Origin of the sequence: Pseudomonas sp. nanlin1, assembly GCF_045571515.1 — a bacterium.
In the GTDB taxonomy this organism is placed as follows: domain Bacteria; phylum Pseudomonadota; class Gammaproteobacteria; order Pseudomonadales; family Pseudomonadaceae; genus Aquipseudomonas.
The window spans coordinates 1,888,278-2,001,358 of sequence record NZ_CP124218.1; the positions used below are offsets into that span (position 1 = coordinate 1,888,278).

Annotated in this window: 111 protein-coding genes and 3 pseudogenes (2 of these 114 cut by a window edge); 81 read left to right on the plus strand and 33 right to left on the minus strand. The window is 60.2% G+C overall.

The window, feature by feature from the left end; all coding sequences use genetic code 11:
• Positions 1-1,037, plus strand: the final stretch of a protein-coding gene (locus QCL65_RS08880) for a glycosyltransferase (RefSeq protein ID WP_407315840.1). Its footprint begins 2,551 nt before the window's first position; the window shows 1,037 of its 3,588 coding nt (coding positions 2,552-3,588); its start codon lies beyond the left edge, outside the window; the stop codon is at positions 1,035-1,037.
• Positions 1,038-1,102: 65 nt separating this feature from the next.
• The gene (locus tag QCL65_RS08885; protein WP_407315841.1) at positions 1,103-3,400 is read left to right on the plus strand and encodes a glycosyltransferase; all 2,298 of its coding nucleotides are present in this window, start codon (positions 1,103-1,105) and stop codon (positions 3,398-3,400) included.
• Between the two features lie 18 nt (positions 3,401-3,418).
• Here QCL65_RS08885 and QCL65_RS08890 read toward each other — a convergent pair whose 3' ends face one another.
• Genes QCL65_RS08890 through QCL65_RS08900 form a run of 3 tightly spaced genes read right to left on the minus strand, consistent with a single transcriptional unit; the run spans position 3,419 to position 5,465 of the window.
• Entirely contained in the window at positions 3,419-4,543 is a 1,125-nt protein-coding gene (locus tag QCL65_RS08890) for a DegT/DnrJ/EryC1/StrS family aminotransferase (protein WP_407315842.1), read from the minus strand.
• On the minus strand, positions 4,543-5,067 hold the full coding sequence (locus QCL65_RS08895) for a GNAT family N-acetyltransferase (protein ID WP_407315843.1): 525 nt from the start codon (positions 5,065-5,067) through the stop codon (positions 4,543-4,545). Before QCL65_RS08895 ends, QCL65_RS08890 begins: the two co-directional genes overlap by 1 nt.
• The gene (locus tag QCL65_RS08900) at positions 5,064-5,465 is read right to left on the minus strand and encodes a sugar 3,4-ketoisomerase (protein WP_407315844.1); all 402 of its coding nucleotides are present in this window, start codon (positions 5,463-5,465) and stop codon (positions 5,064-5,066) included. The genes QCL65_RS08895 and QCL65_RS08900 overlap by 4 nt, the downstream gene beginning before the upstream one ends.
• Before the next feature lie 397 nt (positions 5,466-5,862).
• On the opposite strand from QCL65_RS08900, the gene QCL65_RS08905 reads away from it, so the two are divergent.
• The 43 genes from QCL65_RS08905 (at position 5,863) to QCL65_RS09115 (ending at position 46,826) form a co-directional block, all read left to right on the plus strand.
• The gene (locus QCL65_RS08905; protein WP_407315845.1) at positions 5,863-6,792 is read left to right on the plus strand and encodes a ketoacyl-ACP synthase III; all 930 of its coding nucleotides are present in this window, start codon (positions 5,863-5,865) and stop codon (positions 6,790-6,792) included.
• Between the two features lie 45 nt (positions 6,793-6,837).
• The gene (locus QCL65_RS08910) at positions 6,838-8,136 is read left to right on the plus strand and encodes a motility associated factor glycosyltransferase family protein (protein ID WP_407315846.1); all 1,299 of its coding nucleotides are present in this window, start codon (positions 6,838-6,840) and stop codon (positions 8,134-8,136) included.
• The gene (locus QCL65_RS08915; RefSeq protein WP_407315847.1) at positions 8,133-8,408 is read left to right on the plus strand and encodes a hypothetical protein; all 276 of its coding nucleotides are present in this window, start codon (positions 8,133-8,135) and stop codon (positions 8,406-8,408) included. The genes QCL65_RS08910 and QCL65_RS08915 overlap by 4 nt, the downstream gene beginning before the upstream one ends.
• Positions 8,409-8,645: 237 nt before the next feature.
• Entirely contained in the window at positions 8,646-9,494 is an 849-nt protein-coding gene (locus tag QCL65_RS08920) for a flagellin domain-containing protein (RefSeq protein WP_407315848.1), read from the plus strand.
• 73 nt (positions 9,495-9,567) lie between these two features.
• Entirely contained in the window at positions 9,568-9,933 is a 366-nt protein-coding gene (locus QCL65_RS08925) for a flagellar protein FlaG (protein WP_407315849.1), read from the plus strand.
• Positions 9,934-10,016: 83 nt separating this feature from the next.
• Entirely contained in the window at positions 10,017-11,444 is a 1,428-nt protein-coding gene (gene fliD / locus QCL65_RS08930) for a flagellar filament capping protein FliD (protein WP_407315850.1), read from the plus strand.
• Positions 11,445-11,591: 147 nt separating this feature from the next.
• Positions 11,592-11,990 carry a flagellar export chaperone FliS gene (gene fliS / locus QCL65_RS08935; protein WP_407315851.1) on the plus strand — a complete coding sequence of 133 codons (399 nt, stop codon included), beginning with the start codon at positions 11,592-11,594 and terminating at the stop codon, positions 11,988-11,990.
• 22 nt (positions 11,991-12,012) lie between these two features.
• Entirely contained in the window at positions 12,013-12,306 is a 294-nt protein-coding gene (locus QCL65_RS08940; protein WP_407315852.1) for a flagellar protein FliT, read from the plus strand.
• Between the two features lie 166 nt (positions 12,307-12,472).
• Positions 12,473-13,948 carry a sigma-54 dependent transcriptional regulator gene (locus tag QCL65_RS08945; RefSeq protein WP_407315853.1) on the plus strand — a complete coding sequence of 492 codons (1,476 nt, stop codon included), beginning with the start codon at positions 12,473-12,475 and terminating at the stop codon, positions 13,946-13,948.
• Positions 13,949-14,185: 237 nt separating this feature from the next.
• Complete coding sequence (locus QCL65_RS08950; RefSeq protein WP_407315854.1) at positions 14,186-15,397, plus strand: sensor histidine kinase; 1,212 nt, start codon at positions 14,186-14,188, stop codon at positions 15,395-15,397.
• Positions 15,394-16,785 carry a sigma-54-dependent transcriptional regulator gene (locus tag QCL65_RS08955; RefSeq protein ID WP_407315855.1) on the plus strand — a complete coding sequence of 464 codons (1,392 nt, stop codon included), beginning with the start codon at positions 15,394-15,396 and terminating at the stop codon, positions 16,783-16,785. The genes QCL65_RS08950 and QCL65_RS08955 overlap by 4 nt, the downstream gene beginning before the upstream one ends.
• 138 nt (positions 16,786-16,923) lie before the next feature.
• Positions 16,924-17,250, plus strand: a complete 327-nt coding sequence (fliE, locus tag QCL65_RS08960; RefSeq protein ID WP_407315856.1) for a flagellar hook-basal body complex protein FliE — start codon at positions 16,924-16,926, stop codon at positions 17,248-17,250.
• Between the two features lie 14 nt (positions 17,251-17,264).
• On the plus strand, positions 17,265-19,061 hold the full coding sequence (gene fliF, locus QCL65_RS08965; protein WP_407315857.1) for a flagellar basal-body MS-ring/collar protein FliF: 1,797 nt from the start codon (positions 17,265-17,267) through the stop codon (positions 19,059-19,061).
• A complete protein-coding gene (gene fliG / locus QCL65_RS08970) occupies positions 19,054-20,073 on the plus strand; it encodes a flagellar motor switch protein FliG (RefSeq protein ID WP_407315858.1) in 1,020 nt (339 codons plus the stop codon). The genes fliF and fliG overlap by 8 nt, the downstream gene beginning before the upstream one ends.
• A 108-nt stretch (positions 20,074-20,181) precedes the next feature.
• Positions 20,182-20,955: a flagellar assembly protein FliH gene (gene fliH, locus QCL65_RS08975; RefSeq protein ID WP_407315859.1), complete on the plus strand. Its 774-nt coding sequence runs from the start codon at positions 20,182-20,184 to the stop codon at positions 20,953-20,955.
• Positions 20,945-22,306: a flagellar protein export ATPase FliI gene (fliI, locus tag QCL65_RS08980; RefSeq protein ID WP_407315860.1), complete on the plus strand. Its 1,362-nt coding sequence runs from the start codon at positions 20,945-20,947 to the stop codon at positions 22,304-22,306. The genes fliH and fliI overlap by 11 nt, the downstream gene beginning before the upstream one ends.
• A gap of 3 nt (positions 22,307-22,309) precedes the next feature.
• Positions 22,310-22,753 (plus strand): flagellar export protein FliJ, encoded by a 444-nt coding sequence (fliJ, locus tag QCL65_RS08985; RefSeq protein WP_407315861.1) that lies wholly within the window; start codon positions 22,310-22,312, stop codon positions 22,751-22,753.
• Positions 22,754-22,841: 88 nt separating this feature from the next.
• Positions 22,842-23,168, plus strand: a complete 327-nt coding sequence (locus QCL65_RS08990) for an STAS domain-containing protein (protein ID WP_407315862.1) — start codon at positions 22,842-22,844, stop codon at positions 23,166-23,168.
• Positions 23,168-24,868: a SpoIIE family protein phosphatase gene (locus QCL65_RS08995; protein WP_407315863.1), complete on the plus strand. Its 1,701-nt coding sequence runs from the start codon at positions 23,168-23,170 to the stop codon at positions 24,866-24,868. Before QCL65_RS08990 ends, QCL65_RS08995 begins: the two co-directional genes overlap by 1 nt.
• Before the next feature lie 54 nt (positions 24,869-24,922).
• Positions 24,923-25,288: an Hpt domain-containing protein gene (locus QCL65_RS09000; protein WP_407315864.1), complete on the plus strand. Its 366-nt coding sequence runs from the start codon at positions 24,923-24,925 to the stop codon at positions 25,286-25,288.
• 83 nt (positions 25,289-25,371) lie between these two features.
• The gene (locus tag QCL65_RS09005; protein ID WP_407315865.1) at positions 25,372-26,703 is read left to right on the plus strand and encodes a flagellar hook-length control protein FliK; all 1,332 of its coding nucleotides are present in this window, start codon (positions 25,372-25,374) and stop codon (positions 26,701-26,703) included.
• Positions 26,704-26,851: 148 nt separating this feature from the next.
• On the plus strand, positions 26,852-27,355 hold the full coding sequence (gene fliL / locus QCL65_RS09010; RefSeq protein ID WP_407315866.1) for a flagellar basal body-associated protein FliL: 504 nt from the start codon (positions 26,852-26,854) through the stop codon (positions 27,353-27,355).
• A gap of 9 nt (positions 27,356-27,364) precedes the next feature.
• Positions 27,365-28,333, plus strand: coding sequence for a flagellar motor switch protein FliM (gene fliM, locus QCL65_RS09015; protein ID WP_407315867.1), 969 nt, complete (start codon positions 27,365-27,367; stop codon positions 28,331-28,333).
• Positions 28,334-28,388: 55 nt separating this feature from the next.
• The gene (fliN, locus tag QCL65_RS09020; RefSeq protein WP_407315868.1) at positions 28,389-28,853 is read left to right on the plus strand and encodes a flagellar motor switch protein FliN; all 465 of its coding nucleotides are present in this window, start codon (positions 28,389-28,391) and stop codon (positions 28,851-28,853) included.
• Positions 28,854-28,881: 28 nt separating this feature from the next.
• Positions 28,882-29,292, plus strand: a complete 411-nt coding sequence (gene fliO, locus QCL65_RS09025) for a flagellar biosynthetic protein FliO (RefSeq protein WP_407316753.1) — start codon at positions 28,882-28,884, stop codon at positions 29,290-29,292.
• Positions 29,292-30,044, plus strand: coding sequence for a flagellar type III secretion system pore protein FliP (fliP, locus tag QCL65_RS09030; protein WP_407315869.1), 753 nt, complete (start codon positions 29,292-29,294; stop codon positions 30,042-30,044). The genes fliO and fliP overlap by 1 nt, the downstream gene beginning before the upstream one ends.
• Positions 30,045-30,067: 23 nt before the next feature.
• Positions 30,068-30,337, plus strand: a complete 270-nt coding sequence (gene fliQ, locus QCL65_RS09035) for a flagellar biosynthesis protein FliQ (protein ID WP_407315870.1) — start codon at positions 30,068-30,070, stop codon at positions 30,335-30,337.
• 2 nt (positions 30,338-30,339) lie between these two features.
• A complete protein-coding gene (gene fliR / locus QCL65_RS09040) occupies positions 30,340-31,116 on the plus strand; it encodes a flagellar biosynthetic protein FliR (RefSeq protein WP_407315871.1) in 777 nt (258 codons plus the stop codon).
• Between the two features lie 3 nt (positions 31,117-31,119).
• Positions 31,120-32,256: a flagellar biosynthesis protein FlhB gene (flhB, locus tag QCL65_RS09045; protein ID WP_407315872.1), complete on the plus strand. Its 1,137-nt coding sequence runs from the start codon at positions 31,120-31,122 to the stop codon at positions 32,254-32,256.
• A gap of 249 nt (positions 32,257-32,505) precedes the next feature.
• Positions 32,506-34,635 (plus strand): flagellar biosynthesis protein FlhA, encoded by a 2,130-nt coding sequence (gene flhA / locus QCL65_RS09050; protein WP_407316755.1) that lies wholly within the window; start codon positions 32,506-32,508, stop codon positions 34,633-34,635.
• Positions 34,636-34,646: 11 nt separating this feature from the next.
• Positions 34,647-35,969 carry a flagellar biosynthesis protein FlhF gene (gene flhF, locus QCL65_RS09055; RefSeq protein WP_407315873.1) on the plus strand — a complete coding sequence of 441 codons (1,323 nt, stop codon included), beginning with the start codon at positions 34,647-34,649 and terminating at the stop codon, positions 35,967-35,969.
• A gap of 118 nt (positions 35,970-36,087) precedes the next feature.
• Positions 36,088-36,921: a flagellar synthesis regulator FleN gene (fleN, locus tag QCL65_RS09060; protein ID WP_407315874.1), complete on the plus strand. Its 834-nt coding sequence runs from the start codon at positions 36,088-36,090 to the stop codon at positions 36,919-36,921.
• The gene (gene fliA, locus QCL65_RS09065) at positions 36,915-37,664 is read left to right on the plus strand and encodes an RNA polymerase sigma factor FliA (RefSeq protein ID WP_407316757.1); all 750 of its coding nucleotides are present in this window, start codon (positions 36,915-36,917) and stop codon (positions 37,662-37,664) included. The genes fleN and fliA overlap by 7 nt, the downstream gene beginning before the upstream one ends.
• A 203-nt stretch (positions 37,665-37,867) precedes the next feature.
• On the plus strand, positions 37,868-38,242 hold the full coding sequence (gene cheY, locus QCL65_RS09070; protein ID WP_407315875.1) for a chemotaxis response regulator CheY: 375 nt from the start codon (positions 37,868-37,870) through the stop codon (positions 38,240-38,242).
• Positions 38,243-38,261: 19 nt separating this feature from the next.
• Positions 38,262-39,050: a protein phosphatase CheZ gene (locus QCL65_RS09075; RefSeq protein ID WP_407315876.1), complete on the plus strand. Its 789-nt coding sequence runs from the start codon at positions 38,262-38,264 to the stop codon at positions 39,048-39,050.
• Positions 39,051-39,146: 96 nt separating this feature from the next.
• Complete coding sequence (locus QCL65_RS09080) at positions 39,147-41,348, plus strand: chemotaxis protein CheA (protein ID WP_407315877.1); 2,202 nt, start codon at positions 39,147-39,149, stop codon at positions 41,346-41,348.
• Between the two features lie 42 nt (positions 41,349-41,390).
• Positions 41,391-42,518: a chemotaxis response regulator protein-glutamate methylesterase gene (locus QCL65_RS09085; RefSeq protein ID WP_407315878.1), complete on the plus strand. Its 1,128-nt coding sequence runs from the start codon at positions 41,391-41,393 to the stop codon at positions 42,516-42,518.
• Positions 42,518-43,258, plus strand: a complete 741-nt coding sequence (locus QCL65_RS09090) for a flagellar motor protein (RefSeq protein WP_407315879.1) — start codon at positions 42,518-42,520, stop codon at positions 43,256-43,258. The genes QCL65_RS09085 and QCL65_RS09090 overlap by 1 nt, the downstream gene beginning before the upstream one ends.
• Positions 43,259-43,276: 18 nt before the next feature.
• The gene (gene motD / locus QCL65_RS09095; protein ID WP_407315880.1) at positions 43,277-44,158 is read left to right on the plus strand and encodes a flagellar motor protein MotD; all 882 of its coding nucleotides are present in this window, start codon (positions 43,277-43,279) and stop codon (positions 44,156-44,158) included.
• Positions 44,159-44,216: 58 nt separating this feature from the next.
• On the plus strand, positions 44,217-45,005 hold the full coding sequence (locus QCL65_RS09100) for a ParA family protein (protein ID WP_407315881.1): 789 nt from the start codon (positions 44,217-44,219) through the stop codon (positions 45,003-45,005).
• Positions 45,005-45,886 carry a CheW domain-containing protein gene (locus tag QCL65_RS09105; RefSeq protein WP_407315882.1) on the plus strand — a complete coding sequence of 294 codons (882 nt, stop codon included), beginning with the start codon at positions 45,005-45,007 and terminating at the stop codon, positions 45,884-45,886. The genes QCL65_RS09100 and QCL65_RS09105 overlap by 1 nt, the downstream gene beginning before the upstream one ends.
• 67 nt (positions 45,887-45,953) lie before the next feature.
• Positions 45,954-46,433, plus strand: coding sequence for a chemotaxis protein CheW (locus QCL65_RS09110; RefSeq protein WP_407315883.1), 480 nt, complete (start codon positions 45,954-45,956; stop codon positions 46,431-46,433).
• The gene (locus QCL65_RS09115) at positions 46,434-46,826 is read left to right on the plus strand and encodes a DUF2802 domain-containing protein (protein WP_407315885.1); all 393 of its coding nucleotides are present in this window, start codon (positions 46,434-46,436) and stop codon (positions 46,824-46,826) included. It begins immediately after the preceding gene.
• A 13-nt stretch (positions 46,827-46,839) separates the two neighbouring features.
• Here the strand turns inward: QCL65_RS09115 and QCL65_RS09120 are convergent, their stop codons facing one another.
• The 3 genes from QCL65_RS09120 to QCL65_RS09130 form a co-directional block, all read right to left on the minus strand.
• On the minus strand, positions 46,840-49,623 hold the full coding sequence (locus tag QCL65_RS09120; protein WP_407315886.1) for a dermonecrotic toxin domain-containing protein: 2,784 nt from the start codon (positions 49,621-49,623) through the stop codon (positions 46,840-46,842).
• Positions 49,624-49,751: 128 nt separating this feature from the next.
• Positions 49,752-50,066, minus strand: a complete 315-nt coding sequence (locus tag QCL65_RS09125) for an EscU/YscU/HrcU family type III secretion system export apparatus switch protein (RefSeq protein ID WP_407315887.1) — start codon at positions 50,064-50,066, stop codon at positions 49,752-49,754.
• Positions 50,063-51,637 carry a flagellar hook-length control protein FliK gene (locus tag QCL65_RS09130; protein ID WP_407315888.1) on the minus strand — a complete coding sequence of 525 codons (1,575 nt, stop codon included), beginning with the start codon at positions 51,635-51,637 and terminating at the stop codon, positions 50,063-50,065. Before QCL65_RS09130 ends, QCL65_RS09125 begins: the two co-directional genes overlap by 4 nt.
• 45 nt (positions 51,638-51,682) lie before the next feature.
• Between QCL65_RS09130 and ccmA the strand changes: the two genes are divergently transcribed.
• From ccmA to QCL65_RS09180, 10 genes are read left to right on the plus strand one after another with little or no spacing between them, the layout of a single operon-like run.
• Entirely contained in the window at positions 51,683-52,411 is a 729-nt protein-coding gene (gene ccmA, locus QCL65_RS09135; protein ID WP_407315889.1) for a cytochrome c biogenesis heme-transporting ATPase CcmA, read from the plus strand.
• On the plus strand, positions 52,408-53,076 hold the full coding sequence (ccmB, locus tag QCL65_RS09140; protein ID WP_407315890.1) for a heme exporter protein CcmB: 669 nt from the start codon (positions 52,408-52,410) through the stop codon (positions 53,074-53,076). The genes ccmA and ccmB overlap by 4 nt, the downstream gene beginning before the upstream one ends.
• Before the next feature lie 33 nt (positions 53,077-53,109).
• The gene (locus QCL65_RS09145; protein WP_407315892.1) at positions 53,110-53,886 is read left to right on the plus strand and encodes a heme ABC transporter permease; all 777 of its coding nucleotides are present in this window, start codon (positions 53,110-53,112) and stop codon (positions 53,884-53,886) included.
• Positions 53,883-54,059 carry a heme exporter protein CcmD gene (gene ccmD / locus QCL65_RS09150; protein ID WP_407315893.1) on the plus strand — a complete coding sequence of 59 codons (177 nt, stop codon included), beginning with the start codon at positions 53,883-53,885 and terminating at the stop codon, positions 54,057-54,059. Before QCL65_RS09145 ends, ccmD begins: the two co-directional genes overlap by 4 nt.
• Positions 54,056-54,499, plus strand: coding sequence for a cytochrome c maturation protein CcmE (gene ccmE / locus QCL65_RS09155; protein ID WP_407315894.1), 444 nt, complete (start codon positions 54,056-54,058; stop codon positions 54,497-54,499). Before ccmD ends, ccmE begins: the two co-directional genes overlap by 4 nt.
• Positions 54,496-56,469 (plus strand): heme lyase CcmF/NrfE family subunit, encoded by a 1,974-nt coding sequence (locus QCL65_RS09160; RefSeq protein WP_407315895.1) that lies wholly within the window; start codon positions 54,496-54,498, stop codon positions 56,467-56,469. The genes ccmE and QCL65_RS09160 overlap by 4 nt, the downstream gene beginning before the upstream one ends.
• A complete protein-coding gene (locus QCL65_RS09165) occupies positions 56,466-57,002 on the plus strand; it encodes a DsbE family thiol:disulfide interchange protein (protein WP_407315896.1) in 537 nt (178 codons plus the stop codon). Before QCL65_RS09160 ends, QCL65_RS09165 begins: the two co-directional genes overlap by 4 nt.
• On the plus strand, positions 56,999-57,499 hold the full coding sequence (locus QCL65_RS09170; RefSeq protein WP_407315897.1) for a cytochrome c-type biogenesis protein: 501 nt from the start codon (positions 56,999-57,001) through the stop codon (positions 57,497-57,499). The genes QCL65_RS09165 and QCL65_RS09170 overlap by 4 nt, the downstream gene beginning before the upstream one ends.
• Positions 57,496-58,674 (plus strand): c-type cytochrome biogenesis protein CcmI, encoded by a 1,179-nt coding sequence (gene ccmI / locus QCL65_RS09175; protein ID WP_407315899.1) that lies wholly within the window; start codon positions 57,496-57,498, stop codon positions 58,672-58,674. The genes QCL65_RS09170 and ccmI overlap by 4 nt, the downstream gene beginning before the upstream one ends.
• 10 nt (positions 58,675-58,684) lie before the next feature.
• Positions 58,685-59,080: a hypothetical protein gene (locus QCL65_RS09180; RefSeq protein ID WP_407315900.1), complete on the plus strand. Its 396-nt coding sequence runs from the start codon at positions 58,685-58,687 to the stop codon at positions 59,078-59,080.
• 19 nt (positions 59,081-59,099) lie between these two features.
• On the opposite strand, the gene QCL65_RS09185 is transcribed toward QCL65_RS09180, so the two are convergent.
• A complete protein-coding gene (locus QCL65_RS09185) occupies positions 59,100-59,495 on the minus strand; it encodes a hypothetical protein (RefSeq protein WP_407315901.1) in 396 nt (131 codons plus the stop codon).
• 449 nt (positions 59,496-59,944) lie between these two features.
• Here QCL65_RS09185 and QCL65_RS09190 point away from each other — a divergent pair, with 449 nt between their 5' ends.
• Positions 59,945-60,763 carry a hypothetical protein gene (locus QCL65_RS09190; protein ID WP_407315902.1) on the plus strand — a complete coding sequence of 273 codons (819 nt, stop codon included), beginning with the start codon at positions 59,945-59,947 and terminating at the stop codon, positions 60,761-60,763.
• A 33-nt stretch (positions 60,764-60,796) separates the two neighbouring features.
• Here QCL65_RS09190 and QCL65_RS09195 read toward each other — a convergent pair whose 3' ends face one another.
• The 3 genes from QCL65_RS09195 to QCL65_RS09205 all read right to left on the minus strand — a co-directional run bounded on the left by QCL65_RS09195 (position 60,797) and on the right by QCL65_RS09205 (position 63,329).
• Positions 60,797-61,795 carry a sulfate ABC transporter substrate-binding protein gene (locus QCL65_RS09195; protein ID WP_407315904.1) on the minus strand — a complete coding sequence of 333 codons (999 nt, stop codon included), beginning with the start codon at positions 61,793-61,795 and terminating at the stop codon, positions 60,797-60,799.
• A 93-nt stretch (positions 61,796-61,888) separates the two neighbouring features.
• Positions 61,889-62,704 carry an ion transporter gene (locus QCL65_RS09200; RefSeq protein ID WP_407315905.1) on the minus strand — a complete coding sequence of 272 codons (816 nt, stop codon included), beginning with the start codon at positions 62,702-62,704 and terminating at the stop codon, positions 61,889-61,891.
• 16 nt (positions 62,705-62,720) lie between these two features.
• Positions 62,721-63,329: a TetR/AcrR family transcriptional regulator gene (locus QCL65_RS09205; RefSeq protein ID WP_407315906.1), complete on the minus strand. Its 609-nt coding sequence runs from the start codon at positions 63,327-63,329 to the stop codon at positions 62,721-62,723.
• Positions 63,330-63,584: 255 nt separating this feature from the next.
• On the opposite strand from QCL65_RS09205, the gene QCL65_RS09210 reads away from it, so the two are divergent.
• Both QCL65_RS09210 and QCL65_RS09215 read left to right on the plus strand, forming a co-directional pair.
• Positions 63,585-65,225: a methyl-accepting chemotaxis protein gene (locus QCL65_RS09210; protein WP_407315907.1), complete on the plus strand. Its 1,641-nt coding sequence runs from the start codon at positions 63,585-63,587 to the stop codon at positions 65,223-65,225.
• Positions 65,226-65,589: 364 nt separating this feature from the next.
• On the plus strand, positions 65,590-68,556 hold the full coding sequence (locus QCL65_RS09215) for a PAS domain-containing protein (RefSeq protein ID WP_407315908.1): 2,967 nt from the start codon (positions 65,590-65,592) through the stop codon (positions 68,554-68,556).
• Between the two features lie 154 nt (positions 68,557-68,710).
• Here the strand turns inward: QCL65_RS09215 and QCL65_RS09220 are convergent, their stop codons facing one another.
• The 5 genes from QCL65_RS09220 to QCL65_RS09240 form a co-directional block, all read right to left on the minus strand.
• Complete coding sequence (locus QCL65_RS09220) at positions 68,711-69,991, minus strand: TRAP transporter large permease (protein ID WP_407315909.1); 1,281 nt, start codon at positions 69,989-69,991, stop codon at positions 68,711-68,713.
• A 1-nt stretch (position 69,992) separates the two neighbouring features.
• Positions 69,993-70,520 (minus strand): TRAP transporter small permease, encoded by a 528-nt coding sequence (locus QCL65_RS09225; protein WP_407315910.1) that lies wholly within the window; start codon positions 70,518-70,520, stop codon positions 69,993-69,995.
• A gap of 26 nt (positions 70,521-70,546) precedes the next feature.
• Positions 70,547-71,518, minus strand: coding sequence for a TRAP transporter substrate-binding protein (locus QCL65_RS09230; protein WP_407315911.1), 972 nt, complete (start codon positions 71,516-71,518; stop codon positions 70,547-70,549).
• Between the two features lie 62 nt (positions 71,519-71,580).
• Positions 71,581-72,471 carry an SMP-30/gluconolactonase/LRE family protein gene (locus QCL65_RS09235; RefSeq protein WP_407315913.1) on the minus strand — a complete coding sequence of 297 codons (891 nt, stop codon included), beginning with the start codon at positions 72,469-72,471 and terminating at the stop codon, positions 71,581-71,583.
• Positions 72,472-72,519: 48 nt separating this feature from the next.
• The gene (locus tag QCL65_RS09240) at positions 72,520-73,344 is read right to left on the minus strand and encodes an NAD-dependent epimerase/dehydratase family protein (protein ID WP_407315914.1); all 825 of its coding nucleotides are present in this window, start codon (positions 73,342-73,344) and stop codon (positions 72,520-72,522) included.
• Between the two features lie 227 nt (positions 73,345-73,571).
• On the opposite strand from QCL65_RS09240, the gene QCL65_RS09245 reads away from it, so the two are divergent.
• The 5 genes from QCL65_RS09245 (at position 73,572) to QCL65_RS09265 (ending at position 78,485) form a co-directional block, all read left to right on the plus strand.
• Positions 73,572-74,282, plus strand: coding sequence for an aspartate/glutamate racemase family protein (locus QCL65_RS09245; protein ID WP_407315915.1), 711 nt, complete (start codon positions 73,572-73,574; stop codon positions 74,280-74,282).
• Positions 74,275-75,495, plus strand: a complete 1,221-nt coding sequence (locus QCL65_RS09250; protein ID WP_407315916.1) for a PLP-dependent aminotransferase family protein — start codon at positions 74,275-74,277, stop codon at positions 75,493-75,495. The genes QCL65_RS09245 and QCL65_RS09250 overlap by 8 nt, the downstream gene beginning before the upstream one ends.
• Positions 75,496-75,519: 24 nt before the next feature.
• Complete coding sequence (locus QCL65_RS09255; RefSeq protein WP_407315917.1) at positions 75,520-76,860, plus strand: NAD(P)/FAD-dependent oxidoreductase; 1,341 nt, start codon at positions 75,520-75,522, stop codon at positions 76,858-76,860.
• A gap of 112 nt (positions 76,861-76,972) precedes the next feature.
• Positions 76,973-77,818, plus strand: coding sequence for a transporter substrate-binding domain-containing protein (locus QCL65_RS09260; RefSeq protein ID WP_407315918.1), 846 nt, complete (start codon positions 76,973-76,975; stop codon positions 77,816-77,818).
• Between the two features lie 7 nt (positions 77,819-77,825).
• Positions 77,826-78,485, plus strand: a complete 660-nt coding sequence (locus tag QCL65_RS09265; RefSeq protein WP_407315919.1) for an amino acid ABC transporter permease — start codon at positions 77,826-77,828, stop codon at positions 78,483-78,485.
• 47 nt (positions 78,486-78,532) lie between these two features.
• Here QCL65_RS09265 and QCL65_RS09270 read toward each other — a convergent pair whose 3' ends face one another.
• From QCL65_RS09270 to puuE, 6 genes are all read right to left on the minus strand, one after another.
• Positions 78,533-79,318 (minus strand): outer membrane protein OmpK, encoded by a 786-nt coding sequence (locus tag QCL65_RS09270; protein WP_407315920.1) that lies wholly within the window; start codon positions 79,316-79,318, stop codon positions 78,533-78,535.
• Between the two features lie 303 nt (positions 79,319-79,621).
• A complete protein-coding gene (locus QCL65_RS09275) occupies positions 79,622-80,905 on the minus strand; it encodes a urate hydroxylase PuuD (RefSeq protein WP_407315921.1) in 1,284 nt (427 codons plus the stop codon).
• A gap of 7 nt (positions 80,906-80,912) precedes the next feature.
• Complete coding sequence (locus tag QCL65_RS09280) at positions 80,913-81,425, minus strand: ureidoglycolate lyase (RefSeq protein ID WP_407315922.1); 513 nt, start codon at positions 81,423-81,425, stop codon at positions 80,913-80,915.
• A 165-nt stretch (positions 81,426-81,590) separates the two neighbouring features.
• Positions 81,591-82,586 (minus strand): allantoicase, encoded by a 996-nt coding sequence (alc, locus tag QCL65_RS09285; RefSeq protein ID WP_407315923.1) that lies wholly within the window; start codon positions 82,584-82,586, stop codon positions 81,591-81,593.
• Between the two features lie 22 nt (positions 82,587-82,608).
• Entirely contained in the window at positions 82,609-83,106 is a 498-nt protein-coding gene (gene uraD, locus QCL65_RS09290) for a 2-oxo-4-hydroxy-4-carboxy-5-ureidoimidazoline decarboxylase (protein ID WP_407315925.1), read from the minus strand.
• On the minus strand, positions 83,103-84,032 hold the full coding sequence (puuE, locus tag QCL65_RS09295) for an allantoinase PuuE (protein ID WP_407315926.1): 930 nt from the start codon (positions 84,030-84,032) through the stop codon (positions 83,103-83,105). The genes uraD and puuE overlap by 4 nt, the downstream gene beginning before the upstream one ends.
• Before the next feature lie 312 nt (positions 84,033-84,344).
• Here puuE and uraH point away from each other — a divergent pair, with 312 nt between their 5' ends.
• Positions 84,345-84,698: a hydroxyisourate hydrolase gene (gene uraH, locus QCL65_RS09300; RefSeq protein ID WP_407315927.1), complete on the plus strand. Its 354-nt coding sequence runs from the start codon at positions 84,345-84,347 to the stop codon at positions 84,696-84,698.
• 2 nt (positions 84,699-84,700) lie between these two features.
• On the opposite strand, the gene QCL65_RS09305 is transcribed toward uraH, so the two are convergent.
• Positions 84,701-85,603, minus strand: coding sequence for a hypothetical protein (locus tag QCL65_RS09305; protein WP_407315928.1), 903 nt, complete (start codon positions 85,601-85,603; stop codon positions 84,701-84,703).
• Between the two features lie 429 nt (positions 85,604-86,032).
• On the opposite strand from QCL65_RS09305, the pseudogene QCL65_RS09310 reads away from it, so the two are divergent.
• Positions 86,033-86,707, plus strand: a pseudogene (locus QCL65_RS09310) (GntR family transcriptional regulator); the annotation flags it as partial.
• A 41-nt stretch (positions 86,708-86,748) separates the two neighbouring features.
• Here QCL65_RS09310 and QCL65_RS09315 read toward each other — a convergent pair.
• Positions 86,749-87,669: an aromatic alcohol reductase gene (locus QCL65_RS09315; protein WP_407315929.1), complete on the minus strand. Its 921-nt coding sequence runs from the start codon at positions 87,667-87,669 to the stop codon at positions 86,749-86,751.
• Positions 87,670-87,717: 48 nt separating this feature from the next.
• Here QCL65_RS09315 and QCL65_RS09320 point away from each other — a divergent pair, with 48 nt between their 5' ends.
• On the plus strand, positions 87,718-88,170 hold the full coding sequence (locus tag QCL65_RS09320; protein WP_407315930.1) for a winged helix-turn-helix transcriptional regulator: 453 nt from the start codon (positions 87,718-87,720) through the stop codon (positions 88,168-88,170).
• Between the two features lie 37 nt (positions 88,171-88,207).
• Complete coding sequence (locus QCL65_RS09325) at positions 88,208-89,470, plus strand: PrpF domain-containing protein (protein WP_407315931.1); 1,263 nt, start codon at positions 88,208-88,210, stop codon at positions 89,468-89,470.
• On the opposite strand, the gene ppk2 is transcribed toward QCL65_RS09325, so the two are convergent.
• Positions 89,448-90,365 (minus strand): polyphosphate kinase 2, encoded by a 918-nt coding sequence (gene ppk2, locus QCL65_RS09330; RefSeq protein WP_407315932.1) that lies wholly within the window; start codon positions 90,363-90,365, stop codon positions 89,448-89,450. The genes QCL65_RS09325 and ppk2 overlap by 23 nt on opposite strands.
• 195 nt (positions 90,366-90,560) lie before the next feature.
• On the opposite strand from ppk2, the gene pstS reads away from it, so the two are divergent.
• The 6 genes from pstS (at position 90,561) to QCL65_RS09360 (ending at position 95,684) form a co-directional block, all read left to right on the plus strand.
• Complete coding sequence (gene pstS, locus QCL65_RS09335; RefSeq protein ID WP_407315933.1) at positions 90,561-91,589, plus strand: phosphate ABC transporter substrate-binding protein PstS; 1,029 nt, start codon at positions 90,561-90,563, stop codon at positions 91,587-91,589.
• Positions 91,590-91,663: 74 nt separating this feature from the next.
• Entirely contained in the window at positions 91,664-92,632 is a 969-nt protein-coding gene (pstC, locus tag QCL65_RS09340; protein WP_407315934.1) for a phosphate ABC transporter permease subunit PstC, read from the plus strand.
• On the plus strand, positions 92,629-93,522 hold the full coding sequence (gene pstA, locus QCL65_RS09345) for a phosphate ABC transporter permease PstA (protein WP_407315935.1): 894 nt from the start codon (positions 92,629-92,631) through the stop codon (positions 93,520-93,522). The genes pstC and pstA overlap by 4 nt, the downstream gene beginning before the upstream one ends.
• Before the next feature lie 76 nt (positions 93,523-93,598).
• Positions 93,599-94,360, plus strand: coding sequence for a phosphate ABC transporter ATP-binding protein PstB (gene pstB, locus QCL65_RS09350; RefSeq protein ID WP_407316759.1), 762 nt, complete (start codon positions 93,599-93,601; stop codon positions 94,358-94,360).
• Between the two features lie 29 nt (positions 94,361-94,389).
• Positions 94,390-95,088 carry a hypothetical protein gene (locus QCL65_RS09355; protein ID WP_407315936.1) on the plus strand — a complete coding sequence of 233 codons (699 nt, stop codon included), beginning with the start codon at positions 94,390-94,392 and terminating at the stop codon, positions 95,086-95,088.
• Positions 95,088-95,684 (plus strand): hypothetical protein, encoded by a 597-nt coding sequence (locus tag QCL65_RS09360; RefSeq protein ID WP_407315937.1) that lies wholly within the window; start codon positions 95,088-95,090, stop codon positions 95,682-95,684. The genes QCL65_RS09355 and QCL65_RS09360 overlap by 1 nt, the downstream gene beginning before the upstream one ends.
• Before the next feature lie 29 nt (positions 95,685-95,713).
• On the opposite strand, the gene QCL65_RS09365 is transcribed toward QCL65_RS09360, so the two are convergent.
• On the minus strand, positions 95,714-96,541 hold the full coding sequence (locus QCL65_RS09365) for an SDR family oxidoreductase (protein ID WP_407315938.1): 828 nt from the start codon (positions 96,539-96,541) through the stop codon (positions 95,714-95,716).
• Positions 96,542-96,652: 111 nt separating this feature from the next.
• On the opposite strand from QCL65_RS09365, the gene QCL65_RS09370 reads away from it, so the two are divergent.
• Positions 96,653-97,567: a LysR substrate-binding domain-containing protein gene (locus QCL65_RS09370; RefSeq protein ID WP_407315939.1), complete on the plus strand. Its 915-nt coding sequence runs from the start codon at positions 96,653-96,655 to the stop codon at positions 97,565-97,567.
• 113 nt (positions 97,568-97,680) lie between these two features.
• Here QCL65_RS09370 and QCL65_RS09375 read toward each other — a convergent pair whose 3' ends face one another.
• Complete coding sequence (locus QCL65_RS09375) at positions 97,681-99,108, minus strand: efflux transporter outer membrane subunit (protein ID WP_407315940.1); 1,428 nt, start codon at positions 99,106-99,108, stop codon at positions 97,681-97,683.
• An 86-nt stretch (positions 99,109-99,194) separates the two neighbouring features.
• Between QCL65_RS09375 and QCL65_RS09380 the strand changes: the two genes are divergently transcribed.
• The 4 genes from QCL65_RS09380 to fabF all read left to right on the plus strand — a co-directional run bounded on the left by QCL65_RS09380 (position 99,195) and on the right by fabF (position 105,380).
• Positions 99,195-99,809 (plus strand): TetR/AcrR family transcriptional regulator, encoded by a 615-nt coding sequence (locus QCL65_RS09380; protein WP_407315941.1) that lies wholly within the window; start codon positions 99,195-99,197, stop codon positions 99,807-99,809.
• A gap of 74 nt (positions 99,810-99,883) precedes the next feature.
• Entirely contained in the window at positions 99,884-100,990 is a 1,107-nt protein-coding gene (locus QCL65_RS09385; protein ID WP_407315942.1) for an efflux RND transporter periplasmic adaptor subunit, read from the plus strand.
• Positions 100,987-104,085 (plus strand): efflux RND transporter permease subunit, encoded by a 3,099-nt coding sequence (locus QCL65_RS09390; protein WP_407315943.1) that lies wholly within the window; start codon positions 100,987-100,989, stop codon positions 104,083-104,085. The genes QCL65_RS09385 and QCL65_RS09390 overlap by 4 nt, the downstream gene beginning before the upstream one ends.
• Positions 104,082-105,380, plus strand: a complete 1,299-nt coding sequence (gene fabF, locus QCL65_RS09395; protein ID WP_407315944.1) for a beta-ketoacyl-ACP synthase II — start codon at positions 104,082-104,084, stop codon at positions 105,378-105,380. The genes QCL65_RS09390 and fabF overlap by 4 nt, the downstream gene beginning before the upstream one ends.
• A 51-nt stretch (positions 105,381-105,431) precedes the next feature.
• On the opposite strand, the pseudogene QCL65_RS09400 reads toward fabF, so the two are convergent.
• The 5 genes and pseudogenes from QCL65_RS09400 to QCL65_RS09420 form a co-directional block, all read right to left on the minus strand.
• Positions 105,432-105,950 (minus strand): annotated as a pseudogene (locus tag QCL65_RS09400) (methyl-accepting chemotaxis protein); the annotation flags it as partial.
• 615 nt (positions 105,951-106,565) lie between these two features.
• Positions 106,566-107,072, minus strand: a pseudogene (locus QCL65_RS09405) (MCP four helix bundle domain-containing protein); the annotation flags it as partial.
• Between the two features lie 259 nt (positions 107,073-107,331).
• The gene (locus QCL65_RS09410; protein ID WP_407315945.1) at positions 107,332-107,700 is read right to left on the minus strand and encodes a hypothetical protein; all 369 of its coding nucleotides are present in this window, start codon (positions 107,698-107,700) and stop codon (positions 107,332-107,334) included.
• On the minus strand, positions 107,697-108,674 hold the full coding sequence (locus QCL65_RS09415) for a hypothetical protein (protein WP_407315946.1): 978 nt from the start codon (positions 108,672-108,674) through the stop codon (positions 107,697-107,699). The genes QCL65_RS09410 and QCL65_RS09415 overlap by 4 nt, the downstream gene beginning before the upstream one ends.
• Before the next feature lie 389 nt (positions 108,675-109,063).
• A complete protein-coding gene (locus QCL65_RS09420; RefSeq protein WP_407315947.1) occupies positions 109,064-109,663 on the minus strand; it encodes a TetR/AcrR family transcriptional regulator in 600 nt (199 codons plus the stop codon).
• Between the two features lie 71 nt (positions 109,664-109,734).
• Between QCL65_RS09420 and bdcA the strand changes: the two genes are divergently transcribed.
• The gene (bdcA, locus tag QCL65_RS09425) at positions 109,735-110,448 is read left to right on the plus strand and encodes an SDR family oxidoreductase (protein WP_407315948.1); all 714 of its coding nucleotides are present in this window, start codon (positions 109,735-109,737) and stop codon (positions 110,446-110,448) included.
• A gap of 53 nt (positions 110,449-110,501) precedes the next feature.
• Here bdcA and QCL65_RS09430 read toward each other — a convergent pair whose 3' ends face one another.
• Positions 110,502-111,317 (minus strand): alpha/beta fold hydrolase, encoded by an 816-nt coding sequence (locus tag QCL65_RS09430; protein WP_407315949.1) that lies wholly within the window; start codon positions 111,315-111,317, stop codon positions 110,502-110,504.
• 179 nt (positions 111,318-111,496) lie between these two features.
• Here QCL65_RS09430 and QCL65_RS09435 point away from each other — a divergent pair, with 179 nt between their 5' ends.
• Positions 111,497-111,682 carry an ArsR/SmtB family transcription factor gene (locus QCL65_RS09435; RefSeq protein ID WP_407315951.1) on the plus strand — a complete coding sequence of 62 codons (186 nt, stop codon included), beginning with the start codon at positions 111,497-111,499 and terminating at the stop codon, positions 111,680-111,682.
• A 320-nt stretch (positions 111,683-112,002) separates the two neighbouring features.
• Here the strand turns inward: QCL65_RS09435 and QCL65_RS09440 are convergent, their stop codons facing one another.
• Positions 112,003-112,494 carry a GNAT family N-acetyltransferase gene (locus tag QCL65_RS09440; RefSeq protein ID WP_407315952.1) on the minus strand — a complete coding sequence of 164 codons (492 nt, stop codon included), beginning with the start codon at positions 112,492-112,494 and terminating at the stop codon, positions 112,003-112,005.
• Between the two features lie 171 nt (positions 112,495-112,665).
• Between QCL65_RS09440 and QCL65_RS09445 the strand changes: the two genes are divergently transcribed.
• A protein-coding gene (locus QCL65_RS09445) for a DUF2268 domain-containing putative Zn-dependent protease (protein WP_407315953.1) crosses the window boundary here: on the plus strand, positions 112,666-113,081 show its 5' portion. 229 nt of this gene lie beyond the right edge of the window; only the first 416 of its 645 coding nucleotides appear in the window; it begins with the start codon at positions 112,666-112,668; its stop codon lies beyond the right edge, outside the window.

Here is a 113,081-nt window from a genome sequence, read left to right on the forward strand (position 1 = left end):
TTAACCTGGCTGGGGCCGCGCGCAACAGCTGGCTGCCGTTCGAGAGCAAGATCCGTACGCGCATTCTGGGTTTGCCGGTGAACAAGGGGGCGGTGGGTCACTATCGTTTGATCAACCCATTCGGTCGCCTTGAAAATGCCGGCATGATCGAAGGCGCGCTCTACTACCGAACGCCCCAAGTGGTTGAGATAGAGCGCATGGTCCCCGATGTGATCATCTTCCAGGGCCGTTATACCGAGGGGCCGGTAGAAGGCATCAAGATCATCAAAGAATCCATTGATGCGTTTACCATCTTCGAGCTCGATGATTATCTACTCAATGTTCCCGATCAGAATGAACACAAACGCTACATTGGCAAGAGCATCGCGCAGAGCCTACCTAAAGGCATCGGGCTGTGCGACCGGCTGGTGGTTTCGACCGAGCCGCTTGCTCACGCCATGCGCGGGATGAACGATGATATTCGCGTGGTTCCCAACATGTTGGCGCCGCAACTGTGGGAGGGCTTGCACAGTGCTCGCGGCACCAGCCGCAAGCCACGGGTAGGTTGGGGCGGGGGGACGAGCCACACCGGCGACTTGTTGCTGATCGCCGATGTCGTCAAGGCGTTGGCTAAAGAAGTGGATTGGGTATTCTTCGGTATGTGCCCCGCGGAATTAAGGCCTTATATCCACGAATTTCATGAAACCGTAACGCTGGACCGCTACCCAGCCAAGCTGGCCAGTTTGAACCTGGACCTGGCGTTGGCGCCGCTGGAGCAGGTGGTGTTTAACGACTGCAAGAGCAATTTGCGGCTATTGGAGTACGGCGCGTGCGGTTACCCGGTGATTTGCTCCGATACCCTGGCGTATCAGGGCGCGCTCACGGCCACTAGGGTCAAGGATAACTCCGCTAGCCAGTGGCTAGCCGCGATTCGAATGCACTTGAGTGACCGTCAAGCGAATGCCCGCCTCGGGGATGAACTGAAAGCGCAGGTCATGCGGGATTTCGTCCTGCATGGCGCTGGGCTTCAGCGCTGGTTGTCGGCTTGGCAGCCTTGAGGCCTGCGGTTTAGCGCGTGGGTGCTCGGCGGTTTAATCTTTACCTATCACAAAAAAGGGTTCATATGAGTCAGCCAGGGTTGGTCAGCATCGTTATACCTTCCTACAAGTCGGCCTATTTCGAAGCGGCGCTCAAGAGCGCCATGGCCCAGGATTATTCAGATGTAGAAATCATCGTGACCGATGACTGCCCTGACAACAGCATCGGCGCCATCGTGGACGCGCTGCGGCCGACAAGCCCGTGGCCGATCCGCTACATCCACAATTCGCCTAGCCTTGGCGAAGTGGCGAACGTGAAGGCGGGCGTCGACTTGGCACAAGGTGAATACCTCAAGCTGCTCTACGACGACGATATGCTGGACCCCGAGTGCGTGCGTTTGTTGATTGATGCGATGGAGGGTAATCCCAGTGTCACCCTGGCGTCCTCGCGGCGTGTGCGTATAGACCAGTGGGGTGAACCCTTGCCGGATATCCCTGCGACCGTTTTTCCCTTCGCCTGCGATGTGCTACTCGATGGTAAAGACGTCACGTCATTTCTAGGCGAGCACACAGTGAACTTCATCGGCGAACCCAGCTCAATGCTCTGCCGCCGTGCGGAGCTACTGGCGTTCGGTGACGGCATCTACAGCTTGGGAGGCGAGGCGATCAATTCCATAGGCGACGTCGCTTTGCAAGTCAAACTGTTGCAGAAGGGCGATTTGGCGTTTCTGGCCAAACCCCTGTCTTTTTTTCGCATATCACCCGAGCAATTCAGCCAGCAAGATCGAGAAGATCCAACCTCGGCTATCTACTACCATCATTTGCTCCGCCGTCAGATCAGACAGCTGGGCTGGCAACGCCCTGAATTCGACAGCTGTTTTGTCATGGGGGCTCGTTTGGATCGGCCCTCGCAATGGAGCCGCATCGATTTACTGGCGACATTCACCGGGCAGGAAACGGTCCAGCAGCATAAGGATGAAGTCCAAGCGTGGGAAACATTGCGCCACCCCACGGCGGTCGCCTATACCGCAGCGCAGCAAAAGCTGCAGGCGTGCGCTGAGCCCTTGTCATTATTGGTCGTGATCGTGGACCACAACGACGATATCCAGGCCCTTACCCGCACTTTGCAGAGCTTGGGCGACGCCACCGCAGCTGAGGTGCGGCTGCAGGTATTGATTTTGACTCCACGCCCGGTTCCCCCTGCCGACAATCCAGCGGACGGGGTCTATTGGCGGACGCTAACGCCAGACGGTATCCGGGCATGCCTTAGTGATGCGGTTCAGCGTTATGATTTTGACTGGATGTTGCGCGTTAGTGCTGGGGAAACTTTTTGCTCGGGCGGATGGGTGATGGCCTTGGGCGAATTGACGGGGGCTGACCTTTGCGACGCTGTTTACGCAGATGAGTTTCAGCCAACCGCCGGCGGCAGTTTGAAAGCAGTGAAGCGCCCCGATTTCAATCTCGATTACCTGTTGAGTGCTCCGGCTGTAATGGCCGGTCACTGGTTTTTGGCACGTCAGTTTCTGATACCGCTGGCAGAGCAGGGGGGGCAGGATTTTCCCCAGGACGACTTGGGTTTTCTGTTGCGTTTGCTTGAGCTGCAGGGCGCGGCCGGCATCGGCCATATCGACGAATTCATCTTGCATTCGCAGAGGTCGCGGGGGGCCATTGATTCAATGGCCGATGCGGTCAGAACGCATTTGCAGGTGCGCGGTTATGCACAGGCGGCGGTCCGCGTCGAATCAGGCGCGGGGCTGCGCCTGAACTATGGCGATACTGCGCAGGCGGCTGTTTCCATTGTTTGCGACCTGGTTTCAATGGGGCAGCAAGGCCTGGCCAGCGTGCAAAGTTTGCTGCATCACACCGTTCATAGTCATTACGAAGTCGTCATTGTCGCCACCGCTGAACAGCTGTCAGCCCTTGATACCCAGGCCGATTCCCGTGTTCGATTCGTCGAGAGCGACGCGAGTTGCGGCGGCATACGCCTGAACGCCGGGCGCGCGCGCTGCAGCCATTCGATTTTATTATTCATCACCGAGGCCCTGCAGTTCGACCAAGGCGCGTGGTTGAGCGAGATGCTCAACCATATGCAGCGGGATGAAGTGGTCGCCGTGGGCCCATGCGTGCTTTCATCTGACGGCTCGTTACGGCGTGATCCTAACGATAGCGAAGCGCTGGCCGTCAGCCGGGTCGATCACAATCGCGCCAGCCTCCCTGGAAGCGTTGTCATGGTGGAGGCGCAGACGTTCGATGCGCTGGGGGGCATGGCGCAAGCCTACGTCAGTGCCCGCTACACTGTGCACGATCTGAGCTTGCGTATTGTGGCTGGGGGCGGGCTGGGCGTTTGGGCCGCCAATGCTCAGGTTCTAGCCAGCGATAGCTAAAAGCTATGCGCCAATGGCCTAGTGTGGTTCAAACTGGTTGCACGCCCGCACCACCTGATCCACCTGGGCCTCGCTCATCTCGGGGCTGATCGGCAAGCTCAGGACTCGCCGATGCAGCGCTTCGGTAATAGGTAAGTGCAAGTCGGCCAATGGCGCATACGCGTGCTGGCGATGGATAGGGATCGGGTAGTGAATGAGTGTCTGGATCTGCTGCTGCGCTAAATAGGCCTGCAACGCCGTTCGCTCATCGCAAAGCACCACGAACAGGTGCCACACATGGCTATGCAGTTGAGTGATGTCGGTCTTTGCAGGCTCAGGCAACTGTATGGCTGGGTTGTTGATTTCAGCGATATAGCGTTGTGCGATTTCCCGTCTTCTTTGTGTTTGTCGGTCTAGATAAGCCAGTTTGACCGAGAGCATAGCCGCCTGTATTTCATCCAGCCGACTGTTCACGCCAGGGTACAGATTTTCGTATTTACGCTGCGATCCGTAATTGCCTAGTGTACGAATCACCGTGGCTAACTCGTCGTCGTCGGTGGTCACGGCTCCGGCATCGCCAAGGGCGCCGAGGTTTTTGCCAGGGTAGAAGCTAAAGCCTGCCGCGTGGCCCCATTGTCCGGCGCGTCGGTTGCCCACACGGGCTCCGTGGGCCTGGGCGGAGTCTTCCAATACCTTTAGGTCGAACCGATTAGCAAGGGCAGTCAGTGCTTCCATCTCGGCCAGCCGGCCATACAAGTGAACAGGCATCAACACCCGAGTTCGCGGGGTAATGGCTTTTTCGACGTGAATAGGATCAAGGTTGAACGTGTGCGGGTCCGGCTCTACCAAAACCGGCACCAGGCCACTTTCACTGATCGCCAGCGCACTAGCGATGAAGGTATTGGCGGGTACTATGACCTCGTCGCCATGGGCCAGAACGCCCATATGCTTCCAGGCGCGAAGTGTCAGGGTCAAGGCGTCCAGGCCATTGGCCACGCCAATGCAGTGACGAGTGTCACAGTATTGGGCGAACTGTCGCTCGAACTGCTCAACTTCGCGACCATTGATGTACCAACCTGAGTCGATGACTCGAGTGCATGCGGCTATCAATTCGTCCCGCGAAGCCTGATTGATGTGTTTAAGGTCCAGAAAAGGAACGCTCATCAGTCTATGAACCTCGACATTCTTGTTTTCGCCGCCCGCACAGCGTCAACGGAGATGTGGAAATAGACGTCCAGATCGTCTTCAGCCACACGCCGTGCGCCCATTTTTTCATGAAATGAGATCACCCGAGTGTTGTCCTGACGGACATCAAAGTGCGACTGCTTCAGGCCCAGATGCTCAAAGCCGAACGTGTAAACCAGAAACGCACTTTCAAGCGCCGCGTAACGGCTTTTCTGTTCATTCAATATCCAGCTGCCCCAGCAAAACGAGCCCTCACGGATGTCATAGATCCGCACGGTGCCACAGGGCGTGAGCGAGGGTAGCCTTTGAATGATGAAGTAGAATTCGGTACCCGCGTGCTCCCGCTGTTTGTAGAGGCGCAACCATTCGATTTGCGATCCAATGTCACCGTCGGTGGGTGACAGATGGCTGTTAAGGAGGGGATCTTTGCGCAGCCCAAGAATAAACTCCGCGTCCTCTACCTCAGCCAGTCTCAAGGCGACAGTCCTGCCATTCAAGTTCATCGCGCGTACCGAGTTAGAAATTCATCATAATTACGGATGTAGTCGCTTTCGTCATAATGGTCGCTGGCCAGTACTAACAACACGCAATTGTCGCTGAAGTCATGCATTTCTCGCCAGGTTGAACCGTTTACCAAAATGCCTCGAGTGGGGCTGTCCAGCCATACGTCTTGACGGGTATTAGCATCATCCAGGACGACCCGGCAACTACCCGCCACGCAGATCATCACCTGCTGCAGCGCTTTATGGGCGTGGTACCCTCGGCTAACGCCAGGCTCAGTGTGATAGATGTAATACACCCGTTTAATGTCAAACGGCACGACGCGACCTTGTTCAATCGATACCATGCTGCCGCGCTGGTCGCCCAATATTTGAAACTCTACCCACTGTTCAATGTTCAAGAATGAGACTCCGGACTGGCTCCACGCGCAGGCTGGCGAAATCGATCGTCAAGGAAGTGCCGCTGTGGTCTATACCTTGAGGCTAAGCAATTTCTCTGCCACCCAATGGCGTAGTTGCAGCGTGCCGCTTTGGTAGGGGCTATCTCTCTGGGGAGGGGCAAATAGTCGAAGAAAGCACTTGGCGAATTTCATATCTTGGAGGTGACTTCTCAGTCACTTCCAGCATCTCCACTATGGTTTAATCCTCAGGGAGATGGCGCCTGGCTGACGCTACGCCAACGACCCTTTCCATTTCTCGCGCGACGCAGGCCGTTTGTGCCTATATCGACTAGGGTTTTTGCCCACGCTTGGGCGAGCGAGACACCTGTTTTTCAGTAGTTTTCAATGGGAAACCATGATGATTGGCATAAAAAGCATAGCGAGTTACGTACCGGTCGATGGCCTGGACAACTACGCGCAGGGTGCCAAATTCGACAAGGATAACGAGTTTATCCTGGGCAAGATCGGCTCGGCCTTTCTGCCGCGCAAGGCGGCCGAGCAAGAAACCTCCGACCTGTGCGTCGAGGCGGTCAATGCGTTGTTTGCCAATAATCCCGAGCTTAAGCGCGAGTCTATCGATGCGCTGATTGTGGTCACCCAGAACGGCGATGAAGAAGGTTTGCCGCACACGGCTGCTATCGTTCAACACAAGCTTGGATTGCCCACTCATATCGCCGCGTTCGATATTTCCCTGGGCTGCTCGGGCTATGTTTACGGCATCTATGCGCTCAAAGGCTTTATGGAAGCGACGGGCTTGAAGAATGGCCTGTTGGTTACAGCAGACCCCTATTCAAAAATCGTTGATCCGAAAGATCGCAACACCACCATGCTGTTTGGCGATGCCGCCACCGCCACCTGGATGTGCGAAGGGGCTGATTGGCAACTGGGCAAAGCCAGTTTTGGCACCGACGGTCTGGGCGCGCCGCACCTTAAAGTCACCAATGGCGTGTTCTTTATGAATGGGCGCCAGGTGTTCAACTTCGCGTTAGTGAAAGTGCCCGAGCATTTGCGTGAATTGCTCCGGGCTTCTGACCTGAAGGCGGACGACATCGACGCGTTTTGCATTCACCAGGGCAGTGCGGCTATTGTCGATGCCGTGGCCCGGCGTTTTGAAGAGGCGCCGTTGGAAAAGTTCGTCAAAGACATGGTCGAGACCGGTAATACCGTTTCGTCGAGCATTCCGCTGCTGCTGGAAAAGCATGTGCTGCCCTCCACCTGGAAGCGCGTGGCGATCAGCGGGTTCGGTGTGGGGTTATCGTGGGGGTCGGCGATTCTTCATCGTAAGTGAAGCGCTGGGCTATGCTGGGCTGACGCGATTTCAAGGCCACCCTTTATGAGCAACGAAACGTTCCAGCGCAATAGCGCCGCTTTGTCGGCGCGCTGGCCACAACTGTGGCAGCGGCTGCAGTGCGAGCCGGGTGATACCCTCGATGCACAACTGGTGGAGGGGCTCGGCTCGACCCTCTCTATCGATGGGATACAACTTAGTAGCCGTCACGACCGTATTGCCGAGGCGCGCGCGCAGGCGCAAAGCCTGCCGCCTGGCCAGCCTGTGCTGCATCTCTACGGTACGGGGTTGGGTGACTTGCAGCGGTTATTGCTGCAGTCTCCCGGGCTAGCGACGCTCAATGTGCACATCCTCAACGGCGCGGTGTTCCTGTTAGTCCTGCAGTTGCTCGAACAACATGACTGGCTAGAAGATCCCCGTATTAACCTGGCATATGCCGACGATCGCGAGGAAATAGCCCTGCCTTATTTCGCCCTGCCGGCGGAGCTGGTGCTGGCGGATGAGACGGCCGGCAGGATCCGTGATCGGCTGGTCAGCGAAAATCATGTGGCGTTCAATAACCGTCAGTTCGATGCGCAAGCGCCGGATTTAGTCGCGCGAGTCAGCAGCAATTTGCCGCTGTTGCGCAACGACCCCGATGTAGCCGAACTGTTCGGCAGCCAGTGTGGAAGAACTGCGCTGGTGGTCGCGACCGGTCCCAGTCTGGAGCGCCACTACGGGCATTTGCGGCAGGCCGTTGCGGCAGCCGATAGGCCTTTGCTTATTTGTGTCGATACGGCATTGCGTCCGTTATTGGACCAAGGGCTTGAACCCGACATCGTCGTGACGATCGACAAGCTGATCAACGATCACCACCTGCCCGTGGGGCGTGTGTCAGCTTCTACCCAACTGGTTTATGTGCCCATGGTCGACCCGGCCCTGTTGCAACGCTGGCCGGGGCCACGTTTCGCTGCTTATGCAGCCTCGGCGATCTATGCGCAGGCCCGCCAGCAGGTACCTAAGGCAGACCTGCACGTGGCCGGCAGTGTTATTCACCCCGCCGTGGACTTGGCGGTCAAAATGGGCGCCGCAGAGGTGGTGTTGTTCGGTGCGGATTTCGCTTTCCCCCACGGCAAGACCCATTCCGGTTGGGGTGATGGCGCCCTGGGGCCTAGTGCAACGCTCGCCCGGCACTGGGTGCTGGACGGCCATGGGCGACGCGTCGCGACGCAACTGAGCTTTCGTAGCTACCTTATAGAGCTGGAACGCTATATCGCCGACCATCCCCAGGTGCGCTTCCTGAATACCAGCCGAGACGGTGCGATGATCACCGGTACGGCGTTCCACCCGGAGTTCTGCCCATGATCGATCATTCGCGCTTGATCCGTGAATGCGCCGGGCTGTACCGCTTGGGCCGCGATGTGCAGGCAGGGTTAATGATGGTCGACATCTGCGAAGGCGTTTCGCCGCTGTTCGAAGGTGTCGCTGGCGCGCAGCAGGCGCAGTGGACGAGCCTGCTGGTGCAAATGCTTGAGTGCCAGCAGCGGCAAGACACCCTGGGGCTGGCTGATTACCTGGAATATGAGCTCATCGAGCTGCTGGACCGACAAACGGCGCAGGAGAAAAAGCCAGACTAGGGGGACGAAAGGCCGTCGAATTTGCCTATTCAGGGGCGATGTCAAGTGAAGTTGGGCAGTGGTTATCGGGTGTAAGCCCCGTGTTACAAGGGCTGGCGAGGTGATGGCAAAAAAAATTGAAAATTGCCCTCAAGCAACCTCACTCCACGACGATAACTATTACGAAGGTTCTCTAGGCCAAACCCGGCGCTTGCCAGGGCCGGACAGCCGCAGTACCCAACCCACGAGGATTTAGTCATGGCTTTAACCGTAAACACCAACGTAACTTCCTTGACCGTTCAGAAGAACCTCAACAAGTCTTCCGATGCACTGGCTACCTCGATGGGTCGTCTGTCTTCCGGTCTGAAAATCAACAGCGCTAAAGATGACGCCGCCGGCCTGCAAATCGCCAGCCGTCTGACCACTCAGATCAAAGGTCTGACCGTTGCTACCAAAAACGCCAACGATGGTATCTCCATCGCTCAGACCGCTGAAGGCGCAATGGTTGAAACGTCGAACATTCTGCAGCGTATGCGTGAACTGGCTGTTCAGTCCCGTAACGACTCCAACAGCTCGGCTGAACGTACCGCTCTGAACTCCGAATTCGGTCAGATGAGCGACGAACTGACCCGTATCGCTAACAGCACCACCTTCGGTGGCGGCCTGAAACTGCTCGATGGTAGCGCTGGTACTCTGGAATTCCAAGTGGGTTCGGCCACTGGCGACGACGAGCACATCTCGCTCAGCTTGACCGGTTCGTTCACCGCTAGCGGTCTGGGCCTGAGCTCTTCCACCATCTCTGGTGCCGCAGGTTCGGGCGCTCACACCGCCATCGACTCGGCCATCACCGCAATCGACGCTGCACTGACCACCGTTAACTCGGCTCGTGCTGACCTGGGTGCCAAGCAAAACCGTCTGACCAGCACCATCTCCAACTTGAACAACATCGTTGAAAACGCCACTGCTTCGCGCAGCCGGGTTCAGGATGCTGACTTCGCCGCCGAGACTGCTGAACTGACCAAGCAACAAACCCTGCAACAGGCTTCCACTGCGATCCTGTCTCAGGCCAACCAGCTGCCATCCGCTGTTCTGAAGCTGCTTCAGTAATATCGGCGCCTGGTAATCAACGGAAGGACGCCATCGTGCGCCCTTCCGTTTTTTGATTTGTGAGGTGGTGGACATGGATATGAGCATCAAGCTGAGCACGTCTTATCCTACGGCTGCTAATCAGGCAACGGCGGCGGCAACTGCCGTACAACCTGCTTCGCAATCGTCGTCCGACCTCCAATCGGGCGAGATCGTAAACAGCAATAAAGAACCGCAACGCACAGAATTGGATAAAGCGGTGAAGGACATCCAGGAGTTCGTCGACACCACTCGGCGGCAATTGGACTTCTCCGTAGACGACTCAACAGGGAAAGTTGTAGTCAAGGTCATTGCGACCGCCAGTGGGGAAGTCATCAGACAGCTCCCTTCTGAAGCTGCGTTGAAACTGGCGCAGAGCCTTAGCGATGCCGGCAGCCTGTTGTTCGACGACAGGGCCTGAGGCTGGCATGGCTTATGTATCTTTTCCAGGCTGAGGGCAGGTTCGCCAGGAAAGCGACAGTCACTGATTGAGGAGATAACAAAATGGCTACTGTATCCAGTACAACCGGAGCAACCACCGTTTCGGGTGTGGGCTCGGGTATCGATACTGCATCCATCGTGTCAGCACTGGTGGCGGCCGAGAAAGCCCCCAAGCAATCGCAGATCACTGCGCAAAAAACCACGACCAATGCCACCCTGTCGGCTATCGGTTCGGTGAAAAGTGCGCTCGATACCTACCGTACGGCGCTGTCCAAACTCAATACGACGAACTCGTTTATCGGCTTGAGCGCCACCAGTTCTTCGCCAACCGTGGCGACAGCCACTATCGGCGCAAAAGCCGCTGCGGGGTCTTATTCGCTGGTGGTCAATAACCTGGCGACCGCTTCGAAGGTCACCAGTGCCAAGGTCGAGGGTGGCGCATCTACGGTGATGAATACCGATGCCACTACGCTGACTCTGACCCAGGGTACCAATGCTTACACCATCGATATACCGGCCAACTCAACCTTGCAGACCGTGCGTGACACGATCAACACCAGCCTGCAGGCCAAAGGTATCACCGCCAACTTGGTGACCGACGCCAATGGCGATTCGCGTTTGGTCATGACGTCTACAACCACCGGCGCCAATACCGAAATGTCCTTGAGCGGTATCCCGGCTCTGGCCATCGATGGAACAGTAGCCGGAGGCACCGATGGCGCTGGGCGTATCGGCGCCGCGCCGGTGGATGCGTCGTTCACGGTGGATGGTCTGCCTTTGACCAGTGCCAGTAACACTGTGGATTCGGCCATCAGTGGCGTGACGCTATCGCTGGTGGGCGGGGACTCTAAGGAAACCACGATCACAGTAGGGTCGAGCACCACGGACCTTAAGGCCAACGTTCAAGCCTTCGTCGACGCGTACAACGCCTTGATGACGGTGATCAATACCCAGACCAAGGTGACCTCCACCGGGGCCAGTTCCAGCACCAGCACCACAGCCGCCACTACGGCGGCGGCGCTTACCGGTGACTCGACCATGCGTAACCTGGTCAGCTCGATTCGTAGCGAGTTGACCAAGCCGGGAGAGAGCGGGTCTCTGAGCGTGTTGTCGCAGATCGGTATTACCACCACGCAGACCACCGGGCTATTGACGCTGGATTCGACCAAATTCGACAACGCGATGAAGACCTCTTCCGGTGACGTGGTCGGTTTGTTCACGGGTGAAAACGGTATTCTGAACCGCATGACCGCGGCCACCGACAGCTATGCTGAAACGGGCGGGATCCTGGCGTCCAAACAGAAAACGCTCAACAACAAGTTGTCAGATCTGGTCGACGATCAAGCAGCGCTTGATCTGCGTATCACTAACCTGACCGCCACACTGAGCGCCAAGTACAACGCCATGGACACCTTGGTCGCCCAAATCAAGGCCACCAGCGATAGCATTTTGACTACGCTGAACGCGCTGAACAATAAGTCTTCGGACTAAGCGCAGTCAGTTTTTGCGGCTCGGCACGTTCCTTATGGAAGGTGCCGGGCCTTTTTGCTTCTAGGTGAGCGCTAAAGTTTTTCGCTTATAAGTCGATAGAAATAGCAAGAAGGCCACACACTTTTTGCCTGTCAAGAGGAACCACACATGAACCCCATGAAAGCCCTTCGCCAATATCAGAAGGTCAGCTCTGTCGCCCAGACCTCTGAAGCCAGCCCTCACCGTCTGGTGCAGATGCTGATGCAGGGCGGGCTCGATCGTATGGCACAGGCCAAGGGCGCGATGAGCCGTGGCCAAATTGCCGAGAAGGGGCTCATGCTGGGCAAGGCGATTGAAATCATCGGTGGTCTGCGTGAAGGCCTGGACCCGGAGAAAACCACTGACACCGAGTCGCTCAAGGAACTGGACAGCCTGTACAGCTATATGATGACCCGCCTGGCCCAGGCCAATGTGCACAGCGACCCTAAAATGGTCGATGAAGTGGCCAAACTGCTGATTACAGTCAAGAGTGGCTGGGATGCGATTTCAGCCAACGATCAGCCCTGAACAATGTAGCAAGGAGCTTCCCATGAGTGCCTTACAAAAAATAGAACAGACCCGTGACGCGCTGGTCGATGCACTGGTCAAAGGTGACTGGCAAGCCATTGGCGTACTGGATGTGGAATGTCGCGCCTGTGTCGACAGCGTGCTAAGCGGGCCGGCGGAAAACCCAGCTGAGCTGAGCAGCAACCTGGAATCGTTGCTGGGTGTGTACCGCCTCCTGCTGGAGAAAAGTACCGGCGCGCGCCAGGCGATTGTTGATGAAATGGCGCAGATCAACCAAGCGAAAAACGCGGCAAAGGTTTACCATCTGTTCCGCTGATCACACATTTTGTTCAAAGTACTGCGCCATAAATTTGACTGAGTACGGTTTTTTGACTTAACTAGTGGCTGTTCTCTTCTTTCTGGCGTCTATTACGCTAACTACGGCGAATGACGTCGAGCAGGCCCCGTCTGGGCATCGAGTTGACTAGGGAAGTTGCTATTGCATGTGGCGTGAAACCAAAATTCTGCTGATCGATGACGATAGCGCTCGCCGCCGTGACCTTGCGGTGATCCTCAATTTTCTGGGCGAAGACAATCTTTCCTGCGCCAGCCACGACTGGGAGCAAGCCGTGGAAGGGCTGGCCGCCAGCCGCGAAGTACTGTGCGTGCTGGTGGGCACGGTGGAGGCCCCTGGGCAGATCCTCGGCCTGATGAAAACCCTCTCGGCCTGGGACGAATTCCTTCCGGTGCTGTTGCTCGGTGACTCCAGTGCGCTGGAACTCCCGGACGACTTGCGTCGGCGCGTGCTGTCCAACCTGGAAATGCCGCCCAGCTACAGCAAACTGCTCGACACCTTGCACCGCGCCCAGGTGTACCGTGAGATGTACGACCAAGCCCGCGACCGTGGGCGCCAGCGTGAGCCTAATCTGTTCCGCAGCCTGGTGGGTACCAGCCGCGCCATCCAGCATGTGCGCCAGATGATGCAGCAAGTGGCCGACACCGACGCTAGCGTGCTGATCCTGGGCGAGTCGGGTACGGGCAAGGAGGTCGTTGCGCGTAATCTGCACTACCACTCCAAGCGCCGTGACGCACCCTTCGTTCCAGTCAACTGCGGGGCGATCCCCGCCGAGTTGCTGGAAAGCGAATTGTTCGGCCACGAGAAGGGCGCTTTCACCGGCGCGATCACCAGCCGGGCTGGGCGTTTCGAACTGGCCAATGGCGGCACCTTGTTTCTCGATGAAATCGGCGATATGCCGCTGCCCATGCAGGTCAAATTGTTGCGCGTGTTGCAGGAGCGCACCTTTGAGCGGGTGGGTAGCAACAAGACCCAGAGCATCGATGTGCGCATCATTGCCGCGACCCACAAAAACCTCGAAAGCATGATCGAGGTGGGCACTTTCCGCGAAGACTTGTACTACCGCTTGAACGTATTCCCCATCGAAATGGCGCCCCTGCGCGAGCGTGTCGAGGACATCCCGCTGCTGATGAACGAGTTGATCTCGCGCATGGAGCATGAGAAGCGCGGGTCCATCCGCTTCAATTCGGCTGCGATCATGTCGCTATGTCGCCACGGTTGGCCGGGGAATGTGCGTGAGTTGGCCAACCTGGTCGAGCGTATGGCGATCATGCACCCTTATGGCGTGATCGGCGTCTCCGAGTTGCCGAAGAAGTTTCGCTATGTCGATGATGAAGACGAGCAACTGGTGGACAGCCTGCGCAGCGACCTGGAGGAACGTGTAGCGATCAACAGCCATACGCCTGATTTCGCTTCTACAGCCATGCTGCCGCCTGAAGGGCTGGACCTCAAGGACTACCTGGGCGGACTCGAGCAGGGCCTTATCCAACAGGCACTGGACGATGCTGGCGGGATTGTGGCGCGCGCTGCGGAGCGCCTGCGGATCCGCCGTACTACCTTGGTGGAAAAGATGCGTAAATACGGCATGAGCCGCCGGGAAGAAGACGATCAGACAGACGATTGACGCCTGATTGTCGGCAATCTGGCGCTTCGCGGCGTTGGATTGCCTCTGGTTTTACCTCTTGTAACTTTTTAGACGAAAACCTCCGCGCCTTGCCGTTTCTGGCTTGAGGCCATTTGTACCCGTTCTGTTTCACGATTTGTGCTTCTGTGACGCCTGTCTCGCTTTTCCCCGGCATGGCTATTGCTTTGACCCTCTCACGATACCGTTTTATGACGGTGAGCCCCGCGAGAGAGATCCATGCCACAGGCCGCCCCTATGTCCTCAGTGACCGATCCGCAACTCCCTGCCGAGCAAGCCAGCCGCATTGGGTTGGAACAGGCGTTTGCCCTGTTCAATCAGATGTCCAGCCAACTGAACGATTCCTACAGCATGTTGGAAACCCGCGTCGCCGAACTCAAGGGCGAATTGGCCGTGGTCAGCGCCCAGCGTATGGCCGAGCTGGCCGAGAAAGAGCGCCTGGCGAACCGCTTGCAGCATTTGCTGGACTTGCTACCGGGCGGGGTGATCGTGATCGATGCTCAGGGGCGTATCCGTGAAGCTAATCCGGCCGCCTGCGACCTGCTGGGGCTGCCGCTGGAGGGCGAGTTATGGCGTGAAGTGATCGCCCGCTGCTTCGCCCCCCGTGAAGACGACGGCCACGAAATCTCCATGAAAGATGGCCGCCGCTTGTCCATCTCCACCCGGTCCTTGGGGGCCGAACCCGGCCAGTTGGTGCTGCTCAGCGACCTAACCGAAACCCGCCGCTTGCAAGGGCAGTTGGCGCGCCATGAACGCTTGTCGTCGCTGGGCCGCATGGTCGCGTCCCTGGCTCACCAGATCCGTACCCCGCTGTCGGCTGCGTTGCTTTATGCCAGCCACCTGACGGAGCAGGTCTTGCCTGCCGAAACCCAGCAGCGCTTCGCCGGCCGTCTCAAGGAGCGCTTGCACGAGTTGGAACACCAGGTGCGTGACATGCTGGTGTTCGCCCGCGGCGAACTGCCCCTGACTGAACGCCTGGCGCCGGCACAATTGCTGCAGGCCCTGCAGAGCGCCGCGCAGGCCCACGTGCAAGACCACGACGTGCGCTGGCAGTGCGACAGCCTGGCAGGGGAGGTGCTGTGCAACCGCGACACCCTGGTAGGCTCGCTGCTCAATTTGCTCGAAAACGCCATGCAGGCCAGTGCTGGCCGCGCGCGCCTCAAGGTCCACCTCTATACCCGTGGCGAGCAACTGCGCCTGTGCATCAGCGATAACGGTGCGGGCATTGCGCCGCATACCCTGGCGCGCCTGGGCGAGCCGTTTTTTACCACCAAAACCACCGGCACTGGCCTCGGCCTGGCGGTGGTCAAGGCAGTGGCCCGGGCCCACCAGGGCGATTTACAGATCCGCTCACGGCAGGGCCGCGGTACCTGCGCTATGGTTACCCTGCCATTGTTGCCAGGCAGCCTGGCCGAGGAGCACGCGTCATGAGCGTCAAGGTACTGTTGGTCGAGGACGACCGGGCGCTACGCGAGGCGCTGTGCGATACCCTGGAACTGGGCGGCTATGAATTCCATGCGGTGAGCAGCGCCGAAGAGGCGCTGCAGGCCGTCGCTCGGCAGGCGTTTGGCCTGGTCATCAGCGACGTGAACATGCCGGGTATGGACGGCCACCAGTTGCTTGGCCTGTTACGCAGCCGCCAGCCGCAGTTGCCGGTGCTGCTGATGACAGCCCACGGCGCGGTAGAGCGCGCCGTTGAGGCGATGCGCCAGGGCGCCGCGGATTATCTGGTCAAACCGTTCGAACCGCGGGCGTTGCTCGACCTGGTCGCTCGGCACGGCCGCGGCGCGCCCAGCCAGGCTGAACGGGAAACCGGCCCGGTGGCGGTAGAGCCCGCCAGTGTCGCGCTACTGGAGTTGGCGGCGCGGGTTGCGCGCAGCGATTCCACTGTGTTGATCTCAGGCGAGTCGGGCACCGGCAAGGAAGTGCTGGCGCGCTATATTCACCAGCAGTCCCGCCGAGCGGATCAGCCGTTCGTGGCCATCAACTGCGCGGCGATCCCCGATAACATGCTTGAAGCGACCCTGTTCGGTCATGAAAAAGGCTCGTTTACCGGCGCTATCGCCGCCCAGACCGGCAAGTTTGAACAGGCCGACGGCGGTACCCTGCTATTAGACGAAATATCCGAGATGCCCATGGGCTTGCAGGCCAAACTGTTGCGCGTCTTGCAGGAGCGCGAGGTGGAGCGGGTCGGCGGGCGTAAGCCCATCGCGCTGGACATCCGCGTGGTCGCCACCACCAACCGTGACCTGGCCGCCGAGGTGGCAGCGGGGCGCTTCCGGGAAGACTTGTACTATCGTTTGTCGGTATTCCCCTTAGCCTGGCAACCGTTGCGCGCGCGCCGCGCCGATATTCTGCCGCTGGCCGAGCGGCTGGTGGCCAAATACGTCAATAAAATGAAACACGCGCCGGTGCAACTGTCAGCCGAGGCTCGCGCGTGCCTGGTGGACTACCCATGGCCGGGCAACGTGCGAGAACTGGACAACGCTGTGCAGCGCGCGTTGATCCTACAGCAGGGCGGGGTCGTGCAGGCTCAGGATTTCTGCCTGTCCCATGCCCTCAGCAGCGCGCCACTGCCGCCCCTGAGCCTGGTGGTGCAGGCCCGCGCTCCAGCGATGCCCAGTGAAGTGGCGGGTGTTTTGGGCGATGACCTGCGCCGGCGTGAGTTCGAAATGATCATCGAGACACTGCGCAATGAACGCGGCCGACGCAAGGAAGCCGCCGAACGGTTGGGTATCAGCCCGCGTACATTGCGTTATAAATTGGCGCAGATGCGCGATGCCGGCATGGACGTAGAAGCCAGTTTGTATGCTTCTTGAGTCACGGTCCCGCTATCCGTAGCGAGGGGCTTGGGCCCCGATCTTTAACCGGACCCACACAACTGGCACCCTCCTTGCTACTACCTCAGTAGTCGCTGTATCAGTGTCAAAAAATTGCAAGTTGCCGGAGAGTCACCCATGAGCCAAGGTATCGAATTCAATCGCTTGATGCTGGACATGCGCGCCATGCAAATGGACGCCATGGCCGCACCGAAAGCATCGGCTGTACCGGAAGCAGGCGCCAGCAGCTTCGCCGACTTGCTCGGCAGTGCCGTAAACAAGGTCAACGACGTGCAGCAGGCCTCCAGCCAGCTGTCTACGGCGTTTGAAATCGGTCAGAGTGGGGTCGACCTGACCGACGTAATGATCGCGTCGCAGAAAGCCAGCGTTTCCTTTCAAGCCCTGACCCAAGTGCGTAACAAGGTGGTTCAGGCTTACCAAGACATCATGCAGATGCCTGTTTGAGGACGAATTGAGTCATGGCGGAAGCAGTCGTGGATAACGTACCGGCCAAGAGTGGCGCGCCAGCACCGGCAGTGAGCAAGCCGCCGCTGTTTGGCATGTCGTTCCTGGAAAACCTGTCGCAGATGACCGTGCTGCGCCAAGTCGGCCTATTGGTCGGCCTGGCGGCAAGCGTCGCGATCGGTTTTGCTGTAGTGCTGTGGTCGCAACAACCCGATTACCGGCCGTTGTATGGAAGCCTGGCGGGGATGGACACCAAGCAGGTCATGGATACCCTGGCCACCGCCAATATTCCGTACAACGTTGAGCCTAACTCCGGCGCCTTGCTGGTCAAAGCTGACGACCTTTCCCGTGCGCGTTTGCAACTGGCCCAGGCCGGTGTAGCGCCGAGCGACGGCAACATTGGCTTTGAGATTCTCGACAAAGACCAAGGCCTGGGGACCAGCCAGTTCATGGAAGCCACGCGTTACCGCCGTGGCCTGGAAGGCGAGCTGGCACGTACCATTTCCGCCTTGAATAACGTCAAGGGCGCGCGGGTGCACTTGGCTATTCCGAAAAGCTCGGTGTTCGTCCGCGATGACCGTAAGCCCACTGCTTCGGTATTGGTCGAATTGTATGCAGGCCGCACACTGGAACCTGGTCAGGTGCTGGCAATCGTCAATTTAGTGGCGACCAGCGTGCCTGAGCTGAGCAAGTCTGGCGTGACCGTGGTCGACCAGAAGGGCAACCTGTTGTCCGAACAGGAAAACTCTGAACTGAGCATGGCGGGCAAGCAGTACGACTACAGCCGCCGTGTGGAAACCATGCTGACTCAGCGTGTGCAGAACATTCTGCAACCGGTGTTGGGCAATGACCGTTACAAAGCCGAAGTGTCGGCGGATGTGGACTTCAGCGCCGTCGAGTCCACCTCTGAACAATTCAACCCTGACCAGCCAGCCTTGCGCAGCGAGCAGTCGACCAGCGAACAGCGTTCCAGCAGCATGGGCCCGCAGGGCGTGCCAGGTGCGTTGAGCAATCAACCACCGAGCCCGGCGACTGCGCCGCAGCAGACCGGCCAAGCCGGTGGCGCCACTGCCAGTGCGATCGCCCCAGGCCAGCCGTTGCTCGATGCCAACGGTCAGCAAATCATGGACCCGGCCACCGGTCAGCCGATGTTGGCGCCGTACCCGGCTGACAAGCGTCAACAATCGACCAAGAATTTCGAGCTGGACCGTTCCATCAGCCACACCAAACAGCAACAAGGGCGTTTGACCCGGTTGTCGGTAGCCGTGGTGGTGGACGACCAAGTCAAGATCAACCCGGCCAACGGTGAGACCACCGCCACGCCATGGAAAGCCGAAGACCTGGCACGCTTCACCCGCCTGGTGCAGGACGCAGTCGGTTTCGACGCCAGCCGTGGCGATAGCGTGACCGTGATGAACGTGCCGTTCTCCACCGATCGCGGCGAAGTCATCGCAGAAGCTGCGTTCTACACTCAGCCCTGGTTCTGGGACATCGTTAAGCAAGCCATGGGTGTGTTGTTCATCCTGGTCCTGGTGTTTGGCGTGCTGCGTCCAGTGCTGAACAACATCACCGGCGGCGGCAAAAGCCGCAGTGATGCAGGGATGGGCGGTGACGTCGAGCTCGGCGGCATGGGCGGCCTGGATGGTGAACTGGGCAATGACCGGGTCTCCCTGGGTGGGCCGCAGAGCATCCTGCTGCCGAGCCCCACCGAGGGTTATGACGCGCAGTTGAACGCAATCAAAAGTTTGGTGGCCGAAGACCCGGGTCGTGTGGCCCAGGTCGTGAAAGAGTGGATCAACGCCGATGAGTAATAATCAAGTCGCTGCGCCCAAGCTGACCCGTGTCGACAAGGCCGCCATCTTGCTGTTGTCGCTGGGTGAAACCGACGCGGCCCAAGTGCTGCGGCACATGGGCCCCAAGGAAGTCCAGCGGGTGGGTGTGGCCATGGCGCAAATGCGCAATGTGCACCGTGAGCAGGTCGAGCAGGTCATGAGCGAGTTCGTCGAGATCGTCGGCGATCAGACCAGCCTGGGCGTGGGCTCCGATGGCTACATTCGTAAGATGCTCAACCAGGCGCTGGGCGAGGATAAAGCCAACGGCCTGATCGACCGTATTCTCTTGGGCGGCAACACCAGCGGCCTGGACAGCCTCAAATGGATGGAGCCGCGTGCCGTGGCCGACGTCATCCGTTACGAGCACCCGCAGATTCAAGCCATCGTCGTCGCCTACCTTGACGCCGACCAGGCGGGTGAAGTGCTCGGGCACTTTGACCATAAAGTACGCTTGGACATCATTTTGCGGGTGTCCTCCTTGAACACTGTGCAGCCTGCGGCGTTGAAGGAGCTGAACACCATTTTGGAGAAGCAGTTCTCCGGCAACTCCAATGCGGCCCGTACGACCTTGGGCGGCATCAAGCGTGCGGCCGACATCATGAACTACCTCGACAGTTCGGTCGAGGGGCAGCTCATGGACTCCATTCGCGAGATCGACGAAGACCTCTCCGGTCAGATCGAAGACCTTATGTTCGTGTTCAACAACCTGCGCGACGTGGACGACCGGGGCATTCAAGCGCTGTTGCGCGAAGTGTCTTCCGATGTTCTGGTGGTGGCCCTCAAAGGCGCCGACGAAGGCGTGCGCGAGAAGGTCTTCAAGAACATGTCCAAGCGCGCCTCGGAACTGTTGCGCGATGACCTGGAAGCCAAAGGGCCAGTGCGGGTCAGCGACGTGGAAACCGCGCAGAAAGAAATCCTTACCATCGCACGACGCATGGCCGAAGCCGGCGAGATTGTGCTAGGTGGCAAGGGCGGCGAAGAGATGATCTAAGAACAGCTGATCTACGCTGTAGTCCTATGGCCCTACTGATGTAGGATCATAGGGCGTCGATCCAGCAGGGTCCTCGTCTTCGTTTCTTGCTGCATTCAGGAAAAGCCCATGTCCCGCCCTAGCAAAGAACCCGCCAGCGAACTGATCCGCGCTGGCGACCTGCAAGCATTCGACCGCTGGTCGTTGCCCAGCTTCGACCCGCAAGGGCCTGAGCCTGAGCCCGAACCTGTGGCCGAAGAACACGTGCAGCAGGAAAGCGAAGAAGTGCCGCTGGAAGAAGTCCAGCCCTTGACCCTCGAAGAACTCGAGAGCATTCGCCAGGAAGCCTGGAACGAAGGCTTTGCTACCGGCGAAAAAGAAGGTTTCCACAGTACCCAGATCAAAGTGCGGCAAGAGGCCGAAGTGGCCTTGGCCGCGCGCCTGAGCAGCCTGGAAGCGCTGATGGGGCAACTGCTCGACCCGATTGGCGAGCAGGACAACCAGATCGAGCGGTCACTGGTAGAACTGGTTGGCCATTTGACCCGGCAGGTTATCCAGCGCGAACTGGCGATCGATTCGCGGCAGATCGAAAAGGTTCTGCGTGAGGCGCTCAAATTGTTGCCATTAGGCGCTAATAACGTGCGAATTTTCATCAATCCGCAGGACTTCGAGCAGGTCAAGACCCTGCGCGAAAAGCATGAGGAAACCTGGCGTATCCTCGAAGACAGCGCGCTGTTGCCCGGCGGCTGCCGGGTCGAGACCGAACACAGCCGTATCGATGCCTCCATGGAAACCCGCATCACCCAGGCCATCGCCTTGTTGATGGACCAGATGCACGAACAAGCGCTGCACCCTTCCGAAGCCGATATGCAGATCCCGCTGGAAGACCGCGATGCTTCTTGAGCGCACCAGTTTTGGCAAGCGCCTAAGCACCTATGTGCCGGCCATCGACCTGCCGACCCAGCCGGTGCTGGAAGGCCGCTTGCTGCGCATGGTCGGCCTGACCCTGGAAGCCGAGGGCCTGCGCGCGGCCATGGGCAGCCGCTGCGTGGTGATTAATGATTTGAGTTACCAGCCGGTCCAGGTCGAGGCCGAGGTAATGGGCTTTTCAGGCACCAAGGTGTTCTTGATGCCGGTCGGCAGCGTCGCCGGAATCGCTCCCGGGGCCCGCGTGGTTCCGTTGGCCGACACCGGCCGCCTGCCCATGGGTATGACCATGCTCGGCCGGGTACTCGACGGCGCCGGGCGCGCCTTGGACGGCAAAGGCGGCATGAAGGCCGAGGACTGGGTGCCCATGGACGGCCCGACCATCAACCCGCTCAAGCGCGACCCCATCAGCCAACCGCTGGACGTGGGCATTCGCTGTATCAACGGGCTGCTCACCGTCGGCCGTGGTCAGCGCCTGGGCTTGTTCGCCGGTACCGGTGTAGGTAAGTCGGTGTTGCTGGGCATGATGACGCGGTTCACCGAAGCCGACATCATCGTGGTCGGGCTGATTGGCGAGCGGGGCCGGGAGGTTAAGGAATTCATCGAGCACATTCTGGGCGAAGAGGGCCTCAAACGCTCGGTGGTAGTGGCCTCGCCTGCGGACGATGCGCCCTTGATGCGTATGCGCGCGGCCATGTATTGCACGCGGATCGCCGAATATTTTCGCGACAAGGGCAAGAATGTCCTGCTGCTGATGGACTCACTGACCCGTTTCGCTCAGGCCCAGCGGGAAATTGCCTTGGCCATTGGCGAGCCACCGGCGACCAAGGGTTACCCGCCTTCAGTGTTCGCCAAGTTGCCTAAACTGGTGGAGCGCGCGGGCAATGCCGAAGCCGGTGGTGGCTCCATCACTGCGTTTTACACCGTATTGTCCGAGGGCGATGACCAGCAGGACCCGATCGCCGACTCGGCCCGTGGTGTGCTCGACGGCCACATCGTGCTGTCGCGGCGCTTGGCTGAGGAGGGGCATTACCCCGCCATCGACATCGAGGCCTCGATCAGCCGGGTCATGCCACAGGTGGTCAGCCCGCAACAAATGGGCCAGGCCCAACAATTCAAGCAACTCTGGTCACGCTACCAACAGAGCCGCGACCTGATCAGCGTGGGTGCCTATGTGGCCGGTGGTGATCGCGAAACCGACTTGGCGATTTCCCTGCAGCCGACCCTGGTGCGCTACCTGCGCCAAGGCCTGACCGACAATGAAAGCCTGCAAAGCAGCCGTGAGCGCCTGGCAGCCGTATTCAACCCTGTGGCGCCGGGGGGTTAATTCATGGCGAGCCGTGCGGCGCGCTTGGCGCCTGTGGTGGAAATGGCCGAGAGCGTCGAGCGCAAGGCCGCCCAGCGCCTGGGTGGGTTTCAGGCGCAGGTTAACCTGGCCCAGGCCAAACTGGCCGAACTGGACCGCTTCCGCCAGGACTACCAGCAACAGTGGATCACCAACGGCAGCCAGGGTGTTTCCGGGCAATGGTTGATGAACTACCAGCGTTTTTTGAACCAGTTAGAGACCGCCGTTGCCCAACAACAGAAGAGTCTGCTCTGGCACCAGAACAATTTGAACAACGCTCGGACGGCGTGGCAACAGGCCTATGCGCGAGTGGAGGGGCTGCGCAAACTGGTGCAGCGCTACATCATCGAAGCACGCCAAATCGAGGACAAACGCGAGCAGAAATTGCTCGATGAATTGTCCCAGCGTCTTCCGCGACACGATCAATAGTTAGGCATTTGCACTCGGCCAGGTTGCCGCGGAGCCCGGCCGGTGCTAAACCTTTTTCAAAGCTGCCCATACCAGAGGTAAGACTTACATGGCCGTAACATCTGAAATCGTCAAGGATGAGAAAAAGCTGAGGATCGCCGTTTCCGGGCGGTTTGACTTCGGCATGCATCAGGCTTTTCGCGAGACTTATGAAAAGGTTTCACGCTCGGATTTCGAATGCGTTGAAGTGGACCTGCGCGATGCCAACTACCTCGATAGCTCTGCGTTGGGCATGCTGTTGCTCCTGCGTGATTACGCCGGCGGGGATCACGCGAAAATCAAGATTATCAACATCTGTGCTGATGTAGAAAAGATTCTCGCGATCTCCAACTTCGATAAGTTATTCGAGTTGGAAAAACCACCGGTTGAGCGGTGATGCATAGCCCGGCGCCATCGCTCAGTGTCTTAATCGCCGACGACAACATGACCGACCGCATGCTGCTCTCCAGCATCGTGCGGCGCCAGGGCCACACGGTACTGACCGCAGGTGATGGGCAGGAAGCGATCGATGTCTTCGCCCGTGAGCGCCCCGACCTCGTTTTGCTCGACGCCATGATGCCGATACTCGACGGTTTCGAGGCCGCGCAGCAAATCAAACAGCTGGCGGGCGAAGAGCTGGTGCCGATTATCTTCCTGACTTCGCTGACCGAAGAGCAGGCGTTGGTGCGGTGCCTGGAGGCGGGCGGTGACGATTTTCTGGCCAAGCCTTATAACCAGGTCATTCTGGCGGCGAAGATCAAAGCCATGGATCGCTTGCGTCGCTTGCAGGCCACGGTACTGGAGCAACGCAACCAGATCTCTCGGCACCACGATTACCTGCTCAATGAACAGCGGGTGGCCAAAGCGGTGTTCGACCAAGTGGCTCATTCGGGGTGCCTGAATTCACCCAATATTCGCTACCTGCAGTCGCCTTATGCCCTGTTCAACGGTGACTTACTGCTGGCCGCCTTCACGCCGTCGGGCGACATGAACGTATTGCTCGGCGATTTTACCGGCCATGGTTTACCGGCGGCCGTGGGCGCCATGCCCCTAGCCGAAGTGTTCTATGGCATGACCTCCAAGGGTTACGGTTTGGCGCAGATCCTGCGGGAGATGAACGCCAAGCTCAAACGCATCCTGCCTGTGGATATGTTTTGCTGCGCCATTCTACTTAACCTCAGTTTTCAGCGGCGTGTGGTGGAAGTGTGGAACGGTGGTATGCCTGAGGGTTACCTCCATCGGATCGACAGCGGTGAGCGCGTCCCTTTGTATTCCCGGCATTTGCCGTTGGGGGTACTGTCCAGCGCCACGTTCGAAGACCGTACCGAGGTCTACCCGCTGATGCTGGGTGATCGGGTCTTTCTGTTGTCCGACGGCGTGATCGACACCTGCGATGCCCAGGAAGAAAACTTCGGCGTCGAGCGCTTGAAAGCGGTGTTTGCCCGCAACACCGAACCCGATTTGTTATTCGAAGACATTCTGCAGGCATTGGAAGACTTTCGCGGCCAATCCCGCGACGACGTCAGTATGTTGCAACTGGAAGTGGTCGAGCCGGAATGCTTTACCAATGCCCCGGTGATTTATTCCGACAGCGGTGAGTCCAGCCCGCGGGACTGGTCGGTGTCGTTCGAACTGCGCCCCGACTCCCTGCAACGTTTCAACCCTTTACCTTATCTGCTGCAACTGCTGCAGGAAATCCATGGGTTGCGTAGTCAGAGCGGCGCGTTGTACAGCGTGCTGGCAGAGCTATACTCCAATGCACTGGAGCACGGCGTATTGGGCCTGGACTCCGCGCTCAAGCGTGATGCGGCGGGGTTCGCCCTGTACTACGCCGAACGCAATCGCCGCCTGGAGGCATTGAGCGAGGGCTATGTACGGATTAACCTGCGCATAGAGCCGGAGCCGGGCGGTGGTTGCCTGGTCATTGAGGTGCAGGACAGCGGCCCGGGCTTCGATGCCCGTAACGTACTGGCTAGGGCGCCGAGTGACCGTGACTTTTCTGGCCGCGGTGTGCATCTAATCCGCAAGCTGAGCCGCAATGCCAGTTGGAGCGATGACGGGCGTACCGCCCGCGTGGAGTTTCACTGGGTGTGCTAGGTATGCTAGTAATGACCCAGATTCAAGGACGATAAAGTGGAGCGAGTAAGGAACATGAACGACATCGTGCATATGGACGAAAACGTGCTGGTCGTGTTGCAAGATGTAATGCAAGAGAGCTACTCAGAACTCTTGAGCACGTTTCTGCAAGACTCTGAGTATCAAGTCAAACGTCTGCAATCGGCATGTGCGTCGGCTAACGAAATCAGCCTGGCTGCCCATACCTTCAAGGGCAGTTGCAGCAATATGGGCGCTGTTCACCTGGCGGGGTTGTGCAGGGCGCTCGAAGACCAAGCGCGTCTGTCAGGCGATGGCGGCAATTTTACGTCACTGATCGCCCAGGTTGTCGAAGAATTTGACACCGTACGTGCGCTTTACGCTCAAGAGCTACAGCGCGTATCGCCCGTCACCGCTGCTTAGGTCGCCTACTTCAGACTTGGCCCGACTCTTGCTATATCTCCTCTAACTGAGCCAACGATCCCAGTTCAGCGGAGATCTTCTTCATGCCCGTCACGTCAAACCCTCTTCTGCAGGCCAACTCGGTCAGCAGTAAACAAGCTGCCAATATGGGCAACTTGAGCAAAACCCCCGACAGCCCCAAGGCCGGCGCAGCCAGCTTTGCTGACCTTTACGCCAAACAAACGCCGGTGGCTGCGGCCAAGCCCGATGTGCCGGCCAAGTCGGCGCGCGACAGCGTCGCCGACAAGGCTCAGGATAAACCCGCCGCTAAGGACGACGCTGCCGCCAGCAAGCCGGATGTTGCCGATAGCGGCAATGGCTTGCCGACCGCCAAAGCTGATAAAGGCGCTGCCGCCAGCGGCAAAGGCGACCAAGCCGAGGCGGACGATGACGGTGATGGCGATACGGTCGCGGTGGCCGAGCCTGTGGTGGATCCTGCCACGCTAGCGCCCCCATTGGCCGAGGCGCCGCCTGCATTGACTGACGCTGCGCCAATTCCTGTGCAGGATAATTCGCTGGGGGCGATGGCTGCCGCTATGCCCGCCGCGCCGCCCGTGGAGGCCGCGCAGGAACCGGTGGACGACGTGTTGGCCGACTTGCCTGCGGTGCGTATGGCGCTTGAGCAGAGTGCCAAGGCCCAGGGAACGACTTCGGTACACGCCAAGGCGGCCGCCAACGATACGCCACAAACCGACGCTGATCCGTCGGCTGACACCTCGTTCGTCAATGGTCTGGCGGCGATGGTAGAGAAGCAGCAGCCGCCTGGTTCAGAAGGCGAGGGCGCCGATCAAGGTTTTGCCGGGGTGCTCGATGACGGCCTCAAAGACCTCAACAGTGCTAACAGTGATACACGCCTGGACGACTTCGCCAATCGGCTGGCGAACCTGACACAGGCGGCCACGCCCAAGACCGCCAACGCATTGCCGCCCTCGCAACCTCTGGCCATGCAACAGAGTGGCTGGACCGAAGGCCTGGTGAATCGGGTGATGTACTTGTCCAGCCAGAATCTCAAGTCGGCGGAAATTCAATTGTCGCCCGCTGAATTGGGCCGCTTGGATGTGCGGGTCAATATGACGCCAGACCAGCAGACCCAGGTAACCTTCATGAGTGCCCACGTGGGCGTGCGTGAAGCGTTGGAAAGCCAACAGGGCCGCCTGCGCGACATGTTCGCCGAACAGGGCATGGGGCAGTTGGACGTCAATGTTTCCGATCAGTCGCGTAACCAGGACCAACAACAGGCCCAGCAGGGGCGTTCGGTCGCCTCCACCACGGGCTCGCGTGACGGTGGCGATGACGCGGCGCATGCCCCCAACGAAGTTGAAATCAGCAGCGCCAGCGTTGTGCTCGGCTCCAGTGCCGTGGACTACTACGCTTGATATTGCGCCCCTGAAAGCCATGGCCGCCACTACATAGTGGCCATGGTTTTATCCCCGCGCGTTCCTGCGCCAACGCAATTCTGGCATAACACTTGCTCCGTCCTCACCCAGCGTTTGTAAAACCCCTGAATGGTGACGGATTATTGGCATGGCTAAGAGCGAAGAAGTAAAAGACCCCGAGGTGAAAGGCAAGGGCAAGCTCAAGATGATCATTCTGATCGTCGTGGGCTTGTTGTTGGCCATCGGCTTGTCCGTGGGCGCCACCTGGTTTTTCATGAACAAATCGGCCAGTAAGCCGGCCGAGGCTCCAGCAGTCGCCACTAACGCCAAGCCTGTCGCGATCTATGAGCCGCTGACCCCGCCGTTCGTGGTCAATTACAAACAGAATGGGCGCGATCGCTACATGCAGGTGAGCATCACCTTGCAGGGCCGCGACAAAGCCGCGCTGGACGAACTCAAGGTGCACATGCCGGTCATCCGCAACAATTTGGTGATGATGTTTTCGGGTGAGACATTCGAGACCATTGCCAGCCCGGTGGGCCTGGAAATGCTCCGGCAAAAAGCCACTGCTGCCGTGCAGGCAGTTGGGCAAAAAGAGCTGGGCAAGTCGGTGATCGACCAGTTGCTCTTCACTAACTTCGTATTGCAGTAGGAACACGACATGGCCGTGCAAGACCTGCTGTCCCAGGACGAAATCGACGCGCTGTTGCATGGTGTCGACGACGGTTTGGTGCCCACCGAGACCCTCGGCGAGCCCGGCACCGTCAAAACCTATGACCTGACCAGCCAGGATCGCATCGTTCGCGGACGCATGCCGACCCTGGAAATGATCAACGAGCGTTTTGCTCGCTATACCCGCATCAGCATCTTCAACATGCTTCGTCGTTCGGCGGACGTGGCGGTGGGCGGTGTACAGGTCATGAAGTTCGGCGAGTACGTACACTCCCTGTACGTGCCCACCAGCCTCAACCTGGTCAAAGTCAAACCCTTGCGCGGCACCGCATTGTTCATCCTGGACGCCAAGCTGGTGTTCAAGCTGGTGGACAACTTCTTCGGTGGCGACGGTCGGCATGCCAAGATCGAAGGGCGGGAGTTCACCCCCACTGAGTTGCGGGTGGTGCGCATGGTGTTGGACCAGGCCTTTATCGATTTGAAAGAAGCCTGGCATGCGGTCATGGACGTGAACTTCGAGTACATCAACTCGGAAGTTAACCCGGCCATGGCCAACATCGTCGGCCCGAGTGAAGCGATTGTGGTGTCGACTTTCCACATCGAACTCGATGGCGGTGGCGGCGACCTGCACGTGACCATGCCCTATTCGATGATCGAGCCGATCCGCGAGGTGCTTGATGCCGGCTTCCAGTCAGACCTGGACGACCAGGATGAACGCTGGGTCAAAGCGTTGCGCGAAGATGTCTTGGATGTCGCCGTACCGCTGACCGCCACCGTGGCCCGTCGGCAACTGCGCCTGCGGGACATTTTGCACATGCAGCCCGGTGATGTGATACCGGTCGAATTGCCCGAAGACATGGTCATGCGTGCTAACGGCGTACCGACCTTCAAAGTGAAGCTGGGCTCGCACAAAGGCAACCTGGCGCTACAAGTAACCGAGCCGATCGAGCGTCGTTAAGCGACGCCTTGCTGGCCGCCGTACCCTATGAATTTTTGCCCGTCGAGGACACCTGATGGCTGACGAACGCAATACCTCTTCCGAAGACCAAGCCCTGGCCGATGAGTGGGCCGCAGCCCTGACCGAATCCGGTGATGGTGGTCAGGACGACATCGACGCTTTGCTGGCGGCTGACGCCGCGTCTGCTCCCTCGGCCAGCCGCCTGCCCATGGAGGAATTCGGCGGTGTGCCTAAAAGCAATCAGCCGGTGACCCTGGACGGGCCCAACCTGGATGTGATCCTGGACATTCCGGTGAGCATCTCCATGGAAGTCGGCAGCACCGATATCAGCATCCGTAACTTGCTTCAACTCAACCAGGGCTCGGTGATCGAGCTCGACCGTTTGGCTGGCGAAGCCTTGGACGTCTTGGTCAACGGTACGTTGATCGCCCATGGTGAAGTGGTGGTGGTCAACGAGAAGTTCGGCATTCGCCTGACGGACGTGATCAGCCCCAGCGAACGCATCAAGAAGCTGCGCTAAGGTGGCCCGTGCATGGGCGGTACTGCTGATGCTACCGGGCTTGGCACTGGCGGGCGAGGGCGCCCCGGCGACTGCGGCGAAAGTAGCCAGCAATGGCAGTATGGCTGGGCAGTTGAGCCAGGTTGTGTTGGGCCTGTTAGCGGTAGTGGTGCTGATTTTCGCCCTGGCCTGGTTGCTGCGGCGCGTGCAACAGGCTACCCCGGGTGGTGGCCAGGTGATCGAGCTGATTGGCTCGCGGGCCCTGGGCCCGCGCGACCGGTTGGTACTGGTCCAGGTCGGCGACGAGCAGATCCTGCTGGGCCTGTCGACCGGGCGGATCACGCCGCTGCACGTCTTGCACAAGCCGGTCAGCGTCCCGGACAAAGCCGAGCAGGCCACACCTGAGTTCGCCCAGCGCCTTATGGAACTGTTAGGCAAGGATCAGAAGGATAAGAAGTGATGGGCGTGCTGCGCATTGTTTTGCCGCTGTTGCTGATGTGCTGCGCGCCGTTGGCCATGGCCGCCGATCCGTTGTCGATCTCGGCGATCAAAATGACCACCGGGGCCGATGGCCAACAGGATTACTCGGTCAGCCTGCAGATCTTGCTGATCATGACGGCGCTGAGTTTCATCCCGGCGTTTGTCATGCTGATGACCAGCTTCACGCGGATCATCATCGTGTTTTCCATCCTGCGTCAGGCCTTAGGCCTACAGACTACGCCGTCTAACCAGATTCTGACCGGTATGGCCCTGTTTCTGACCATGTTCATCATGGCCCCGGTGTTCGATCGGGTGAATCGGGATGCCCTGCAGCCTTATTTGAACGAACAGCTGACGGCCCAGGATGCCATCCTCAAGGCCGAAGTGCCGGTGAAGGACTTTATGCTGGCGCAAACTCGGCAGAGCGATCTGGACCTGTTCATGCGCCTGTCCAAGCGCACCGACATCGCCAGCCCCGACCAGGCACCGCTGACTATCGTGGTCCCGGCGTTCGTGACCTCGGAGCTGAAAACGGCGTTTCAGATCGGCTTCATGATTTTTATTCCGTTCCTGATCATCGACCTGGTGGTTGCCAGTGTGCTGATGGCCATGGGCATGATGATGCTGTCGCCGCTGATCATTTCCCTGCCGTTCAAGATCATGCTGTTTGTCTTGGTCGATGGCTGGGCATTGATTATCGGTACATTGGCCGGCAGTTTCGGCGGTGTTTGATTCGGGTTGGGAGGTAGTGCGTTATGACGCCTGAAGTTGCGGTCGATATTTTTCGTGAGGCGTTGTGGCTCACCACGACCATGGTCGCCATCCTGGTACTGCCGGGTCTATTAGTGGGCCTGGTGGTGTCGATGTTTCAGGCCGCGACCCAGATCAACGAGCAGACCCTGAGCTTTCTGCCCAAGCTATTGATCATGCTGGTCACCCTGATTGTGATCGGGCCGTGGATGGTGCGCAGCTTTATGGAGTACATCATTGGCCTGTATACCAGCATTCCGCAGTTGATCGGCTAGCCATGCTGCAGCTTACGGATGTGCAGATCGGCACGTGGGTCGCCGCATTCATGCTGCCGCTGTTCCGCGTCGCCGCAATGCTGATGGCCATGCCGATTTTCGGGACCACGCTCGTGTCGACCCGGATACGTCTGTATTTTTCCCTAGCTATCACCGTGGCGATCGCCCCTTCGCTGCCACCGATGCCGGCCTTTGAAGTGCTGAGCTTGCAAACGCTGTTGCTGTGCGCGGAACAGGCGATTATTGGCGCGTTATTCGGGCTGTCGTTGCAGTTGCTGTTTCAAGTATTCCTGATTGGCGGGCAGATCCTGGCGATCCAGATGGGTATGGCGTTCGCCTCGATGGTGGACCCGGCCAACGGCGTTTCGACCGCTGTGGTGGGGCAGTTTTTCAGTATGTTGGTCACCTTGCTGTTTCTGTCCATGAACGGCCACTTGGTGGCGTTCGAAGTGCTGGTGGAAAGCTTCACCACGCTGCCAGTGGGCGGAGGGTTGCTGGTCAATCATTTCTGGGACTTGGCGACCCGCCTGGGTTGGGTGTTTGGCGCCTCGGTACTGCTGGTACTACCGGCCATCGCGGCGCTGTTGGTGGTGAACGTCGCCTTTGGCGTGATGACCCGTGCGGCGCCGCAGTTGAATATTTTTTCGATTGGTTTTCCACTGATTCTGGTCATGGGCATGGTGATTCTCTGGATCACCATGGCTGACATTCTCAACCAGTACCAGCCGCTGGCCTCCGAGGCTTTGCAGTGGCTGCGCGAATTGGCTCGGGCACGCTAAGACATGGCAGAGAGCGAGAGCGGTCAGGACAAAACAGAAGACCCCACGGAAAAGCGCAAAACCGACTCTCGCAAGAAAGGCGAAATTGCGCGATCCAAGGAGTTGAACACACTCGGGGTGATGCTTGCCGGGTGCGGTGGTTTGTTGGCGTTTGGCGGCTCCCTGGCAGAAACCCTGCTGGAGCTGATGCGCATGAACTTCAGCTTGACCCGTGAGGTGTTGGTCGATGAGCGCTCCATGGGCATTTTCCTGCTGATATCGGGGAAGATGGCTATTGTTGCGGTGCAGCCTATCCTGATCACCCTGGTGATAGCGGCCATCGTCGGCCCAATTTCCCTGGGCGGTTTTCTCTTCGCGGCCAGCTCGTTGGCGCCCAAGTTCAGCCGGATGAACCCGGCGTCTGGTCTCAAGCGTATGTTCTCGGCCCACGCCCTCACCGAGCTGCTGAAGGCCTTGGGCAAGTTCTCGATCATCCTCATCGTCGCGCTGGTGGTGTTGTCCAAGGACAAAGCGGATCTGATCGCGATTGCCCACGAACCGTTGGAGATGGCGATTATCCACTCCGTGCAATTGGTGGGCTGGAGCGCATTGTGGATGTCCTGCGGGCTGGTGCTGATTGCGGCGGTGGATGTGCCGTTCCAGCTGTGGAGCAGCAAGCAGAAACTGATGATGACCAAGCAGGAAATTCGCGACGAGCACAAGGACGCGGAGGGTAAACCTGAGGTCAAGCAGCGTATTCGCCAGTTGCAGCGGGAAATGTCGCAGCGGCGGATGATGACGTCGGTGCCGCTGGCTGACGTGATCATCACCAACCCTACGCACTACGCGGTGGCCTTGAAATACGACCCGGAGAAAGGCAGCGCTCCGGTGATGCTGGCCAAGGGCACGGACTTCGTCGCGTTAAAGATCCGCGAAATCGGTAACATGCATCAGATTCAAGTATTGGAATCGCCAGCCCTGGCGCGTTCCATCTACTACTCCACCGAGCTCGAGCAGCAGATTCCAGCGGGCCTGTACATGGCGGTGGCCCAGGTGTTGGCTTACGTCTACCAGATCCGCCAGTTCCGTGCCGGTATGGGCAAACGCCCCGACCCCCTCAAAGAGCCCCCCATCCCGCCGGATTTACGCCGCGACGAATAGCCCCTGGCCCCCGTAGGAGGGGCCTCGGCCCCGATCTTTTGATCTTTTGATCTTCAGACGGCAGCGTGAAGATATCGGCGGCAATGTGAAAAGATCGGGGGCGAGCCCCCTCCTACGTACATATGGGGGGGCTCGGCCCCGGTTAATGATTCTTTAGCCCTTCAGGCAAAAGTTGGACAGCTTTTTGCAACACCCCTCTGGCAAGGCGCTTGCGGCGTCAAAAGTTTGCTTGGGGCTCGTCAAATGTCGGTGGATCGTACTCAGTTTATCAACACAGCAAAAACCAACCTGATCGGTGCCGGTCGGGGCAGCCTGGGTATTCCTCTGCTGCTGCTGGTCATGCTGGCAATGATGATGTTGCCGATCCCGCCGTTCCTGCTGGATGTGTTCTTCACCTTCAACATCGCGTTATCCATCGTCGTGCTTCTGGTCTGCGTCTACGCCATGCGGCCGTTGGACTTTGCCGTATTCCCGACCATCCTGCTGGTGGCCACGTTGTTGCGCCTGGCGCTCAACGTCGCTTCGACCCGGGTGGTGATGCTCCACGGCCAAGACGGCCACGCCGCTGCCGGTAAGGTCATTCAGGCGTTCGGCGAAGTGGTGATCGGCGGCAACTACGTCGTCGGTATCGTGGTGTTCGCGATCCTCATGATCATCAACTTCGTGGTGGTGACCAAAGGTGCTGGGCGTATCTCTGAAGTGAGCGCGCGCTTCACCCTCGACGCCATGCCTGGCAAACAAATGGCGATTGACGCCGACCTCAACGCCGGCCTGATCGACCAAGCGCAAGCCAAGGCACGGCGTACCGAAGTGGCCCAGGAAGCCGAGTTCTACGGCTCCATGGACGGTGCCAGCAAATTCGTCCGGGGTGACGCCATCGCCGGCCTGTTGATTCTGTTCATCAACCTGATCGGCGGCATTCTGGTGGGCATGTTGCAACACAACATGGCCTTTGCCGACGCCGGTAAGGTCTATGCCCTGTTGGCCATTGGTGACGGCCTGGTGGCGCAGTTGCCGTCCCTGCTGTTGTCCACGGCCGCGGCGATCATGGTGACCCGTGCTTCGGGCTCGGAAGAGATGGGCAAGCAGATCCATCGGCAAATGTTCGCCTCACCCAAGGCGCTCGGCGTGTCGGCGGGCATCATGGCGGTGATGGGCATGGTCCCGGGCATGCCGCACTTTGCGTTCCTGAGCCTGGCTGCCGTGGCGGGGGGCGCTGCTTACCTGCTGTGGAAGAAGCAGAATGAAACTAAGGTAATGGCGTTGGAAGAAGTCAAGCGCCAACAGGAGCTGCTGCCATCGCCAGCCCGTGCCCAGGACACCAAAGAGCTGGGCTGGGACGACGTGACGCCGATCGACATGATCGGCCTCGAAGTGGGCTACCGCTTGATCCCACTGGTGGACCGCAATCAAGGTGGCCAGTTGCTCGCCCGGATCAAAGGCGTGCGCAAAAAGCTTTCCCAGGACCTTGGCTTTTTGATGCCCACCGTGCATATCCGCGACAACCTCGACTTGGCGCCCAGCGCCTATCGCTTGACGCTGATGGGCGTGATCCTGGCTGAAGCGGAAATCTATCCAGACCGCGAGCTGGCGATCAACCCTGGGCAAGTGTTTGGCACACTCAATGGCATCACCGCCAAAGATCCGGCTTTTGGTTTGGAGGCGGTCTGGATCGAGTTGAGTCTGCGCAGTCAGGCACAGTCGCTAGGCTATACCGTGGTCGATGCCAGTACCGTAGTGGCCACGCACTTGAACCAAATCCTGCAAAAGCATGCCCATGAACTGATTGGGCACGAAGAAGTTCAGCAACTGCTGCAAGTTCTGGCCAAAGGCTCGCCGAAACTGGCGGAAGAACTGGTGCCCGGAACCCTTTCGCTGTCCAACCTGTTGAAGGTGCTGCAGGCACTGCTGGCCGAGCAGGTGCCCGTACGGGACATCCGCAGTATCGCGGAAGCGATCGCCAACAACGCTAACAAGAGTCAAGATACTGCCGCTTTGGTCCAAGCGGTACGGGTTGGATTATCCCGCGCCATCGTGCAAAGCATTGTAGGCATTGAGTCTGAGCTGCCTGTGATCACCCTGGAGCCCAGGTTGGAACAGATATTGCTCAATAGTCTGCAGAAGGCTGGGCAGGGTCAGGAAGAAGGCGTTTTGTTGGAGCCCAGTATGGCCGAGAAATTGCAGAGGTCTTTGATAGACGCTGCACAGCGCCAAGAAATGCAAGGCCAGCCGGTGATTCTACTGGTGGCGGGGCCGGTCAGAGCGATGTTGTCGCGCTTTGGGCGGTTGGCAGTACCGAATTTACATGTGTTGGCTTATCAGGAAATTCCTGACAACAAACAAGTCACCATCGTTGCGACAGTAGGGCCCAACGGCTGAGGTAGTGGGTTATGCAAGTGAAGCGATTTTTCGCCGCCGATATGCGTCAGGCAATGAAGCTGGTCCGTGATGAGCTGGGCTCCGATGCCGCCATCATCGGTAACCGCCGCATTGCCGGCGGCGTGGAGCTGACCGCTGCGCTGGACTACAAACTGTCCGCGCTGGCGCCGCGCGTGCCTAACCTCGAGTTGGAAGAAGAACTGCGCAAGACCCAGTCTCGCATCGTCACAGCCCAGGCCGAATTGACCCAGCGCAACGACAGCGACACCACCGCCAACCGTCAGCTGTTTGCCGGCTTGCCGCTGACCGCTGCCGAGCCTTTGATCGAGCCCCACTTCGAAGAGCCTGTGCGTCCTGCAGCTGCACCGGTCGCCGCGCAAGCCGCGGTCGACCGCAGCCTGTTCGACTCGATGCGCTCGGAACTCAATGGCCTGCGCGAACTGCTGGAAGTGCAGTTGGGCTCGCTGGCCTGGAACCAACTGCAGGGCAGCCAGCCGCACCAGGCCAACCTGTGGCGGCGCCTGCTGCGCATCGGCTTGTCGGGCCCTCTGGCCCGCGAGCTGCTGGAATTGACCAGCGATATCAAAGAACCCAAGCAAGCCTGGCGCATGTTGCTGGCGCACCTGGCACGGATGATCGTCACCCCCGAGGTCGAGCCCCTGGAAGAAGGCGGCGTGATCGCCATGGTGGGCCCCGCGGGCATGGGCAAGACCACCACCCTGGCCAAATTGGCCGCGCGTTATGTGCTCAAGTACGGCGCCCAGAGCGTTGCCCTGGTGAGCATGGACAGCTTCCGTATCGGTGCCCAGGAACAGCTCAAGACCCTCGGCCGTATCCTCAATGTTTCGGTGACCCAGGTCGACCCAGGCCAATCCCTGGTCCAGGCCCTGGAACCACTGCTGCGCAAGCGCGTCGTATTGATCGACACGGCAGGCCTGCAAGCCAGCGACCCGGCCCTGCGCATGCAACTGGAAAGCCTGGCCGGGCGCGGTATTCGCGCACGCAATTACCTGGTATTGGCAACCACCAGCCAGAAGCAGGTGCTCCAGGCCGCCTACCACAGCTACAAGCGCTGCGGTCTGGCTGGTTGCATCCTGACCAAACTCGACGAAACCGCCAATCTGGGCGAAGTGCTCAGCCTGGCGATCAGTCATCGACTTCCGGTGGCCTATCTCACGGATGGCCCACGTATCCCAGATGACCTGCACCTGCCGCGCCGCCACCAGTTGGTCAGTCGCGCGGTCAGTGTGCAGATGCAGGAAGAGCCCAGCGAGGAGGCCATGGCCGACATGTTCGCTGATCTCTACCACAGTCCGAATAAGCGGGTGGGCTGAGGTGATGAGCGTCAAGAAACTGCAATCTTCCTACATCGATGGACTGCCACGCTTTATTCGGATGTTCGAATGTGCAGCCCTCCGTGTGGCCCCGGTCTAGACAAGGTAAAGAACGAACATGGGTAGCATGCATCCCGTACAGGTGATCGCGGTGACCGGCGGCAAAGGTGGCGTCGGGAAGACTAATGTGTCAGTGAACTTGTCACTGGCTCTGGCAGAGCTTGGCCGCAGGGTCATGTTGCTGGATGCCGACCTGGGGCTGGCCAACGTCGATGTGCTCTTGGGGTTGACGCCCAAGCGCACGTTGGCAGACGTCATAGAGGGTCGTTGTGAGCTGCGCGACGTGATGTTGCAGGGGCCAGGTGGCATCCGCATCGTCCCGGCGGCTTCAGGCACCCAGAGCATGGTGCATCTGTCCCAGGCGCAGCATGCCGGGCTGATCCAGGCCTTCAGCGACGTCGGTGACAACCTCGACGTACTGGTGATCGATACCGCTGCCGGTATTGGCGACTCGGTGGTCAGCTTCGTGCGCGCTGCGCAGGAAGTGCTGCTGGTGGTGTGCGACGAGCCCACCTCCATCACCGATGCTTACGCGCTGATCAAATTACTCAACCGGGACTACGGCATGAACCGTTTCCGGGTCTTGGCCAACATGGCGCAGAGCCCGCAGGAAGGGCGCAACCTGTTTGCCAAGCTGACCAAGGTGACCGACCGTTTCCTCGATGTCGCGCTGCAATACGTGGGTGCGGTGCCTTACGACGAATGTGTACGCAAAGCGGTACAGAAACAACGCGCGGTGTATGAAGCGTTTCCGCGCTCCAAATGTGCCCTGGCCTTCAAGGCCATCGCGCAGAAAGTCGACACTTGGCCACTGCCTGCCAACCCAAGGGGGCATCTCGAATTCTTCGTCGAGCGGCTCGTTCAGCAAACCAGCGCGGGGCCAGTATCATGAGTGCTAGCGGATACCGTATGTACAGCAAGGCTTCTAGGGAATCGCAACAATACGAGTTGATCGAGCGCTACGCGCCCTTGGTCAAGCGTATTGCTTATCACCTGTTGGCACGTCTGCCCGCCAGCGTGCAGGTCGAGGACTTGATCCAGGCCGGCATGATTGGCCTGCTAGAAGTGTCGACCAAGTACGACTCGAGCAAAGGCGCCAGTTTCGAGACCTACGCAGGTATCCGTATCCGCGGCGCCATGCTCGATGAAGTCCGCAAGGGTGATTGGGCGCCGCGTTCGGTGCACCGCAACACGCGAATGGTCAGCGACGCGATTCGGGCAATTGAAGCAAAAACTGGCCGTGACGCTAAAGATCATGAAGTTGCGGCCGAACTCAAGTTGAGTCTGGATGATTACTACGCGATTTTGAACGACACCCTGGGCAGCCGCCTATTCAGTTTCGACGACCTGTTGCAGGACGGCGAACACGAAGGCCTGCACGAGGATGGCGCTACAGGATCGCTGGAGCCGTCGCGGGACCTGGAAGACGAACGTTTCCAGGCGGCGCTGGCTGATGCCATTGCCAACCTGCCCGAGCGGGAAAAGCTGGTGTTGTCGCTGTACTACGATCAGGAGCTGAACCTCAAGGAAATCGGTGAAGTGCTGGGTGTCAGCGAGTCACGGGTCAGCCAGTTGCACAGCCAATGCGCGGCGCGTCTGCGCGGGCGGTTGGAAGACTGGCGGGCTAGATCGTAGAGAAATACGCGGGTTTGGGGGGAGGGCGGATCTGTACCGGGCTCGCTCCGGGGTGATCAGGTAAACACCACTGGGTGTTGGCCCGGCTCACTACGAAGTAGCCTGCTTTGGCAGTCGCTGTACTGGTTAAACGGATTCGATTTGATTGCGTGCCCAGGGGCTGGGTGCGTTCAAGACTGCTGGAGGTCTAATTGGACAAGAACATGAAAATCCTCATCGTTGACGATTTCTCGACGATGCGGCGGATCATCAAGAACCTTTTGCGCGATCTGGGGTTCACCAACACGGCGGAAGCCGATGACGGCATCACTGCATTGCCAATGTTGCAAAGCGGTAACTTCGACTTTTTGGTCACCGACTGGAACATGCCTGGCATGACCGGCATTGAACTGCTCAAGCAGGTCCGTGCCGACGAGCGTCTGAAAACCATGCCGGTATTGATGGTGACCGCCGAAGCCAAGCGTGAGCAGATCATCGAAGCGGCCCAGGCCGGTGTTAACGGCTATGTGGTCAAGCCTTTCACCGCCCAAGTGCTCAAAGAGAAGATCGACAAGATCTTCGAGCGCGTCAACAGCTGATGACCGCCACGGGGGCGCTATGGACAATAAAGATTCATCTTTGGCCGACTTCGAGTCGACCCTGAAAAGACACGCTACTGAGCTCGTGTCCAGCCTTGAAAAAGGCCGTTTCGGCGATGCAGTAGACCTTATTCATCAGCTCAACCAGACCCGCGACCGTGGCCTGTATCAGGAAGTCGGTAAGCTGACCCGTGAGTTGCACAGCGCGATCGTCAACTTTCATATCGACCCCCATATGCCTCAAGCCGAAGAGGTGTCGCAGATCACTGACGCCACCGAGCGGCTGTCGTACGTGGTCAGGCTCACCGAGAACGCAGCCAACCGAACCATGGACCTGGTGGAGCAGAGCACGCCGGTGTCTGAGGCCCTTGCGACCGATGCCAAAGCGTTGAGCCTGGATTGGGAACGCTTCACGCGCCGCGAGATGGACGCCAACGAGTTTCGCCTGCTGGCTCCTAAAATCAGCGAGTTTCTCAAACGCAGCGATACTGAGTCTCACCAACTGACTGCCAACCTCAACGACATTTTGTTGGCGCAGGATTATCAAGACCTTACGGGCCAGGTGATCAAGCGCGTCACGCAATTGGTCACTGAAGTGGAAAGCAATCTGCTCAAGCTGGTGCTCATGGCCAGCCACGTCGATCGCTTTGCGGGGATCGATCATGATCACCAAGCGATCGTTGCAGAAAAAGATAAAGAAAAAGATCCATCCAAGGGTGAAGGTCCGCAGATTCATGCCGATAAACGTGAAGACGTTGTATCTGGTCAGGACGATGTCGACGATCTGCTATCCAGCCTGGGTTTCTGACAGGGTTTCAGGAAAGTCCGCTGACGTGGCTCAGGGGCTTTCCGGCCAGAACCGCCAGACTGTGTTGACCGTTAACTAATCCCAGGGAGCACCCACATGAGCTTCGGCGCCGACGAAGAAATCCTCCAGGACTTCCTGGTAGAGGCCGGCGAAATTCTTGAGCAACTGTCCGAGCAACTGGTCGAGCTGGAAAGCCGCCCAGATGACGCGAACCTGCTCAATGCAATTTTTCGCGGTTTTCACACTGTAAAAGGGGGCGCCGGCTTCCTCCAGCTCAACGAGCTGGTGGAGTGCTGCCACATTGCCGAAAACGTGTTCGACATCCTGCGCAAGGGTGAACGCCGCGTCGACTCGGAACTGATGGACGTGATCCTCGAAGCACTCGATGCGGTCAACAGCATGTTCAGCCAGGTCCGTGAACGTACTGAGGTCACCCCAGCCACCCCCGAACTGCTCGCCGCGCTGACGCGTCTGGCCGAGCCTGCCGGTGCCGAACCTACCCCTGTTGAGCCAGCGCCTGAGCCTGCACCGGTAGCCGAGGCGGCTGATATCACTGATAACGAATTCGATCACCTGCTCGACTCCCTCGACAGCGTCACCGTGGAGCCCACTGCAACAGCGCCCGCAGCGGCTGCCAGCGATGAAATCACCGATGACGAATTCGAATCCCTGCTCGACCAATTGCACGGCAAGGGCTCCTTCGCCCCTGAGGCGCTGGCCCCTGCCGCTGCGGTAGCAGCCAGTAAAGCCCCGGCCAGTGACGAGATCACCGACGACGAGTTCGAGTCGCTGCTCGATCAGTTGCACGGTAAAGGCTCGTTCACACCCGATGCACTGGCGCCCGCTGCTGCCGCTACTCCGCCTGCGGCCAAAGCGCCGGCAGCCAGTGGTGGCGACAACATCACCGACGACGAATTTGAATCACTGCTCGATGAGTTGCACGGTAAGGGCAAGTTCACTGAGGTGGCGGCTGCTCCGGCCGCTGCCGCAGCGCCCCCGGCACCCGTGGCGAAGAAGCCCGAGCCGGTCAAGGCCGAGGCGCCCAAGCCAGCCGCCGCTGCAGCGCCTGCGCCTGCCGCAACCCCGGCCAAGGCGGCAGTGCCTGCCGAGAAACCGGTGGCCAGTGAGGCAGAAACCACCGTGCGGGTCGATACCGCGCGGCTAGATGAAATCATGAACATGGTCGGCGAACTGGTGCTGGTGCGTAACCGCCTGGTGCGCCTGGGGGCCAATAGCGCCGACGAAGCCATGTCCAAGGCCGTGTCTAACCTTGACGTGGTTACCGCCGATCTGCAAACCGCGGTCATGAAGACGCGTATGCAACCGATCAAGAAAGTCTTCGGGCGCTTCCCGCGCCTGGTTCGTGACTTGGCCCGGCAGCTGAAAAAAGAAATCAACCTGGAGTTGATGGGCGAAGAAACCGACTTGGATAAAAACCTCGTCGAAGCCTTGGCCGACCCGCTGGTCCACTTGGTGCGTAACGCCGTCGACCACGGTATCGAATCGCCGGAAGAACGCGAGGCCTCGGGTAAGTCCCGTGGCGGTCGTGTGGTCCTGGCGGCCGAACAGGAAGGCGACCATATCCTGCTGTCGATCTCCGATGACGGCAAGGGCATGGACCCAGTGGTGCTGCGCGCCATTGCGGTCAAACGTGGGGTCATGGACAAGGACGCCGCTGACCGTCTCAGCGACACCGAGTGCTACAACCTGATCTTTGCCCCGGGCTTCTCGACCAAGACCGAAATCTCCGACGTATCGGGCCGTGGCGTCGGCATGGACGTGGTGAAAACCAAGATTTCCCAGCTCAATGGTTCGATCAATATCTATTCGACCAAGGGCCAGGGTTCGAAGATCGTCATCAAGGTGCCGTTGACCTTGGCGATCATGCCGACCTTGATGGTCATGCTTGGCCACCAGGCCTTCGCGTTCCCACTGGTCAACGTCAACGAGATCTTCCACCTGGACCTGTCGCGCACCAACGTGGTCGATGGCCAGGAAGTGGTGATCGTGCGGGACAAGGCGCTGCCGCTGTTCTACCTCAAGCGTTGGCTGGTCAGTTCGGCTGCCCATGAAGAACAGCGCGAAGGCCATGTGGTGATTCTCTCGGTGGGCACCCAGCGCATCGGCTTTGTGGTCGACCAACTGGTGGGCCAGGAAGAGGTGGTCATCAAGCCTCTGGGCAAGATGCTCCAGGGCACACCTGGCATGTCAGGCGCCACCATTACCGGTGACGGTCGCATCGCGTTGATTCTCGATGTACCGAGCATGCTCAAGCGCTATGCGGCTCGGCGTATCTGATCTTGATGGCGTGGTAACCCCACGCCGTCTAATGGAGTGTTTATGGCAGTCAAGGTCCTGGTGGTGGATGATTCCGGTTTTTTCCGCCGTCGTGTCTCGGAAATTCTCTCGTCGGATCCGAATATCCAGGTAATCGGTACCGCCACCAACGGCAAGGATGCAATCGAACAAGCGCTGGCGCTCAAGCCGGACGTGATCACCATGGACTACGAGATGCCGATGATGGACGGCATCACCGCCGTTCGGCATATCATGCAGCGCTGCCCGACCCCGGTACTGATGTTCTCTTCACTGACCCACGAAGGCGCGCGGGTGACCCTCGATGCGCTGGACGCCGGGGCAGTGGATTTCCTCCCCAAGAATTTCGAAGACATCTCGCGCAACCCTGACAAGGTCAAGCAGATGCTCTGCGAGAAAGTCCATTCCATCTCGCGCAGTAACCGTCGTTTCAGTCATTCAACGCCTGCTGCGGCAGTGACGCCTGCCCATCATGCGCCGGCCAGCGAGCGTAGCGTGCCTGCTCCGCGGGCTGCCACGCCAGCCCCGGCAGTACGCAGCACAGCGGCACCGGCGCCATCGTCGACCCACTCGCCGACACCCAAACGCAAGGCCTACAAACTGGTGGCTATCGGTACCTCCACCGGTGGCCCGGTGGCGTTGCAGCGGGTGCTGACCCAGCTCCCTGCCAATTTTCCGGCGCCTATTGTGTTGATTCAGCACATGCCGGCGGCGTTCACCAAAGCGTTCGCCGAGCGCCTGGACAAGCTTTGCCGTATCACCGTCAAAGAAGCCGAAGACGGTGACGTCTTGCGCCCTGGCCTGGCCTTGCTGGCGCCGGGGGGCAAACAGATGATGGTCGACGGGCGCGGCGCGGTGAAAATTCTGCCAGGCGATGAGCGCCTGAACTACAAGCCCTGCGTGGACATCACCTTTGGCTCTGCGGCGAAATCTTACGGCGACAAGGTGCTGGCGGTGGTCCTCACCGGCATGGGCGCCGACGGCCGTGAGGGCGCTCGCCTGCTCAAGCAGGGGGGCAGCCAGGTGTGGGCCCAGGATGAGGCGAGCTGCGTGATTTATGGCATGCCTATGGCCATCGTCAAGGCCAACTTGGCCGATGCCGTGTACAGCCTCGATGACATCGGTCGCCACCTGGTGGAGGCCTGCGTCTGATGGATGTTTTGAGCCTGATCGGTATTATTCTGGCGTTCGTCGCCATCATTGGCGGCAACTTCCTTGAGGGCGGGCACCTGTCCGCCTTGCTCAATGGCCCGGCGGCGCTGATCGTGATCGGCGGCACATTGGCGGCGGCGTTGCTGCAAACGCCCATGAGTGCGTTCAAACGCGCCCTGCAAATCGCTCGCTGGATACTCTTCCCGCCACGTATCGACTTGTCCAGCGGCATCGACCGTGTGGTCAATTGGAGCCTCACGGCGCGCAAGGAAGGCCTGCTCGGCCTGGAAAGCGTGGCCGACGTCGAACCCGACAGCTACGCGCGCAAGGGCCTGCAATTGCTGGTCGATGGCGCAGAACCGGAGGCGATCCGGAGTATTCTCGAAGTGGATTTCCTCACCCAGGAAAGCCGCGACGTGCAAGCGGCCAAGGTCTACGAGTGCATGGGCGGTTATGCGCCCACCATCGGCATCATTGGTGCGGTCATGGGGCTGATTCACGTGATGGGCAACCTGGCCGATCCTTCGCAACTGGGCAGCGGTATTGCCGTGGCCTTCATCGCCACCATCTATGGCGTGGCGAGTGCCAACCTGGTGCTGTTGCCCATGGCCAACAAGTTGAAAGCGATTGCCCTGCGCCAGTCGCGTTACCGAGAAATGCTGCTGGAAGGCATTCTGTCGATTGCCGAGGGCGAAAACCCCCGGTCCATTGAATTGAAGCTGCAAGGCTTCATGGACTGATGGAATCACGGAGTAGCCATGGCCCGACGTCGCCACGCTGAAGAACATGAAAACCACGAACGCTGGCTGGTGTCCTACGCGGACTTTATCACCTTGCTGTTCGCGTTCTTTGTGGTCATGTATTCCATTTCCTCGGTCAACGAAGGCAAATACAAAGTGCTGTCCCAGGCTTTGGTTGGCGTTTTCAACGACCCCGACCGTAGCCTGCGGCCCATCCCTATCGGCGACGAACGGCCGTTGACGGTCAAACCGGCCGAGCCGCTGATCAAGGACAGTGAGCAGGTAGACGCGGCCATCAGCGCACCGGATGCGCTGCAAAGCATCGCCGATAATGTACGTGACGCCTTCGGAGACTTGATCAAGTCCGATGAGCTGACAGTACGCGGCAATGAGCTGTGGATCGAGATCGAACTCAAGTCCAGCCTGTTGTTCGGCAGCGGCGACGCCATGCCCAGCGATAAGGCGTTCGAGATCATCGAAAAGGTCTCGAAGATTCTCAAGCCCTTCGACAACCCCGTCCACGTCGAAGGCTTTACCGACAACCAGCCGATCCGTACCGCGCAGTACCCGACCAACTGGGAACTCTCCACCGCCCGGGCGGCCAGCATGGTGCGCATGATGGCCATGGAGGGCATCGACCCGCGCCGTATGGCGGCAGTCGGTTACGGTGAGTTCCAACCGGTGGCCAGCAACGATACCGCCGAAGGCCGCGGTCATAACCGCCGGGTGGTGCTGGTGATCTCGCGCAACCTGGACGTGCGGCGCAGCCTGACTGGGTCCGGCAGCGCTAATGTCAAACCGGACGCGGCAATGAAGCGGGCTGGCACACAAACTGCACCGACGCCCATGAAGCCTTTATCGCCGCCGCCAGCCGTCAAAACCCCGGCACCGGCATTATGAATTTACACCTCCACAGTCTCGGCCAGGCGATCTTCCTGGTGCGTGGGAAAACAGCAGAATGAGAGTTTGGGCAGTCGCCAACCAAAAAGGTGGAGTCGGTAAAACCACCACATCGATCGCCTTGGCCGGGTTACTGGCCGAGGCGGGCAAGCGCGTGGTCGTGGTCGATCTCGACCCCCACGGCTCGATGACCAGCTATTTCGGGCACAACCCCGATGAACTGGAGCACAGTTGCTACGACCTGTTCTTGCACAAGGGCGGGGTGCCTGATGGCTTACCTGCGCGGTTGCTGTTGCCCACCAGCGACGCGCTTATCTCGTTGTTACCGTCCAGCACGGCGCTGGCGACCCTGGAACGGCAGTCGCCCAGCCAAGGTGGCCTGGGCCTGGTGGTTGCCAAAAGCCTAGCGCAATTGTGGCAGCAGTTCGATTACGCGGTCATCGACAGCCCGCCGCTGCTGGGTGTGTTGATGGTCAACGCCTTGGCGGCTAGCCAGCAGTTAGTGGTGCCGGTTCAGACCGAGTACCTGGCGGTCAAAGGCCTGGAACGTATGGTCAGGACCCTGGAAATGATTAACCGTACGCGCAAGCTGCCGCTGCCGTTCAGCATTGTGCCGACGCTGTTCGACCGGCGCACCCAGGCGTCGCTGGGTACCTTGCGCTTGTTGCGTGACGAATTTCCGGCACACGTCTGGGAAGGCTTCATTCCGGTCGACACGCGCTTGCGCGACGCCAGCCGAGCAGGGCGCACACCGTCGCAATTCGACAACAAGAGCCGAGGTGTACTGGCGTACAGAGCCTTGCTCAAACACCTCCTTTCGCAACAGCTTTTGACGCAGGTAGCCTGATGAATCGTCCCGTCGAGATCGCCACGCGCCCGCAACTGGCCCTGCAAAGTTATTTGGACGGCTTGCTGCGCGAAGCCACCGAAGAACTTGCAAGCATTCCGGAACCGGTCGACGAATTCCAGGCCGCGGTGCTCGAAGAGCAGGCCCGCGATGCACTGTTGCTGAAAACCCCCAAAGCGGCTCCCGTGGCAATGGCCGAGCCGGTGCGCGTGCCTCAGGCAACTCAGCTCGAAGTTACACCAGAACCTCAATTCGAAGCGCCCGTAGCGGTAGCTGCGCCCGCCGTCGTGGCTCCCGTGCCCGAAGTGCTGGAACCTGTGGTCGAAGTGCATCGCCCCAGCGCTACGGGCGGTTTGCCCCCGGTGTTGGCCGATGGTCGACCGCACTGGGCTGCCGAACCGTTCGAGTGCCTATTGTTCGACGTCGCCGGGTTGACCCTGGCCGTGCCACTGGTGTGCCTGGGCTCGATTTATTCGCTGGCGGGCCAGGAGTTGACGCCGCTGTTCGGCCAGCCCGAGTGGTTTCTGGGCATCTTGCCCAGCCACAGCGGCAACCTCAAGGTGCTGGACACAGCGCGCTGGGTCATGCCGGACCGCTACCGCGAAGACTTCAAGCAAGGCCTGCAGTACGTCATTTCGGTGCAGGGCTACGAGTGGGGCCTGGCGGTGCATCAGGTCAGCCGTTCGCTGCGCCTGGACCCAAGCGAAATCAAATGGCGTGGCCAGCGTGGCCAACGGCCGTGGCTGGCCGGTACGGTCATCGAACACATGTGTGCGTTATTGGATGTCGCGCAACTGGCCGAGCTAATCGCCAGCGGCGGGGCCAAGCACCTGCAGAGCGTCAAGGCCGGCGGACCTGCCAAGGCCAAAAGAAGCAAATGAAGGGCGGTGCGTCGTGCGCCGTTTCACCAAGTACACCGTTATCCGCGGTCAATGAGAGGTCAGGGTTATGAGCAAGTCGTCTGCTAAAGGTGCTGAAGATCCCATCCTGCAATGGGTTACCTTCAAACTGGACAATGAAACCTACGGCATCAACGTGATGCAGGTTCAAGAAGTATTGCGCTACACCGAAATCGCGCCAGTGCCAGGTGCCCCTAGCTACGTGCTGGGCATCATCAACCTGCGCGGTAATGTGGTAACGGTCATCGACACCCGCCAGCGCTTCGGCCTGGACAATGCCGAAGTCACCGACAACACCCGTATCGTGATCATCGAAGCCGACAAGCAAGTCGTCGGTATCCTGGTCGACAGCGTGGCCGAAGTGGTTTACTTGCGCCAGTCGGAAGTGGAAACAGCGCCTAACGTCGGTAACGAAGAGTCCGCCAAGTTCATCCAGGGCGTGTGCAACAAAAACAATGAGTTGTTGATTCTGGTCGAACTGGACAAAATGATGTCCGAAGAAGAGTGGTCGGACCTGGAGAACATCTGATTGATCGTTGAGGTAGCGGTGGTTCTGCTGGCGGTGCTGTGGGTTGGGACAATTGCGCTGTTCATGTCCTACAGCAAAAGCCAGCGGCAGATTCAAGCCGAGCAGGCGGCGGGCGATGCGCTGCGGGATCAGCGCATTCGCGACCTGGCCAAACGTGTGGACGACTACCAGAACGGTAACGTGCGCATGGGCGAAGCCTTGCATGAATTACGCGCCGTGGTGGCGCCCTTGCCCGATCGCCTCGAGCAAGTGGCCCAGCGCGACCCCTCGACCCTGTCGTTCAACCAGGCCGCCAAGCTGGTCGGCATGGGTGCGTCCATCGATGAACTGACCCAGGCCTGTGGTTTGACCCAGGCCGAGGCCGAGTTGATGAGCAAGTTGCACCGCAGTTAAGCGGTGCAGTGGTTCACGTATAGCGCCAGCTCATGGTGCTGCCCACGCGGGCGACACGGCTTAGAGGGCACAGGGCCTCGGCCATTTCAATAAACTGCCCCTCATTGAAAAAATTGTGCGCGTTGACCACTGGGCACGCGTTGAACAGCCATGCCTGGCGAAAGGTACCCAGCGCGGGCAATGCCTGCTGGATGACATCGGTGAACAGCCGGGGCCCGGTCATTGCACTCAACTGCTCGGCGTAGCGGCGAAAACCCGCCGGGTCCACGGCGTAATTTGGCCGCGAATGATAAAACTCCGGGCGGGCGGCGAAGCGTCGGCGCATTTCCTCGTTGATCGCATCCAGGGTCGGGTTTTGCGCATGACTGCCGATCAGGCTGGTGTTGTATTCCCAGTTCATACCCAGCGCCGAATGGCGCAGGGGCGGATACACCAGTAAGCCATCTGGGCTAGCGACCAGGGGCACGCTGGCGACGGCCGCCGTAGCGACGCCCTCCGCCGGCGGCTGTTCGGCCTGCAACAAGGTATCGTCCATGTCCATGAACAACCCCCCTTCGTATTTGAGCAATTGGAAGCGCAACACGTCCGCTGCCGACGCATTGTTGATTGCCACGCCGCCATTGCCATCGAGTGCCGCTCGGTACTGCTCGTAGTAGGGGCTTTGGCTGAATGCTTCATACAGCGGGTGTTGCTCGAGCTCAATCACTTTCAGGTTGGGCGCATGGGCCAGCAGCAACTCGCGGTTACGGGCAAAACTGCTTGCTGAGGCGTTGCTTAAAAACAGCTGATATTCATAGCCACTGTTGACCAGGCTGGCGGCATTGCGACCAACGTTGGCCAGCAGGTCCGGTTCGATGAGCGCTTCCCCCACCCATATCGATGAGATCTTGGCGGGAATGGCGCTGACGTCCGTTGCTCGCATGGCAGCGAAATCCACTGGGATATGCAGGTCGATGCCCAAGGCGCGCAGGCTGGCCATGCGATGCTGGTTGGTGGTGGGGTGATCGGCGCCGTTCCACTCGACCATCCCATTGCCCGGCGGCTGCGGGGCGACATAGCGGGGTGGGTCCAGCTCGTTGAGGTCTTCCAGCTTGATGAAGGTGTCGGTTTCAATGTCGTAAGTGACCCGTGTCAGGTAACCCCCGATTGCACATTGCAGCTCGTCCCGTTGGCCATCGAATTTCAGCACCCGCATCACCGAATTAGCCACTGCGGCATTGGCTTCTGGCAAGGGTGCCATGGCGGGGGCCGGCATGAACGCCTGCGCAACCGGTTCTTCGAGCGGTAGCGCTGGCCAGTGCGGCGGGTCAATCGGGCTTAGCGGGTAGCCCAGGCGACCGTTAAGCCATTTGGGCGCCACGAACTTCCAGGGTGCTGCCTCGAATTTTACCGGGGCTGCGGCGTGGGGCAGGGCCATAGCATTGAACAAGCCATAGGCGAGTTCCTCCAACCCTTGCTGGCGTTGTGCGAGGGTTTTGCCCGTGAGCAGGGCGTCCATGCCCAGGCCAAATTGCGCCACACCGCCGACCGCAAACAACGGCGCCAGCGCCGGCATGACCAACGCCAGCGGAGCGAGCACGTTGATGGCTGAGCTGAGGTAACCGCGCCATTTCGCCTTGGTGACACGGCTGTCGGTTTCGATGAGGTAGTCCGCGTCCTGGAATGCGCGTTTTTTCTGGCGCCTGGCCAAGGCTTGGAACAGGTCGCCGGTGATCAGCGGGCTGTACTCTTTGGGCTTGTAGTTAACGATGTCCTGAGGGTTCCAATAGCCACTCGTGGCGAAGCCTGGGTGGTCGTCTGCAGCAAAATGATGGGCCTTAGGGTACAGGCCTAAGCCGATCATGACTGTTTCCAGGCCGCTGTAGCTCAGGCCATCGGTGGCATCGGCGGGAGCGAAATGTTGCAGCAGCGCCGCGCGCTGGGAAGCCCCGCGGCATTGTTCGGCCAGCCAGGTTTTCAGTGCGGCCGAGTCGTTAAACTCGTGCAGGGGCGCCGAGTTGCCCGGCATGTACAGCAACGTCAGGCCGCTGGCGGCGTTGCTCAGGCAGAGCAAGTCGGTGGCGGCGTAGCCATACAGGTTCAATGCTGACACCCGCACCACGGGGCGGCTTTTCGCGCTCAGGCCCAGGCTTGCCCAGGTCGGCGCGGCTTCCAGGCCAGCGACTTGCCAGGCCAAGCGTCGGCCCTCGTCACTGAGGCTGCCATTGGCGCTCTGGCGATTGCACGCGGCAATGAAGCTGATCTTGGCTGCCTGGCCATAGTGCACCTGGTGGGCATTCCAGAAGCTGTTGAGCATGGCCTTGTAGGGGGTTTGGAAGTCCAGGTCCCAAATGAACTGCTGGAACGCTTCGGCCGATAGTTTGACGTGGTTGTCTGGGCCGTAGGTCTGCGGCGTGACGTGCCGATAAAGGCCGTTGAACACTTGGTAATCGGCGCCATAAGCCAAGAGACCCTGGGTGTCGAGCCTGTCCACCAGCACCAGCGGCCCCTGGGGCGGGTCACCTGCCCAAGGCGCGTGCAGGGCGGCAGCTACTAGGTCATTGTTCGACTCGCCTTGCCAGTTCGCCAGCAGCGCCTGAGTCAGGCTCATGCTCTGCACCACTTGCGCCAGGCACTGCCCGTTGTGGTAGCGATAGTGCAAGGTCACGGCCTCGACCTGGTCGGGGTCCAGGGTCAGGCCCTGGCTCGCGGCCCAGTGCTTCACGGCGTCGGCGGCGGCCCGATCGGGCCTGGGGAAGTCGCTCAGGAGGTCGCGGACAAAGTGCGCGCCCGACTCGCTAATCAACGAAGAATGCATAAGGGTGTACCCGGTTAGCACGCGGATTCGTGCCAGGGCATGCTCCATCCACACCACCCTGGCAAGGTGGTAACCCTGTAGCGAGGGGCCTAGGCCCCGATCTTCTGCTCCTCGACCAACACCGCCCTTCAGCGCGGCGTAATATCACGCTCCAGCGCCGGCGGTGAGGGGTCGAACCCCTGGGGGTATTTGCCCTTCAGATTCCAGGCAAACGCGATAATTTCAGCGATGGTGCGGTAGAGCTCCTCGGGAATGCTGTCGCCCAGTTCCAGGCGCGCCAGCATCTTCACCAATTCAGCGTTTTCGTAGATCGGCACTTCGTGCTCGCGGGCGATCGCCAGGATCGCTTCCGCCAGTTCGTCATCACCTTTGGCGGTCAGGGTGGGGGCGTTGCTGCCGTCGTAGGTCAGCGCAATGGCTTGCCGAGGGGCTTGAGTCGTCATGCTTTTTCGTCGACCCAGCGATGTTCGAGGTGGGTGCGCGGACCACGCGGTGGGGTGCCGTGGTGGCAGCCAAGGTCGGTGATGTTCAGCCCGACGCTGGTGAGCCGTTCACGCAGGTTGCCCAGTTGGCTCTCGATCAGCGCAGCGGTGGCCGGTAGCTCGGCCCATAGCTGGCTGGACAGATTGCCCTGGCTGAACTGCGCTTGCACTTGCAATGGCCCCAGGGGCGTCAGATCGAAAGCCAGCTCTACCCGCCATAGGCGTTGGCGCGGCTCCTTGGGGGGGTCGCGGGGGTCGGGATGGTCCGGTTCAGGGGTGTCTTCGCGCTGAATCTTCACTTGTAGCGGCACGATGTCCTGCAGGTTGCGCATGGGGATTTCCAACTGCCAGGTGGTCTGCACCTTGCCGTCGGCGTCGGTGCCGGTCTGTTCCAGGCTCGACAACTGATGGCTCTGTAAACGGGAAATGGCCGCCGCCGCCAGGCGTAACAGGTGTTCCAGATCATGCTCGCCGTCTTGCCCGCCCAGGTGCCGCGAGGGCAGAGGAAAGCCGCCCAGCTGCGGCTTGGCGCCTACCTGGCCGAGCATGCCCAGGGCGCTGCGCACGTATCCCGGCATCGCTTGGGCCAGGGTGGTGGCTGCGGCGTTGGGGTTGAAGTTGGTGTTGGCAGGCAGGCCAGGCGCTAACTGCGCCACCAGCCTGAGCAAATACCCCTTGAGGTCCGGTGCGGTGGCGCTGGCTTGCCCGCTGAGTAACTGCGGCTCCAGGAATAGACCGCTGTTTTGCAGCGCCTGGGCGACGGTTTTGGCGCTGCCCAATTGTTCGACGCTGGGCAGGCTGGCCAGCAGGCTCGTGAGGGTCGCGCGCGCGTCGGCGGGTAGGGCGGCGGTTTTATCCGGGTTTTGCAGGTTGGCCAGCAAGCCTTGCAGGGAGGCCTGGCGGGTTTGCTGGGTATTGAGTTGCTGGGCCAGGGCCAGTTGGTCGAGGCGCCCGGTCAAGGGCACGAAACTCAACGCCTGGTTGCCCTGCACCTGGGCACTGAGCAGGCTACCCAAGCGCAGCGGCTGGGGGCTGTCGAGGGTCAGAGTGGTGCCGGCCAGGGCCGTATTGAGCAGGGTCACCATGGAACGGTAAACGTTAGGCAAGCCAGGGACGGCCGGCAACGCCTGGGTGGTCACCACGGTGCCTTGCAGCAAGGTACCTACGGGCAGTTTCGCGGTGTCGAGTTGGGTCAGGTTGCGCACATTCTCGGCGCTGGCTTGTTGGCTCGCGATTGCCAGGCTGCCAGGGGTGAACGAGGTCAGGGTCAATTGCGTGCCCTGGGCCAGGGGCTGGCTGCTCAGTGCCTGCACGGTGGTCTGGGCGCCGCTGGCCAGGGTCAGCTTGAGCAAAAGAGTGAAATCGACGCTGCCCTGTTTCAGCGCCAGCACCTCGGCTTTGGCGCTCTCGCCCACGGCCAGCAGGCTGTCGATCGGCTGCACCAGCTTCAATAACTCGCCGCTGGGCACCATCGGGCGCGTGGCCGCAGTAGCCGCGGCGGCAGGTGCAAGGCTGGTGATTTCACTGGTCATTGCAGGTTAACCCGTCTAAAAGCGCATATTCGGAGGCAACCCTCCATGTATAATGCCGGCCCGTTCGCGCATGGCGCGGTGACTCTGCGGCTATTGCACTATAGCGGCCGCCCGGGCCACGACTTGAACAGCCCTCAACCACAAGGCAAAGCGTTGACCTTTCTTCTCCAAGCTTCGGCGCTGGCCTGCGAGCGCGACGGGCGCATGCTTTTCGAGCACCTGCAATTGCAGCTCGAGCGCGCTGAACTGCTGCACGTCAGCGGCCCCAATGGCAGTGGCAAGACCAGCCTGCTGCGGCTGCTGGCCGGGCTGATGGCGCCCAGTGCGGGCAGCGTGCGCCTGCATGGCTTGCCCGTGGCCAGGCAGGGCGCGCACCTGCTGTGGATCGGCCACGCCGCCGGTATCAAAGAGCTGCTCACTGCCGAAGAAAACCTCGCTTGGCTCAGCGCGCTGCATCGCCCCGCCAGCCTGGCGCAGATCCGCCAGGCCTTGGCCGAAGTCGGGTTGCGCGGTTTCGAAGACGTGCCCTGCCATACCCTGTCGGCCGGCCAGCAGCGGCGTGTCGCCCTGGCGCGGCTGTACCTCGACCCGCCACCCCTGTGGCTACTGGACGAACCCTTTACCGCGCTGGACAGCTCAGCGGTGGCGCAGTTGGAAGCGCATCTGGCCGCGCACTGCCTGGCCGGCGGCAGCGTGGTCCTGACCACCCACCACCAGCTTGCGCAACGCCCTGGCGGTTACCGCGAACTGGACCTGGGGCGCTACGCGGCATGAGTGTGTTCACCTTGTTGCTGCGCCGTGAAGCCCGGCTGCTGTGCCGCCGCCCGGCCGAGCTGGCCAACCCGCTGGTGTTCTTCGCCATCGTGGTCGCGTTATTTCCTTTAGCGGTGGGGCCGGACGCGCAATTATTGCAAAGCTTGTCCCCGGGTTTGGTCTGGGTCGCCGCGTTGCTGGCGGTTTTGCTCTCCCTGGACGGCCTGTTCAGAAGCGATTTCGAAGACGGCTCGCTGGAGCAATGGCTGCTGTCGCCCCATCCGCTGGCGCTGCTGGTGTTGGCTAAGGTCCTGGCCCACTGGGCTTTTTCCGGTCTGGCCTTGGTGCTGCTGGCGCCCTTGCTGGCGCTGATGCTGGGGCTGCCCGGCGACTGCTTGGCGGTCCTGCTGGCCTCGCTATTGCTGGGTACGCCGGTGTTGAGCCTGCTGGGGGCAGTGGGGGCAGCGCTGACCGTCGGGCTCAAACGCGGCGGCGTGCTGCTGGCGCTGCTGGTGTTGCCTTTATATATTCCGGTATTGATCCTGGGCAGCGGCGCATTGCAGGCAGCCCTGCAAAACCTGCCCACCAGCGGTTACCTGCTGTGGCTCGCCAGCCTCGCCGTGTTGACCCTGACCCTTAGCCCTTTTGCCATAGCCGCCGGCCTGAAGATCAGCGTCGGTGAATGAACGAGGCCTGAACAAGGCCCTGGATGTACCCTGATGAACAACTCGCAGAACCGCTGGGCCTGGTTGCACAGGCTCGGCTCACCGCAAACCTTTTACGCCCTCAGCGGGCGCCTGCTGCCGTGGTTGGCAGGCGCCGCCGCCGTGGCGCTGGGCGTGGGCCTGGTCTGGGGCCTGGCCTTCGCGCCACCCGACTACCAGCAAGGCAATAGCTTTCGCATCATTTACATTCATGTGCCTGCGGCCATGCTGGCCCAGTCGTGCTACGTGATGCTGGCGCTGGCCGGTGCGGTCGGGTTGGTCTGGAAAATAAAAGTCGCCGACATCGCCCTGCAATGCGCTGCGCCCATCGGTGCCTGGATGACTGCCCTGGCCCTGGTCACTGGGGCCATTTGGGGCAAACCGACCTGGGGCAGTTGGTGGGTGTGGGATGCCCGCCTGACCTCCATGCTGATCTTGCTGTTCCTCTATTTTGGCCTGATCGCCCTGGGCCAGGCCATCAGCAACCGTGACAGCGCGGCCAAAGCCTGTGCGGTGCTGGCCATCGTTGGCGTGATCAACATTCCCATCATCAAGTATTCGGTGCAGTGGTGGAACACCCTGCACCAGGGGGCCACGTTTAGCCTGACGGAAAAACCGGCGATGCCGGCCGAAATGTGGCTACCGCTGTTGTTCACCGTGTTCGGCTTTTACTGTTTTTTTGGCGCTGTGCTCCTCCTGCGCATGCGCCTGGAACTGCTTAAACGCGAGGCTCGCAGCCGCTGGGCGGTTGCCCAAGTGCAGCGCTGCCTGGGCGCGGAGGCCAGCCGATGAGTTTTGCTTCATTCGGTGATTTCCTCGCCATGGGGCATCATGGGTTGTACGTCTGGTCAGCCTATGGGCTGTGCCTGCTGGTGCTGGCGGTGAACGTGGCGGCACCGCTGGTGGCCCGGCGGCGATACCTGCAACAAGAGGCGCGTCGTTTGCGCCGGGAGAAGGGCAATTGAAGCCGCACCGCAAGAAACGCCTGTTGATCATCCTGGCCCTACTGGCTGGGGTGAGCCTGGCGCTGGGCCTGGCCCTCAGCGCCCTGCAGGAAAACATCAACCTATTCTACACCCCGACCCAGATCGCCAACGGCGAAGCCCCGCTGGATAAACGCATCCGCGCCGGTGGCATGGTCGAGAAGGGCTCGCTGCAGCGTTCGGCCGATTCCCTCGACGTGCGCTTCGTGGTCACCGACTTCAACCGCGAGGTGACCATCACCTACCGCGGCATCCTCCCGGATTTGTTCCGCGAAGGGCAGGGCATCGTCGCTCTCGGTAAGCTGGACGACAATGGCGTGGTAGTGGCCGATGAGGTGCTGGCCAAGCACGATGAAAAGTACATGCCGCCGGAGGTTAGCCAAGCCTTGAAGGACAGCGCCCAGGCAGGAGCAGCCCGATGATTCCCGAACTCGGCCATTTGGCCATGATCCTCGCCCTATGTTTTGCCGTAGTGCAGGCCAGCGTGCCATTGCTGGGGGCCTGGCGCGGCGACCGCTTGTGGATGAGCCTGGCGCGGCCAGCCGCTTGGGGCCAGTTCGCCTTTCTAGGCTTTGCCTTCGCCTGCCTGACCTACAGCTTTATGGTGGACGATTTTTCTGTCGGCTACGTGGCCAATAACTCCAACAGCGCCTTGCCCTGGTTCTATAAATTCAGCGCCGTGTGGGGCGCCCACGAGGGCTCGCTGCTGCTCTGGGCGCTGATCCTTGGCGGCTGGACCTTCGCGGTATCGGTGCGCTCCCGGCAATTGCCCCAGGTGATGCTGGCGCGAGTGCTGGCGGTGATGGGCATGATCAGCATCGGGTTTCTGCTGTTTCTGATCTTCACCTCCAACCCCTTTGCGCGCATTCTGCCGCAGATGCCAGCCAACGGCCGCGACCTCAACCCATTGCTGCAAGACATTGGCCTGATCGTTCACCCACCCATGTTGTACATGGGCTACGTCGGGTTTTCCGTGGCCTTTGCGTTTGCCATCGCCGCGTTACTCGGCGGGCGCCTGGACGCCGCATGGGCACGCTGGTCGCGGCCCTGGACTTTGGTCGCCTGGGCGTTTCTGGGTATCGGCATCACCCTGGGCTCGTGGTGGGCCTATTACGAACTGGGCTGGGGCGGCTGGTGGTTCTGGGACCCGGTGGAAAACGCCTCGTTCATGCCATGGTTGGTGGGCACTGCGTTGATTCACTCATTGGCGGTGACTGAGAAACGCGGGGTGTTCAAAAGCTGGACCGTGCTGCTGGCCATCGCCGCCTTTTCCCTTAGCCTGCTGGGCACCTTCCTGGTGCGCTCTGGGGTGCTCACCTCGGTGCATGCCTTTGCCTCGGACCCGGCGCGCGGCGTGTTCATTCTGATCTTTCTGTTGCTGGTGGTCGGCGGTTCGCTGACCCTGTTCGCCGTGCGTGCTCCGGTGGTCAAAAGCCATGTGGGCTTCGCCCTGTGGTCGCGGGAAACCCTGCTGCTGGGTAATAACCTGGTGCTGGTAGTGGCCGCGTCGATGATCCTGCTCGGCACCCTATACCCCTTGGTACTCGACGCCCTCAGCGGGGCCAAGCTGTCGGTGGGCCCGCCGTATTTCAATGCGCTGTTCGTGCCGCTTATGGCATTGCTGATGCTGGTGATGGCGGTGGGTGTTTTGGTGCGCTGGAAAGACACGCCCTGGCGCTGGCTGCGCGGCATGCTGGTGCCGGTGCTGATTGGCAGTGCGCTGCTGGCGCCGCTGGCCGCGTGGGCCGTGGGCGACTTCGACTGGCCAGTGTTGAGCGTGTTTGCCCTGGCCGCCTGGGTGGTGCTGGCCGGGGGCCGTGACCTGCTCGATAAAACCCGCCATAAAGGCTTATTGCGCGGTGCTCGCGGCTTGTCACGCAGCTACTGGGGCATGCAGTTGGCGCACCTGGGCATTGCCGTGTGCGCGGTGGGCGTGGTGTTGTCCAGTAGCCACAGTGCCGAGCGCGACCTGCGCATGGCGCCGGGGGATTCGATGAAATTGGCCGGTTACCACTTCCTGTTCCGCGGCGCGCAACACTTTCAGGGGCCCAACTTCACTTCGGACCGGGCCATTGTCGAAGTCAGCAGGCGTGGGCGGCCGGTCAGCATCCTGACCCCGGAGAAGCGCCTGTACACCGTGCAACAGTCGGTCATGACCGAAGCCGGCATCGATGCCGGGGTGACCCGCGACCTCTACGTGGCCCTGGGCGAACCCCTTGGTGACGGTGCGTGGGCAGTGCGCGTGCACGTCAAACCCTTCGTGCGCTGGATCTGGTTCGGCGGGTTGCTCACTGGCTGCGGTGGGCTGCTGGCGGCGCTGGACCGGCGCTATCGGGTCAAGGTCAAGCAACGGGTGCGCGACGTGCTCGGCGTGACGGGGGCCACCGCATGAGGCGCTGGATTCTGTTGATACCGCTGCTCCTGTTTATGGCCGTGGCGGTGTTCCTCTATCGCGGCCTGTACCTGAACCCTTCTGAGCTGCCCTCGGCGCTGATCGGCAAGCCATTCCCCGAATTCAACCTGCCTGCCGTGCAGGGCGCTAAGGCGCTGAGCCGCGCCGACCTGCTGGGCCAGCCGGCGTTGGTGAATGTCTGGGGCACCTGGTGCGTGGCCTGCCGCATCGAGCATCCGGTGTTGAATAAGCTGGCCGGGCAGGGCGTGCGCGTCTACGGCATCAACTACAAAGACGACAACGCCGCCGCTCTGAAATGGCTACGGGACTTTCACGACCCCTACCAGCTGAACATCAACGATGCCCAAGGCCGCCTGGGTCTCGATCTGGGCGTATATGGCGCACCGGAGACCTTTATGATCGACGCCCAGGGGGTGATCCGTCACAAATACGTAGGCGTGATCGACGAGACGGTCTGGCGCGAGCGCCTGGCACCGCTCTATCAAGCCCTGGTCGACGAGGCCCGGCCATGAAGCGCTGGTTGAGCGCGGCAGCTCTTAGCCTCAGCCTGCTAGGCGTGGCCCAAGCGGCCATCGACACCTACGAGTTCGCCAACGACAGCGAGCGCCAGCGCTTCCGTGAGCTGACTCAAGAGCTGCGCTGCCCTAAATGCCAGAACCAAGACATCGCCGACTCCAACGCGCCCATCGCCGCCGATCTGCGTCAGCAAATCTTCCGCCTGCTCGGGGAGGGCAAGAGTAACGCCGAGGTGGTGGCGTTTATGGTTGAGCGCTACGGCGAGTTCGTTCGCTACAAACCCGCCCTGAGCGCCCGTACCTGGCTGCTTTGGTTCGGCCCCGCCGCGCTGTTGCTGGGCGGCGGCGTGGTGATCGGGTTGCTCGTGCGCCGCCGACGCAGTGCGGGCGACGAGTCGCCCAGTGAATTGTCCGAGGCCGAGCGGCACCGCCTGGCGGCCCTGTTGGACAAACAACTGTCTGATAAAGAATCGTTGGATAAAAAGCGCCCATGACCGATTTTTGGCTGGCGACCGGCCTATTGCTGCTGGTAGCCATGAGTTTTCTATTAATCCCCATCCTGCGCGGGCGCAGTGGGCAAGCACCGGTCGACCGCACCGCCTTGAACGTGGCGCTGTATCAGGAGCGCGTGGCCGAGCTGAGCGCCCAGCGCGACGAGGGCATGCTCAGCGCTGGCCAACTCGACCTCGGCCAGGCCGAGGCGGCGCGGGAGCTGCTGACCGACACCGACGGCGCGGATGTCGCCCAGCCCAAGCATGCCAGCAAGGCCCTGCCGCTGCTGGCGGCACTGCTGGTGCCCTTGCTGGGCCTAGGCCTTTACCTGGCGTTGGGGGCGAGCGACAAAGTCGAACTGACCCGCGAGTTCGCCCAGCCGCCGCGTTCGATGGCCGAGATGACCGAGCGCCTGGAGCGCGCCGTGGTGGCGCAACCCGACTCGGCCGAAGGCCTGTATTTTCTGGGGCGTACCTACATGGCGCAAAATCGCCCAGCCGAGGCCGCGCATTTGTTCGAGCGCGCCGCGCGCCTGGCCGGGCGCCAGCCGGATCTGCTCGGGCAGTGGGCACAGGCGCTGTATTTCGCCCAGAACAAGCAATGGAGCGCGCCGATCCAGGCCTTGACCGACGAGGCTCTGGCGGCCAACCCGAATGAGGCCACCAGCCTGGGGCTACTGGGCATCGCCGCCTTCGAAGGCCAGCGTTACGCCGAAGCAGTTGGCTATTGGCAGCGCCTGCTGGCGCAACTGCCCGCCACCGATGCCTCGCGCCAAGCCCTGCAAAGCGGCATCGACCGCGCGCGCGAGCGGCAGGCGGCGACCCCGGCCCAGGCTGCGGCGGGTTTAACGGTGCGCGTGGCGCTGAGCGCCGAACTCACAGGCAAAGTGCTGCCCAGTGACAGCGTGTTTGTGTTCGCTCGCGCGCTCAATGGCCCGGCGGCACCCCTGGCGGTCAAGCGCTTGAGCGTGGCCGACTTGCCGGCCGAGGTCCAACTGAGCGATGCCGATGCGATGATGCCGCAGCTGAAACTGTCGAACTTTCCCGAAGTCCAATTGCAAGCACGGGTGTCCCGCGCAGGCGTGCCGACCCGCGGCGAATGGATCGGCCGCGGCCAGCCCCTGAGCAGCGCCACCACCGAGGCGCAGCATCTGACCATCGACAGCCCGGATCCGTAGAGAACCTGCCATGAATGTTTTTGCTCGTATGACCGTTATCGGCCTGGCCCTGGGCATGAGTGCATGCGCCGTGCACCGCCCCGAACAGCCCCCGGCGCCGCCCATCGAAACCCTGCCGTCAGGCAGCCCCAGCACGCGCCCGGCGCCGCCTGTGGGCACGCCCACCACCCCAGCCAAACCCGCCCCACGCACCTCCGCCAGCTTCGCCCCACCCCCGGGCGGCGCCAGCCATTGGGACCCGAAACTGGGGGTCTACGTGCTGGAAAACCAGCCCGACACCTACTACCGCCAGCGCACCTATTACCGCTGGAGCGACGGCTGGACCTGGTCCACCAGCCCACAAGGGCCATGGGAGGCCACCGACGGCAATGGCGTGCCACCGGGGTTGGGGCGTATGCATCCTTGAGGGGTTGATTGCGGGTTATTCATTGGCCCAGTGAAGCCACGATCGATTTGCACGAAACCCTTATGTATCTACATTCGCTCAGCGCGATAACAAAGTGATCTAAAGGGGTCGATTTAGCTTCACTTGTCAACCAGTCATAATCTACATCGTCGGGACTTTTGAACCCCAGCTCTTCTAAAAACAGTTCCTCTATGCTCAGGATTTCTGGGGAGATAAAGAGTGAGTCGATCTTCTCGAATATCAAATTAACCGGTTGGCGATCTTCAGGCTCGCCCCAAGGCTCAAATCTGACATGTAGGGACTTTTTTTCAAAGTCGAATTCCATTTTGGCGGCGGTGAAATTGTTGTGTAAATCATACTCCGCACCGTTGAAGGCTATGGCGATGCTGTAGGGGATGGTGAAATTTCTAACCATGTTATTGCCGCTCCAAATAACGACGAGCCGTTCTTATATCTTGTTGATTGGTGGGGCGCTACGGCGGCCGTTGTCACGTTGGGGCATCTGCGCTGTTGCGCCTGGCCCCTTCCTTCCAACAGCGGGTTACTTTTGCGGCAAAAGTAACCAAAACCCTGGTCCCTACATCCGGCCCTACAGCGCTTGCTCGGCTCCTGCCTCGCACCCAGCTACGCAGCGTCTCCACTCGGCCTTCGGACGGCCCGTTCAATTTGTATTTGCAGGAGCAAGAGCAAGAGCAAGAGCTCGGGGCCAAGGCCCCTCCTACGTGCACCGAAATTGTGAGGGGCCCGGGCGGCGCTCCGCTCGCCCCCGAGCTCTTGAGTTTCTAACGATCAAAATCCCAAGCCATCAAGAATACCGTTCGTCCGCCGATACGCTCCTCGCACCCGGAGTATCGATGGAGTCCCATGAAGCATTTTTTCAATAAACCCTATTTGCTGCCCACGTTAATCAGCTTGGCCCTGCTGTGGGTCGGTACGCTTTGGTTGAGCCCCGCAGGCGTTTCAGTGCCCCGCTTGACCGGCGATGCGCGGTGGTTGGTGTTGGCTTTTGCGTTTTTGTTCTGTGTGTTTTGCTGGGTGGGGCTGTCGGTCTTCGAGTTTGGCGAGGTGGCCTGGGCGCGGGTGGATTACGCTTGGCTGTTGCTGGCTGGCTTGGCCCTGCTGGTACAGGGTGGTTCGGCGCAACACCATTACCTCAGCGTGGTGCTGTTGTTGCTGGCCGTGGCGTTGCGCGCGGCGCGGGTCAAGGGTGATATCGTGGTCAAGTCGCGGCAGCGCAGCACCGTCTGGCTGGTGGTTAACGGCCAGGTGGAGATCCCTTTGGAGAGCCTCCTGGAAATGAAGCTGCAGCGGGTCAAGGCGCGCCTGCAGCAATTGCTGCACGACTGGCGCGCCGCTGGGCTAAGCATGGTGCATGTGCAGCTCGACAACCGCACGTCCGAGGCCGCGCTGTCCACTGCCGTGCTGCCGATTCGGCCGACCTTTCGCGACAATGAATTTCGCCTGGACCTGGAGTTGGCCCTGGCCAGTTCCCCCTTGGGCCGCTGGTTGAGCAACCAGCAAATGGAAACCTTGTACCTGTTCGGGGTGATCGACCCGCGCCTGGTCAGCCGCCTGCAGCACTGGGGGCGGGAGAATGACGTGGAAGTGATCGTCGACATCGGCCACAGCTTGATGCTCGAAGAGCGGGTGCCGCACCCGGTGACCGAGCGGGTGATGAGTTAGCGGGCACTGTATGCAGCAGTGCCCGCTTAGGCGTTATTGACCCGAATAGATCTGGTCGAACACGCCGCCGTCATTGAAGTGAGTCTTCTGCACGGTACGCCAGTCGCCGAAGGTTTTCTCTACCGACAGGAAGTCCACTTTCGGGAAGCGGTCGGTGTATTTCGCCAACACCGCCGGGTCCCGTGGGCGCAGGTAGTTGGCCGCGGCAATGGCCTGGCCTTCAGGCGACCACAGGTACTTCAGGTATTCATCGGCAGCGGCACGGCTGCCTTTGCGTTCCACCACCTTGTCGACCACGCTGACCGGCGGCTCGGCTTCGGCGGAGACGCTGGGGTAGATCACTTCGAATTGGTCACGGCCAAATTCCCGAGCAATCATCTCGGCTTCGTTCTCGAAGGTCACCAGCACGTCGCCAATCTGGTTGGTCATGAAGGTGGTGGTGGCGGCCCGGCCGCCGGTGTCCAGCACGGGGGCCTGCTTGAACAGTTTGCCGACGAAGTCCTTGGCCTTGCTCTCATCCCCGCCGTTCTTCAGCACATAGCCCCAGGCCGACAGGTAGGTGTAGCGGCCGTTGCCCGAGGTCTTCGGATTAGGCACGATCACTTGCACGCCGTCTTTGAGCAGGTCGGGCCAGTCTTTCAGCGCCTTGGGGTTGCCTTTGCGCACGATGAATACCGTGGCCGAGGTGAACGGCGCGCTGTTGTTCGGCAGGCGCGTGACCCAGTCCTTGGGCACCAGTTGGCCGTTATCGGCGAGGGCGTTGATGTCGGTGGCCATGTTCATGGTAATGACGTCGGCGGGCAGGCCGTCGATCACCGAGCGGGCCTGCTTGCTCGACCCACCGAACGACATCTGGATGGTGATGTTCTCTTTGTGCTCCGCTTGCCAGTGCTTCTGAAAGGCCGCGTTGTAATCCTTGTAGAAATCGCGCATCACGTCGTAGGAAACGTTCAGCAATTGCGGCGCTGCCTGGGCAAAGCTACCCAGGGTCAGGCCGGCGGCCATAAGCGAGGCACTCAAGAGTTTTTTCACGTAAAGGTCTCTATGGAGTCAAAGGTAGGCGGCATTTTGCCAGCGACTATAACGGCGCGCTCACCCGCGTCGAAAGATCGATAACTGCTGTGCTTATTCCCGTTTGTTAAACAGCGCACTGCCGCAGCGCGAACAAAACGCGGCGGCGGCCTCGTGGTTGTCCTTGCGGCACTCGGGGCAGGGGTGTTTCTGCTGCTCGCCGCGCATGGCGTTGGCCAGTTCGGCGGTAAAGATACCCGTCGGCACGGCGATGATCGAGTAGCCGGTGATCATCACCATCGACGACAGCACTTGGCCCAACGGGGTCTTAGGCACGATATCACCGAAGCCCACGGTGGTCAGGGTCACGATTGCCCAGTAGATCCCCTTGGGAATACTGGTGAAACCATGCTCCGGGCCTTCGACCACGTACATCAAGGTGCCGAACACCGTCACCAGGGTCGACACGCTGAGCAGGAACACAATAATTTTTTGCCGGCTGCCGCGCAGGGCCGAGAGTAGGTAATTGGCTTGTTTCAGATACCGGTTGAGCTTGAGCACCCTGAAGATGCGCAACATGCGCAGTACCCGCACGATCATCAAATACTGGGCGTCGCTGTAATAGATCGCCAGTATGCCCGGCACGATCGCCAGCAGGTCGATCAAGCCATAAAAGCTGAAGGCATACCGCAAGGGTTTGGGTGAGCAATACAGGCGCAACAGGTATTCCAGGGCGAACACCAGGGTAAAGCCCCACTCGATCCAGGCGAATAGCCCGGCGTAGTCACGGTGGATGCTTTCAACGCTGTCGATGATCACCACCAGCAGGCTGGCCATGATGATCAACAGCAGCATTTTGTCGAAGCGGCGACCGGCGTCGGTGTCGCTTTGGAAGATGATCACATACAGGCGTTCGCGCCAGCTTTGCATAGGGTTACCCGCAGGGTCAGGCGTCCGGTGCGCAACCCTTGAGCACCAGGCGGAGGATGGTTTGGGTGGCGGCGGCATAATCGGCGTCGTCGAGCTTGGCTTTGCCGGTGACGCTTGCGATCTGCCAGTCGAAGTCGGCGTAGGTCTGGGTCGCGGCCCAAATGCTGAACATCAGGTGGTGCGGGTCGATGGGGGCAATCTGGCCACTGTCGATCCAACTCTGGATGCAGGCGATGTTGTGGCGGGCCTGGGCGTTGAGTTGTTCGACCTGCTCGGCGCTCAGGTGCGGCGCGCCATGCATGATTTCACTGGCGAACACCTTCGAGGCGAACGGCAGGTCGCGGGAAATACGCACCTTGGCGTGAATGTAGGCGCTGAGCACTTCATTGGGTTTGCCCAGGGGGTTGAATGGCGTCGATGCCTGCAGGATCGGCGCGATGATGCTTTCCAGTACCTCGCGGTAGAGGTTTTCCTTGGACTTGAAGTAGTAATAAACATTGGGCTTGGGGAGCCCGGCTTTCGCGGCGATATCGCTGGTCTTGGTGGCGGCGAAGCCTTTTTCGGCAAATTCTTCGCTGGCGGCGCGCAGAATCAATGCGGTATTGCGCTCGCGGATGCTGCTCATGGCTGAGGCGGGGTCCTTGGCTCTCGGGCAGGCAGTAGGTGGCCTGGCCGGGTGGTGCGGCATGGTAGCACTGGGTTTGCACGGGGCTCAAGATTTGCTCAGGTGGGCTATCCTCATGGGTAGGAAAGCACGCTCGTCGAAAATTGCGGGCAGCGCTGAACTATATTTTTAGCGTTAATGTCAATGTGATACTAGCGACGACTTCGTGGCGTCAAAAACATATCGATTTCCCACCCTCTTTGAGTTGTACCCATCATGAACTTCTTCAGTTATGCCCAGCTGTCGACCAAATTGCTCTTCTCGTTTGTATTGTGTGCGCTGATCACCCTGGCAGTCGGGCTAGTCGGTACTAATGGTGTGGGCCGCTTGTCCTCGGCATTGGAGCTGACGTTCTCGAATAACCTGGTCTCGGTGGCCAATACCGCCGAGACGCTGAGCAGCCTTACGGCGCATAACCGCGGCTTATATCGGGTGCTGGATGCCTCGGTCGGAGACGTCCCGAAAGAGGATCGTGACCGCGTACGCAATTCGTTGGCCACTGACCTTAAAAACGCTGAAACTGCCTTCAAGACCTACCGAGCCACGCCTCTGGAAGATGACGAGCGCGCCGCAGGCGATAAGCTCGAGCCACTATGGCCTAATTATGTGGCCAGCTCGGAGCGCATTGTTAGCCTGCTCGACAGCGGTGATGCCGGCGCGGCGCGCAACTTGATCAACGGCTTGAACAACGACCAGTTTCGCGAAATGCGCCAGCTGGTGCGGATCATGATCGAGTCCAATAACCGCCAGATCAAAGAAGGGGCCGCAGCCGCCACACACCTGCGCGATAACGTTTACACCACGCTGTTCGGCGGCATGGCCTTGGCTTTTATCATCGCAATCATCCTCGGCATCGTCATTACCCGCATGATCACCCGCCCCATCGCCGTTGCCGTGGCCAGCGCCAAACGCGTGGCCAGTGGTGACTTGACCCAGGCCATCAGTACCGATCGCAAAGATGAAACCGGCCAGTTGCTCAACGCTCTGGCAGATATGCAAACCGGCCTGAAAACTACCATCAGCGAAATCGCCAGTGCTTCTGACCAACTGGCCTCGGCCGCTGAAGAACTGAGCGCCGTGACCGACGAAAGTACCCGTGGCCTGACCCGCCAGAACGACGAGATTCAGCAGGCCGCCACGGCGGTCAATCAAATGACCGCTGCGGTGGAAGAGGTTGCACGCAATGCGGTGTCCACCTCCGAGGCCTCGAACCAGGCCAGCCTCGAGGCGGCCGATGGCGGCAGGCAGGTCGAGCAGGCGGTGCAAGGCATGACCAGCATGGTCAGGGAAATCAACGCCTCTACCCAGTCGGTCGCGACCCTGGCGGGTAATGTGCGCGACATTGGCAAGGTGCTGGATGTTATCCGCGCCATCGCCGAGCAGACCAACCTGCTGGCGCTCAACGCGGCCATCGAAGCCGCTCGTGCGGGCGAGCAGGGTCGTGGCTTCGCGGTGGTGGCCGATGAGGTACGCGCCCTGGCGCATCGCACCCAGGCCTCTACCGTGGAAATCGAAGAGATGATCGGCACGGTGCAGGCGGGGGCTGACGGCGCCGTGGCGGCCATGAACAAGAGTTTGACCTTGGCCACCAACACCCAGGATCAAGCCCTTGAAGCCGGTAAGGCGTTGGAGCGAATCACCCGCGGCGTGTCGAGCATCAATGAACGCAACTTGGTGATTGCCTCTGCCTCGGAAGAACAGGCGCAGGTGGCCCGCGAAGTCGACCGCAACCTGCTAAACATCCAAGACCTGTCGACCCAGACCGCCGCCGGCGCCAACCAAACCAACGCCTCCAGCCAAGAGCTGTCGCGCCTGGCGGGTTCCTTCAACGTGCTGGTGAGCAAATTCAAACTGTAAAATGGCTCATGGCCCCAAGCTGTTGGTGTGGTTAAAAGATCGGGGGCAAGCCCCCTCCTACGGATAATGTCGCGTAGGAGGGGGCTTGCCCCCGAGCCTTTTACCTATTTACCTATTTACCTATTTACCTATCAGAAAATCAGCTTGAACAACGCGATTACAACAATCAAGCCAATAATAAAAATAATGCCAACGGTGCCGCCGAGAAACTTCAACATGGGGTGCTCCTGCTTTTACGAAAGGGTGTTACCTGACTAGACCCCCCAGCGTGTGCACCGTTTCATCGGGTTTGCTGGAACCTTTTCACTTGCGCCGTGATCTGTTTGCTGAGATTAAAACCCCCTTCCTTCGCAGCGCGAGAGCCATGCCAACCGACCCTGTGCGCAATGCCTTGAATTTTCTGCGCGACGGCGGTGAGATGGGTGCGCTGATGCGTGCCCATGACTGGTCGGCGAGCAGCCTCGGCCAACCCGAAGCCTGGCCACAAAGCCTGCGCACTGCAGTGCGTCTGATATTGAACACGCGCCACCCCATGTATCTGTTTTGGGGCGAGCACGCGCTGTGCTTCTACAACGATGCCTACTCCCAATCATTGGGCCCCGAGCGCCATCCATCGTCACTGGGGCAGCCAGCGCGGCAGGTATGGGCTGAAATCTGGGAACTGCTGGGGCCACAGCTGGAACAAGTGATGGCGGGGGGCGAGGCCACTTGGTTCGAAGACCAGGCCATGACCGTCACCCGCAACGACGCCAGGGAGGAGGTGTACTGGACCTACAGTTGTAGCCCGGTGGATGACGACGGGGCAGCTGGTGGTATCGGCGGCGTGCTGGTGGTGTGCAACGAAACCACCGCCCATGTCCTCAGCGAACAGCGCCGCAGCCTGGAGCGCGACACCTTGGCGCAGTTGTTCGAGCAGGCACCGACCTTTATGGCGGTGTTGCGCGGCCCCGAGCAACGCTTCGAGCTGGCCAACCCTGGCTATATGCGGCTGGTGGGCGACCGCCCGGTGATCGGCCGTACCGTCGCCGAGTCGCTGCCGGAGGCGGTGGATCAGGGCTATCTGCGGCTGCTGGAAGAAGTCTTCGACAGTGGCCAAGCCTACTCGGCCAACGGCGCGGCGTTTGCCGTGCAGCTAAGCCCCAACGGGCCGCTGGAAGAGCGTTTTGTCGATTTCGTCTACCAACCCATCAAAGACAAACAGGGCAAAGTCACCGGCATTTTTGTCGAGGGGGTCGATGTCACCGTCCGCGTCCAGGCCGACCAGGCGCTGCGCCAGAGTGAGGCGCTGATGCGCCTGGTGGTGGAAAGCGCCAGCGATTACGCGATTTTGACCACCGACCTGGGCGGCTACATCACCAGTTGGTCGGCCGGTGCCGAACGTATCTTTGGCTGGACCAACGATGAGATTCATGGGCGCAAGGCGTCAGTGTTGTTCACTGAACGCGACAGGGCCTATGGGGTTGATGAACACGAGCTGCTGCGGGCTGCCCGCGACGGTTGCGCCAACGACGAACGCTGGCACGTGTGTAAGGACGGCTCGCAGGTGTTCATGCGCGGCTCGGTGCACCCGCTGCCTGCGGATGCCACGGGCAGTGGCCAGGGCTTTTTGAAGATTGCCCGTAACGAAACCGAACGCCGCCACGCCGAGGCCCGCAGCGACGCATTGGTGCGTTTGAGTGACAGTTTTCGCGCGCTGCGCGACCCGGCGGCCATGGCCTTCGCCGCTGCCGAAATCCTCGGCCAAGCGCTTGACCTCAGTCGCGCCGGCTACGGCACCATTGATGCCGAGCGCGAGCTGCTGCGGGTCGAGCGCGATTGGAACGCCCAGGGCAGTGAGACTTTAGTCGGCGAGTTGCACTTGCGCGCGTATGGCTCGTTTATCGACGACCTCAAGCGCGGCGAAGTGGTGACCATCGACGATGTCAGCCAAGACCCGCGCACGGCGCCGTTCGCGGCTGCTATCAGGGGCCACAACGTGCGCGCGTTGGTCAACGTGCCCGTGATAGAGCATGGCCAGTTGGTTGCGATGCTTTACCTCAACAGTGCCGACGTCCGCCAGTGGTCGGACCAGGACCTGGCGTTCATTCAGGAGATGGCCGATCGCACGCGTATGGCGGTAGAGCGCAGCCGCGGCGAGCTGGCATTGCGCGAGGCAAACGAAACACTGGAAGCTAAGGTTGAGGCGCGCACCCGCGACCTAATGCGCGCCGAAGAGGCCCTGGGCCATGCGCAGAAAATGGAAGCGGTCGGGCAGTTGACCGGGGGCGTGGCCCACGATTTCAACAACCTGCTCACCGTGATCAAGTCGTCCACCGACCTGCTCAAGCGCCGCGAACTGCCCCACCAGCGCCGCGAGCGCTATGTCGAGGCCATCTCTGATACCGTCGACCGTGCCGCCCGTCTTACCGGCCAGTTACTCGCCTTCGCACGCCGCCAGGCGTTGCAGCCGGAGGTGTTCGAAGTGGGCCAAAGTGTGCAGACTTTGGCCGAGATGGTCGGCACCCTGACCGGTTCGCGCATTGGCGTATCTTTGGAGCTGCCGCAGCAGCCATGCTTTATCAATGCCGACCCGAGCCAGTTCGACACCGCAGTGGTCAACATGGCCGTCAATGCCCGCGATGCCATGAATGGCGAAGGCCAGTTGACCATCGTGGTCGCGCCCGTGTCGCAAGTGCCGGGTAGCTACCCGGCCATTATGGGTGACTATGTGGCGGTGTCGCTGCGCGATACCGGTGAGGGCATCAGCAAGGAGCAGATCGGCCAGGTTTTCGAGCCGTTCTTTACCACCAAGGGCGTAGGGCAGGGCACGGGGCTGGGGCTTTCCCAGGTATTTGGCTTCGCTAAGCAGTCAGGCGGTGAAGTTCAGGTCAGCAGCGAGCCGGGCCAGGGCGCCACGTTCACCCTGTTCTTACCAAGGGTGGCAGCGGCCCCCGCCGCTGCTCCGGTGGCCGAACCCGCCGAGTTAGTCGACGGGCACGGCACTCGGGTGCTGATGGTTGAAGACAACCCGCAAGTGGGCGGTTGTGCGGTGCAGACGCTCAGTGAACTGGGCTATGTGCCAACCTGGGCGAACAACGCTCGGGAAGCGCTGGAGGTACTGGCCAAAGACCCGCGCCGCTTCGATGTGGTGTTTTCCGATGTGATCATGCCGGGCATGAACGGTATCGAACTGGCCCAGGAAATCCGCCGGCTTTACCCTACGTTGCCGGTGGTGTTGACCAGTGGTTACAGCCACGTACTGGCGCAGCAGGGCACCCATGGGTTCGAACTGCTGCACAAGCCCTATTCGGTGGAGCAGCTGTCGCGCATTCTGCGTAAGGCGGTGGTGTAGGAGGGGGCTAGCCCCCGATCTTTTGCTCTTACACCGGCGCCGTCTGCATACACCGGCCGCTGCCGCAGCCTCTCGGGGCCAAGGCCCCTCCTACGATCCGCGACACATTGCGTAGGAGGGGGCTAGCCCCCGATCTTTTCCCACAAACCACCCCCTACAACACCAAATGCGGCAACCACAACGACAACGCCGGCACGTAGGTCACCAGCATCAACACCAGAAACAACACAGCATAAAACGGCAGCAGCGCTTTGACCGTCGCTTCAATGGTGACCTTGCCCACCGCCGCCCCCACGAATAGCACCGCCCCCACAGGCGGGGTTATCAGCCCGATGCCCAGGTTCACCAGCATGATCATGCCGAAATGCACTGGGTCGACACCGATGCCCAACACCACCGGCAGTAGGATAGGGGTCAGAATCAGGATCAACGGGGCCATGTCCATCACCGTGCCCAGCAGCAAGAGCATGGCGTTGATGCACATCAGGATCACGTAGCGGTTGTCCGACAGGGTCAGGAACATTCCGGTGATCTTGGTGGGGATCTGCATCAGCGTCATCACATAGCCGAAGCTGGCGGCAAAGCCGATCAGGATCATCACGATGGAAATGGTCCGCACCGTGCGGTGCATCAGCTTGGGCAACTCGCGCCACTTGTAGTCACGGTAGATAAACATGGTCACGAAGAACGACCACAGCACTGCAATCGCCGCCGACTCCGTAGCCGTGAACACCCCCGACAAAATACCGCCCAGGATGATCACCATGGCCATCAAACCCCAGAGCGCATCGGCGCAGATTTTCAGGGCCTGGCGCAGCGGTACGACTTCACCTTTGGGGTAATTGCGTTTTTTCGCGAAGATCAGGCACAGCACCATCAGGCATGCACTCATCAGCAAGCCTGGAACGATCCCCGCCATGAACAGCGAGGCGATGGAAACGCTACCGCCCGCTGCCAGCGAGTACAGCACCGAGTTATGGCTGGGCGGGGTGAGCAGGGCCTGCACCGAACCGCTCACGGTCACCGCAGTGGAAAACTCGCGCGGGTAGCCTTTGCGTTCCATCTCTGGAATAAGCACCGAGCCGACCGACGCCGTGTCGGCCACCGAGGAGCCGGAAATGGCCCCAAAGAAGGTTGACGCAACGATGTTGACCAGCGATAGGCCGCCGCGCACGAAGCCCACCAACACCCCGGCAAACGCCACCAACCGCCGCGACATGCCGCCCTCGGCCATGATCGCGCCGGCCAGCACGAAGAAGGGAATCGCCATTAGGGAGAACTTGTTCACCCCACCGGCTACTTGAATCATCATGGCCTGCAGCGGTATGTCGATCCACCAGGCACCGATCAACGCCGACAGGCCCAGGGCATAGGCCACCGGCATGCCGATGAGGATCAGCGCGAGAAAGCTGCCAATCAAAATTAATGCGTCCATATCAGGCAGCCCCTTCGCTTTCTTCGACCAGGTCGAAACGCACCACACGGCGCTGGCTTTGGTCGCCCAGCAAGAGTTTTTCCAGCACGAAAATCAGGGTCAGCAGCCCACTGATCGGGATCGGCATGTAGGTGATACCCACTCGGACGCCGGGCAGAGCGCTAACGAACTGATTCCAGGTGGTCAGGCACAACTTGGCCCCCCACACGGTCATGAACAGGCAGACCAACGCCATGCACACCTGGGCGAACACGCTGACCCCACGTTTGAGCGCGGGCGGCAGGCGGTCGGTCAGCACCGCCACCGCCATGTGAGCGCCTGCCCGGTAGCTGGCCGCCGCACCGATAAAGGTGAACAGCATCATCAGCAATATCGCCGTCGGCTCCGGCCAACTGGCGCCGGTGCCGAGCACATAGCGGGCGAAGATGCCCCAGGGGATGATCAGGCTGACCGCCAGGACAGCCAGCCCGGCCACCCAGATACAGGCCATATAAAGCGCGTCGAGCACGCGCAGCAGTGAGTTTGTCATCGCGGCGATTCCTGCGCAGGCACGGGTCAGTTCACAGCTTCAATGCGCTTCATCAGGTCGGCGTAGGGCGCGCCATATTTTTCCCGCACCGAAGCGGTGGCGTCGTTGAACGGCTGGCGGTCGACGGTGATGTATTCCACCCCGGCGGCCTTGAGTTTCTCGTTACTGCTGGCGACCTTTTTGTCCCACAGTTCGCGCTCGTTCATCTGCGCCTGGCGGGCGGCGGTTTTGACCAGGGTCTGTTGGGCGGGAGTGAGTTTTTCCCAGGTGATTTTCGACATCACCAACAACTCTGGGATGATCAAATGGCCGGTGAGGGTGTAGTACTTGGCCACACTGAAATGGTTATGTTCCAACAAGGTCGGTGGGTTGTTTTCCGCGCCGTCGACTACCCCGGTTTGCAAGGCGCTGAACACTTCGCTGGTGTCCATGGCGATGCCGTTGCCACCCATGGCGTTCATGGTGTCGAGGAACACCGGGTTGCCGATCATGCGGATCTTCATGCCCTTGAGGTCGGCAATGCTGCGCACCGGTTTTTTCGTATAGAGGTTGCGGGTACCGCCGTCCATCCAGCCGAGGGCGACCAGCTGGAATTCCGATTGGGTGATTTTATCCAGAATCTCCTGGCCCACTTCGCCGTCGATGACCTTGCGCATGTGCGCCTCATCGCGGAACACGAACGGCAGGTTGAACACGTTGACATCGGGCACCACGGGGCCGACTACGCCCAGGGTGACCCTGGCCAGCTGGATCGCGCCCAGTTGTACCTGTTCCACCACTTCTTTCTCGGTTCCCAATACGCCCCCGGCGAACATCTGCAGCTTCAGCTCACCGTTGCTTTGTTGCTCCAGGGTTTTGCCCATCTGCTCCACGGCAAGCACCGTCGGGTAGCCGGCCGGGTGGGTGTCCGAGGCTTTCAGGGTTAGCGCGTTGGCCCACTGCGGTAGCGCTAAAGCCAACGGCAGCGCCGCCAGCAACAAGGTTTTTTTCACGTTCATCGGGTGTTTCTCCTGATTATTATTGTGGGTGAACGAACAACGAGGTGAAGCGAAACTGGGCTTTATGTACGGGTGCCGAACGGGGTTTCCTCCAGGCCGCAAACGCCTGGGTTCAAGGCAAATACACCGCCGGCCAGCGGTTGCTCGCTGAGGTCGCCACCTGGGCGGATCGAGGTGATGAACAACGTGTCCAGGCGCGGCCCGCCAAAGGCACACATGGTGGGCTTCAAGACCGGCACCTGCAGCGAGCGGTCGAGCTTGCCTTGCGGAGTAAAGCGATGGATCAGCCCGGCGTCGTTGGCGCAGGTCCAGTAGCAGCCGTCTACATCCACCGCGGCGCCATCGGGGCGGCCTGGGTGCTGGTTCATGTCGACGAACAGGCGCCGCTGGCCGGGGGTGCCGCTGTCGAGGTCGTAGTCATAGGCCCAGATCTGCTGCGATTTGGGGTGCGAGTCGCTCAGGTACAGGGTGCGCCCGTCGGGGCTGAAGGCCAGCCCATTGGGCACGATCAAGGGGCTGATAGCAGGGTCCAGGGGCCTGCGCTGGCCTTGCTCATAGCGATACAGGGCACCGACGGCGGCGCCGACAGCCATGTCCAATAACATCGTGCCGGCCCAGAAGCGCCCTTGGCGGTCGCAGCGGCCATCGTTGAAGCGCATCGCTGGCTGCGCATGTTCGACGCCTGCCAGAGCCTTTGCATGCAGTTGCTCGCCATCGATGCGCAGTTCGAACAGGCCGCTTTCCAGCCCGGCGATCCATTGGCCCTGGCCGCTTTGAGCGATGCAGGCAAGCATCTGCGGGGCTTGCCAACGTTGCTGCTGGCCACTGGGCAGGTGCCAGCGGTGCAAGCCGCCGCTGGGAATATCGACCCAGTACAGGGCCTGTTCCGCCGCGCTCCAGACCGGGCTTTCGCCCACGGCGTTGCGTGCATCTACGATTAATTCGGGCGTCATCGCTACATTCCTTTGTGCTGCAGTGTCGGGCCGTGCAACCGGGGCGCCTCAAGCGTCGTCGAACGGCCCCTGGGCCACGAACGCGCCGCCTTGGTAGATCATCGCCGGGTCGCCGGGCTCGGGCTGCGGCTGGGCCTCGACCTCGGCGCGGAAGGTCTCCGAACTGTCCTGCGGGGCGTAGCCCAGCCTGGCGGCCAGGTGGTTGTCCCACCACACGGTTTTGTTCGCCGACACGCCGTAGACCACCGTATGGCCGACCTCGGGAACGGCCAGCGCTTTGACGATCAACTGCGTGAGGTCGGCGAAGCTCAGCCAGGTGCACAGCATGCGGCGATTCTGCGGTTTCGCGAATGAGGAGCCGATACGCAGGCTGACGGTCTCGATGCCGTAGCGGTCGAAGTAGAAGGTCGCCATGTCCTCGCCGTAGGCTTTCGACAGGCCGTAGTAACCGTCGGGGCGCCGTGGCGCGTGGGCGTCCAGGGTCTGCTCCTGGTGGTAGAAGCCGATGGTGTGGTTGGAACTGGCAAACACCACGCGTTTGACCCCATGGCGCCGCGCGGCTTCGTAGATATGAAATACGCCGCTGATGTTAGGCCCCAGAATCTCCTCGAATGGCCGCTCCACCGAGACGCCACCAAAATGCAGAATGGCATCGACGCCCTCGACCAATTGGTGCACCGCGTGTTTGTCGCTCAGGTCGCAGGGCCAGACCTCTTCGTGGGGCCCGGCGGCGGCTGGCATCGGCGCGATGTCCGACAAGCGCAATATTTCGCAGTGGGGTTTCAGGCTTTCGCGCAGCACGGTACCCAAGCCGCCGGCCGCGCCAGTGAGTAGCAGACGGTGCCAGGGCTTTGAGCTGGAGAGGGTGGTCATGCGGGGCATTCCTTTGTTATTGGTTTTGTTATCGGTCATCGTATGACGTAGCTACAGTATTGAGCGTGCCACCGGTTTGTCAAATTCGACTTTTGGCGGGGGTAGGGCAGACCCATGCCCTGACGGAATGACGTCGCGCGTAATCCTCGCTTGCCGCATGCCGGTAGCGCTCAGATACTGCGGGGGCGTTTGCGCGCTATCACGCCCTCTCAACCTGGACCGCGCCCATGCCGGACACCCTTGGCGTCATCAAGCTGCACACTCACTTCCCGCGGCCGCTGGGGGATATCGGTCACCCCGGCTCCTTCAGCGGGCCGGTGTTGTTCGACACCGTGGCCTCGGCCACCCCAGCCTCCGTGGTGACCCCAGGGCAGATCGCGGCGGCGGTGCAGGCGGACCTTATCGCCGCCGCTCAGCGCCTGGTAGCCCAGGGCGCGACCTTGATCACCACCTCATGCGGCTTCGTTTGCGCGGTCCACGATGTGCTCGCCGGGGCTATCGAGGTGCCTTTGGTGTCTTCAGCGCTCAACCTGGTGCCCGCCCTCAGCGCCGAGCTGGCTCCAGGCAAACGCCTGGGGGTATTGACCTTCGACGGCCGGGTGCTATCGCCCAGGCACTTCGGGCGCTTTTGGGCCGACACGGTGGTGATCGAAGGGATCGAGCAGGGCCGCGAACTCTACCCGGTGATCCAGCAAGACCTCAGCACCCTCGACCCACAGCGCGCTGAGGCCGACGTGCTGGAAGCCGCCGAACGCTTGCTGCAACGCCACCCCGACTGCGCCGCACTGCTGCTGGAATGCACCAACCTGCCGCCCTATGGCGCCGCCCTGCGCGCCCGTTTCGCTTTGCCGCTGTTCGATATTTTCAGTGCCCTGCAGCGGGTTCGTGCTGATCCCGCCTTTGCCCTCGCCCTGTCCCCGGAAAGCCGCCATGCCTGATGTCCACTATCGCTTTAGCCCAGCCTTCCAAGCGCCCACCGGCTCGGCCATTCGCGAGCTGTTCAAGTACCTGTCGCTGCCGGGCATGATCTCGTTCGCGGGCGGCTACCCGCCGCCAGAGTTTTTCGACCGCGAAGGCTTGCGCCTGGCTGCCGAGCGCGCCTTCGCCGAGGCCCCGCTGGACTGCTTGCAGTATGGCGCGACCGAGGGCTTGCCCGTGCTGCGCGAACAACTGGCGGGGTTGATGCTGCGGCGCGGCGCCAGTGTGTGTGCCGATGACATCGTGGTTACCACCGGTTCACAGCAAGGCCTTGACCTGCTCATCCGGGTGTTGCTCGAACCCGGCCAGAGCGTGCTGGTGGAGCGGCCCACCTACCCGGCGGCGTTGCAGGCCTTGCGCATGGCAGGCGCCCAGGTGCTGAGCGCCGCGACCGACGCCGAGGGGCTCGACACCGACGCCCTGGCGGCGCAGTTGGCGGCCTTGCCCCGCGGCCAGGTGCGCTTGCTCTATTGCGTACCCACATTCGCTAACCCGACCGGTGCCTGCCTGCCACTGGCGCGACGCCTACAGGTGCTGGCCCTGGCGGCGCGCCATGACCTGTTGATCATCGAAGACGACCCCTACGGCGCCCTGCGTTTCAGCGGCGCAGAGGTGCCTTCGCTGTTGGCGTTAAGCCGCGAGGTGGAAGGCTCGGTAGGCCGAGTGATGCACTTGGCCAGCTTGTCCAAAGTGTTGGCACCCGGGCTGCGCGTCGGCTGGATGGTGGCGCCTGCTGCGGTGCGCCAGCGCTGCTTGATCGCCAAGCAAACGGTCGACCTGTGCACCTCACCCTGGGCCCAGCGCATTGCCGCGCACTACCTGGCCAGTGGCGCACTGCAGCAGGCGCTGCCGGTGTTGGCCGCTGGCTATCGGGAAAAATGCCAGCGAATGTTGGCCGGGCTCGAACCGCTCGAGTCGCTGCTCAGCGTGAGCCCGCCCGCAGGCGGCATGTTTATCTGGGCGCGCTGCCGGGCGGGTATTGATGCGCAGACGTTGTTCAACGCTGCCGTCGCGGAAAACCTGGTGTTCGTCCCCGGTGCGCCGTTCCACCCCGACCAGCCAGACCCCAGCAGCCTGCGCCTGTCCTTCGCCGCCCCCAGCCTGGAGCAGATCGACCGCGGCGTCGAACGTTTACGCCGGGCCTTTGAGCGCTGCGGTATAGTCCCGAATTGAGGTGTTTTTACAAGAGGATTGCAGATGAAGGTGGTAGTCATCGGTGCCGGTATCGTCGGCGCCTGTTGTGCCCTTGAACTGCTGCGCGACGGTCACCAGGTGACCTTACTGGAGCCTGGCGAACCGGGGGCCGAACAGGCTGCCAGCCACGGCAACGGCGCCTGGTTGAGCCCGGCCTCTATTGTGCCGATGGCGCTGCCGGGGCTGTGGAAGAAGGTTCCCGGTTTTCTGCTCGACCCCGACGGCCCGTTGACCATTCGCTGGCAGGCGCTGCCTAGGCTGTTGCCCTGGCTGGCGCGCTTTATCCTGGCCGGCAGCAGTGTCGCCCGGGTCGAACGCACCGCGCGCCACTTGCGCCAGTTGCTGCAGGATGCCCCCGCGCGGCACCTGGCCTTGGCGGCAGAGGCGGGCGCCAGCGATCTGCTGCAACAGCATGGCCTGCTGTATGCCTACCCCGACCGCGCCGCCTTCGACGCCGAGGCCTTGGCCTGGCGCTTGCGCCGCGACAACGGGGTGCAATGGGCCGAGCTCGATGGGCCAGCGCTGCGTACGGCGGTGCCGGACCTCAGTGAGCGCTACAGCTTCGGCGTTTGGGTCGAAGCGGGCGCCAATTGCCTGAACCCCGGTGACTACGTCGCCGCCCTGGTGGCCCACGCGCAGCGCTGCGGCGCGCACTTGCAACGCGGCCGCGCCTTGGGGTTGCGCGGCGAAGGCGGGCGCCTGCGGGGCGTGCTCAGCAGTGTCGGCGAGTTGCCCTGCGAGCGTGCCGTATTGGCCTGCGGCATACACTCCCAAGGCTTGGCCCAGGCCCTGGGCGACCGTGTACCGATGGCCAGCGAGCGCGGTTACAACGTGGTGTTGCGTGACACCGGGGTGCACCTTTCGATGCCGGTGATGCCCAGTGACGGCAAAATGGCCAACACCAGCACCACGGCCGGGCTGCGTATTTCCGGGCAGGTCGAGCTGGCCAGCGTGGACGCTCCAGCGAACTGGCGGCGCAGCGACGTGCTGCTGCACCACGGGTTGAACAGCTACCCCAAGCTAGAAGGGCGCCACTTCGACCCGCAAAGCATGACCCGCTGGCTGGGTCATCGGCCTTCGGTGGCCGATGGCTTGCCGGTGATCGGCCCATCCAGCGCCTGCGCCGACGTGATCCATGCCTTCGGCCACGGCCATATCGGTTTGGCCGCCGGGCCCATCAGCGGCCGACTGGTGGCCGACTTGATCGCCGCGACGCCTGCAGTAGTCGACCCGTGGCCCTATCGCGCCGGGCGCTTTCAAACTCGCTTGGGCGCCTGGTTGGAAAAGCAGTTGTCGGGCCCCCGGAAAAACCGTAAGAATGATTTGCTATGGGTGCCCCGCTAAAGCGGGCCCTGGCGCCGCACACCCGCCAATCGAGCTTCCAATGTGTGCGCGTTGACGTTCTTGACTGCCTCGTTTTAACAACACCTATTTCAATCAAACCGAGGAAACACCGATGCGAACCAACCTGGCGTGCCTGCGCGCCCTGGGCTTGTCCCTGACCCTGGCCTGTTCGGCTGCATTCCCCGTGGCCAGCGTTTACGCCCAAGACGAAAGCGGCCTGGCGCGCATCGAGCGCACCAAGACCTTGCGCATCGGCGTGATCAGTGGCGCGATTCCCTATTTCAGTAAAAACCTGGGCAGTGGCGCCTGGTCAGGCTTTGGTCCGGACTTCGCCAAGAGCCTGGGCGACAGCCTCGGGGCCAAGGTGGCCTACGTGGAAACCACCTGGGGCAATGCGGTGCTCGACCTGCAATCGAACAAAATCGACGTGATGTTCGGCATGGCCCCCACCCCCGCGCGGCGCGACATGCTGAACTTCTCCGACAACCTGTTCAATAACACCTATACCACCGTGTGCAAGCAGGGCTACCCCTACAAAGACTGGAAACAGCTGAATGACCCCGCCGTGCGGATTGCGGTAGACGTGGGCTCATCCCATGACAACTTCGCCACCGCAAAGCTGCCCCAGGCCAGCGTCAGCCGCTTGGAAAATTCCGGCGCGGCCACCATGGCGCTGCAAGCTGGCAAGGTCGATTGCCAGATCCTCGTGGTGCTGTTGGCGCAACCCCTGCTGAGCAAACGCCCCGACATCGGCACCCTGCATATCCCCGAACCGGTGCTGTCGGCGCCCGTTAGCATTGGTATGCAGAAAGAAGCCGATCCGGGCCTGACCAATGCGGTCAACCACTGGATCGCCCAAGAGAAACAAAGCGGGCAGATCAAACAAGTGATCCTCGACAACATGGAAAAACTGGCGGGCGTCAAAGCCGATGCCTTCCCGAAAAACGTCCAGTTCTGAGGGGCCTATGTCGGGTTATGTATGGGATTTCAGTTTTCTCGTCGAATATAAGTCGCTGCTGCTCACCGGCCTCGGCTACACCCTGCTGTACACGCTGATCTGCGTGCTGCTGGGCATGTTGGTGGGGGTGCTGGCGGCATGTGCGCGGTTGTCCGGCACACGCTGGCTGAGCGCGCCGGTACGGGCTTACGTCGAGGTGTTCCGCTGTACCCCGGTGCTGGTGCAGCTGGTGTGGTTCTACTACGCCTTACCGGTGCTGACCGGCGTCGAGATTTCCGCGATGACCGCTGCGGTGTTGTGCCTGTCGCTGTACGGCGGCGCGTTCTACGCCGAGATCTTTCGCGGCGGGATCATTTCCATGGAACGGGGCCAGGGTGATGCCGCGCGCGCCCTGGGCATGCGCGGTTATCAGGTGATGTGGTGGATCATCTTGCCGCAGGCGTTCAAACGCATGGTGCCGCCGCTGGTCAACCAGTCGATCATGCAGTTGAAGAACACTTCGCTGTTGTCGGTGCTGGCCTTGCCGGACCTGCTGTATCAAGGTCAGGTCATCGCCCATGACAACTATCGGCCGTTGGAGGTGTACACAGTAATTGCGGTGATCTACTTCATCGTACTGCTACCGGCCACCATGCTGGCCCGGCGTCTGGAACAACGCACTGGCTAAACCGCCGACGGGGGGCGCGTGCGTCCCCCTTGGGCTTAGTTGGGCGCTTAGAAAAACGCTTTGACCAACAGGCTGGCGGTGTTCTGATCGCTGTCGAAGAAGCGCGAGTCTTTGATACCGTACTTGTCTTTCCAGTAGTCGTACTCGATACCCACGTAGAGCTGCTTGGCGCCCAGGTTCAAGGCCTTGCCCAGGTCATATTTGATTTGTGGGTTGAAGTGCAGGTTGGCGTGGTAGGTGCCCTGGGCATTGCTGTCGTTGTCGACCACCCAGTCGATGAAACCGTCGATCAAGATGTCAGACTTGCCCACGGGGATGGTGTAGGACCATACCGGAGTGATCTGCCAGACATTGTCACCCGCACGATTGCCGTCGGTGTGGCGTTGGTAGAAGTTGATCTGGAAGTAATCGAAGCCTGGCACTGCCAAGTCGAAAGCCGGGCCAATCAGATAGGACTCCGAGTCGCCTTCGCCGAACTCATAGGTCATGGCCAACAGCACGTCGGTGATCGGGCCGAATTCGAATTTCTGACCGAAGATCTTACCCATAGACAGGCGCGGGCTGATCTCGCCGTAGTAGGTATTGGCGCCCAGGTTGGCGTCTGCCTCGCCGTTGTAGAAAATCTTGTCGACGAACAGGAAGTTGTCGCCATAGGCCCAGGCATCGGCGTGCTCGAACGTGACGGTTTGCTGGATCTGCGGGTTAACGGTGAAGTCTTTGCCATACAGATAAGTCAAGCTGTTGCTTTGCCACTGGAACAGGTCGGCGGCTCCGGCCTGGGTCCCCGCCAATAGCCCAGCGGTGAGGGCCAGGTTCGAGAAAATACGTTTCATGCGGTTGCTCCCAAGAGATAAGTGTTAGCCCGTGACGCTCGTTAATGGCGCCTTGTGCTCGGTGTTTTCGAGTGATCCGAACGGTCAGCTTTGGTCGTGGCGCCTGAGCTATAGCAAGAGGTGAGCCAAACGCCGGGGCAGGTCGAAAAAACCTGTCTTGGGAGATAGGAAATGCGTTTGGTAGGAGGTTTCGGCTATTTGAGCAGGGCGCGAGCCCAACGCCCGTCGCCTGGATGCTCCGTTGCAGCGCAGGCGCGGGCAAAAGTGGGGCGTTTGGTCAGGTTTCCAAGGTAGGAAAGCGGGTCAGTCGACCCGCGCGCCGTGGCTGACCCATTGGCCGATGAGATCGCGTTCCTGCTGGGTCATCTGGGTGATGTTGCCCAGCGGCATGATCTGGCTGGCCACCGCCTGCGCCTGAATACGCGGCGCCTGTTGCTGGATCTGCTGGGCCGTGTCGAACATCACCCCCGCCGGAGCGGTACTGAACAATGGGCTGGTGGGGTTCGCCGAATGGCAGACCGTGCAGCGCTGTTCGATGACCCCATGGACCTGCGCAAACGCCGGCCCTGCCGCTGGAGCCGCAGTGGCGGCAGGGGCCGCCTCGACCTTGGGGCGTTGATCGGCGCGCACGCCGCCTAGCGCCGTTTCAGGCAGCGGCTGATAACGGATTTTACCGGCATCGGCCGCAGGCAGTGGCGCCGGGCCGGTGACGTAGGCCAGGCAGACCATGCCCAGGGCGGCGACGGGTAGGGTCCAGGCGTATTTGTGGCTGTTTTGGCGGGTGTTGAAGTAGTGGCGTACCAGCACGGCCAGCACGCCGATGCCGGCCAATATCAACCAGTTGTAGCGGCTGCCGTAGGTGCTGGGGAAGTGGTTGCTGATCATGATGAACAGCACCGGCAGGGTGAAGTAGTTGTTGTGCCGTGAACGCAGCAGGCCTTTGGCCGGCAGCGATGGGTCGGGGCTACGGTTTTCGGCGATGGCCGCCACCAGGGCACGTTGCGCGGGCATGATGATGCGAAAGACGTTGCCGACCATGATCGTGCCGATCACCGCACCGGTGTGCAGGTAGGCGCCGCGGCCGCTGAACACTTGGGTGAAGCCGAAGCAGGCGGCGATCACCAACACGAACAGCACCAGCCCCAGCAAGCCTGGGCGCTGGCCCAAGGGGGAGTCGCAGAGCAGGTCGTAAACGAACCAGGCGACGAACAGCGACCCCAGGCCGATGGCCACTCCGGCAGCGCCGCTCAGGCTGCTGCCTGGCGCCAGCAGGTAGAGGGTCGGGTTGGCGTAGAACACCACGCATAACAAAGCCACCCCGGACATCCAGGTCCAGTAAGCCTCCCACTTAAACCAATGAAGGTTTTCCGGCATGCTCGGCGGGGCCAGCTTGTATTTTTCCAGGTGATAAATGCCGCCGCCGTGGATGGCCCACAGGTCACCGCTAAGGCCTTCGCGCGGGTTGCGCCGGTCCAGGTGGTTTTCCAGCCAGACGAAATAAAACGATGCGCCGATCCAGGCGATGCCGACGATCATGTGGATCCAGCGCACGCTCAGGTTGAGCCACTCGAACAGGTGTGCTTGCACGCTTTGACTACCCTTGTGTGGCGGTGGGAGCGAGGAGCAATTGGTCATCCTCGGCGAAAAAATGTTCGTCGCAGTTGTTGCCGCTGCCACTGCGGTCGACTACTAAAAAATCGTCCTGCTGTTCGATCGTCAGCACGGGGTGGTGCCAGACACCTCGGTGGTAGTTAACCCCTTGCCGACCATTGCTGACGAAGGCTCGCACCAGGCCAGACACCGGCACTTCGCCCACGGGCGCCACCACGATCAGGAACGGCTTGCCCAACAGCGGCATGAACGCCTGGCTGCCCAGCGGGTGGCGTTCGAGCATGCGCAGGGTCAAGGGCATGGTCAGAGCCTGAGCACGGAAAATGCTGATGATGGCTTGGTCTTCAGCGCTTGCGGTTTGTACTTCAGCGAGCCGGTGGAAACGCATGGTCGAACCGTTGTTGATCATAAAGTGATCACTGCCGTCGGTTTCGATCACGTCACCGAAAGGCGCGAAAGCGGCTTTGCTCAAGGGTTCGATCACTAGTGTGCGCATGCAGGTTCTTCTTCTATATCCGTAGGAGGGGGCCTTGCCCCGAGGTCCTGGAATTCATCAAAGCAACAGCTCGGGGCCAAGGCCCCTCCTACGGTCAGCGAAATATGGAATACAACTCCAACCGTAGGAGGGGGCTTGCCCCCGAGCCCCTCAGCCCATACCGACCTACCTGGCCACCTTACCCAACACGCGCAACCGGCTCACACCGCCATCTGGAAATACATTGAGGCGAATATGGGTAATCGGCCCCAGCGCTTTGATCTGCTCCGCAAAGCTGTGCTCTTGGTGCATCTGCAGTTTTTGGCTGGGCAGCAGCTCGCGCCAGAACAGGCTTTGGGTTTCGATCTGGCTGTCGGTGCCGCCTTTAACGAAAGCCGCCTGGATCGAACAGCTGTCCGGGTAGTTACCTTTGAAGTGCAGGGTGTCGACCACCACCTGCTCCACCACCCCGGCGTGCCCAAGGGCGACGATCACCCAGTCATTCCCAGGGGTACGGCGCCGCGCGGTTTCCCAGCCGTCGCCCATATTGACGCCACGGCCTGGGTTGAGCAGGTTGCTCATGCTGCCGTAATGCTCGTCGGAACACGCCAGGGCCCGGCCGCCATTGAGGGCGCTGGTGAGGTCCAGCTGCTCGTCGGCAGCGACGCTCGCCCAATCGCGGTAAGGGATGCCGTATACCCGCAGGCGCGCCACGCCGCCGTCGGGGTAAATATTGAAGCGCAGGTGGCTGATCGGCTGGTCGTGGCTGATCGCGTGGTAATGGTGGCTGTTGCCTTGCAGTTCTACCGCCGACAGCAGCTCGAACCACTGGGTCTGTTCAGTGGGGTCGCCTGCGGCCAGGAAGCAGGCTTCCAGGGATGCCGAAGGCGGGAAGTTACCCGTGAAGAACGAGGTGTCGATGTCCACGCCCTTGACCGTGCCGGGCACGCCCAGGCGAATGACCGTGCTGTCGAACCCTTCGAAGCGTTTGCGCCGCGATTCCCAGCCGTCCATCCACTTGCCGTTGTCGTCGAACACGCCTTCTTTCCACACCGCTGAGGTGGGTTGGAACAGGCGGTTGACGTCGGCGAACCAGTCATCGGTGACGGACAGCGCACGGGTGCCGAGGCGAGCGTCGGCCAGGTTGACGAACTTTTCGAAGGGCGCAGCGTAAACTTTCATGGAGTCTGCCTTGGAATGAGGGTTACAGAGCGCGCAGGCGAAACAGCGCGATCTTGTTGATTTCAGCCACTGCGCAGGTGAATTCGGCTTCGGCCGAGTGCGCCAGGCGCTGTTCGAATGCGGCGAGGATCTGGTATCGATCGCTGCCTTTGACCGCCATGATGAACGGGAAACCAAAACGCGCCTTGTAGGCCTCGTTCAGGGTCGTGAATCGCTGAAACTCTTCAGCGCTGCATTGGTGAATGCCGGCGCCTGATTGTTCACGTTTGCTGGCGTCGGTCAACTCGCCTTGCACAGCGGCTTTGCCAGCCAGGTCGGGGTGGGCGTTGATCAGCGCCAACTGCAGGCCACGGGGCGCGCTCAAGACAATAGCGCTCATGCGCTGATGCAGCTGTTCGACGTCGTCGGGCAGCGGCCCCTGGTCGAAGGCCTGTTCGGCGATCCAGGGCGAGTGCTCGTAGATATCACCAAAAGCTCGGACAAAAGCCTGGCGGTCTAGTGTTGCAAGGGGCTGGGTCATTGCGCGGGTTCGGCCTGATAGGGGTGGGTGGCGTGCCAATGGCGGGCGATGTCGATGCGGCGGGCGAACCATACGTGGTCGTGGCTCTGCGCGTACTCGATAAAACGCTTCAGCGCGGCCAGCCGCGCGGGGCGGCCGATCAGGCGGCAGTGCAAGCCGATGGAGAGCATTTTCGGTGCCTCGCTGCCTTCGGCGTAGAGCACGTCGAAGGCGTCTTTGAGGTACTGGAAAAACTGCTCGCCATTGTTGAACCCCTGCACTTGAGTGAAGCGCATGTCATTGGTGTCCAGGGTGTAGGGGATCACCAAATGGGGCTTGCCAGTAGGGGGGGCGGGCTGCCAGTAGGGCAAGTCGTCATCATAGGTGTCGCAGTCGTACAGAAAGCCGCCTTCTTCCATCACCAAACGGCGGGTGTTCGGCCCGGTGCGCCCGGTGTACCAGCCCAGTGGCCGTTCGCCGGTGATCTCGGTAAGGATGCGGATGGCCTCGTGCAGGTGCTCGCGCTCCTGGGCTTCGTCCATGTACTGGTAGTCGATCCAGCGATAACCGTGGCTGCAGATTTCATGGCCTTCGGCGACCATCGCGCGAATCACTTCAGGATGGCGCTGGGCGGCCATGGCCACGGCAAACACGGTGAGGGGAATATTAGCCTGGCGAAACAGCTTGAGAATGCGCCACACCCCGGCACGGCTGCCGTACTCATACAGCGACTCCATGCTCAGGTTGCGCACACCCTGCAGTGGCTGGGCGGCGACCATTTCCGACAAAAAGGCCTCGGATTCCTTATCGCCATGCAGGATGTTTCGCTCGCCACCTTCCTCGTAATTCAGCACGAAGGACAGGGCGATACGTGCCTGCCCCGGCCATTGCGGGTGCGGAGGATGGGCGCCGTAACCGATCAGGTCACGTGGGTAGTCAACGCTCACTGGAGAGTTCCTTGTGTGACCGAGTGCAAGCCTGTGCTTTGGCACGTGGCGGGTGATGGTTAAGGATTGTATACAATTATTTTTGCCAGTTGTAAGGTCAGATCCTCGGATCTTTCTTGCAGCCTGGCGGCTCAGGCCCATTCAAAGGCCACTGCACAAAGACTTGCAAAAAACCTGCCCACTTGGTCAGATAAACCATCGCCAGCGCCCAACCGGCGCCGTCGGCCCGTTTTTGACCCATAAACAGAGCGCGCAGTGCTCCAGGGCGGTGCGCCTGCTTTCCCACCCGACACCGAATGAGGCACACCCCCCATGGGACGTTTGACCACCCACGTACTGGACGCCGCCCACGGTTGCCCGGGCAGCGCAATCAAGGTCGAGTTGTACCGAGTGGAGGAGGCCGGCTTGCAACTGCTTGCCCACGCCGTGACCAACAGCGACGGCCGTTGCGACGCGCCGTTGCTGGAGGGCGAAGCCTACCGCAGCGGCGTCTACCAGCTGCAATTCGCTGCCGGCGACTACTACCGGGCCCGCGGCCTGCCATCGCCGTCGCCGGCCTTCCTCGACGTAGTGGTGCTGCGCTTTGGCATCGATGCGCAGCAGGAGCATTACCATGTGCCGTTGTTGCTGTCGCCCTATAGCTATTCCACTTACCGAGGCAGTTGAGCCTAAATAACCAAGTTTTGGTTGATCTTGTAAATGTGCACCCAGGCGCCTGGGCCGCTGCTGGCACTTGCGGTGGCCTGAGCGTTGGCGTTCAAGGCGGTTTGCAACACGGTAAAGCCGTTACCCTGACCATCTTTGGCGCTCAATAGGGCATCGGCCAGATCCTGCCACATGGCCTTGCCTGTATCGTCCGTGCTGGCGGCCAAGCGTCCCTCACTGCGGCTCAGCAAGTTGTCGTAACGTTCAAGCGCAGGCACGTTAATGCCCTTGGCTTGCGCGTTGAGCATTTGCGCTTGGTGTGATTGCACTGAGAAAGTTAACGAAGCTTTTTCAGCGTCGCTCATACTGTCGACTAACATGAGCTGCGCTTGGGTTCTCATCAGCTCAGCGATGTGCGGGTCCTTATCCCCCAACTGGCGTTTTATCTGCTCGCTCAGTTGGGCATTGTATTGATCATCGCGCTTGGACATTTCGCGATAAGCGGCGGAACGCTCCGCCGCAGTAAAGGCCCCAGAATCGTCATAGGCGATGCCTGAAAGGTTCTGCCGTGCCAGGCCGGCGAACGGGTTGGTAGCGTTGGCCGGGTCAAGCGCGAACGCCACGGCCTGGTCGGCGAGTGCGAGCCTGGCGGCGTCGGCCGAGTCAGGACGTTGCAACAGCAGCGTGGCCTCGGCGCCTGCTTCGCGAAGCTCGCGTTCCAGCTTCGACAACAGGTCCTGCAAGCCAACCTGGCCTCCCACACCCTGTTCACCGGTCGCCCGCTGCAGCGCCTGGTGGCCTTGTGCTGACAGGCTGACTGCCGGGGCCGGGTTAATGGGGACCGTGGTCGAGGTCGCTGAAGCGAGGGCATTGGCTGCGGGCAGTGGCACCGGCAGGGGAGGCGTCTGGACGATTCCTTTAATCATGCTTGCGGATCCTTGTGCTAATTGTTCATGGAGAACATCACGCGGTCGTCATAGGGTTGTTTATCGCGCTGAAAGAATCGTTGAAGTTAAGCCTGGTATTTGTAGGGGCATGCTGGAGCGAGAACGGAACGTATCTAAAGCGGTGGAGAGGATCAATATTATTTTGCAGCAGTTAATTAAACATCGCGTGCGCTTTGAACTCGAATACCAATAAACACTTTTAAGTTAATGTGTGGTTTGGCAATAGGAGGCGATATAGAAGTTGCCGGGGATTTAAATTTGAAAGAATATCTTTTACCCAGCCGTTCAGAGGTTTCCTACATTCTGCAGCAAAGCTCGCGGCCGTTATTTTTTCCCGCGACACGGCACGCAGTGTCCGGTGCTCTGTGTACAATGCCAGGCTTTACCCGACCTTCCCGCCGAGTGCCAATGAACGAACAGCTGCAACCCCTCAAACAGGCCCCGCTTGCTGCCCAGGCAGGCCGTAGTGGGACGCAGGACGACAGGGTGTATGCGCATATCTTCGAGGCGATTCTGGAGCAGCGGCTAGCCCCCGGCACCAAGTTGAGCGAAGAGGCCCTGGGGGATATTTTCGGCGTTAGCCGTACCATCATCCGCCGCGCGCTATCGCGCTTGGGCCATGAAGGTGTGGTGCTGCTGCGGCCAAACCGTGGCGCGGTGGTGGCCAGCCCCAGTGTGGAAGAAGCACGCCAGGTGTTTTTTGCCCGGCGCATGGTCGAGCGGGCCATTACCGACTTGGCGGTGCAATATGCAAGTGCCGAGCAGTTGTTGGCCTTGCGCCAGTTGGTCCACGAAGAACGCGAAAGTTTTCAGCGCGGTGATCGCGGGGCGGGCATTCGCCTTTCCGGGGAGTTCCATATGCGCCTGGCTGAGGCGGCGGGTAACGCACCGCTGATCAGCTTTCAGCGCAGCCTGGTGTCCCAAACCTCGTTGATCATCGCCCAATATGAAAACCGCGAGAGTACTCACTGCTCTTACGATGAGCACACGCAACTGATCGACGCCATCGATGCCCGCGACGCGCCCAAGGCCGTGGAACTGATGATGCACCACATGGACCATATCGACAGCCAACTGGCGTTGGTCGACCCTGTGAAGTCAGCGCAAGGGCCAATGGAGCCTGTCTAAGCGCGATCCAGGTGGGCGCGGGCCCAGGCTTCGGCCGTGGTGACAGCTAGCCCATGGACGCCGTTGTAGGTTTGCGCTATGTCCCACGCCACGCCGCGACCCATCGCGAACACCGCTCGGTATTTGCGCAGATTGTCGTCGGGCATTTGTTCAAGGTCGGCTTGCAACCGTTGCACAATCAGTGCCCGTCGCTCGAAACTGTGCCCAGTCACGCGCTCTAGCAAATCGGCCAGATCGGCGTAGGTGAGGGTATCGCCTGCCGTGTACACCACCTGATTAATAAAGCGCGGGCTGTGCAAAATAATGGTCGCGGTAAGGGTGCCGATGTCTCGCGCTGTGGTGACGGTGACCGCAGTGTCCAGGCTGCCCAAGGCGTTGACACGCCGGGCGGGCAGGTCGACCACGCCGAAGCTGGGGTCAAACAGAAAACTGGTGAACATGCCCGTGGAAACAATCACCCACTCAGTGCGTGTCTGCGCGCGCAGCAGGTCACGCACGTCCAGTTGTTCGTCGAATAGGTCTTGTGGGCTGTTACGGCCGATCACGTCGTAGTCGACACCGAACTGCCACGGCACGTAGCGTTGCACCCCCGCCGTGAGCACCGCTTCAGTCAGCTTGCGCTGAGTACCCCGGCCCGCCGTGAAACCCACACAACTGATGACCGTGTCGAACCGCCCCAGCACGCCAGCGAGTGCTTGCGCACTCGCGTCAGCGATGTCAGCTACTTCGATGGCGATATCAAGCTGTTTGATGACCTCGATTTCGTCGGTTCTTTGCAAGGCGGCTTCGCGCAGCAGCACGCTGACGCTAGCCAATTCGGTCGATCGGGCAGCGAGTCCGCGCAGTACGGCGAGCCCGAGTTCGCCAGCGCCTATGACGAGGATCCGTGGTTTGACGTTTGCGATAGCAGCCTGCATGGTGAGCTCCTATTAGGCATCTTCCAATGTGAGGCCGGGGATCTTGGCATGGGCGTCGATCAGCAAACAGTAGGTACATCGGTGATACCAAGCCACTTGGACGCGCAGGAAATCGTGCGCCGTTCCCAGGACGCCTGCCGGGCGCTCAGCGATGACGAGGATGGCCTCAAGCGCGATATTCTCGGCCACTCGGGGAACCGCTGGTCCTTGGCGGTGGTGCACGCGTTGGGGGTGAGCAGCCCGCTGCGCCATGCCGAGTTACGGCGGCGCCTGCACGGCGTCACCCAGCGCATGCTCACCCATACCTTGCGCCAGCTGGAGCGCGACGGGCTGATCGTGCGCCATGATTATGCCGAGAAACCACTGCGGGTCGAGTACGCGCTGACCGAGCTGGGAATGGGTTTGCTGGTGCAGATGATTCCCCTGTGGACATGGGTTATCGAGCAATCCGACGGATTTAACCAGGCGCGAAAACGCTACGACGAGCAAGCCAAGGTTTAACCCATTTGTTTATTTGCGTTTTGTATGGAGTGCCCCCATGCCCACCGATAACCCGTGCCGCCTGGTCGAGCCCCAACTGACCGTGCAGCGCCATTCCGGCGTGATCGAATTCCCTGTGCACCATATGCGCGGCGGCACTTCGACGGGCGTGGTCTTGTGGGAGCCGCTGTTACCCCAGGATGAAACGCTGCGCGCCGAGCTGCTGCGCCATATCATGGGCGTCCCGCAATCGGGCAGCCACCCGGGCAATCGGCAGTTGACCGGGCTCGGGCGCGGGCCGGCGACCAGTAACAAGGTGTTCCTGGTGCGTGCCGAAGCTACCGCCAACGGGTGTCGCTTGATCAGCACACTCGCCCAATTGGCCAGTGACCACGGGCAGATCGACTGGAGCGTGAATTGCGGCAACATGTCCAGCGCCTTGCCTTTGTGGGCGGTGGACGTGGGCTTGTTGGCGCTGCCGGACGGCCAGCACTGCGAAATCGAAATACACAACAGCAACACCGGGGTGCTGACCCTCGCGCGAATGAAGCGCGACGAAAATGGCCAATTTGTCAGTGCTGAAATCCCCGGGGTAAGGGGCGCCTTCCCCAGCGTCGATCTGTTTTTGCAATCGCCGGTGGGCAGCAAAACCGGCGCGCTGCTGCCCACTGGCGCGGTGCTGGATGTCGTCGCCGGCCATGAAGTCTCGTGCGTCGATGTGGCGGTGCCGATGGTCATTGTGGCAGCCAGCAGCTTCGGTAAGACCGCCCATGAATCCATCGCGGAACTCGAAGCCGATCAGCCTTTTATGAGCGCTCTGCGGGAAGTATGGATTGAGGCAGGCCTGAAAATGCGCCTGCGCCGCCGTGACGGCGAGCTGATGAGCCGCGCAGAAGTCGAGCGCAGCGAGACCATCCCCAAAGTCTGCATTGTCGGCGCCCCACGCAATGGCGGCCATATCGCCGTGCGCTACTTCACGCCCCAGACCGCCCACGCTTCGATGGCCGTCTCGGGCGGCTGCTGCCTCGCGTCGGCGTGCTTGATCCCGGGCACTACGGCGCAGCGCATTGCCACCGGCCTGCCGCCACTTGGCGGCGAGTTTGCGGATGTCGAAGTCAGTATCGAAAACCCCGCTGGGCGGTTGGACGCCACGGTGGTGGCGGCACTGCATGGCGGGCAGGTGGCTATCGGCAGCGCCGCTTACCGGCGCAGTGCCCAGGTATTGATGCGTGGGCATGTGCCTTTGTATGGGGCGTCTGCGGCGTTGCGGGCGGCGTTGATGCCCCAGACGGCTGTCATCAATACAACTGAGGCACAATGAGTTCCGTTGGCGTTGGGCTACGGGAATAATCCTCTTGCCTCACCCGCTGCGGCAGCTCGATGGCCGGCATCTGTACTTCTTCGTAGGGCATTTGCCCGAGCAAGTGGTGGATACAGTTGAGCCGGGCTTTCTTTTTGTCATCGGCCTGCACCACCCACCAAGGCGCTTCGGCGATGTGGGTGCGTTCGAGCATGACTTCCTTGGCCTTGGTGTAGGCTTCCCAACGGCGCCGCGACTCCAAATCCATGGGGCTGAGCTTCCACTGCTTGAGTGGGTCGTGAATGCGACTGAGAAAGCGCAGGTGCTGTTCCTGGTCGGAGATCGAAAACCAGTACTTGATCAATTGGATACCGGAACGGGCGAGCATGCGTTCGAACTCCGGCACGCTGCGGAAGAATTCTTCGTACTGGTCATCGTTACAAAACCCCATGACCCGCTCGACGCCGGCGCGGTTGTACCAGCTGCGGTCGAACAGCACGATTTCGCCGGCGGCCGGCAAGTGCGAGACGTAGCGCTGGAAGTACCACTGGGTCTGCTCGCGATCATTCGGCGCAGGCAGTGCGGCAACCCGACAGACCCTGGGGTTCAGACGCTGGGTGATGCGCTTAATCACGCCGCCTTTGCCAGCGGCATCCCGGCCTTCGAATAAGATCACCACCTTGTGGCCGGTCTTGACTACCCAGCTCTGCAACTTGACCAGTTCGCCTTGTAGGCGGAACAGCTCGCTGAAATAAATCCGGCGCGCAGCTTTTTCGCTGCCTTCACCCACGTGCTCATCGAACAGCGCGTTGAGGTCGTGCCCATCCTCGGACAATTCCAGCTCCAGCTCTTCATCTCCGTGATCAAGGAGCTCACGGCGGATGCGCTGCATCAAGGCGTCTTCTACAGAGGACATGGTCGGGGGCTCATATGACGGGAGGATGGCAAAGTCATAGCCGCAATTTGTTACGGAGCCATGACGGCCGAGTGCCCAATTGCGCAATTGCGGCGGGCGAGGGCAGCAGCAGGGCACATTGCTACCGAGCATTCATAAAGTCGTAACAATACTGTTGCAAAGTAGCTGCGCCTCCAACCACTGGGATTTTCCTACATGAAACGTCTGATGAAGTCTGCGGCACTTGCAGTTGCGGTTTCGCTCAGTGCTACCTCGGTATTCGCTGCCGAGAGCATTCGCCTGACCGGCTCCGGTGCAAGTTTCCCAGCGCCGATCTACCTGACCTGGTTCAAGGATTTCAGCAAGAAGACCGAAGGGGTTACGGTCGACTACCAGTCCAAGGGTAGCGGTGCGGGTGTCCAGGACTTCCTGAACAAGACCGTCGACTTCGCAGCCAGTGACTCGGCTATGAAAGACGAAGACATCGCCAAGGTTGCCGAGGGCGTGCAGTTGCTGCCGATGACGGCCGGTGAAATCGTGCTGGCCTACAACCTGCCGGGCAACCCCAAGGGCCTCAAGCTGCCGCGCGATGTGTACTCCAACATCTTTCTGGGCAAGATCACCAAGTGGAACGATCCACAGATCGTCGCCGCCAACCCGGACCTGAAACTGTCCGACATGCCGATCACCGTGGTGGTGCGTGCAGACTCCAGCGGTACCACCGCGGTGTTCACCAAGCATTTGGCAGCGATCAACCCGGATTTCAAATCGGCCTTGGGTGAAGGCAATACGGTCAACTGGCCCGGCACCGACAAGTTCATCAAATCGCCTAAAAACGACGGTGTCACCGCCACCGTACGCCAGACCCCAGGGGCTATCGGCTATATCGAATACGGCTTCGCCAAACTGGCCAAAGTCGATTTTGCCCAGTTGCAGAACAAGGCTGGTCATTACGTAGTGCCTAACGCAGAAAGCGGTGCCGAAGCCCTGGCTGCAGTGAAAATGCCAGAAAGCCTGGTGGCCTGGCTGCCGGACCCGGACGGTGCCAAGTCCTACCCGATCACTTCCTACACCTGGATGATCTTCCGCAAGGATAACGGTAACCCGGCCAAGGCCAAGGCCATGCGTGAAATGGTCGAGTACAGCTTGACCGAAGGGCAGAAAATCGCCGACTCGATGGGCTACATCCCGCTGCCCAAATCGGTTGTCGAGCAGGTTCGTAAAGCGTCCGCCAACATTCAGTAACGCTTGAGAGGCCTCTCTCGGTGTGGGCGTTGAGCCTCGCCGGGGGAGTTTCCCCCCTGTTCCGGAACTAGCTAATGAACGCACCTTTTGCCGTACCGGGTAACCCGGATTCCGCCTGCCAGCCGCCCTCTAGAAAGGATTTCCTGGTTGACCGCACTTTCCGTGCGCTCGCGCGAATAGGGGTGGTGCTGATTCTGGCGGTGGTCTTCGCTTTGGTCTTCGAAGTAGGACGCAAGGCCCTTCCAGGTATGGAAAAGCACGGTTTTGATGTAATTTTTGGTAGCGTCTGGGACGTTAACCAAGGCAAGTACGGCATTTTGCCGGCTATTTGGGGCACGCTTTACAGCGCCCTGATCGCGTTGCTGATCGCAGGGGTTTTCGGCGTCAGCATGGCGATTTTTCTGACCCAGGATTTCCTACCCGCGAAGCTGGCCGCCGTGTTTCGCACCATCGTCGAATTGCTCGCCGCCATCCCCAGTGTGGTGTATGGCCTATGGGGCATCTACGTGGTGATTCCGGCGATTCGCCCGCTCACGACCTGGTTGAACAGCGAGTTGGGCTGGATTCCCTTTTTCGGCACCTCCTTGAGCGGCCCAGGGCTACTGCCAGCGGCGCTGGTGCTGGCCATCATGATTCTGCCGACCATTGCCGCCGTTTCCCAGGACGCCCTCACCAGCGTACCGATGAAAACCAAGCAGGCCGCCTACGGTATGGGGACCACCCACTGGGAAGCGATTCTCAAGGTGATGGTGCCCTCTGCTGCCACCGGGATCTTCGGCTCCCTGGTTCTCGGCCTGGGCCGCGCGCTCGGTGAAACCATGGCCCTGGCCATGCTGGTGGGTAACGCCAACAACATTTCGCTTTCTCTATTCGCGCCGGCCAATACCTTGGCCGCCTTGTTGGCGCTGAACTTCCCAGAAGCCGGGCCCAACGAGATCGAAGTATTGATGTATGCCGCACTGGTGCTGATGTTCATCACCCTGCTGGTGAACGTGATCGGTTCGATGCTCATGCTCTACGCCCAGCGGGGTAGCAAATCATGACTGACCTCAAGTCGCCTATAAGCGCTGTCCCCAGCCTGCAGCGCAGGTTCGAAGGCCGTGCCTTGCGCAGCCTGGTATTGACCACCCTGGTCTGGCTGGGGGCGCTGGTGGCCAGCGTGCCGCTGATTTCCGTGCTCTACATGCTGATCATGCGTGGCGGTGCACGGCTGAGCCTGGAGGTTTTCACCGAACTGCCGCCGACCGGTTTCGAGACCGGCGGCGGCTTTGGCAACGCGATGGCGGGCACCTTCGTCATGGTCGGTATCGCGGCCGCGATCGCAGTGCCTATCGGCATCATGGCGGCTATCTTCCTGGCTGAGCTGGGGCCCGACAGCAAGCTGGCCAACGCCGCGCGGTTCGCCGCCAAGATGCTCACAGGCCTGCCTTCCATTCTGGCCGGCGTGTTTGCCTACGCCCTGGTCGTCATGACCACCGGCACCTACTCGGCGCCGGCCGGTGGTGTGGCATTAGCGGTACTGATGTTGCCCATCGTGGTGCTGACGGCCGAAGAGTCCATGAAGATGGTGCCCAAAATCATGAAGGACGCTGCCTACGGCATGGGTTGCACCCGCTCGCAGGTGATCTGGAAGATCATTTTGCCCACCGGCATGCCAGCGATCCTTACCGGTGTCATGTTGGCCGTGGCACGCGCTGCTGGCGAAACCGCCCCCTTGCTGTTTACCGCGCTGTTCAGCAACTACTGGATCTACCACGACGGCAGCCTGGCGGTAATGAACCCCACCGCATCGCTGGCCGTGCTGATTTACAACTTCTCCGGCATGCCCTTCGACAACCAACTCGAACTGGCATGGGCGGCCTCACTGGTGCTGGTGATGATCGTGCTGGTCGTGAATATCGTGAGCCGTATTTTCGGCAAGCCTAAGTATTAAGAACGGGAGCACCTGAATTTTGAACGTATCCTCTGCGCAAATAGCCGCTCCGTTTGTTACCCAGTCGCCTGTGGTCATGGACTGCAAACTGGACAAAATTTTCTACGGCAACTTTCTGGCTGTGCGTGACAGCCACGTGCCCATCGAAAAGAACAAGATCACCGGCTTCATCGGGCCTTCGGGCTGTGGCAAAAGTACCGTGCTGCGCAGCCTCAACCGCATGAACGACCTGGTCAAAGGCTTTCGTTTCGAGGGCCATGTGCATTTCCTCGGGCAGGACGTCTACGGCAAAGGCGTTGATCCGGTGGTGGTGCGCCGCTATATCGGCATGGTGTTCCAACAGCCGAACCCGTTCTCCATGAGCATTTTCGACAACGTTGCCTTCGGTCTGCGCCTGAACCGCTACAAGGGCGACCTGGGCGACCGCGTCAAGCACGCCCTGCAGGGGGCGGCGTTGTGGGACGAAGTCAAAGACAAACTGAAGGTCAGCGGCCTGTCCCTGTCCGGCGGCCAGCAGCAGCGCTTGTGTATCGCCCGCGCCATCGCCACCGAACCGGAAGTGCTGTTGCTGGATGAGCCCTGTTCGGCGCTCGATCCGATCGCCACTCGCCGCGTCGAAGAACTGATGGTCGAGCTGAAGAAGGACTACACCATCGCGCTGGTGACCCATAACATGCAGCAGGCGATTCGCGTAGCCGATACCACCGCGTTTTTCTCCGTAGACATCTCTGAAGGCACCCGCACCGGCTATCTGGTGGAAATGGGCCCTACTGTGCAGATTTTCGAAAACCCACGTGAACAAATGACCGGGGATTACATTAGCGGCAAGTTCAGTTGATCGATTTATCTACCGTTTCAGGATTGCCAATGCCTGTAAAGCGTCGCCTAGATTTGCTCGCGATCGAACGCGCCTTGCGTGAGGTACAGAGCCAATTTGCCCTGCTGAGCCGGGGCTTTACCGAACCACGCGATCCACTCACGGACGAGGTGCTGGAAAATGTACTTGAAGGCTATGCCCTGATTGACGAATATGTTCGGCGCGGTGTCGACCTGTTCGACCTTCAGCAACTGAACCTGATGCTGGAGATCAATGCCACCGTGCTGTGCGGTAGAGATCCATTGCGTCGTCGGGAATACGCGCATCACCTGGCGGCGACGGAAGTCCACTTTTTCAACAATGTTGAAGGTGGCATCAAGGATTTGTACAACTGGTATTGCAAGCATCACAGTGAACCGGTGTGGAAGCGTGCCGCCGGTGTCTACGTGCGAGTCCTCAGCAAGCCGCAGTTGTTTATTGAGGGCAATCACCGTAGCGGGTCGTTGATCGTCAGCTACCTGTTGATGCGCGAGGGGTTGGCGCCGTTCGTCCTGACCCTGGACAACGCCGAGGGCTACTTCAACCCGTCCTCGGTCATACGCAACTCGGCCAAGCATGGCGCCAAGGCATTGTACGAACTGCCTAAGATCAAGAAAAAATATGCAGCGTTCCTGGAAGATAAAGCCCCTGACCCAGCGGTTTTTTTCCTGAACGACAGCCCGGCGCCCTTAGTTACGAGGGGCCGTTGATGGGAAGGTATTCTGTGATCGACACAATCAAGCGGGTGATCGAGCCCAAGCGTATCCGTATCTCTTTCGATATCGATGACACGCTGGCCTGCCAACTGCATCACAGTGCGACCGAACACAGCCGGTTGCCGGCTTGCGTGCATCGCTGGTTGGGTGAGCCGCTGCGCCACGGCACCCGTGCCCTGGTCCGCGAACTGCGTCGGCAGGGTTGTAGCATCTGGGTCTACACCTCATCGGGCCGTACCCCAGCCTACATTCGCCGTTGGTTACTGCTGTACGGCATCCACGTTGACGGCGTGGTCAACAGCGAGCTGCACAAGCAGGCCCTCGCCGAGCGCGGGCTTTGCAATGCCCCCTCCAAATTGCCGCCGGCATTCGATATCGACCTGCATGTCGATGATTCCCTGGGCGTTCAGCTCGAAGGCATCGACCACGGGTTTCGCGTGGTGGTGGTTGACCCACAGGACGAGCAATGGGCGCAACGCGTGCTGGACGCAGTCGCCCTGTTGCAGGCGCAGCTTGCCCGCCAGCAACCGCAGCGGCACAAGATGCCCGTGCCGGCTTATCCGCAGTTGACGTTGAATGGGGGAAGGTGAGGCGAATGGCGTCACCTACTGCACAAAACTCACGTAATCTCAGTACTCATTGCAATGTCCTTGTACTGCTCCAGCTCAGCCACTCGCTGGAGCAGCGCTGCGCGGACACGCTCATAAGCACCGCTGCCTAACAGTAGACGCTTTGGTGCGGGGTCGGCTTCGGCGATTTCCAGCATGGCCTTGGCCATTTTCTGTGGATCGCCTGTCAGGGGGAAAGCGCCACTGGCGACCGCTCTACGCACGTCGCCGGCAGGCGTCTGTTCGTATTCCGCCATCGCCGGAGGGCGGACCAAGGCCGCGGCGAAGTTCGTGCGAGTCGGGCCTGGCTCTATTAGGGTGAACTGAATGCCAAACGGCGCGACTTCCTGGGCGACCGATTCGACAAACCCCTCAATGGCCCATTTGCTGGTGTGGTAAAGGCTAAAGTTGGGATAAGCCAATTGCCCACCCTCCGACGATACTTGCAGAACTCGGCCGCCCCCTTGCCGACGCAGAAAAGGCAAGCACGCACGAATCAACTGGATTGAGCCCACCAGGTTGGTTTGCAATTGCTGATCGATTTGTTCGTCACTGCATTCTTCGGCGGCGCCAAATAGTGCGTATCCCGCGTTACTGACCACGACATCGATACGCTGCAGTTCCGTAAATACCCGCTGAATGACACTGCGAATGGCGGACGTATCGTTCACATCCAATGCCGCTGTCCACAGCCGTTCGCCATAGCGCTTTTTCAATTGATCCAGTGCCTCGGGCTTGCGCAAAGTAGCCGCGACGCGATCACCGCGCTCCAGCAATTGCTCAACTACTGCCAAGCCAATGCCAGACGAGCTGCCAGTGACTAACCAAGTCTTATTCATCGGTATGTTCCCCCTATGGCGAGCCGGGCTGGCTTGCGAGAGGTCAACCCTACGCGCCTGGAACTGCTGCTACTATCGAGCAGAATGCGGATGACGTGATGAATAATAGCCATGAATGAATTACCGCTGTCACTCACGGATATACGTGCCTTGGGGCTTATCGTTGCTCACCGAAGCTTCCGCAAAGCGGCGGATGAGCTGGGTCTGTCGGCGTCCACGCTTAGCCATTTGATGAAGACCCTAGAGGCACGGCTCGGGATTCGTTTACTTAATCGCACAACGCGCAGCGTCTCTGCGACCGCAGCGGGTGAGCGCCTGCTGAGCCGGTTGAACCCCGTGTTGCGAGAGTTTGCGCTGGCGGTGGACGAAGTTAACGAATACCGGGATCTGCCAAGTGGCATGCTGCGCATCAATGCTAGCGATCAAGCGGCTCGTGTTTTGATGGAGTCTGCTCTGCCGACATTCTTGCAACGGTTCCCACAGATGTCGGTCGATCTCGTTACCGATGGGCGCCTGGTTGATATCGTCGCCAACGGCTTCGACGCCGGTATCCGTTTGGGTGAGTCGATACCGCAAGACATGATCGCCGTGCCCATAGGCCCGGATATGCGGTTTATAACCGTCGCTTCCCCGGGCTACCTCAACACGCATTCCTGCCCATCGACCCCCGATGACCTGCCTCGACATCAGTGCATTGGCATCCGCATGCCCAGTGGTAAACCTTATCGATGGGAGTTTGAAAAGCATGGGCAGTCATTGGTCATCGATCCCAGCGGGCAACTGACCCTCGATAACCCGGAAATCATGGCCGAAGCCGCCATTATTGGGCTCGGCATCGCCTACGTGCCTGAGCGCGTAGTTACGCGATCTTTGGCCGAAGGGCGGCTGGTGAAGGTACTGGAAGACTGGTGTCCACCCATTCCCGGATTATTTTTATATTACCCAGGACATCGCCATATCCCATCGGGGTTGCAGGCATTTATTGAAGTGCTGAGGGAATGCAATATGAACGCCGCGCGATTTTAGGAGGGGGCCGGGCGGCGCTCCGCTTGCCCCCGATCTTTTGATTTCAACGCCAGAACAGACATCGCAATACCCAAAGCCGGCCGCGCTACGGCCTCTCGGGGCCAAGGCCCCTCCTACAGATCCCAGCCGCCGCCTAGGGCTTTGAACGTAGCGACGGCAGCACGGGCTGACTCAGCCTGGGCCCGCGCCCGAGCGTCCGAGATCGCAAGGGTGCGTTCCTCTGCCCGCAGCACATCGATCAAGCTCGCCGCCCCTGTTTGGTAAGCCACGGACTGCGATTGCTTAGCAGCTACCAGCGCTTTCTCACCTTTCGAAAGTGCGGCTATCTCGTCCTGCCCATGCCCAAACGCGGAAAAAGCGTTTTCCACCTCCTCGGTGGCCCGCAGCGCCGCTTGGCGATAGAGGGCAAGTGCCTCGGCTTCTTGCCCTTTAGCCAAGTCGATCTGCGCGTCGATTCGGGCAAAATCAAACAGCCGCCACCTTAGGCCCAGTACTCCTGCCCACTGGCTGGCGCCACTGGAGAACAGCTGACCGCCGGACACCGTGGTCGAACTGCCAAGCAGCGCGCTCAGGGAAAATTTTGGGTAGTACTCGCTCACTGCTGCGCCGATTCGAGCATTAGCGGCCGCAAGCCGTCGCTCGGCTAGGATCAGATCGGGCCTACGGCGCAATAAGTCATGGGGGGTTCCTGCCGCATCAGGGGCGGACAAGGTTGGAATGCGGGTTGTCACCGACAACGCTTCCCTATGGCTACCCGCGGGGCTGCCCAGCATGACATCCAGGGCGTTCATGGCGGCATCGAGCCCTTTTTCAAGGGCCGGCACAGTGGCTTCAACTTGAGCTAACTGGCCTTCTACTTGGCTCAACTCAAACTGCGCAGCCGCACCTTTTTCATACATCAATTGGGCTTTGTCCCGCAGTTGGCCCAAGGTCGTCATCTGTTGTCGAGCAATGACAATGCGCGCCTGTAGGCCACGAATCACGATGTAGAGATCGGCGGTCTGTGCGGCGACGGCGAGCTGGGTCGCCGCGACAGCAACATGGGCAGCCTGGTAGTCGGCCAGCGCAGCCTCTCTTTCACGACGCAACCCACCAAACAGGTCAACCTCCCAGCCGGCCTCCAAGTTCGCCTCGTATGAATTGCCGTAGCGGCTATAGCCAGGCTGTGAGTCCAACACTTGCCCAAGCGGGGTCTCTACAGATTGATAGGCGCGGCCTGCGCTGGCGCTGACGCGGCCAGATGGCAAGAGCGCGGCGGACGCTGCGCCTAAACCGGCGCGGGCCTGGGCCAGGCGAGCATTGGCTTGGTCTATATCCAGGTTGTGCGCCAGAGCCTGCGAGACCGATTGGCTGAGTGTGGGATCGTCGAATTTTTTCCACCAGCCACGTTGATCGTCGGGCGCTTGGTTCACCTTTGCTGGCCCTTGGGACTGATACCGTGGCCCTAAGGGTATGTCCGGGCGCTGGTAATCCGGGCCCACAGTACAGCCAGCGGTTAACGCTGTGCTGATCGCCAGCGCATAGCTACAAAGCGAACGCATCGAATGAACCCACCCTAAAAGTTAGTGACCATATTACGATATGGTCACTTGTTGTCAACGTAGGTCCATCGAGATAAGCTGAATTCATGACCAGCACAATTCCAGCATTCCCCTCACGAGGCCCCTCTGATCACAGCGTTCGTGACCAGATTGTGGAAGCCGCCACGGAGCATTTCGGGCACTACGGTTACGAAAAAACCACCGTGTCCGACCTCGCCAAGGCTATCGGCTTTTCCAAGGCTTATATCTACAAATTCTTCGGGTCCAAGCAGGCCATCGGCGAGATGATCTGTTCCAATCGCTTGGCCATGATCATGGCAGTGGTCGATCAAGCCATCAGCACAGCACCTAGCCCTTCCGAGAAGCTGCGGCGCCTATTTCGCGCGCTGGCGGAGGCCGGCAGCGAGCTGTTTTTCCATGACCGCAAGCTCTACGACATAGCCGCCGTCGCCGGTCGCGACAACTGGCCTTCAGCTGCCGCTCACGGTGAACGCCTGCACCTGTTGATCAAACAAATCCTGCTCGAGGGAAGGGAAACCGGGGAGTTCGAACGCAAGACGCCCCTGGACGAAGCGAGCCTGGCCATCTACCTGGTGATGCGGCCATACATCAACCCCGTGCAGCTGCAATACAACCTGGATACGGCCAGCGTGGCGTCGGAGCTTTTACCGGCGTTGATTCTAAGAAGCTTGGCACCCTAAGTTGTGACTATTGACGAAATCGGTCACTAGTATCAAAATCGGATTCCTTCCCGCTTACCCGAGTACGGAATCCCATGCCTTTGTTTCGAGCTTCTACGTTCGGCGCGTGCCTACTACCTTTGTTCTTAGTGGCGTGCGACAGCCAGCCAAACAATCACGACCCCCGTACCCAGCCACCGCTGGTGCGAGTGGCCAGCGCCGAGCGTGCGCCGAGCAGCCATCGCTCGTTCACCGGTGTAGTGGTGGCTCGGGTGCAAAGCGACCTGGGCTTTCGGGTGAGCGGGAAAGTCATCGAACGTCTGGTCGATACGGGGCAAGCGGTCAAACGCGGCCAGCTTTTGCTGCGCCTGGATCCCTTAGACCTGGAGTTGCAGGCTAAGGCGCGCGAACAGGCTGTTGCGGCCGCCAAGGCGCGGGCGTTACAGGCGGCCGATGATGAGCTGCGCAATCGCGATTTAGTCGCCGCCGGGGCCATTTCGGCGGCCGCTTACGACCGTATCAAATCGCTGGCCCAGACCAGCGGGGCAGAGTGGCTGGCTGCACAATCACAAGCTGCCGTAGCGAGGAATGAGACAGGCTACGCCATTCTGACGGCTGATTCTGACGGGGTTGTAGTGCAAACCCTGGCTGAACCGGGCCAGGTAGTCAGCGCTGGCCAGCCTGTCGTAAGGCTCGCTAGGGCTGGCCGCCGCGAAGCTATCGTGCAATTGCCCGAAACAATGCGCCCGGCACTGGGCAGTTCCGCCCAGGCCACATTGTTTGGTGGCAGCGGCCCTGCCGTCAGTGCTCAATTGCGCCAGCTCTCCGATGCGGCGGACCCCCTGACCCGGACATTCGAGGCTCGCTACGTGTTAGAGGGCGAGCATGCCAACGCGCCGCTGGGCTCAACCGTCACCCTTGATATCGCGCCAAACCTACCGGCGGCAAACAGCCTGAGCGTTCCCCTGGCTGCCATTTATGACCCAGGCAAAGGGCCAGGGGTCTGGGTTATTTCCGGGACTCCCAGCAAGGTTTCCTGGAGAGCCGTGCACATCACCCGTGTGGGCGACGATAGCGCCACCATCCAAGGCCTGCAGTTGGGCGAGCAGGTGGTCGCCCTGGGCCCACACTTGCTGCAGGAGGGCCAGGAAGTACTCGTTGCGCCGAAAGATTCGCCCACCCTGGCCGAGGGCAGACCATGAACGGCCAGGGTTTAAACCTTTCAGCTTTTGCCGTACGCGAGCGGTCTATCACGCTATTTCTTATTCTGCTGATCGCTGTGGTGGGTACGCTTTCGTTCTTCAAGCTGGGCCGCGCCGAAGACCCGCCCTTTACGGTCAAGCAGATGACAGTGATCACGGCCTGGCCAGGCGCTACCGCGCAAGAGATGCAGGATCAAGTGGCGGAGCCCCTGGAAAAGCGTCTGCAGGAGCTCAAATGGTACGACCGCAGCGAAACGTACACCCGCCCCGGCATGGCATTCACCATGCTGTCTTTGCAGGATAAAACCCCGCCAGCCGAGGTCGAGGAGGCGTTTTATCAGACGCGAAAAAAGCTGAGTGACGCAGCGCAAAGCCTGCCGGCTGGCGTAGTGGGGCCCTTGGTCAATGACGAGTTCTCGGATGTCACGTTTGCGCTGTTTGCCCTCAAGGCCCCCGGCGAACCCCAGCGCCTGCTCGTGCGGCAAGCCGAGACGCTTCGCCAACGTCTGCTCCACGTCCCGGGGGTGAAAAAGGTCAATATCATCGGCGAACAATCCGAGCGGATCTTCGTCTCTTTTTCCCATGCACGCTTAGCCACACTCGGTATTACGCCGGAGCAGATCTTCTCGGGGCTGAACGGCCAGAACATGCTGGCGCCGGCGGGCGCGATTGAAACCAGTGGCCCCCAAGTGGTCGTGCGGCTCGACGGTGCCTTTGACAAGTTACAAACCATCCGCGATACCCCCATCATCTCAAATGGGCGAACGCTCAAGTTAGCCGACATCGCAACAGTGGAGCGCGGTTACGAAGACCCGGCAACCTTTCTGGTGCGCAATCAGGGGGAACCGGCGCTGATCCTTGGGGTGGTGATGCGCGAGGGCTGGAACGGCCTCGATCTGGGCAAAGCGTTGCGCGCTGAAACCGCGAAGATCAACCAAGCGATGCCGCTGGGCATGACGCTGTCGCCAGTGACCGATCAGGCCGTGAACATCAGCTCTGCCGTTGACGAATTTATGGTCAAGTTCTTCGTCGCCCTGTTGGTGGTGATGGTGGTGTGCTTTTTGAGCATGGGCTGGCGGGTAGGGGTGGTGGTAGCGGCGGCGGTTCCGCTCACCTTAGCCATTGTGTTTGTGGTGATGGAAGCTACCGGCAAGAACTTCGACCGCATCACCTTGGGCTCGCTGATTCTGGCACTGGGTCTGCTGGTAGACGACGCCATTATCGCCATCGAAATGATGGTGGTGAAAATGGAAGAAGGCTACGACCGGATCGAGGCTTCGGCCTATGCCTGGAGCCATACGGCGGCTCCCATGCTGGCCGGTACCCTGGTCACGGCCGTCGGCTTTATGCCCAACGGCTTCGCGCAGTCCACCGCCGGTGAATACACCAGCAACATGTTCTGGATCGTAGGTATCGCGCTGATAGCGTCCTGGGTGGTAGCCGTCGTGTTCACGCCTTACCTGGGGGTAAAAATGCTCCCGGCGATCAAGCCCGTTGAAGGCGGGCACGCGGCCATTTACAACACCGGTCATTACAATCGCTTTCGCAGGTTTCTGACACTCGTTATCCGCTGGAAGTGGGCGGTGGCGGGCGTTGTGATCCTCGCCTTCGCCTTGGCGATTGGGGGCATGGGGATGGTCAAAAAGCAGTTTTTTCCTACCTCAGATCGTCCTGAAGTCTTGATCGAAGTGCAAATGCCTTATGGCTCATCCATCGAGCAAACCAGCGCCGCGACAGCGAAAATCGAAGCTTGGCTGCAGAAAGAGCAGGCCGCGAAGATCGTCACTTCCTACATCGGCCAAGGCTCACCGCGGTTCTATCTGGCAATGGCGCCGGAACTTCCCGACCCATCTTTCGCCAAGATCGTTGTGCTTGCCGACAGCGTCGAGTCACGCGAGGCACTGAAACTGAAAATCCGCGAAGCCGTCGCCCAGGGTCTGGCGCCTGAAGCCCGGGTGCGGGTGACCCAGCTTGTGTTTGGGCCTTATTCGCCTTTCCCGGTGGCCTATCGAGTGATGGGGCCAGACATTGCCAAGCTGCGAGAAATTGCCGGCCAGGTCGAGGCCGTCATGCAGGGCAACCCCATGATGCGCACGGTCAATATCGACTGGGGCGCACGGGTACCCGCCTTGCATTTTTCCCTTGACCAGGACCGGCTACAAGCGCTGGGGCTGAGCTCTGCCGCCGTGGCCCAGCAGTTGCAGTTTTTGCTGTCAGGCGTGCCCATTACCGCCGTGCGCGAGGGCATCCGTTCGGTCCAGGTCGTAGGCCGAGCGGCGGGCGACATTCGCCTCGACCCTGCGAAAATCGAAGGTTTCACCCTAGTCGGGGCCGCAGGGCAGCGAGTAGCACTGTCCCAGGTTGGCGCTGTTGAAGTACGCATGGAAGACCCGATCCTGCGACGCCGGGATCGCATTCCGACGATCACTGTACGCGGCGATATCGCTGAGCATCTTCAGCCGCCCGACGTTTCCACAGCCGTCATGCAAACGCTGGCGCCCATCATCGCTCAGCTCCCTGACGGCTACCGCATCGAACAGGCTGGGGCGATTGAGGAGTCGGCTAAAGCAACGGCCGCTCTGGCGCCCCTGTTTCCAATCATGATCGCTATCACGCTGCTGATCATCATCCTCCAAGTCAGGTCAATGTCGGCAATGAGCATGGTGTTCCTGACTGCCCCCCTGGGGCTGATAGGCGTGGTACCGACGCTACTGATATTCAACCAACCCTTTGGGATCAACGCGCTGGTGGGCTTGATTGCGTTGTCCGGCATCCTGATGCGCAACACGCTGATTTTGATCGGGCAAATCGATCATAACGAGAAGCAAGGGCTGGACCCATTCCACGCTGTGGTCGAAGCCACCGTGCAGCGCGCGCGCCCGGTGTTATTGACGGCATTGGCGGCGATTCTCGCGTTCATTCCGCTGACCCATTCGGTGTTCTGGGGGACCCTGGCCTACACGCTTATAGGCGGCACCTTTGGCGGCACGATCATGACCCTGATCTTTCTTCCGGCCATGTACGCAATTTGGTTCCGCATCCGCCCAGATACGAAACCTGCGCCTATCAATGACACATTTGGAGAGACGGCATGAAAAATCGAGAGAGCCAGCAACGTATCGTCGTGACCGGCACCGGCCTGGTCACCCCGCTGGGCTGCGGCGTTGACTACGTCTGGCCGAGACTCCTGGCAGGGGTTTGCGGCATCAGCAAACTTGCCGATCACATCGGTGAAGGCACTGGCGTTGGCGTGGCCGGCCAAGTGCCCACCCCGGAGCTGGACCCCGCAGCGGGTTACAACCCCGATGCGCTGATACCGGCCAAGGAGCGCAAAAAGATGGACCGCTTCATCGAGTTCGCTTTGGTGGCTGCCCACGAAGCGCTCGCCCAAGCCAATTGGCACCCGACCGATGAAGCCCAGCGCCAGCGCACCGCCACGGTCATCGGTTCAGGCGTGGGCGGGTTTGCCGCCATCGCTGAAGCCATTCGCGTGACGGATACGCGCGGCCCACGGCGGCTGTCGCCGTTCTCGGCGCCGTCTTTCCTGGCGAATATGGCCGCCGGCAATGTCTCCATCAGGTTTGGTTTCAAAGGCCCCCTAGGCGCGCCAGTGACCGCGTGCGCGGCCGGTGTTCAAGCGATCGGAGATGCGGCGCGGCTAATCCGAAGTGGTGAAGCGGACGTCGCCCTATGTGGCGGTACCGAAGCGGCCATCGACCGAGTCACGCTGGGCTGTTTCGACGCAGCAAGGGCGCTGTCCACAGGCTTCAATGACAAGCCCGCCGAGGCCTCCAGGCCGTTTGACCAAGGCCGCGACGGATTCGTGATGTCCGAAGGCGCAGGCCTGTTGGTGATCGAATCCCTTGAGCATGCCCTGGCCCGAGGCGCGACCCCGCTGGCGGAACTGGTGGGGTATGGGACGAGTGCCGATGCCTACCACCTGACGGCAGGGCCCGCAGACGGCAGCGGCGCTCGGCAGGCGATGGAGCAGGCCCTCAGGCAAGGGGGTATTAGCGCCGCCGAGGTCCAGCATATCAACGCCCATGCCACCTCAACGCCAGTGGGTGATAAGGGCGAACTGGCGGCGATACGGGCCTTATTTGGAACCCGTGCGGGCCTTGCCGTCACCGCGACGAAGTCGGCGACCGGCCACCTGCTGGGTGCGGCAGGCGGCGTAGAAGCTATCTTTACCGTATTGGCCTTACGCGACCAGATCGTGCCGCCGACGTTGAATTTGCGCACGCCCGACGAGACCGCCGAAGGCCTCAACCTAGTCGGGCCAGAGGCACTGGAAACACCGATGACCTATGCGCTTTCGAACGGTTTTGGGTTCGGCGGCGTCAATGCCAGCGTGCTGTTTCGTCGCTGGGAGAATTTGCAGCGTGAATAATGATAGGCGCTCTGCCGGGAAGCCAAGCCTCAGCCAGCAGAAGCCCTCGGGCTAGGCCGCGCCAAAAAACGCCACTTTTTCGCTGAGACCATCGGCCAGCTTGGCAAGCTCCGTACTTGCCATTGCCACGTGCTGGGAGCCAGTGGCCGTCTGCACCGTGGACTCGTGGATACGGTTGATATTTTGCGCCACATCGTCGGCGACCGCGGTCTGTTGCACCGAGGCGCTGGCGATCTGCGCATTCATATGATTGATCGCCCCCACCTGCTCGCTAATCTTATCCAGAGCCTTTTGTGCATTTTGGGTTTTCGTCACGGTTTCAGTGACCAGGTCACAACTGCTGCGCATGGTTTGCGCGGCCACATCGGTTCCGCTTTGCAGCGTGCTGATCATCTCGCGGATTTCTTCAGTCGACTTTTGCGTACGGTTAGCCAACGAACGCACTTCATCGGCCACTACCGCGAATCCGCGCCCGTGCTCGCCGGCTCGAGCGGCTTCAATGGCAGCATTCAACGCCAACAAATTGGTCTGCGCGGCAATGGAGTTGATCACTTCTATGACCGATTCGATTTGCTCACCGTGTTTGGAAACCTGGTCGACGGTCTGAGTGGTTTGCTGCAAAGCCACCGCCAACTGCTCGATCGCCAGGGTAGTGCTGGCAACCAAGTGGTGACCACCTTGCACTTCAACCTCGGCCCGGCGTGAAGCCTCAGCCGCTTGCGCGGCGTAGCCGGACACTTCGCTCACCGTGGCGGCCATCTGAGTAATGGCTGCGGCCACTTGCTCCGCTTCACGGGTTTGCAGGCTGATGTGTTCATTATTAGCCGAGGAGGTGACGGACAACTGCAGCGAGGAGCGATTGACCGCTTGCGCCGCATCGCGCACCTGTTGAATGGTCTCGGCTAAATGGCCAAGCGCATTTTTCAACACCCCCATGACGCTGTTGGGGTATGCCGTGGTGATGGATTGGTGCAGATCACCCGCGGCCAATCGCTCAATGGCCAATGCCACCTCGGGAGGCTCCGCGCCCAAGGTGGATTTAACGAAGCGAATAATCACAACCGATAGAAGAATGCTCAACAACAAGGCGATGCCGGTTGCGATAAGCATCAAGCTACTGAATTGGCTGGCAGTGGCTTTAACCGAGCCGAGCTTGCCATTGATGGAGATTTCTTCGTAGTCGATCAGGGCATTGACGCGCTTTAGCCACTCGCTGTAATCCGCAGATGTCTGTTGCAACAGAAACGCTTGCGCCCCAGCAATATCCCCCGCTGTGCGCAGCGCAATCAATGCCTGGGTAGACTTCAGGGTTTTTTGTTCGATGTCCTTGATCGCGGCCAATAGCTGACGCTCCTGGGCCGTCACGCCGGAGTTGTTGAACAACTGATCCATGGGGGCCGCCGAGTCGGCGTAGGCATCTTCCAGGGTTTTCACTTCTGCCAGGTGTTTCTTCAACGCCGCGTCATCGGTGACCAGCACGGCATCGCGGATTGAAATAGCGCGGTTGTGCACACTGCCACGAAAATTAATCGCATAACGCTGCACTTTGGCGGCGTTTTCGCTCACATCACTGAGCGTGGAGTCGATAAACGCCACGCGTTGGATGCCGATCGCCGTGATGATCGCCAGGAGTGCCAAGATGACCGCGAAGCTAAGGCCAATTCGCATGGCGAGTGAAAGTGAAGTTTTCATAGGAAGCTCGCGAACTTAACAACGAAGTAAGGGGGGCGGAGGGGAGTCCGTATGTTCACCCTGTATCGACGTGACACCGACGACCTTTAGGCTATTTCGTTGTGCTGAGTAGGGTGCTCGGGGCGAGGATACGGCCAGGCTGGGATGGGATCGATGCCGCTGGGAGGCTGAACCGGCCTTATTGGCTAAACTGGCAGCGGCGGCGCCGATACGCAACAGCGAACAAGCAGGAGGACGCTAACTACAATCATCCGCCCCTTCACAGGGGCAGTGCATGATGAAAAATGATTAGCGCAGTGAACAACACGACGTGAATGCCCAACAAGCCGACCAGCAACTGCTTCGACCGCAACGGGAAGCGTTGCACCTCTCTGACATCAATCAACCCCCTGCGCACGAAGATCTTTGGTGTGGCTAGCACTAAAGAGATCAACCCCGTGCGCATTAACTTGCCCGGTAAACCTCTATGCTGAAAGGCATTTTTATTGTTGGTGATGAAGGCGCAGTGGATAAGCAGTGACTCAAAGCGCTCTGTGTATTTATGCGCGACGTAACATTGCGCGACCATGGCCAGCGCCATAGGCGCGAGAATCAACAACGCAACCAGCCCAGGGTCGACCTCGTTCATTGCGATACCTCTCGATACAACAAGTCACCCGCCCACTGGCCTGTTGTGCTACCCATGTCCCCCCCGATCTTACCTCCCACAGCGCCACCCACCACCGCACATGCCAAGGCTCCTGCGCCGCCTGTACTAATTCCTAGCACAACTGCACAAACACCCGTGCCGGCCATACCGCCTAAATATCCGCCCGCACTGCTGCCGGCTAGGCTTCCTATCAACGCCGGACCTTCCACGTATTTGGCGCGACGGCACTGTTCTTCTCGCCCTATTGTGCAGGCTTTGTGAATAGATAAACCTTTGGACGCAGTATCCAGTGCGGTACCGATATAAGCGCCTTTTTTGACCAGATGGGAGGCTTTGGCTACGCCAGATACTTTATCGGCGTAACCAGCGATTTCGCCCCTATGCAGGTAGCTTTTGGTCGAGATCCCCAATGCTTGCTTGATTTTTCCCTGTTTACGTAAGCCTGAACCGTACGCCGCAATATTCCCCAATTGCTTCTCGAGCTTCATGAACAAAGCGGTACGTTTTGCGTAAAACGTATCTCGGGCGGGCAGGGTGCCGGAGCGAAGGTAATCACGGTGTATTTTCTCGATCTCCTCCAGAGTGGTCTTGATGTTCCCCAGATGCTTGCTCCACCCATCGCTGGCCGCACCAGCGCCAATAGCAGCATTGGCCAGAACGCTTTGCAGCAAATCGAAGTTTTCCAAAAAAAAATCGTCCGCCTCCACCCCGTTGGTCAGCAGATCGATGTGTACCTGAGCAGCCTTGGCCATCAAAAAAGCTTCGTGACTGGTACAGGAGGCGGTATGGGTGCCGCCCACAATAACTAGCTCTCCGGCCATGACCACGCTGTTGGCAATATGCGCATTCAATACATCGAGTTTGCCTATGGCGTGCCCCGACACCTGCAGGCTAGCTTTCAAAGACTGGTACGACTGGGTTCTGGTATTGATGAAAGTGCGTGCTTCAGACATGGCCGTTCCTCACGCACACTTCGTATTTTCAATCCCAACCCTGTTGTAACTGGTGAACTCAGTCCAGTGTATATACTGCGTATCAAGAGTTTTGCTAGATATCTCGTAACATTGTATGAAATGATCGAAAGCCACAATTACCGCTCCTTGGTGATGGGGATTTCAGGCCAATCGTAGCACGCACAAAATGCCATAAAGCAGTTCTTCATTTCATTTTGTGATATTGATTTCTACACAATGTTCGCATGTAAAACTCTAGGTGGAGTGGTGAGGCTGTCGCGTTCGTCGTCCTCTCTACAATCCGTGTATGCAATTAACCCTAATCTGTAGCGTTGGTAACTGGTATTCGCTTCTCCCCAATGAGATTCAATAAAATGTCTTGGCCGTATCTAGGTTCTGTCACGTTCGAGCACCTGAGCAAGCGCCTCCCCAGCCAGCCTGGCCGTCGCCAGCAACCGCTCCAGGCTTTGCCCATGGCGGGCGCTGGCCGAGAGCCCGGCCATGGTTGTGCAGACAAAATCGGCCAGCCGATCCGCCTGTGCCGGGCAGTGCTCGGCAATGCTGTTTCGAATGACATCCTGCGCCGACCGATGATAGCCACAGGCCGCCTCGCGCGCCTCGGCGTCGTTACTGTGGGTACCTTGCAGCACCAGGCAGCCCGTGGCCAAAGGGTCGGCTGCATAGCTGCGCGCGGCCTGTTCGAGTAGCTGGGCGAGCGACTCAGCCAGCGGCAGGCCCGCACTGAGGATCTGCTCAATAGGCACGCCGCCGACCAGGAAGTACCGATCAAGCACCTTCGCGTACAACTGCGCCTTGCTGCCAAACGCTGCATAGAAACTCGGCGGGTTGATACCCAGCGCCTTGGTCAGGTCGGTCACGCTGACGCCATCGTAGCCTTTGCTATGAAATAGATGCTGAGCCGTGACCAGCGCTTGCTCTGGGTCGAAACGGCGCGGTCGGCCGCGAACGGGTAATGTTTTTGTAGTCATGATTACAAAAGTATTTGACAGGCTGATGGGTTCTTATTGTAGCATCCACTACATTAATCAGGAGCTCGATCATGTCAGATTTTAAAAACAAATCCGTATTGGTACTGGGTGGTAGCAGGGGGATCGGTGCCGCCATCGTCAAACGCTTTGCCGCCGATGGCGCCAAGGTCGCCTTCACCTACTCAGGCTCGCCCGAGGCTGCCGGCCAGCTTGCCACTGAAACCGGCGCCAGCGCCCATTCGACCGACAGCGCCGACCGCGATGCGGTGATTGCCAGAGTTCGCGACAGCGGCCCGCTGGACATTCTGGTCGTCAATTCCGGCATCGTCATCTTCGGCGATGCCTTGGAACAAGACCCCGACGCGGTCGATCGCTTGCTGCGCATCAACGTGCACGCGCCCTACCACGCCTCGGTGGAAGCCGCGCGGCAAATGCCCGAAGGCGGGCGCATCATCGTCATCGGCTCAGTCAACGGCGACCGCATGCCCATGCCCGGTATGGCGTCCTACGCCTTGAGCAAATCCGCCCTACAAGGCATGGCCCGCGGCCTGGCAAGGGATTTCGGCCCACGGGGCATCACCATCAACATCGTCCAACCCGGGCCGATCGACACCGAAGCCAACCCGGCGGACGGCCCGATGAAGGATTTGATGCATAGTTTTATGGCCATTAAACGCCACGGCCGCTCTGAAGAAGTGGCTGGGATGGTGGCTTGGCTGGCGGGGCCGGAGGCGGGGTTTGTGACCGGGGCGATGCATACTATTGATGGGGCGTTTGGGGCTTGAGTGAAGTAGAGGTGGACAAGACGCTTGTCCACCCACAACAGCTGCATTTTCTACTATCGCCTAATCGTGTTCAGCACCGCCGCCACAATAGCTTCCGGACAATCTTCTTGAACGAGGTGACCCGCATTTTCGATGGACACGCATTCCTGACCGGAGATTAGCTTGGCAAGCAGGTTGCCCTTTTCACGGGGGATCCATTGATCATGTTGTCCCCAAAGAACGGTCACAGGGCAATCGAGTCGGTCGTATAACCCCTCGACTTCATCGGTAAAGACCTGATCCATCTGTGCAATTTGCCGATAGAACGCTGCCTGACCAGTTACGCCTAACCAAGGTGCAGAATAAATGTCCATGGCCTGCGCCGATAGCGGCTGGTGGGCCGAGGTTTGCAGATAGGCTTGTAAGAGCGCGCGATGCATATAATCCGGCAACCCCAAAAATGCTTGCTCATGTTGGCGCACATGCTGAACGAACGGAGAGCCCCAAGGGGCCAGAGCGACCGCATCGAAAATCGTCAGGGACGAATAGCGCAAGCCGTTCAGATAATAACCTCGCAGCGCGGTAGCACCTCCGAAGTCATGGGCCAGAACATCGGGACGTTCAAGGCCCCACTCTTGAAACAGCGCCTGTAGCACCTTGTTCTGCACACCGAGCGATACATCTTGGCCGAGACGCTGCTCTGACTGGCCATAGCCCACCAAATCGAAATAATAGATCGTCCGGTGACTGGCAAGATGAGGAACGATCCGCCGCCATACTTGGGAAGAAAAAGGTGTGCCATGGATTGCAACAAGTGCAGGACCTTTACCTATCCTTCCCCATCGCACAGCGCTGCCCTCAATGAAAGCAGTGTTCGGGAGATCGAGCATGGCGATTACCTCATATTGTCAATTAGCTAAATGACGATATGATGCTTCCCATGGATAGATCAAGACAAATAACCGCAATGGCCAGCGAGCAGCGTTTGAAGGTACTTCAGTTGCTAGCTTCCCCACACCTACACTTCAGCCACCAGTGGTCTGCAGACCCCGTCGAATACGGCGTCTGCATGACGCTGATTGCCCAAGCCCTCGACATAGCACAACCCACTGCTAGCAGGCATTTGGCGATACTCAGCGAAGCAGGGCTCATACGCGTGAGAAAGCATCAGAAATGGTCGTATTGCAAACGGGATGAGGTCGCTATCCGCGATTATGTGCGATGGTTGGGTGGGCAGTTGTTGGTGGAGGATTGAAGGCGCGTTTGTAAAGCAAAAAGTATCGGGTCGTGGCAGGTCTCTGCTGGTTAATGGATGATCGTGGGGGAGGGCAGCTTGCGGCCGATTCTGTTGAAAAAGTCGGTCTTCCCAAAGCGCTCGAATATTGATGGACGACAACAGGTCTTTGCACTCTGCTACTTGAAATCCGAGCCTTGAACCGTCTGTCAAAAACTCAGATTTCAATCTCAGTCGCTTAATTTCTTGCAATGGAAACTAGGGCCGACTTTTAACAGAGCCGGCCGGAAGCAGCCTTTCATCAAAGGCTGGACCCAGCAACCTATTCCCAAAATCCTCATTCAAAAAACAGTCTTAGCCATCTCCGAAGTAGCCCCCCACCCCAGCCCCTCATACACCGGCCTGCCGGCCTTGGTCGCGTGGAGTACAGCAAAACTCATCCCGCGTTGCGCAAACTCCGCTTCAGCCAACTTCATCATTGATGATGCCAGCCCGCGCCGGCGGTGAGAGGGTTCGACGAAGACGTTTAGCACATAGCCGCGCTGGTCTAAGGTCGGATGGGAAGGGTGAGGTGGCCAGTCGATATTCATCAGACCTATCGCCGCGACAATCTGCGCTTTGTCCACCAGCGCAAAGCCGTAGTAGCGGCCATCGAATAGGCGCTGGTGCAACCAGGGCCGGAAGTGCTCAGTCATCACCCGCAACTGTGATGGGTTTCCTCCGGCCTCTAGGAACATCGTTTCGCGCTGCGTACAAATGAGCTCAAGGTCTTTCGGCCCTAGCCGACGGGCCGTCAAGCCTGAAAAATCGATGTTGCCGGGAATCTCTTTCATCGTAGGCACCTTACCGGAGCGGTCGATGTTAGGGCGGTGGCGCGTAGCGTGTTAGACACAGATCGAATAAAAGCGCGCCATACAGCGACCGCGGCGGCGGGGGAGTGGGCATAATACGCAGGATTATCTGAAGAACGTGCTCTGCAAAGTTTTACGCCAGGAGGCTTCCCCATGACGTCCATAAATTTCCATTTCATCGACGCGCGCGGCACGCTTATCGATCATCGCCATTGGCTTCATAGCCGTCTGTTGGAGACCTATGAAAAAGCCAATACGTTGATGCCGTTGCGCCCACTCGATGTGATTGTGAAAGCTGGCATTCATGTGATTCCAGAAAAAGGGCATCTAGGGCATGCGCCCGAACCCGGTCTTATTATTCTGACGCTAGACCCTACGAGTGCAATTTTCAGGGCCAACCAGGACGCATCGCTTGAACGGATGTTCGCCCATGAACTCCATCATGCCGCCCGATGGGATGGGCCAGGTTATGGGGCATCATTAGGTGAAGCGCTAGTTTCGGAGGGGTTGGCGGGTGTTTTTGCGCAGGAAGTCTGCGGCGGATTACCTGAACCCTGGGAGCGCCTCGA

Coding starts and splice junctions, on each gene's coding strand:
- QCL65_RS08915 (WP_407315847.1), top strand. CDS start 8,133: ATGATCGATCATTCGCGCTTGATCCGTGAATGCGCCGGGCTGTACCGC.
- QCL65_RS09415 (WP_407315946.1), bottom strand. CDS start 108,674: ATGTCTGAAGCACGCACTTTCATCAATACCAGAACCCAGTCGTACCAG.
- QCL65_RS09130 (WP_407315888.1), bottom strand. CDS start 51,637: ATGACCAGTGAAATCACCAGCCTTGCACCTGCCGCCGCGGCTACTGCG.
- QCL65_RS09260 (WP_407315918.1), top strand. CDS start 76,973: ATGCGAACCAACCTGGCGTGCCTGCGCGCCCTGGGCTTGTCCCTGACC.
- fliM (WP_407315867.1), top strand. CDS start 27,365: ATGGCCGTGCAAGACCTGCTGTCCCAGGACGAAATCGACGCGCTGTTG.
- QCL65_RS09375 (WP_407315940.1), bottom strand. CDS start 99,108: ATGCGTTCGCTTTGTAGCTATGCGCTGGCGATCAGCACAGCGTTAACC.
- fliN (WP_407315868.1), top strand. CDS start 28,389: ATGGCTGACGAACGCAATACCTCTTCCGAAGACCAAGCCCTGGCCGAT.
- QCL65_RS09265 (WP_407315919.1), top strand. CDS start 77,826: ATGTCGGGTTATGTATGGGATTTCAGTTTTCTCGTCGAATATAAGTCG.
- flhB (WP_407315872.1), top strand. CDS start 31,120: ATGGCAGAGAGCGAGAGCGGTCAGGACAAAACAGAAGACCCCACGGAA.
- QCL65_RS08920 (WP_407315848.1), top strand. CDS start 8,646: ATGGCTTTAACCGTAAACACCAACGTAACTTCCTTGACCGTTCAGAAG.
- QCL65_RS09075 (WP_407315876.1), top strand. CDS start 38,262: ATGGACAATAAAGATTCATCTTTGGCCGACTTCGAGTCGACCCTGAAA.
- fliH (WP_407315859.1), top strand. CDS start 20,182: ATGTCCCGCCCTAGCAAAGAACCCGCCAGCGAACTGATCCGCGCTGGC.
- pstB (WP_407316759.1), top strand. CDS start 93,599: ATGGACTGCAAACTGGACAAAATTTTCTACGGCAACTTTCTGGCTGTG.
- fabF (WP_407315944.1), top strand. CDS start 104,082: ATGAAAAATCGAGAGAGCCAGCAACGTATCGTCGTGACCGGCACCGGC.
- fliO (WP_407316753.1), top strand. CDS start 28,882: ATGCTACCGGGCTTGGCACTGGCGGGCGAGGGCGCCCCGGCGACTGCG.
- QCL65_RS09180 (WP_407315900.1), top strand. CDS start 58,685: ATGAATGTTTTTGCTCGTATGACCGTTATCGGCCTGGCCCTGGGCATG.
- QCL65_RS09430 (WP_407315949.1), bottom strand. CDS start 111,317: ATGCTCGATCTCCCGAACACTGCTTTCATTGAGGGCAGCGCTGTGCGA.
- QCL65_RS09105 (WP_407315882.1), top strand. CDS start 45,005: ATGAATCGTCCCGTCGAGATCGCCACGCGCCCGCAACTGGCCCTGCAA.
- QCL65_RS08910 (WP_407315846.1), top strand. CDS start 6,838: ATGAGCAACGAAACGTTCCAGCGCAATAGCGCCGCTTTGTCGGCGCGC.
- fliS (WP_407315851.1), top strand. CDS start 11,592: ATGAACCCCATGAAAGCCCTTCGCCAATATCAGAAGGTCAGCTCTGTC.
- QCL65_RS09365 (WP_407315938.1), bottom strand. CDS start 96,541: ATGAATAAGACTTGGTTAGTCACTGGCAGCTCGTCTGGCATTGGCTTG.
- fliI (WP_407315860.1), top strand. CDS start 20,945: ATGCTTCTTGAGCGCACCAGTTTTGGCAAGCGCCTAAGCACCTATGTG.
- QCL65_RS08925 (WP_407315849.1), top strand. CDS start 9,568: ATGGATATGAGCATCAAGCTGAGCACGTCTTATCCTACGGCTGCTAAT.
- cheY (WP_407315875.1), top strand. CDS start 37,868: ATGAAAATCCTCATCGTTGACGATTTCTCGACGATGCGGCGGATCATC.
- QCL65_RS08950 (WP_407315854.1), top strand. CDS start 14,186: ATGCCACAGGCCGCCCCTATGTCCTCAGTGACCGATCCGCAACTCCCT.
- QCL65_RS09390 (WP_407315943.1), top strand. CDS start 100,987: ATGAACGGCCAGGGTTTAAACCTTTCAGCTTTTGCCGTACGCGAGCGG.
- QCL65_RS09005 (WP_407315865.1), top strand. CDS start 25,372: ATGCCCGTCACGTCAAACCCTCTTCTGCAGGCCAACTCGGTCAGCAGT.
- QCL65_RS09320 (WP_407315930.1), top strand. CDS start 87,718: ATGGGCGTCGATCAGCAAACAGTAGGTACATCGGTGATACCAAGCCAC.
- QCL65_RS09235 (WP_407315913.1), bottom strand. CDS start 72,471: ATGACGCCCGAATTAATCGTAGATGCACGCAACGCCGTGGGCGAAAGC.
- ccmD (WP_407315893.1), top strand. CDS start 53,883: ATGAGTTTTGCTTCATTCGGTGATTTCCTCGCCATGGGGCATCATGGG.
- QCL65_RS09280 (WP_407315922.1), bottom strand. CDS start 81,425: ATGCGCACACTAGTGATCGAACCCTTGAGCAAAGCCGCTTTCGCGCCT.
- QCL65_RS09160 (WP_407315895.1), top strand. CDS start 54,496: ATGATTCCCGAACTCGGCCATTTGGCCATGATCCTCGCCCTATGTTTT.
- QCL65_RS09385 (WP_407315942.1), top strand. CDS start 99,884: ATGCCTTTGTTTCGAGCTTCTACGTTCGGCGCGTGCCTACTACCTTTG.
- QCL65_RS09085 (WP_407315878.1), top strand. CDS start 41,391: ATGGCAGTCAAGGTCCTGGTGGTGGATGATTCCGGTTTTTTCCGCCGT.
- QCL65_RS09325 (WP_407315931.1), top strand. CDS start 88,208: ATGCCCACCGATAACCCGTGCCGCCTGGTCGAGCCCCAACTGACCGTG.
- fliE (WP_407315856.1), top strand. CDS start 16,924: ATGAGCCAAGGTATCGAATTCAATCGCTTGATGCTGGACATGCGCGCC.
- fliL (WP_407315866.1), top strand. CDS start 26,852: ATGGCTAAGAGCGAAGAAGTAAAAGACCCCGAGGTGAAAGGCAAGGGC.
- QCL65_RS09440 (WP_407315952.1), bottom strand. CDS start 112,494: ATGAAAGAGATTCCCGGCAACATCGATTTTTCAGGCTTGACGGCCCGT.
- QCL65_RS09185 (WP_407315901.1), bottom strand. CDS start 59,495: ATGGTTAGAAATTTCACCATCCCCTACAGCATCGCCATAGCCTTCAAC.
- fleN (WP_407315874.1), top strand. CDS start 36,088: ATGGGTAGCATGCATCCCGTACAGGTGATCGCGGTGACCGGCGGCAAA.
- flhF (WP_407315873.1), top strand. CDS start 34,647: ATGCAAGTGAAGCGATTTTTCGCCGCCGATATGCGTCAGGCAATGAAG.
- QCL65_RS09410 (WP_407315945.1), bottom strand. CDS start 107,700: ATGAACGAGGTCGACCCTGGGCTGGTTGCGTTGTTGATTCTCGCGCCT.
- QCL65_RS08940 (WP_407315852.1), top strand. CDS start 12,013: ATGAGTGCCTTACAAAAAATAGAACAGACCCGTGACGCGCTGGTCGAT.
- uraH (WP_407315927.1), top strand. CDS start 84,345: ATGGGACGTTTGACCACCCACGTACTGGACGCCGCCCACGGTTGCCCG.
- QCL65_RS09100 (WP_407315881.1), top strand. CDS start 44,217: ATGAGAGTTTGGGCAGTCGCCAACCAAAAAGGTGGAGTCGGTAAAACC.
- QCL65_RS09315 (WP_407315929.1), bottom strand. CDS start 87,669: ATGCAGGCTGCTATCGCAAACGTCAAACCACGGATCCTCGTCATAGGC.
- QCL65_RS08895 (WP_407315843.1), bottom strand. CDS start 5,067: ATGAACTTGAATGGCAGGACTGTCGCCTTGAGACTGGCTGAGGTAGAG.
- QCL65_RS08955 (WP_407315855.1), top strand. CDS start 15,394: ATGAGCGTCAAGGTACTGTTGGTCGAGGACGACCGGGCGCTACGCGAG.
- ccmI (WP_407315899.1), top strand. CDS start 57,496: ATGACCGATTTTTGGCTGGCGACCGGCCTATTGCTGCTGGTAGCCATG.
- ccmB (WP_407315890.1), top strand. CDS start 52,408: ATGAGTGTGTTCACCTTGTTGCTGCGCCGTGAAGCCCGGCTGCTGTGC.
- QCL65_RS09230 (WP_407315911.1), bottom strand. CDS start 71,518: ATGAACGTGAAAAAAACCTTGTTGCTGGCGGCGCTGCCGTTGGCTTTA.
- pstA (WP_407315935.1), top strand. CDS start 92,629: ATGACTGACCTCAAGTCGCCTATAAGCGCTGTCCCCAGCCTGCAGCGC.
- QCL65_RS09245 (WP_407315915.1), top strand. CDS start 73,572: ATGCCGGACACCCTTGGCGTCATCAAGCTGCACACTCACTTCCCGCGG.
- QCL65_RS09125 (WP_407315887.1), bottom strand. CDS start 50,066: ATGACGACTCAAGCCCCTCGGCAAGCCATTGCGCTGACCTACGACGGC.
- QCL65_RS09380 (WP_407315941.1), top strand. CDS start 99,195: ATGACCAGCACAATTCCAGCATTCCCCTCACGAGGCCCCTCTGATCAC.
- fliP (WP_407315869.1), top strand. CDS start 29,292: ATGGGCGTGCTGCGCATTGTTTTGCCGCTGTTGCTGATGTGCTGCGCG.
- ppk2 (WP_407315932.1), bottom strand. CDS start 90,365: ATGTCCTCTGTAGAAGACGCCTTGATGCAGCGCATCCGCCGTGAGCTC.
- QCL65_RS09215 (WP_407315908.1), top strand. CDS start 65,590: ATGCCAACCGACCCTGTGCGCAATGCCTTGAATTTTCTGCGCGACGGC.
- QCL65_RS08945 (WP_407315853.1), top strand. CDS start 12,473: ATGTGGCGTGAAACCAAAATTCTGCTGATCGATGACGATAGCGCTCGC.
- QCL65_RS09170 (WP_407315897.1), top strand. CDS start 56,999: ATGAAGCGCTGGTTGAGCGCGGCAGCTCTTAGCCTCAGCCTGCTAGGC.
- fliJ (WP_407315861.1), top strand. CDS start 22,310: ATGGCGAGCCGTGCGGCGCGCTTGGCGCCTGTGGTGGAAATGGCCGAG.
- fliF (WP_407315857.1), top strand. CDS start 17,265: ATGGCGGAAGCAGTCGTGGATAACGTACCGGCCAAGAGTGGCGCGCCA.
- fliG (WP_407315858.1), top strand. CDS start 19,054: ATGAGTAATAATCAAGTCGCTGCGCCCAAGCTGACCCGTGTCGACAAG.
- motD (WP_407315880.1), top strand. CDS start 43,277: ATGGCCCGACGTCGCCACGCTGAAGAACATGAAAACCACGAACGCTGG.
- QCL65_RS08890 (WP_407315842.1), bottom strand. CDS start 4,543: ATGAGCGTTCCTTTTCTGGACCTTAAACACATCAATCAGGCTTCGCGG.
- QCL65_RS09360 (WP_407315937.1), top strand. CDS start 95,088: ATGGGAAGGTATTCTGTGATCGACACAATCAAGCGGGTGATCGAGCCC.
- QCL65_RS09190 (WP_407315902.1), top strand. CDS start 59,945: ATGAAGCATTTTTTCAATAAACCCTATTTGCTGCCCACGTTAATCAGC.
- QCL65_RS09120 (WP_407315886.1), bottom strand. CDS start 49,623: ATGCATTCTTCGTTGATTAGCGAGTCGGGCGCGCACTTTGTCCGCGAC.
- fliD (WP_407315850.1), top strand. CDS start 10,017: ATGGCTACTGTATCCAGTACAACCGGAGCAACCACCGTTTCGGGTGTG.
- QCL65_RS09370 (WP_407315939.1), top strand. CDS start 96,653: ATGAATGAATTACCGCTGTCACTCACGGATATACGTGCCTTGGGGCTT.
- QCL65_RS09000 (WP_407315864.1), top strand. CDS start 24,923: ATGAACGACATCGTGCATATGGACGAAAACGTGCTGGTCGTGTTGCAA.
- QCL65_RS09090 (WP_407315879.1), top strand. CDS start 42,518: ATGGATGTTTTGAGCCTGATCGGTATTATTCTGGCGTTCGTCGCCATC.
- QCL65_RS09255 (WP_407315917.1), top strand. CDS start 75,520: ATGAAGGTGGTAGTCATCGGTGCCGGTATCGTCGGCGCCTGTTGTGCC.
- bdcA (WP_407315948.1), top strand. CDS start 109,735: ATGTCAGATTTTAAAAACAAATCCGTATTGGTACTGGGTGGTAGCAGG.
- QCL65_RS08995 (WP_407315863.1), top strand. CDS start 23,168: ATGCATAGCCCGGCGCCATCGCTCAGTGTCTTAATCGCCGACGACAAC.
- QCL65_RS09225 (WP_407315910.1), bottom strand. CDS start 70,520: ATGACAAACTCACTGCTGCGCGTGCTCGACGCGCTTTATATGGCCTGT.
- QCL65_RS09200 (WP_407315905.1), bottom strand. CDS start 62,704: ATGCAAAGCTGGCGCGAACGCCTGTATGTGATCATCTTCCAAAGCGAC.
- QCL65_RS08905 (WP_407315845.1), top strand. CDS start 5,863: ATGATTGGCATAAAAAGCATAGCGAGTTACGTACCGGTCGATGGCCTG.
- fliQ (WP_407315870.1), top strand. CDS start 30,068: ATGACGCCTGAAGTTGCGGTCGATATTTTTCGTGAGGCGTTGTGGCTC.
- QCL65_RS09420 (WP_407315947.1), bottom strand. CDS start 109,663: ATGACTACAAAAACATTACCCGTTCGCGGCCGACCGCGCCGTTTCGAC.
- ccmA (WP_407315889.1), top strand. CDS start 51,683: ATGTATAATGCCGGCCCGTTCGCGCATGGCGCGGTGACTCTGCGGCTA.
- QCL65_RS09355 (WP_407315936.1), top strand. CDS start 94,390: ATGCCTGTAAAGCGTCGCCTAGATTTGCTCGCGATCGAACGCGCCTTG.
- QCL65_RS09220 (WP_407315909.1), bottom strand. CDS start 69,991: ATGGACGCATTAATTTTGATTGGCAGCTTTCTCGCGCTGATCCTCATC.
- QCL65_RS09240 (WP_407315914.1), bottom strand. CDS start 73,344: ATGACCACCCTCTCCAGCTCAAAGCCCTGGCACCGTCTGCTACTCACT.
- QCL65_RS09270 (WP_407315920.1), bottom strand. CDS start 79,318: ATGAAACGTATTTTCTCGAACCTGGCCCTCACCGCTGGGCTATTGGCG.
- fliR (WP_407315871.1), top strand. CDS start 30,340: ATGCTGCAGCTTACGGATGTGCAGATCGGCACGTGGGTCGCCGCATTC.
- QCL65_RS09145 (WP_407315892.1), top strand. CDS start 53,110: ATGAACAACTCGCAGAACCGCTGGGCCTGGTTGCACAGGCTCGGCTCA.
- QCL65_RS09210 (WP_407315907.1), top strand. CDS start 63,585: ATGAACTTCTTCAGTTATGCCCAGCTGTCGACCAAATTGCTCTTCTCG.
- pstS (WP_407315933.1), top strand. CDS start 90,561: ATGAAACGTCTGATGAAGTCTGCGGCACTTGCAGTTGCGGTTTCGCTC.
- QCL65_RS09165 (WP_407315896.1), top strand. CDS start 56,466: ATGAGGCGCTGGATTCTGTTGATACCGCTGCTCCTGTTTATGGCCGTG.
- QCL65_RS09205 (WP_407315906.1), bottom strand. CDS start 63,329: ATGAGCAGCATCCGCGAGCGCAATACCGCATTGATTCTGCGCGCCGCC.
- QCL65_RS09305 (WP_407315928.1), bottom strand. CDS start 85,603: ATGATTAAAGGAATCGTCCAGACGCCTCCCCTGCCGGTGCCACTGCCC.
- alc (WP_407315923.1), bottom strand. CDS start 82,586: ATGAAAGTTTACGCTGCGCCCTTCGAAAAGTTCGTCAACCTGGCCGAC.
- QCL65_RS09080 (WP_407315877.1), top strand. CDS start 39,147: ATGAGCTTCGGCGCCGACGAAGAAATCCTCCAGGACTTCCTGGTAGAG.
- QCL65_RS09110 (WP_407315883.1), top strand. CDS start 45,954: ATGAGCAAGTCGTCTGCTAAAGGTGCTGAAGATCCCATCCTGCAATGG.
- uraD (WP_407315925.1), bottom strand. CDS start 83,106: ATGACCCAGCCCCTTGCAACACTAGACCGCCAGGCTTTTGTCCGAGCT.
- QCL65_RS09250 (WP_407315916.1), top strand. CDS start 74,275: ATGCCTGATGTCCACTATCGCTTTAGCCCAGCCTTCCAAGCGCCCACC.
- QCL65_RS09435 (WP_407315951.1), top strand. CDS start 111,497: ATGACGCTGATTGCCCAAGCCCTCGACATAGCACAACCCACTGCTAGC.
- QCL65_RS08885 (WP_407315841.1), top strand. CDS start 1,103: ATGAGTCAGCCAGGGTTGGTCAGCATCGTTATACCTTCCTACAAGTCG.
- pstC (WP_407315934.1), top strand. CDS start 91,664: ATGAACGCACCTTTTGCCGTACCGGGTAACCCGGATTCCGCCTGCCAG.
- QCL65_RS08990 (WP_407315862.1), top strand. CDS start 22,842: ATGGCCGTAACATCTGAAATCGTCAAGGATGAGAAAAAGCTGAGGATC.